This window comes from Catonella morbi ATCC 51271, from assembly GCF_000160035.2.
GTDB lineage: Bacteria > Bacillota > Clostridia > Lachnospirales > Lachnospiraceae > Catonella > Catonella morbi.
Genome location: NZ_KI535371.1, coordinates 1 through 115,343, shown reverse-complemented (window position 1 = coordinate 115,343; position 115,343 = coordinate 1). Strand labels below are relative to the sequence as shown.

Sequence of the window (115,343 nt, the reverse complement as noted above, 5' to 3'; positions counted from 1 at the left end):
TGTACATATTAGGGAGCATAAGTAAAAGTCCCTGAGATGCTGTATAGGTAGTGGTTAAAGCACCGGCCTGTAATGAGCCATGCACAGCTCCGGCTGCACCACCCTCTGACTGCATCTCAGACATAATTACTTCATGTCCGAAAATATTCTTTCTTCCCTGTGTAGCCCACTGATCTGTATAGTCAGCCATAGGTGAAGAAGGTGTAATAGGATAGATGGCTGCAACATCCGTAAACGCATAGGATACGTGAGCGGCAGCGGTATTTCCATCCATAGTTTTCATTGATCTAGCCATAGATAGCCTCCTTAAAAAATTAAATGATATTAATACCAACAAAGTCAATCCATTGGTGATAAAACACTTGTTACAAACTTTATAACATACACTTTAATTTTACTATCTATCTTTCATTCTGTAAAGGTTAATAATGTATTTTTATTGTGCAATTTGTGTTAATTGATGTATTTTCTCAATAATTTTCAGATAATTTTGATAATAGCTATCATTATCGTAAATTTGCGGCACCGACTATAGTTTTTCGTTGTTTTTTTTCTTATAAGAGGGTATAATGAAATGGTACACGGAAATAATTACTCCTGTATCAGTCGGTGTCAAATACTTTTGATACCCATATCATTTTATACTAATATCATAATTGAAAGAGAGGTTTTTATGTCGGAAAAAAATATGTCATTACTTTCACAAAGTGAAATTGATGCTCTTATTAAGTTCTTAAATGAAAATAAAAACAACGAAACATTAAGCGGAGATATCCTTAGTCAGAGCAGTATAAATAAACTTATCGAACTGGTAAAATCCATCCCTTCATTAGATAAAAATAATTTGCTGAATTCTGCTGCCATAAAGGCTGATGCTTCATCATTCTTTGCAAACAAGAATGGCGGCGCAGGCTACGAACTTGCTTTTAAAACAAATGATAACGGGCAGATAACTATTTTTGCCTGCAATGCGGAAACAGATGATATCATAACTATTGCCCCTGCAATGGTGTCTTCCGTTAATGCGGAAAACCTCCCTGAAACCTGGGGAAGATGCTTATCACCAAATGCCTTCAACTGTATAGCTGAGCTGCTTAAGATAAAATACTCTGATGAAACCTTAAGCAACCTCAAAGCTTTATTCGCAGAAAATATGTATGGCAGTGCGGAAGCTGTTATCCCTGCATTTTATCTGCCATAAAGTGAGGTTACATGCTTATTAAATATTTACAGGTACTTTTTATATCCATGCTGCCTATAGTAGAGCTTCGCGGAGCCATTCCCTTTGCAACCGCAATAGGAGTTCCTCCTTTAACAGCCTACGGAATTTCTATCATAGGAAATATGATTCCCGTACCTTTTATTTTTCTTTTTGCCGGGAAAATACTTCACTGGGGGAAGGAGAAACCATATATAGGAAAGACCTTTAGAGCTTTTCTTGAAAAAGGCTATAAGGCAGGACAAAAGCTTGAGGATAAGGCAGGTTTCGGTTTATATCTTGCCCTCACTCTCTTTGTAGGTATTCCTCTTCCCGGTACCGGTGCCTGGACAGGAAGTTTGGCTGCCTGTCTGTTGGGTATCAATGCTAAAAAAGGTACTATAGCGGTACTGGCAGGAGTTTTACTTGCAGGAATAATAATGATGACACTGAGCCTCGGCGCCTTGTCATTTATAAAATAGCATTCTTACTACGCTTGTAGTGCAAACATACAAAAATGGCTGTTGCATTAAGAATTGCAAAATATAGTGAATATATAAAGAAAAATTTACTATATTTCACAGCTTTTTCTTTAATGCAACAGCCATTTTACATGCAGACAGCAGCGTAAAATAAGCTATCCTGAAATACTATGTATATCACTCGGTGAGATTTTTTGTTATTAAAGAATTTCAGAATGATTTCCTACATAAAAATATCCCCACCATCGACTCGGTGCGGATATTTTTTTATTTAGCTCAAATTATTCACAAAACATCTTATGAAATATCGCGATAAAGCCACAATACCAAGTCCACAATATTTTTCAGATGTTTGGGCATATCACCCCATAGTCGCAGACCAAAAACCATTTATCCTACTGTATTCTGTGGAATAATATGTCTATAGCCTATGGTATGAATATAACCAAAGAAATCTTATATCACCGGTCATCATAGCCGGCTTTACCGGTATTACTTCCCATGATTTGCTTCACTTCTAAACTGTGCCGGTGTCTTACCGTATTCCCGTTTAAACAATCTTATAAAATGCTCTACATTAGGATAGCCCACTGCCTCAGATATCATTTCCACCTTCATATTGCCTCCGAGAAGGAAAGCCCTTGCTTTCTTAAGCCTTATCATCCTGACATTATCTCCAAATGACAAACCCGACTTTACCTTGATATATTTGGAAAGATAAGGTTTTGACAGAAATGTCTTTTCAGCCAGCATATCAAGGGTGACTTCCTTGTAGTTTTCCTGAATTATATTGAGTATATTGGTAAGTCTCTCTTCTTTTTCCTCTATAAAACGCAATTTTTCAGGCTGATTGAGGGCAGATACAAGAGCATCTATCGAAGCCTTTATAATATCTTCATCAAAGCCCACTCCCCAGTACTTTTTATTTTCATAAATAATCCCCACAAAGGTAACAGCCTTAGATGTCGAACCGCCTGTAAGAGCATGCTCCTCATAATCCGAAAGCTCATAGTCCGTTCCGAAATACTGCCTCAGGGCATTGGCAACCGCATCCAGACGTCCGTTTCCGTTTGCCTTTACCAAATGCTCCTTACCGTTATGATGAATACTTACAGTCGAAAGGAAGCCCCCACCCTGTACGAATTCTGCATTACTGACATAGAATACCTCATTATTGTTTACATATTTATCTACAAAAATATCATAAATCCTCTTAGCAGACAGTTCAGCATGCTCATGGTCAGAAACCGACTTAACCGTGTAGCCGAGTTCTTCCTGCATATTCTTAGGAACTTCAATTCCGTAATTCGTCTTTAAGATGTAGCTTACTCCGCCCTTGCCGGACTGGCTGTTGATGCGGATAACATCTCCGTCATAGCTTCTTCCCACATCTTTTGGATCAATAGGTAGATAAGGTACAGTCCACTTATCCATTTTATGTTTTTCTCTGTATGCAAAGCCCTTAGATATAGCATCCTGATGAGAACCTGAAAATGCCGTAAATACAAGTTCTCCGGCATAAGGCTGTCTGAGTGAAACTTCCATCCCTGTAAGCCTCTCATATACCTCTTTTATCTCATTTAATTTTGAAAAATCAAGCTTAGGATCTATTCCATGCGAATACATATTCATAGCAAGTGTGATTATATCCACATTTCCGGTACGCTCCCCATTGCCAAAAAGAGTTCCCTCTATTCTGTTCGCCCCGGCTAAAAGCCCAAGCTCCGCTATCGCAACTCCCGTACCCCTGTCATTATGCGGATGAAGGCTGAGAATTACTCCTTCTCTGCGATTCATATTTTTATGAAGATATTCTATCTGTGTAGCAAAAACATGAGGCAGGGAAAGCTCCACAGTAGCCGGAAGATTGATAATTACCTTGTTATCCTTATCAGGCTCCCAGACATCTATGACCGCATTTACCACCTCCAGGGCATATTCTACCTCAGTTCCGGTAAAACTTTCAGGAGAATATTCAAAAGAGAAGTTCCCGTCTGTTTCTTCAGCAAGCTTTTTAAGCAGCTTGGCTCCGTTTACAGCAATCTGTTTAACTTCCTCTTTGTCCTTTGCAAATACCTGCTCTCTCTGTGCTACAGATGTAGAATTGTACACATGGATGACCGCATGCGGAGCACCCTTTACCGCCTCAAAAGTCCTCTTAATAATATGCTCCCTCGCCTGGGTAAGTACCTGAACCGTTACATCAGGAGGGATGAGATTTCTCTCAATGAGTGCACGCATAAAATTATACTCTGTCTCAGAAGCAGCTGGAAATCCCACTTCTATCTCCTTAAATCCTATGGATACAAGCATTTTAAAAAACTCCAGCTTTTCCTCCAGACTCATCGGTTCTATAAGAGCCTGATTACCATCCCTAAGGTCAACCGAACACCATACCGGAGGCTTGTCTATATATTCTTTTTTAACCCAGTCATAAGTAGGCTTCTTAGGCATAAAATAATTTCTCTGATACTTATTGTAATTATCCATATTTTCTCCATTGCTCCATTAAAATTATACAAAATAGTTGATATATTTTAATATATCACATTTTCTATTTTTTACAATGGGTAATTATTTAACTATTTAATTGATATATTTTAATCAGAGTTATAAGATAATATTCAGCAACATAAGGGGGCTACAACTCGGGAATGAATAATCGGAGTTTTAAATCTTTAGCTTTCTTACCATAATTACCGGGGATTTTGTAAATAATTGGGGATATACATTATTTTAATAAGTGATATAATGATACAAGTGTCAAATACTTTTGACATCCACATCATATAATAATTCATCAACTTACCGGAGAGGAAATAAATGATACAGGATCTTTTAAATAACAGTTATGATAATAGTTACAAACCGGATGCAAAGCCGGCTGACAATAGTTTTATATTATATTTTTATAATAATGAGCTGCTCTGCCACGCAAGAGGAAACATAAAAAGCCTTGAAAATGCTATTCCCGGCAAGGCAGGAAGCGAAGAAATATTCTGGAGCCTTCCTACATTTAAGGAAATCATCGATAATATAGGAATAAGCCCAAATAAGCTCATCTACCTTTTTAAAATGAAAATTGATGACAGGGAACAGGATTTTTTCCTTTTGGCAGATGATAAGCTGTTTGAAAAAAACTTGCTTGACTATAGCTATCTTAAATCTGAAAAATACTATACCAATGATAATTCGGGCAAGACTGAGGATGAGAGGTTTTATTATCTGCCTGCTCTTAAGTTTCGCTCCCTCAAGCCACTTAATATTTCCTTTGCTGTTATAACCGCCTGGCAGCTTTATACCTGGTACAGGGATAACAAATATTGTGGCAGATGTGGGCAGAAAACAATGCTTGACAGTAAAGAGCGTATGATTAAATGCTCTAATTGCGGTAATATGATTTACCCTAAAATCTGTCCGGGAGTTATAGTCGGCATTATACACAGGGGAAGGATTCTGCTTACCAAGTATGCAAACAAGGGATATAACCGTTATGCCCTTGTAGCAGGTTTTACGGAGATAGGGGAAACTCTGGAAGAAAGTGCCAAGAGAGAAGCTTTTGAGGAAGTAGGGCTTAAGCTTAAAAATATCACCTTTTATAAAAGTCAGCCTTGGTCGGCCTCTTCCTCTATACTGACAGGATTTTTTGCGGAAGTTGACGGAAGTGATAAGGTTGTGCTTGAAACTGATGAACTTAAGGAAGGCACCTGGTTCTATCCTGATGACATAGTGCAGATGCACGAGGGTGTAAGCCTTACCGAAGAAATGATAAATCATTTTGCGGACAGGAAGCTGGAAGAGCACTGGTATAAATAAAAGGCTTTTAAAATGAGGTATACTCCTAAACTAAGGAATATACCTCATTGTTATATTTTTATCAGTCTTTGAAATATTCTGATACAGAACTATTTTTATGATATCTGCCTCTGATATTCAGCTTCTGCTGCTTCAAGGCTTTCTCTATCTGTGAAGTGAACTATCTCCTCACTTTCTTCAACAGACATTCCTTTACTCCTGCAATTTATATATACTTTAAGCAAAGTTTCGTCAATTCCCTGTTCTCTTCCTTCACTAACTCCCTTATAATACAACTGACTAAGCGGTCCTCCCGCCATAGTTCTCACCTACTTTCCCAACTTTTGCCTTTGATATTCCTCTTCCGCCATATCAAGGCTTTCTCTATCTGCGAAATGAACTATCTCCTCACTTTCTTCAACAGACATTCCTTTGCTCCTGCAATTTAGATACACCTTAAGCAAGGTTTCATTAATTCCCTGTAAAAGCCCCTCCTCTCTTCCTTCACTAACTCCCTTATAATACAACTGACTAAGCGGTCCTCCTGTCATATTTTTCACCTCACTTCCGTTATTTGCTGTAAGCTTTTCTATAATATCCTCACTTCCGGACATTATAGAAAGAAATTTAAGTACTGCATCTACATGCTTGATTTCATTTTCGTCTGCCGGCAGATAATAGGGATTTTTCCTGATGTTTGTAAAATACTTTGCCACCAGTCTAAAATCACTTTTAAACTTATTAACCTTTTCCTCCGGCAGAAAAGCTATCTCAAAAACATTGATTTTATAATCGCTTACAAAATCTTCCAGCCCTGTCGGAATATCTAAAATACCTTTAAGGTTTTTAGGCTGATTCCACCTGGTAAGCCCAAAGTATAATACTATAGTTACTACAGGGGTAAGTTTATTCTTTGGAAGCCTACCGGTACTTTTAAGTAGCTGACTTCTGTAGGAAGCTCCATCATAGCCTATTATTCTGGCAGGCATCAGTTTTTCAGCTTTAGTCTGATTTTCAATTCCGACCACAAGCAAATTAGTATTGCCTTCCTTCCAATACTTGCTTACATCACGTTCCTGTTCATGCAGCTTTCCGTCTTCTGCCTTATAAGCAGAATTTATCTTACTGTCCTCGAGCGAATCTTCTTTAACCCGCTCCTTTCCATCGAAAAGCAGAGTATTTACAATATCTGCAAAAACATCATTGTAATCCTCTAACAGTTTTTCTGTTACATCATAATCTAACATATTTAAATATTTTAGTGAATTTAAGTAATAGTCAATAATAGTATAGCATAATTAAGAAGATTTTTGAATACAGAAGATAAGTATCAAGAAAATTAAATTTCTGGGTGAACCTGCCGGCAAGAGAATTTATCCCAATTTATTCAGTAAACATCTTACAAAATATCATAATCAAGCGCAGTCCGGCAATTACGATGTTTATTCCGACTACCAAATGTTCAAAGCAGTTTCCCTATAAAAATACCCCGCTCAGGTTGCCCTGAGCGGGGTAAAATTACTTATTTAATTATCAAGTCAGATAAATCAGTCTTTCTTAGCAAGTTCAAGAGTAAAGTCCTGATCAAGTCCTTCAAACTTTAAGTTAAATTTAACATTAGCAATTGACTCAGGAGTCTTAAATAAGCTCTTAGCAATGTCAATAGTTATATCAAACTTACCTTCTGAATTAACTTTACCTGCCTTAACCTTAACCTTAGGTCCCTCTGTTACCTTAATCTTAGGAGCAACCTCAGGCTTTACAAACTTTTCAACCTTTGCCTTGAGTGTAATTACAGCTGCTGTACCTGTAGCAATCTTATACTTAGGCTTAAGTGTAGTAAGATCACTGGTATTATCTGTAGCATTTTCTGCTGTTGCAGATTCAAACTTTAAGGTCTGTGCAGTCTTTGTAAGTTTTACTTCCTTGTCAACTATAACACCTGCCAAGGTAGCTACGCCTTCCTTAGTCTGCTTGGTTCCTGCAACTCTTAAATAAAGCTTTGCACCTGTCCATCCAAATGTATTAGCTTTTTCTGTAGCTGAATATTTAAGCTTAGCTACTGAAGGCTTCTTTACATCCTTAGGAGCCTTAAGAGTACTCCACTTAGTAGGTGTATCTTTGGATAAAGCATACTCCCAATCATCTGTACTTACATTTGTAAGTACAGCGCCCTTGCTTAAGTCATATGAAAGAACAGACTTAATAGAACCAAGGGTTTTAGCTCCTGTAGAATCCTGAATGTCTGTACCCTCACCCTCAATCTTATCATCTTTAAATTTCATTGTCTTAGGTCTTGCCTTGAGAGTAACCATTGAATACTTAGAAGCAATCTTCTTATCAGTAGCTGATGATCTTACAAAAAGAGCATAGCTTTTTTCCGGATTTAATGCACTTCCACCACTACCACCTGCTTTGAGTTCAGTAATAGCCATTGATTTTGCATTAGCACCTGCAGCAGCCCAGTTAGCAACAACAGGAGCAGGAGCATCAGTTCCAATCTCAACTACCTGCCAATCCATTCCCTTCTTAATAGCAGCAGTTTCTTTTGTTACATCAAACTTTACAGCAGGAGCCTTAGCCTGAGGTGTAATCTTCACCTTAGCCTCGCTACTAGCAAATGCTCCGTCTTTTGCCTTAATTCTGAATGAAAGGGTAGAACCATTCTGAGCAAATATCTTAAGTTTACCGTTTACTCCATCGTTATCAAGAGTTCCAAATAAAGCTGTCAAAGCCTGCCAGTTTCCATCGTTTAACTTACCTTCAACATTAGCATCAAGTGTAACTTCTTCTGTCTTTTTATTCGCACCTACTTTAGTTGCTACAAGGTAACCAAAGTCTCCGCCAAAAGCATGCTGAGCTGCTCCCTCAAGACCTTTAACCTTATCTTTTTTAGCTACATACTGTACCTTTAATGATTTTTCAACAGCAGGAATCTCCAAAACATCCCAATTATCTTTATCAGGAGTTGCTGTAGTACCGATTACCACTGTTCCTGCTTTACCCTTAAGAACTGAATATACATCTATTGCTCCAAGATATTCCTGAACATTAGATACTTTATAGTTTTTTACCACCAATCTCAACAGTTCCTTTTCCGGCCTTATCAACCTTTTTAGCGATTGCCCAATACTTGGCGCTTGTAGCAGTAACCAATCCTGACTCTCCTACCAAAGTAAGAGCTGTAGGCTTTGCTGCTGCCTTAGCTGTCTGCAAATTAGCTACCGGAACCATTCCGAGTGCCATAGCAACTACGAGTGACTTTGCGATTGTTTTCTTGAAATTCATGATTAAATAACCTCCTTATTATTGACGGGACCTCATCCTATATACGCTAAGATAATCTCCCTTGCACCATCCCTGGCTGGCTATCATCTTACCCTATGTACGCTAAGGTAATCTGTCTAGCTTATTGTCTCATTGTTTCGACTTACACAAATTATATCGGACAGAGAGATTAAAAACTTAACACCTTTTTGAAACTTTTTTTATTTTTTTCAAATGACTCATATCTAAACCCTTATAGATACCCGCCTTTAGGCTAATCTGAAAAAAATAATTATTAGTTTCTCCCAGATTACAAAAAGCCTATTTTGTAACCAATTTGTAACCTTGACTATATAATACACCATTTATTTTCAAAAAGCAAGATTAAATTCATATTTCATAATATTATACAAAAAAACCTCCTTTTGTGATAAAGTTTTAGTGTTATAATAGCCCTTTCTTACATTACCGGGTCAGAAATAAGGCAAAATTAAGGCAGTGTCGTATACAGTTATCCTACTGTACTACGCAGGATAAGAGGTCTGTGACCTATAGTGCGGATAATTGGGGCTTATGTACAAAACCCGGGAAATATAGTAAAGTATGTATCAGCATCATATTAATATTTATAGGAGTTGTTATGAACAGATTTGATGAACAATATGATATAAGGCTTGCAAGAGCGGATGAAGCCGCCGAAATTATGGGCTTTTTAGATAAGCACTGGAAAAGAGGACATATTCTTTCTGTCAATAAAGAGCTTTTTAATTATGAATTCTTAGATAAAGATAAGGTAACACTTCATATTATAATAGCTAAAAACAAAGTAAACCATAAGATATGTGGTATGTGCGGCTTCCTGCCCTGCTCCGATACTGAGGATGTATCTAAAAGGGATATATGGGGAAGTATATGGAAGGTTGTGGTCGAAGTGGGTAATCTCCCCTTCTTGGGGATAGAACTAATCAAAAGACTTAAACTTATATATCCTCACCGTTATAATATAGGAATAGGTATTAACAAAAACACCTCTGCTGTTATAAGAAAGGTGGCATTTAAGGAGTTTGTAGCCAAGATGAAACATTATTATCTGCTAAATGAAACAATGTTAGAGGACAACAGTTTCAAAATAGCTAAAATATCTTATAAGCCTATAAGAGAATATACAGATGTCAAGGCAGAGTCTGTCATTATTAAACCCATATATAATATAGAAGAAATAGCTTCAGGTTTTGTTCCCGATAAAGAAGCTGTACCCTACAAAGACCTTTGGTATATAAATAAAAGGTTCTTCTTACATCCAATCAGGGAATATATGGTGTATGAAATCACTTCTTCGGAGAATGAAGCCAAAGCTCTGATAGTGCTCAGGGAAGAAAATGCCCTTCAAAGCAAGGCTCTTAGGATAGTTGATTATATCGGGGAGCAAAGCTTATTCTCAAATCTTGGAATTTTTTTGAAAAATCTTATAAAAAGCGAAAATTATGAATATATCGACCTGTATACCTACGGTTTTGAAGAAAAATACATAATTTCAGCAGGTTTTAGCGAAAGAAAAGAAGATGATACCAATATAATACCTAACTATTTTTCACCTTTTGTAGCGGAGAACATAGATATCTATGTACGTTCTCCTTATGAAAACACTGTATTTATGAAGGGTGACGGAGATCAGGACAGACCTAATTAATAGTTTTTTTATTAGTTAGCATGTTCTAATCCAGCCTTAGTTATGCTATACTACTTTTGCCGTTCTGATGGCAAAACTTTTAAACATACCGGGAGGAAATATGAATTTTTATGGACTTATAATTGGTGTAGCCACATTTTTACTTATTGGTTGCTTCCATGTAATAGTAGTTAAGGGAGAATATTATTTTTCAAAAAATATCTGGCCATTGTTTCTGATAGTCGGCCTGGCTTCTCTTGTTCTTTCTCTGTTTGTATCAAACTCAATTATAAGCGGACTTATAGCTGTCTTTGGTATCTCCTGCCTTTGGAGTATAAAAGAGCTTATTGAACAGGAAGAACGTGTAAAAAAGGGCTGGTTTCCTGAGAACCCGGCCCGTAAAAAATAAAATATTCCATATATCTGCCATATGTACAGATACATTTGTCATATGGCAGATTGTCTTTAGCAATAAATAGCAGGCAGCTCTGCTAAGCCCAAGGATCCTTTGCTACAGGAATTCTTATGCCCATAAGCACAGAGGACTGTTCCCAAAGGAACCACTGTCCCGTGGACGGTTTCAGCCTCACAACAACCGGTCTTTCACTGTCTGCTCCCGCCGACCTGAGAAAGAGCTTTACATAACCCTCTACAGAATAACTGTAGGGATTTTCAGTTAATGATACAGTATAAGGCAGAGTAGGCGTATAATTATTTTGCACAGTTGAGCCCTTAAAATACGATTCAACTATATAGTCTGCCTTGTCACACATTCTGTCTTTAAGGAACTGCTTATCCATACCGGTAAATTCTCTCGGTCCCTGCAAATACCTAATCATTTCATAAGCAGCTTCCTTATCCTCCACATACGCCTTCACCGCCGCAAGGTACAATGCCGGCGCATATTCGGGCTTTGCTAAAGAAGCATATTCCAGCTCCATCATTTCCTGCAAATTCTTTGGCAGTTTTTCAAATACCAGTTCCATAAATTACCCCTTTCATTTATAAAAATTGATTAATATGTTCCTAATTTTAAAACAGAGAATACCCCTCACTCTTAGGCGGAAAATCATTGCAGTCAAACCTTGCCAGTTCTAACGCAGAATCAGACTTTATGTCTGCTATCCCTCTCCTTGTGGTAAGCCCCAGTACCGCTCCCAGACTTTTTGCAAGTCTTAAGGTGGTTTCATTGTAGCTTCCGTACGGATAATTCATTACCCAGGCATCCTCATCTATAAACTCCTTCATTACACAAAGAGCTGCTTCCAGGTCTTTTTTCTGCTCTTCCTCTGAAAGCAGAGCTAAGTGATTATGCTCATAGCCATGCACTCCTATAAACATTCCCAGTTTTTTCATTACTTTCAGCTGAGTTTTATTAACATAGAGTTCATTTGCAAGCACTTCCTCGGATACGTCAACATATTTATCAAACAAGATATCAATAATCTCAGTTCTGTTTCCCGCAGGCAGGACTTCCTGAAGCATTTTCTTTATGAAACTTGTATCCACGGTATCTCTTCCGTTTGAAACCGCATATCTTTTATACAGTTCCTCAGAAATATCTCTGTTAGCTATGTTTAGCTTTTCCTTCAGCTTTTCTTTTATTTTCAAAGAATAATCCAGTATATCATTTACAATTTCCTTCTCATTTCCTTTTGCCAGAGTAAAATGTATCTTGTTTACTTCCAAAAGTCCTGCACTAACAAGCGGCTTTGCCGGTACAAAGAAAGAGCCTTGCAATCCCCTTTCCAAAAGTAGTGGAAGGGCTACCGTATAATTATCTGTATAACCATCATCAAAGGTCAGAAGCAGGGCTTTTTCAGGAAGCCTCTTTCCCTCTTGAACCGCCTCGATTACCTCTTCCATGGTTACTACGTTAAAATTTTCCTTAAAAAAATCAAGCTGTTTCTTAAAATCTTCCGTTTCCAGTCCCTTTATAGAGGGATAGCGGCTGTTTTTGATGTATCTGGTGTAATGATACATTGAAATATACAGTTTATTCATAGTTTTCCGGCAAATAAAAGCTCTTGCTTAAATTCATCCCTTTCTTAAGATAGTCCATGGTTATACCGACTATTTGTTCTGCTGCCCTTCCTTCCCCATATGGGCTGTCTCCCTGCTCTGCTCTCAGCCTTCCCTCTTCGCTTAGGGCAAATTCAAGAGTTTCCGTTAATTTCCTGCCATCATCATCTAAATTTACTTCCAACACAGCATTACTTCTTGTTCTTCCTTTCTGTCTGCTTCCGATATCTATTACCGGCACTTTAAGAGCCGGCACTTCCACTATGCCTGAAGAAGAATTGCCTACTACAGCCGAAGCATATTTTACCAGAGATAGATAGCGAAGCCTTCCAAGGGACGCAAATACTGAAAATCCCGTATTTTTTGCTGCAATCTCATCCCAAAATTCATTTATCCTGTTTCCGCCCAAATCCGCGTTTGCCTTGGTAACTATAATATGATAGCCTTTCTTTACAAATTCATCCAATACTCCCGCCAGTAGTTCCACTTCTTTTAATCCGTCTGAAGTCAAGAGGGTGACCGGGTGATAGGTGCATATTATATATTTATCTGCTGTAAGTCCTATGCTTTCAAGGGCTTTTTTCTGAGTTAAAAGTTTTTCATTAAAAATATTATCTATACTTGTGGAGCCTACATTAAAAACCCTTTCAGGTTCCTCTCCCATCTGAATTACACGTTTTTTCGAGGTTTCATTGGTAGTAAAATGTAAATAGCTCATCTTGGTAAGTGCATGCCTTATATATTCATCTATTGCACCCTCTGTGGTATCCCCTCCGCTTATATGAAGGATGGGAGAAGAGGTTATAAGACTCGCTGTTGCAACTCCGAGCATCTCATACCTGTCACCCAAAATCATAACTCCGTCCGGCTTTTCAGCTTCAAATACTTTGGTCAGTTCCGTCATCACAGTAGAAATATTTTCTGCAATCTCCTCATTACTTCCTGAATTCATAGCTGTTTTTATTTTATAATCTATCCTAAATCCGTCATTTTCAATTTCAGACACTGTATAACCGAATTTTTCCACCAAATGAGTGCCTGTAACTATGAGAATAAGTTTAAAAGCTTCATCTTCAAGCTTCCTAAAACCTTTTATAACAGGATGAAGCAGGCCATAATCAGCCCTTGTGGTTGTCACTACAGCCAGTTTTTTCATGGTCTTCATCCTCCTTATTTGTTCTATAGTTGTAGAATAGATTGGCAAGCCTATTTCAAGTCTATAATTCTAAGAAAGCTCTATAAGTTCATCTTCTCCAAAATCTCTGACAGCCTCAGTTCCCAGAACTTCAAACCATTTCATAGGGCTTATCCCGCTTCCGGGACGTTTGACAGTTATATTATCCTCGGTAAAAATTTCTCCCTTTTTAATATCCCTGGCAGCTACTATGCTCTTTCTGGCTATGGCTATATTCTTTTTCTCGGCTTCTGCAGGCTGTTTCACTCCGTCTCCCAGGGCTTTTTCAATCAGCCTTATGTTATTTACCATAACTTCAAACTCTTCCGGCTCAAGACTTGCCTTATGGTCAGGTCCTTCCATGTTGTGATTTAACGTAAAATGCTTCTCTATAACAGATGCATCAAGTACGACTGCTGCCACCGCTGCTTCAAAGCCTACCGTATGGTCTGAATATCCTACCTCAGTTCCGAATTTTTCACGAAGTGTATTCATAGCCCTTAGATTCACAGATTCAAAAGGCGCCGGATACTCAGTTGTGCAGTGAAGCAGGGTTATCTCTCCCGCTCCATTCTCCTTAAGTACATTTACAGCTTCCTCTACTTCCTTAAGCTCAGCCATTCCCGTAGACATAATAACAGGCCTACCTGTTTTTGCTATCTTAATCAGATACGGAAGATTGGTTATTTCTCCTGATGGTATCTTCCAAAGCTTCATACCTAATTTTTCAAGATAGTCTATACTTTCCAAATCAAAAGGGGTTGATAAAAATTCAATCCCTGCTTCTTCGCAATACTTCTTTATAATATCATAATCCGAAAGCTTAAGGTGAATCCGCTTACACATTTCAAGCTGACTTTCTTCATTTCCCGTAGTTTTCTTCTGATATTCCGCCTTGTCCGCATATTTTGAAATGACATTTTCAGGTATGGCTGTCTGAAATTTAACAATATCCGCTCCCGCCCTCTTTGCTTCATCAACCATTTTTAAGGCTAAATCAAGACTTCCGTTGTGATTAACTCCTGCCTCGGCAATAATAAGCACGCTCATTACTTTGTCACTCCTTAATTTCAGTCATCAGATTTTATCAAGCATTCTGTCATAGGTACGTCAAATACAGGTATACCAAGCCTTTCATGTACTTCTTTTCTCTCTCCGTAAGAGTCATCTATAAGAATTGCACCTGTTTTATCAACAAAATCACTTTTTTGTTCTGTTTTGTTTAAATGAATAATTTCATCAAAGAGGTTTGAAAGCCTGTATTTAATAAGTTCTTCCGTCAAATCTCCGCTATGCCTTGTGATGAGAATTAGTTTCTTGCCTTCATTCAGGCATTGATACAGGAATGAAATCAGCCTTAGATTAACTTTTCCATTCCATATAAGTGTATCATCAAAATCTATATAAACTCTCTCATATTCAAGACTGATACGATAGGAATTGGCAAATGCCCTGTCCAACTCTATCTTGTAATCATTTATAATAATATCCTCTATGTTCTGCCCGCTAAAGGTAAAGAGGGTAAGTAAAGGAAGATTTACCCCTATATTGCGTGTTATTGCAGAAGTTCCCGCTATCCTCGCAGATACTTCAAGAAGCTTAAGCTCTCCGTTTTCTGCCTCTCTGAGTTGGAAAAACCATCCTCCTCTTTGGTGGAGTACTGAATTTATCTTCTCCGCAAGCTCCCAAAATATCCTGTTTTCTGATTCAGCCACCAGTTCCGTATTTACACTGATTCCTGTCTTTATACGGTTTCGCCCTCTCCCTCTTGCATATACAAGTCTGCCCTCAAGGTTTGTAAAACAGTCTATGGTATATTCTTTTCCGGGCAGGTATTCAAGCACCAGATTGTCGGATATTTCTCCTGAATTTCTAAGAGAAAGATATATTTCTCTTGTATCTATCCTTCTTGCCCCCTTTGAGCCCTGTGCTATATCAGGCTTTGTAAATACAGGGTATTTTTCAGGGATTTCATCCTCCTTATACAGCCTTGGAAGGGGAATTATCCCTTTAAGCAGCTCATAGGTCTTGCTCTTTCTTCTGGCCGCCTCCGAAGTAAAGGCATCCGGAGCCACAAGGACGGCATCCAGTTCTTCCCTGTACCTTGCAAATACGGTAAGTACACCGTCCATAGCCGGATAGATGAAGTCAAAACCATAATTCTTTACCGCCGCATTAAACTTGCTTACTTCCTCCCTGCTGCTGTTATCTGTGATAAACGGAAGCTTCTCTACCAATTTATCGTAAACGAAATGTCCATGGTCATAGTCCGAGCTTCCGCCGTAGACTTCAAAAAAAGTGGAATATTTTACGGAATTATATATTTCAAAGGCTATTTCCGTACCACAGGGATATATCAGCACCTTCTTTCTCATACACTACTCCAGTCTGCTCTTCATTTTCTCCAGTTCATCTATTTCGCCCATATCAAGCCAGGCATTTTCACTAATCGGATATATTCCCACGTTTTTACCGCCATTTTTAAGCTTTTCGATAATCTCCGGAAAGCCTACCGCTACCCCTTCTTCTATCTCATCCATAACCTCAGGCTCTACTATATAACAGCCTGTATTGGTGAAAAATGAATACTCAGGCTTCTCTGAAAAGCTGAGCAGTCCGCCTCCCTCTTCTATATTCACCACACCGTAAGGAAGCTTAAAGGTCTTTAGCGAACAAATCATTGTTACAAGATTTTTCTTTTCCTTGTGAAATTCATATATCTTGCTCATATCTTCATTTATAAGGATATCACAGTTTGTAAGGAAAAAAGTTTCATTCAGCCTTCCCTTTAGTAGCCTTACTCCGCCTCCCGTACCCAGAGGAAGGGGTTCATCTATATAATTTATTTTATAATCTTTTTCTATCTCGTTAAAATATGCCTTAATCATATTTTTCTTATGGTTAAGGACTAAGTTAAATTCCTCACAACCGTATTCTCTGAAACGGTTAATGATAATCTCCGCTATAGGAAGTTCACCCACCGGTATGAGGGGCTTTGGAAGAATCTTGGTATAGGGATAAAGCCTGGTTCCCTGTCCGCCGGCCATAATTACAACAGGAGTTTTTAAGGTATTCTTCCACACAGGGATAGCTGTTTCATTCCAGAAAACTATGTCTATAACTCTTAATTTTTCATCTACTATAGGTACAGCCTCTATGCTTTTTTCTTTAAGAAAGGCAAGGGCTGCCTCCCTTGTGGCATGTACCAGATACTTGGGCTCATAGTTTGCCACATTTTTAACAGGTTCTTTTAAGTCACCCCCGTTTAATATCCATCTGCGTATGTCTCCGTCTGTCAGAGACGCGGCAAGTCTGCCCCCATGTTCTATAAAGAGTACCTTAAGTGCCAGTTCACCGAGATGCTCCATTGCATCCAGTATTTTTTCATCTTCACCAACAAAAAAATCTTTAACTTCCATGGAAACTCCTATCCGCAAATATTGAATTTGACACCCATTGTTACAAAATTGTTACAGCATCGCTTCGCACAATCCTTGCAAAATAGCTGCTTACTCATATTTTTTACGTGTCAAAAGATAATAAGTTCTTTTGCAAGCAAGCCTGCATTGAATTTTTATGCTTTTAACACTGATTATCTATATAAGTTCGAGCAGCTCCTCAGCCCTTTTATCCCAGGTCATAGAGTTGAGGGCTCTTTTTCTTCCGTTATGGGCTATTTTACTTAAAAGGCTTTCATTTTTAAGCAATTCCTTTATTTTCTCAGGCAGACAGTCTATATCAGAAAGCTTAAAATCCACAAAATCTTCCCCCGAGCCTTCATTGAATCCATCCGTATAGTCAGTAATAAGAACTGCTCCCGCTAGCATAATATTTGCCATTCTCTCGGTAAGCCCTGCCTTATGCCAGGTCATAAAATTAAGTGAAATCTTTGAGTTCCCGTACACTTCAAGGCTTCTTTCAGCAGGAACTTCTTCACAGATATTTAAGTTTTTATAATTTACAAAAGGGCTGTTCTTAAAGCTTTCACCAAAGACTGTAAGCCTGAGTCCCGATTCCAATATGGCTTTTATGGCTTTTTCTCTAAAATAATAAGAAGCCGCATAAAGCACTCTTCTAACACTATGAAGCCTTGCAAGGTAGGTATCTTCATCCATTGCAAGTCCTTTTTCTTTAATCGCCTTGTCAAAGCCTGCCTCCAGTGTAAGTTCAGGTTCAAGTTTTAACTTTTCAAACAAAGCCTTTCCGACAGCCTTATCTTCTGTAGACAGTCCTTCCAGTTCCAGAAGTATCTTTCTGTAGTCTCCGTAACTGCCTAAGAATGTAAGCTCATATTTTCTTTCATTTATATTTACGGGATTCTTAAAAATTATTCCTCCCGGAGGCAATATTTTTGCCTGTTGCTTATAATGTTTTTCCAGGAAATTTTTATAGTTTATATCATGTGTAAGTATGGTAAAATCCGAGGCCTTATACCCTAAGTGAGAGCTGAAGCAAATAGGGGCATCCAGAAGAAAATTAAACTTTGGTGCCTTTATAGAATCCGCCAGATATCTCTTTCCATCCTCCATTTTCACCGAAAACAAAAAGGACTGAAAGCCCACTACCGCCTTATAATGTTTGTTCTGATATCTGACAACTTCTTTCCAGTCTTCCCTGTCCACATCAAAAATTTCTGTTTTGTAACCTGATTTTTCTATTGACTTTTTTAATTCATCTGCAAAGGTGTTCAGTACATTATAACAGGTATCATTCCCCTTAAATATAAGTACGGGCCTTGTGCAGTCATCTATATTATAAAAGCTGTCATTTTTTGATAAAAACCCTTCCAACATAGCCACAGCCTCATCCTTAAATCCTTTATCCTCCGCCTCCGCCAGTATAGTTTCTACCGCAGGATTAAATAGGTTGTGCACAATTAATTTTTCGCTGTACTTTGCAATCAGATAACAATCTGTTGTCAGGCTGTCTATAATGTTGCCTTCTGTTTCATTATCATCAAAAAATATAAAGCTCTCGTCCTGCTTTTCTAAGCTGTTACAGGCGGTAATGTCGTCGTCATCTACAGCTTCTTCTATTTTTACATTGCCAAATTCAGCTATTCTGAGTACCAGTTCATACTTCCTTTTAGCTTTAAGCCGGGTATTTATCCCTCCGGCTTTCCTTACAAGGTCTCTCGAAACTGCAAGATCTCCAAAAACTACACGTTCATCCAAAAGTATATCTAAAAAGCTATACCCGTTTTCATCAAGACTAAGATATTTTTTCAATTCAGCCTCCAAACCAATCTTTATTCTTTTCCAATTATTTTCAACAGTATAGCTGATAAAGATACTACAAAAATTTTATATTACAGAGTTTCGGGCAATCTATCTAATCTATAACTATAATTCTAACATTTTTTAACCAAACATACAACATTAGCCCATAGTTATTGAATATTTTAGCCCAAATTATTCACGAAACACCTAGTGAAATATAGCAGTATCAAATATCAGACCATCAATTGCAATATCTTGCAGATGTTTGGTAATCTCACCCCCGGTCACAGTCCGAATACAGTTTATCTATTGTAGCGGCAGAATAAGAGGTCTGTGACCTATGCGTGAATAATCGGGGTTAAGTATGGTTATGGATAAACATATCAACATATACTTATCGGATTTCGTTATATATTGTGCGCTTTATCGATTGTATGTATAAATGCTGACTTACCTGATTCCATATGATACAATAATCGTAGTTTAATTGTTCAAGGAGGAAATATGGAATTAACCAAACAAAATATATCTGATTCCTTTATGAATGGTGTTGACTGTTCCCAGATAATTATGGGAGAATGGGCAGACAGGCTCGGTCTGTCTAAAGAGGATGCCATCAAAGTATCTTCTGCCTTTGGTGGCGGAATGGGTATAGGTGAATCCTGTGGTGCTATTATCGGTGCAATGCTTGTACTTGGCATGAAATATGGCAATACCGGCGAAAATCAGCAGGAACAAAAAGATATACTTAACGCTAAGAGGGCTGAATTCTTAGAAAAGTTCAAATCAGCTCACAACCATTGTTCATGCAGGGAATTGCTTGGATATGATTTCTCAAAACCGGAGGATGTTCCAAAGATATTTGAGAGCGGTGTACTATTTGAAGTCTGTCCATGCCTCGTTCAAAGTGCGCTTAAAATTTTGGACGAGATGGAAAATTAAAACTTATAATCAGGAGGTTACTATGGAAACTTATTACAATCCGGAAGATCTTGCTAAATTTGGTTCGGTAGCGGGTGAGACACCTACAACTAAGGCAGGTGAAAAATTCTTTGAATATTACAACTCAGTCTTTGCCGAAGGTGCACTCACTGCCAGAGAAAAATCCCTTATAGCCCTTGCAGTGGCACATACTGTTCAGTGTCCATATTGCATTGACGCTTTTACAAATGACTGTCTGAATAAGGGTGTTAACAAAGAGCAGATTATGGAAGCCGTGCATGTCGCTGTTGCTATCAGGGGAGGAGCTTCCCTTGTACATGGTGTACAGGCTAAAAATATAGTTGAAAAACTTGAATTCTAAACTATCCCGGGAGTTTAACCCAAATTAGGGGTTGTTTCAAATGTTTCAAATCTGTCATAATAAGCCTAAAAACTTATTGTGGCAGTTCTTTATGTATATGTGTGTTTTGTGAAGGAGATATAAATGGACGAAATGGTCAGAAATTTTGCGGATATAACTTCAGTACCGGATTTTCGGGATATTGTGGATGAGGCCTGTCTACAGACCGCGGATTCACTGGATGTACTTCAGATGAATATAGGAAGAAAATGTAATCTTGCCTGTAAGCACTGCCATGTACTTAGCGGTCCGGGAAGAACCGAGGAGATGTCACGTGAAGTTATGGATGCCGCACTTACCTATGTGAAGGAACAGAATATTGCCACAATAGATATAACAGGCGGCGCCCCGGAAATGAATCCTGACTTCCGCTACCTTGTAGAAGGGGCTTCAAAAATTGCAAAAAGGCTTATAGTTCGCACTAATTTAGTTATACTGACCGAAGAGGGCTATACTGACCTCCCTGAATTTTATGCAAAAAACGGTGTTGAAACAGTCTGTTCACTTCCCTACTATCGTGCCCTTGAAACAAATAAAGTAAGAGGTGATATGACCTTTGAAAAATCCATAACCATGCTTCAAAAATTAAATGAGATTGGCTACGGAAGGGATGAAAATCTTGTGCTTAATCTGGTTTACAATCCTGCCGGAGCCTTTTTCCCACCGGATCAATGCGCTATGGAAAAAGAATATAAGGAGAGGCTTGGGGCTGACTTCGGTATTATCTTTAATTCCCTCTATACACTATACAACAATCCTCTTGGGCGTTTCGGAGCTTTTCTTGCAAGAACAAATAATCTTGAAGGCTATCTCAAAAAACTGTACTCAGCCTTCAATCCTGTAGCTGCACAGTCTATAATGTGCCGTTTTCAGCTCTCTGTCGACTACGACGGAAAAATATATGACTGCGATTTCAATCTTGCAGCAGGGCTTCCCTGCCTTTCACCTGAAAAAACTATTTTTGATTTGTTAGGCAAACCTTATAAAAAAAGAAATATACTTGCAGACAAGCATTGTTACGCCTGTACAGCCGGAGCAGGCTCAAGCTGAGGCGGTGCATTATAGCTGCGGTGCAGATACTGTCTAAAAAACAAGAGGTTATCACCCTCTTGTTTTTTATTTAATAGGAAATTTCTTTGAAATTCCCTATTAAACAAAAATCTCTCCGAGGGATGCGCAGCTCGCGGCAGGGAAGTTTGCCTTGTGGCACCGCTCGCGCGCGAAGTGTGTGCAAGCACACACTTTTTTTATTGTGCATCTTGTGGAATAAGTTTCTAATAGGTGAGAGTCCACAGTCAGCCCTGGTAATTAGAAGGACAGAATATTAGGAGTAGCAATCCTGTATCAATGGGTGTCATTATATAAATAAAAATAGTGCTTGACTTTTTGAATATTTATTGTACTATGTATATAGTACACCAATACAATAATAACGTTCAGAAAGGAAAACTATGAAAACATTTAAAAAAATATTAAAATTCTTCGTAATCACTGTTTTTTCTATTGCCTTACTTGCAGGGCTGGCTGATGCAGCCTGGATATATCTTCCCCGTCTCCTGTCTGCACATAAAATTGCAGAGGTAGACTCAGTTGCAAAAAATGTAGAGGATTTGACTGTGCCTGAATCAGCCAAAGTTATCGCCCTGGGTGAAGCTACGCATGGAAATAAAGAATTTCAGGAACTGAGGCTTGAAGTTCTAAAGCATCTGGTAGCGACAACAAATATAAGAAGTTTCGCACTTGAAACCGACTGGGGCGAGGGTATGACTATAAATAATTATATCCATGGCGGCAAAGGAAATGCTACCGATATAGTAAAAGACCTTGCCTTTTCTATCTACCGCACAAAGGAAATGGCTGATTTGATAGAGTGGATGAGGGAGTATAATGAAACCGCACCGAAAAGTGAAAAGCTTAATTTCTATGGTTTTGATATGCAGAATCCCGATAAAGATTTGAAGTTTATAACAGAGTTTTGTAAAAGAAGTAAAATACTTACCGATGTGGATTTGGAAAAGTCCCTGCTTCCTATTACTCCTGAAAACTCTGATAAAATTTTAGAAATATTAGGCAAAATATCGGATGCAATGACTGAGGAATATAATATCATAGGAGAACAGAGAAAAATTGCACCTTACTTACAGGCTGTCAATGTTTTTGGACAAAGTGTGGAATATTATAAAACCATAAATAAAAGTCCGATTGAAAGCTCAACAGTCAGAGACAAATATATGGCAGAGAATGTACAGTGGATACAGGAATACGAGGAAAGTCTCGGACGTTCTCAGATATTTATTTCAGGGCATGACGGACATATAGCATTTTCAACTCCTACTTATGTAAATATGGGGCACAACTTACATGAGCATTATAACTCTGCTTATTTTGCCGTAGGAACAGACTTTTACAATACTTCCGTGAATGTACCCGACTTTGAGAATAACGGTGTAAGAACTACCGCTACCTTCTGTTCAGCCGACACCTTGGCTTATCAGGCTAAATATCACGATAATAAATATCTGTTTCAGTTCTCCGATGTGGATGAAAAGAATGAAAAGGTAAATAAGCTGATAAACTCTCCTCTTAATATGGGAAGTCTGGGTGAGGAATATTATTTCTTTATGAAGTTTTTACCTATAACCTATATAATACGTGAAACTCCCACAAAGTTATATGATGCTATGATTTTTCTATATGACGCTACACCTATAGAAATTTTAGAATAATGCTTTTTCATATTTTTGGGGTAAATCCATATTAATTTTGCAATTTTTCTAGAACTTTTACAAGTTGTGGATTAATCCTTGAAATGGACACATTTATTAATTATACTCTGAATTGAAGCCTCAACCACTTCAGAAAAAATTTCGTTAAACCTATCAACTAAAAAATCGCACCCATCAACCGGGTGCGGTTTTTATTTAATCCATATTTGAAATATCTACTATCTTGCCGCCTATTCTGGCTCTCTTAGCCCAGCGCCCTGCCTTGTAAATAATTGCTGTTATGATGGCTCCGAGCACCCAGGCAAAGACCAGGGAATAATAAATACTTCGGGGTTCTCCGTTAGGCAAGGTTTCACTTCTTGTAAAATATGCCATTCCGTAAGCAATGGGAAGTCTTATAAGTGTTGTCGTTACCAAAGCTATCCACATAGGTGTCATTGTATCTCCCGCACCCCTTATTGTACCCGAAAGTATCTGATTGATGGCAACTCCTATATAGCCTACAGAGAGTATACACATCATTTCATAGCTTACATTTATTACCTCATCGGTATTGGTAAATAAGCCCATCAGAATTTTTCCAAATATAAGGATAAGCCCCACTAAAACAACCGATGTTGTCACTCCGATTTTAAGTCCTTCCTTTGTACCCTGTCTCATCCTGCCTATCTCCATCGCACCTACATTCTGACCTGCATAGGTAGTCATAGCCGTACCGAAAGTAAAGTTGGGAAGCATGGCAAAACCATCCACCCTCATTACAACAGTAGAGGCTGCTATGAAGACAGTTCCAAAGGTGTTTGTTAAGTTTTGAACAAAAATTGCAGCCACTGCAAATAACGCCTGTGTAATACCTACCGGAAGTCCAAGCCTGATAAGCTGCTTTGACAGCTTCCCATCAAACTTAAATGCATTGATATCAAGAGTAAGTACATCCTTCATCTTAAGCATTCTAAGATAGCAGAGAATTGCCGATATTATCTGGGATATGATGGTTGCATAGGCTGCACCGGCAACTCCCATTCTGAGAGGGCCAACAAAGATAAGATCAAGTACAATGTTGGTAATAGTGCATATTATCAGGTAAAAGAGGGGCATAACGGAATCTCCCATTCCTCTTAGCAGACCTGAGAGTATATTATAGTAACTTGTTCCCATAATTCCGAGACAGCTAATCATAGTATAACTGACTGCCATATCCAGTATGGCCTCCGGAGTCCTAAGAAGTTCCAGAAACGGCCTTATAAAGAATACTCCGAGAATCATAATAATAACACTTATTATAGCGTTTAAGATAATGGCATTACCTATAGTCCTAGACAGCCTTTCTTTGTTTTTGGCTCCAAAATACTGTGAAACAAGGATTCCTGCTCCCATTGATATTCCTATAAATAAAACCATGAGCAGGAAAACAAGGGCTCCGCTGGCTCCAATGGCTGCCAAAGCTTCATCCCCTACATATTTTCCTACTATGATAGAGTCAACCGTACTATAAAGCTGCTGCGCAAAATTTCCTATCAGAAGGGGAATCGAGAATTCTATCAACCTCTTTCCCGGCCTTCCCTTAGTCATATCTTTTGCACCGCCAAGCTTGTTTATGAGATTATTTTTTATTCCCATGTAAACCTCCGTTTTATGTAAAAAGGAGCTATCCCAATACGTAAAAGTACCGTCAGGTATAGTAAATTTTTCATCAAATTATTACTGTATTTTGTATATCTCGTTCTTAATGCGACAGCTTCTTCGCCTGCGGCGGATCGCATAAGCGACATCTACATACCGCCACAGTGCGATTTCTCAGAGAGAATTTTTATGAATAAGAAATTTCTGAGATATTTCCATTAATAAAAAGTGTATGCTTGCACATCAATCGGAGAACTTTTTGCTACGGAATCTTCTGAGGATTTCCCGGTAACAAAAGCAGCCTGTTATGATAACAGGCTGCAATATATATGCGCGATGTAAAGGAAAAGGGCTTCTCAACTGCCTAAATGTCAACTTTTAACTAATTAGCCTACCAATTTAGACGTATTTATTTTGATACCAGGGCCCATTGTAGAAGCTATTGTTACACTTCTTAAATACTGGCCCTTAGCTGAAGCCGGCTTTGCCTTTATTATAGCGCTCATAAGTGCTGTGAAATTATCTGCGAGCTGCTCTTTAGTAAAAGATGCCTTTCCAACCGGTACATGTACAATATTTGCCTTATCAAGACGATACTCAATCTTACCTGCCTTAATATCATTAACAGCCTGAGTAACATCCATAGTTACTGTTCCTGCCTTTGGGTTTGGCATAAGTCCCTTTGGTCCGAGTACACGGCCAAGACGACCAACAACACCCATCATGTCAGGAGTAGCTACAACTACATCAAAATCGAACCAACCTTCGTTCTGGATCTTTGGAATGAGTTCTTCGCCACCAACAAAATCTGCTCCTGCTGCCTGAGCCTCATCAAGCTTTGTACCCTTTGCGAATACAAGCACACGAACAGTCTTACCTGTTCCGTGAGGAAGCACCACAGCACCACGAATCTGCTGATCAGCGTGACGACCGTCTACACCGAGTCTGATATGTGCTTCGATAGTTTCATCGAATTTAGCCACAGCTGTCTTCTTTGCAAGTTCTACGGCTTCTTCTGTATCATAAACCTTAGTCTTTTCAACAAGCTTAGCTGCGTCCTGATATTTCTTTCCTCTTTTCATTATTAAAAACCTCCTGTGGTTATCTAACTGTTCGACCTCTTCTTAAGAGAATCTCCCACTCACACTACAATCTAATAATCACCGACTGATAATCAGTCTTCTATAACAATACCCATACTTCTGGCTGTGCCGGCTATCATGCTCATAGCTGCCTCAATGCTTGATGCATTAAGGTCCGGCATCTTAATCTCTGCAATCTTTCTTACCTCAGAAGAAGGAATCTTAGCTACCTTATTCTTGTTAGGTACACCTGATGCAGTTTCAATCTTTGCTGCTTTCTTTAAAAGAACCGGTGCAGGAGGAGTCTTTGTAACAAAACTAAAACTTCTGTCAGCATATACAGTAATAACTACAGGGATAATCATACCCTCATCTTTAGCTGTACGTGCATTAAACTCCTTTGTAAACTGGACAATATTAACACCGTGCTGTCCAAGTGCAGGTCCTACAGGTGGAGCCGGTGTAGCCTTTGCTGCAGGGATCTGTAATTTTATATAACCTTCGACCTTCTTAGCCATATCATAACCTCCGTTAAATCTTCTTGATATCTGTGAAACTAATTTCTACCGGTGTATCTCTTCCCATAGAATTGATATTTATCGTCACAAGTCTTTCATCAAGATTAACTTCGATAACTTCGCCTTCTCTATCCTGAAAAGATCCGGTCACAATCCTTACCCAATCTCCGACCTCTATATCTGCTTCTACTGAGCTGCGGACCGAATTTAACATTTTGTCCATTTCCTCAGCTGAAAGCGGAACAGGTTTTGAGCCGGGTCCCACAAAGCCCGTAACACCTCTGGTATTTCTTATAACATACCAGGTTTCATCGTTCATTTCCATATTTATGAAAACATAACCGGGGTAGAGCTTTCTTGGTGTAGGTTTGCCCTTCTTACTTTCCTTACCACTTCTGATTATGGTAACTTCTTCAGTTGGTACAAGAACTTCTTTTATCTGCTCCTGTAAATTTCTGCTTCTGATAGTTGCTTCAATGTCATCTTTGACTGCATTCTCATATCCTGAGTAAGTATGCACCACATACCAATTAGTTTCTGCCATATAATCACCTTTTTTTAATATTAAAGAACACCATTGATTAAGTACTGGATGCCCAAATCAATAAGGGCTACTACAGCTCCAAGTACAATAGTAGTTGCTATTACAGCAACTGACTCTTTTGTAAGGGACTCTTTGCTTGGCCAGATTATCTTCTTAAACTCCGACTTGACTTCCTGAGAAAACCCGGTCTTAGCCACATTCTCATTAGTCTTATTCGCCTTGTCTCCCATTCTACATTCCTTTCAACTCACACAACTACTTTGTTTCTTTGTGTAAAGTATGTCTCTTGCAGAATCTGCAATACTTCTTTGTTTCCATTCTTTCCGGATGAAGTTTCTTCTCCTTCATCGTATTGTAGTTACGCTGTTTACACTCTGTACATGCCAGTGTGATTTTAACTCGCATTAATTTCACCTCCGCTTTAAAATTACCTTGTTTTTAGGCATAAAAAAAAGACCTCTTTCATCTCGCTATATCAATATAGCACAGAAAAGGCGAGTAGTCAATATTTTTTTACTCGCCTCTCTCCTTGCCCCAGAAAAACAGTGCAACTGTTCCCGGTCCGGTATGGCTTCCGATAGTTGTTCCTATATTATTTATAAGGACTTTATCTTTTATTTTCGGAAATTTTTTCTCAATAAGCATGGCAACCTGTTGTGCATCTTCTATGCAGGCAGACATAGAAAGGTAGCATTTATCCGAATAATCATACCCGTTGTCTGCAAGCTCTTCCATCATTTCCACTATTCTGTTATAGACCTTCTTCTTAGTTCTGACCTTTTCACGCGGTTTAAGCTTTCCTTCATTATTTACATTAAGCAATGGGCAGATACTTAACATATTGCCGAGGAACCCCTCTGCCTTAGATATTCTGCCGCCTCTGACAAAGTAAGTAAGGTCCGTTGAGAAAAACCAGTGGTTTACCCTAAGTCTGTCAGCTTCTGCAAAATCTCTTACTTCTTCAATGCTTTTTCCCTCATCTCTGAGGTCTGCAAGTTTATCCATAAGCAGTCCATATCCTGATGAGGCTGCAAGGCTGTCAACTACAAATATCTTTCTGTCAGGATATTTTTCCGCAACTCCCTCCCTTGCTATCATAGCCGAATTGTAAGTGCCCGAAATACCTGAAGAAAGTGTAAGATGCAAGATATCTTTTCCCTGTTTCAGAAATTCTTCGAAATAGTTTTCATACTCCTCAACATTTACCTGGGAAGTAGAAGTCATTTTACCTGCTGCCATTTCACTGTAAAACTTTTCTATAGGCATGGTACCGTCATCCAAGTACTCTACACCGTCCAGACTGAAATGAAACGGAATAATGTTGATATTTCTGCTCTCATAATGCGAAGCAGACAAATCAGCGGTAGAACAGCAGCTTAATACAAAATCGCTCATATCTTATCTCCTCAATTTGCGGATTATTTTTTGATAACCCTTATTTCCTTAATCTTAACACCTTTATTTGTAAGCATCTTTTTATATTTTCCCAAAGATTTTTTCGATACTTCTATAATAAGTTTTTTTCCTGCGCCCTTAAAAACATTTTTCCCGACCTTTTTAAGTTTATTGGTTTTGATAACCAATCTGTCAAACTTAACCGATTCTCTGAACGCATCTTCACCTATATGGGTAATATTAGCACCGACAACTACTTTTCTAAGTCTGTCCATATATGAAAAACCATCATCTTCAATGGAAGTAACTACCATTTCATTGCCTTTGTATTTTATTTTTTTTGGTATAAATACGGTAGTTACCCTGTCATTAACAACACCTGAAACTCCTAAATATACCTTATTACCTTTTATATTAGTTACTGTATATAATATCCCTCCGACTGAAAACTCATCAAATATTTCTACTCCTGTAGTATTCTCTTCCTCGTCCTCATCACCGGGCTGTATTCCGCCGGGGCTTGTAACCGCAGGCGGTGTGGTTGTTATAGCGGGAGAAGTTGCAGTTATCCCTCCCTGACTTGCAGTATCAACTGCTCCTCCGCTCACAGCTTCATCGCCGTTTGTTGTAACTTCTGCCGGAGTTATTTTTATATTTTTTGTTTCCGCCTTTACCCCTTCAGCGGTAAACCACAGTACTGAAAACGTAAATGCTGCAAAAACCGCAATCTTTATTGACTTCAATTTCATCCAAATTCCTCTTATTACTTCCTTATTTTAATGTTGCAGATATCAAAAGTACAAGTCTGTTACAGACTCGCATTTAATGAAATTTCTTGTCTTTCAACATCCTGTTTTTAACAGCGTACTTTACGATGCCAAAACCTCGTATCCATCTTCCGTAACTGCTACAGTCACTTCCCATTGAGCCGAATATGAGCCATCCTCAGTATATACTGTCCATTCATTTGACTCGTCTATGAAAATATCTGCCTTGCCTTCATTTATCATAGGCTCTATGGTAAATACCATGCCCGGAGCAAGTACATATCCTGTGTTCTTCTTGCTTACATAGCTTACCCAAGGATCCTCGTGGAACTCTATGCCTACACCATGCCCACCGATTTCCCTGACAACCGAGTAACCATGTTTTGTCGCAAAATCATTTATAACCTGTCCTACATCTCCCAGACAAGCCCAAGGTTTTACAGCCGAAAGTCCTATATCTATAGCCTCTCTTGCCACCTTCACAAGCTCTTTGTCCTCAGGAAGTACATCTCCAATCAGAAACATTCTTGATGCATCTGCATAGAAACCCTTATATATAGTGGTTACATCTACATTTACTATATCTCCGTCTTCTAAGATATCGTCTGCTGAAGGAATTCCGTGGCAAACCTGATCATTTATAGAAGTACACACACTCTTCGGGAAACCCTCATAGTTGAGCGGAGCAGCTATTCCGCCCAATCTTGCTGTGGCTTCTACAACTATAGAATTAATCTCCTCCGTACTCATACCCATCTTAATCTTAGATGCAACTTCATCAAGTATGGCATTGTTTACTTTGCCCGCCTCCCTGATTCCGTCTATCTGAGCAGCATTTTTAATCATCTTGTGGGTAGGTATCTTGCGGCCTCTTGCCTTTAACTCTGCCAGCTTCTCATCAAAAATCTGATGACAATGTTTGTATTTATTGCCGCTTCCGCACCAGCAATCATCATTTCTTCCTATCTTATCTAAAAACATTTTCTTACCTTCATTCTTTTCATTAGCTGTTGCTAACCAGCCATTTATGACTATACTTTTTTTATTTATTAAAGTCAAGGGATTAATAAGGCATTTCATCGGAAAGTCTGTATTTTTTCTGATACCTTTCAAATTTTGACTTAAATTCAGGACTATTGCTGCTTTTTAACTCATTCAGATAGCCATGTGTTTCAAATGATGATGTCTTACTCTGAATTATGCAGACCGCAATATTGGAGCAATGGTCCGAAACTCTCTCACAATTAGAAATTATATCCGTAAGCAGAATTCCAAGTTCGGCATTACATACTCCTGCCTGTAAACGTTTTATATGCCTGTCCTTCATTTCTTTGCTGAGACCGTCTATTACCTGCTCCAAAGGCTCTATTTCCGCCGCCATTTCTGCATCGTCTGTAGCAAAGCAGTCTACAGTCATATTAAGTATTTCAGTAAGCGCCAGATTCATTACCTTAAAATCTGCGAGGGCCGATTCCGAGAATTTTAAATCTTTTACGTTCATATCCCTTGCAGTCTTGAGCATATTAACGGCATGGTCACCTATTCTCTCGAAATCGTTGATTGCATGGAGCATTTCAAATATAGTATTTCCTTCAACCGTATTTACTTCTTTGGAAGATACTTTAATAAGGAAGGAACCTATTTCATCTTCTAAATAATCAAGTCTGGTTTCAGCCTTCTTAATCTCCTCACCTCTCTTCTTGTTAAAGTTTTCAAGGTTTTCCATACTTCTTATAAGATTTTCTCTTGAAATACGGCTCATTTCCTTAACCTTGCTTCTTGCCTGGGAAATTGCAAGTCCCGGAGAAAGCAAAAGCCTTTCGTCAAAGAGAACTTCTTTCTCTGCTTCTTTCTCCGCTCCCTCATCTTTAACAATAGCATAAGCAATCTTCAACAGTATCTTGTTGAAAGGAAGCAGGATGCAGGTAGTAAACAGGTTAAAGCTTGTGTGGAATACAGCTATCGCAATTATGCTTATCGGTTTGTCAAAAATTGCAAGCTGAAGTAAATATCTTAAAAGAAAATAGATAACCAAACAGACTACAGTACCTATTATATTAAAACTTATATGCACTATCGCAACACGCTTTGCATCTCTCTTAACTCCGATTGAGGAGAGAAGTGAAGTCACACAGGTTCCGATATTTTCACCCATGATTATAGGAATCGCCATACCAAAGGTAATTGAGCCTGTAAGTGAAAGTGCCTGCAGCACACCTACAGAAGCTGCCGAGGACTGGATAATTCCCGTAAATACAGCACCGATAAGCACACCTATGATAGGATTGTTAAAGGCTGTGAGCACACTTGTGAATTCAGGCATTTTGGCCAGAGGAGACATCGAATCCGACATCAGTCCCATTCCATGCATAAGAAGGGCAAAACCTATAAGAATTGTACCTATATTCTTTTTTTTCTGAGTTTTGCATGCCATCATCATGAATGCGCCTATTATAGCCATTATAGGCGAAAAATTAGCCGGTTTCAGTAATGAAAGGAAAAAGTTCTCAGTCTGTATACTGTTTAAGGAAAGTAACCAGGATGTAGCTGTCTTTCCCACATTCGCACCGAAGATAACAAAGATGGTCTGCGAAAGGGTTATAATTCCCGAGTTTACAAGACCGACCAGCATAACTGTAAGAGCTGAAGATGACTGCAGGGCTACCGTAATTGACAGTCCCAAAAACAAACTCATATACACATTAGATGTCAGCTTCCTAAGCATGGTCTCAAGCCTGCCTCCGGCCACCTTCTCAAGGCTTCCCGAAAGCACATTCATTCCGAACAGAAAGAATGCAAGCCCGCCTAACAGCGAAAAAACAGAATAAATTGTCATTTGATAAATCTCCTATAGCTTTGTACAAATATTACCATCTTATAGGATAACAAATTTTAAGGAATAAATATAGAGGGATTTAAGTTTTTTGTAAATATTTTTAAACGGTATCCAATACCTGTTCCTCCTCCAATTCCCTGATTTCACTCTTGCGGGGGATAACTGCCGCTATAATCATAAGGAAAATGCCTGCAATAATAATCATAAGTGCGGCTCCTCTTCCTTCGCCCCTGCCAATCAAAGTAAGAACAGCCTCGGAGGCTTTCCCTTCACTTTGAAGAAAAGGATTGATTATAAAGTCAACAAGCATTCCTGTAGAAGCATATGCGGCTACGTAACCTGCCTGGGATATAAGTCCTATCAAGCCCCAGGCCTTTCCCTGGTGAACCGCCGGAATAGTAATTCTTACCAGATAATCTATCGACATATTTGCAAACGGCAGGCTAAGAAAAACGCAGAAACCAAAGATGCAAACCAGTATTTCATTCTCTTTCCAGGCAAAGGCAGCCATAAAGAATCCCAGACATAAAAGAGACAGTTGTAAAATGCGTGAGGATTCCCTCTTGATACCCACGTTACTTAAGAACAGGCCTCCTACCAGCATTCCAAAGGCTGAAACCGTAGTTGCAAACCCTACAAAAGATTCTCCGCCAAACGACAGAAGCATAGGTATCATAAGAGTCTGAACAGTTCCCAGACAAAAAGATACCAGAATACCGAGTATAACCAACAGCCATATACCCTTATTATCGTAGATGATGTGAAACCCGAATCTAAGATCTTCCCCAAGTTTGGAGGACTCTGCTTTGCCCACTCCCTTCATCTCCCTCCTTACTATGTAGGTAACCGGTAGGGTAATCAATATTGTAAAAATATCGAGGATGAGGATAAACCGGATGTCTGCAAAACTTAGAACCAGCCCTGAAAGTACGGGGGAAAGCAGATAACGGGAAGCCGGTATAAGTTGTACCATCCCGCTAGCCTTCGTGTATTCTTCCTTTTCCAGCAAATCAGATATTGTAGCCTGAAATGCCGGCTCCACCAGAGATGAAAAGCCTGAACTGATCGCTGCTCCAATCAGAATTCCGCCAATAAGAAAATTCCCATCAAAAAATTGCAATGAAGACAGAATACACAATAAACCTATAATTGACAATCCATCTCCCATTATCATAAGCAGTCTGCGGTCATGACGGTCTGCCAATGCACCCGCAAACGGAGAAAAAAGCAGTCCCGGAAGAAAGCCTGCAAGTATCATCAATCCCGTCATTGTACTCATTCCGGTTTTTTGATATACAAAAATTCCTAATGCAAAAGAACTCATACCCGAACCGCTTGAAGAAATAAGGCTTGCACCCCATAGCAAAAGAAATTTCCTGTAACCTTTACTCATTCTCTTCACCTCTCTCTTCATATAAGGACAATGATTTAAACATATCAAAACTTCCCTCTTTAACTCCCAGTATTCTTTCCATATTGTATAAAAGGCTCTCTGTTCTGTGTTTTATGTCATTCTCATCCATTTTTTCATAATACACATCCATAAAGCCTATAATAATAACCAAAATCATCTCAGCACTTTCATAAGGATAGGCGTTAATAAATGTGCCTTCTTCCACACCTTCTTTTATAATATCTCCCAGTATAGGCACTATTTTTTGGATGAAAGATCTGTTAATCTTTTCGTGTAAAAGTGCATTCTGTGGCTGATTCAGATAATCAATCATCAGTTCTCTCCCGGACAGCCTCCTCATGCTCGTACTCGAAAACAGTGTAAACATCTTTTCCTGTACAGTCATCCCCTGCCGAAAAACAATACCTTTTGCTTCTTCAATGACGCTTTTTATCGAACGCTCTATAATTTCATCCATAATTGCCTCTTTAGATTCAAAATGATAATAAAGAGTGCCTCTTGCAATATTTAAATTACTCAAAATATCACTGATTGAAGTATTGTCATACCCCTTTTCCAAAAAAAGCGAGAGGGAAACGTCCAAAATCTGTTCTTTTTTACTCTTCATAACTTCTCCTTTATTTTTAGGCTGACAGTCGGTCTGTTATTTTGTATTTTAACAATAAAGAAAAAATTTGTCAAGAAAAAAATAAGGCGGCAAATGCTCACCTTATTTATCAATTCAAATATTTTGTTTTAGATTTTATGTTTATTCTCGAAATTCTATCAATTCGTTTTAATTTCCAATCAAGCCTTACAGCCTGATAACTGTTTTATTTCAGACAGCTCTTTTAGCTTTCTTTCAAATACTGCTTTGCTCATACCATTTTTAATTGCAATCTCATAATAGCCATTAAATTCGGGATGATTATTTTCTTTTACAACAGCTAAAAGCTCTGCAAAATATCCCCAGGCATTATTAAAACTTTTTGTTGAACTATAATCTTCTCTTTTTGGCATCCACTGCAGCTTTATAAAGAATTTATTCAGTATCTTACTCCAGGTTTCTACATCGTCATCATAACAAAAAAACTTTGTTTCAAACAGACTGCCAAAACGCCTGTCCCAAAATTTTACATTGTCAGGCAAATACCATGTATCGCGAGGATTGCGGCATATCAATTCTATTGTTATTCTTTCAAGTATTGCAGCCGGATCACCACCAACACAGTCATAACTTCCGGCAACTGAAGTTTGCGCCCCTTCCTCTTTGAGCTCTTCATAAGCTGTGCTGCTATCCAGCAATAATAAAGCAATTTTAGCCCTATGTCCAAATGCTTTTCCTTCGCTTAATATTTTGTACTTGTCAAATTCATTCATGGAGCCTCCTTAAGTTTATATAACTATTCAGGGATATATTCTTTCCAACTCACATTTTCAATAATTCCACCTTGAAGATTAACCTCAAATTCAGTTTTTATAGGAGAATTTATTGCCTCAATTGAGAAAATCCGAGCTAAAACACTCCCGAAATCCTCCGGACGTTTTTTATAATAAGCTTCCTTTTATTCCGAAATTGCACTTGCTGACGGCTCAACATCGGCCTTATTTAGTTCCTCTGCTCCTTCAAGATAAATCCATTTAATCTTATATGTCTTTCCAACACTGTTTCCTATATTGGTCACATAGTCTTCCAGGAGCTTTTGAACCCGTTGTTGAGCTGCTGCAAGCAATGTAAAGTTTGATTTTGCTTCACTTTCCAATTTGTCCTTAGCACTCTTAAAGGCTTCAGTTTGGTGCTCAGCTTCGACTTTGGCTGAATTTTGGGCAACTATAAAGGAATCCTCAGTTAAAGTAGTTTCATCAACTTTACAACCCAATACCTTTGCAGGCGGAATTGTTATTGTAACATTTTCATCTTTAACTTCAATATTCATAAGAGAAGTATCCACACCGATTGTTACTACACCTGCATATTCCATCCAAAAATGTCTGTCTTTTTCCCACCATAAAATTCCTGTAGCATTTTCTTCCTTGTATTTGGCTACATTATGATAATAACATTCCATTACTGCCAATTCACATATTGACTTCATTTGTGATGTCTCAAGCGCAATGTTTTTTATTTCTTTTGCACAAGACATAGAGGAAAAGCACATCATAATAATTAAAATCACACTTAAATACTTTCTCATACTGCTATTCTCCCTTAATTGATTTTCAATTCATACTTACTGTCTAACTGTTCTACAAAGGGTTTAATTAAGGCTTCAACAATGTTGTGGGCATTTTGTTTAGCTAATTCATAAATTGCTGTTGTAGAATTACTTTCATTTGTCACATCTTCGATACATTTTTTGTATGCCTGTGCAGATACAGTTTCCGTATTGGCTCTCTTATTCATAAATATATAATCTAAGGAAGCAATGTCTACATTTACATCCGTTATTTTAACTTCCGGCAAAGTTACCGTAATTCTTTTCTCATCTTCATTCACTTCCAAATTTACCTGTTCAAAATCAATTCCCGCTTTAACCTTTGCTTCATAAGAAACGTAATAATCTATATTTTCAGGCTTTTCCTCATTCGCAACAGAAGCGACTCCGTTGTAGATAGCTTCAAAGGTTGACAAATCACTGACATTTATTACTTTTTCCAGGGTTGACTTTGAGATTATTTCAGGAATAGAATCTCTTTTAACAATTTTTTCTTTAACGAATAAGAATACTATAATAGCAACAATAATAAAACATAAAAGTCTTATATACTTAATAATCTGTCTGAAACTTAGTTTCTTTTTTTCTCTTGTCCACATAAATACTCTCCTATTTTTAATTTTATTCAAGCTGATATTTATTGAAAATATCAATCATTCACTTGGCAGAACAGGATTTTTCAAGGCTTCATATGATGTAATGCTGTTCTTGGTATATTCAAAAAATACTTTTTCGGGTATTAATTTTTTAGATAAATACATAATAAAACCCTTAATCTCTACTTTTTCCGCCTCGTGTCATAATCATCAAACGTAATAACTACAAAGGAGATGAAAACAGGGCTACAGCATATGTTAAGGTTGCAGCTTTTAAAACCTTACCTGCACCTTCCAGCTCACTTCCTCTTAATAAATCATTTTCTTCTATGGCAATTAATGCTCGTCTTGATGCATCAATCTCAACCGGAAGTGTTATTAACCGGAATATAACCACAAACGTAAATAACAAAACACCTACCCGAGCAAGACCTAAAAAATCAAATGCCAAACCTGCAGTAATCAATATCCCTGAGAGTGTTGAGACTATATTGGCTATAGGCGCAAAAACCGTCCTAAGTTTCAATGGAACATATCCTTCTTCGTCCTGAATGGCATGTCCACATTCACGTGCGGCCACTCCAATAGCTGCTACCGAAGTTGAACCATAGACACTATCCGACAGCCTGAGAACCTTCTCCGAAGGCGAGTAATGATCCGTTAATTCTCCTTCAATCCTTTGAATGCTCACATCGGTTATTCCTGCATTACTAAGAATAGAAAATGCACAAGCTTCCGCAGTCATACGATTATTGCTTGAAATCATTCCAAACTTTCTATACGTGCTCTTTAAGTAATTAGAGGCAATCACACTAATAAATATAACTATAAATATTAAAATATACGAATAGTACCGACACATAAGTTTTCCTCCGGGTGCAATAATGATTTGGACTAATCAGGCTATTGCTTCAAGTTTTAAAACAAGTCAAAACCTGAACCCAATTCATCTTTTTTCTTTGCAAAATATGTCACAGTTGTATATTATTATATAGCATGATGCTGTATATCGCAATGAAATCCATATAAAATATTGACTTATAATCTTAAAAATATTTGAATACATAACTCCGTTCCACCGGGAATAAAATAGACAGAGAAAAAGCACATAACTGAAAGATTTTTAGTCTGAAAGTCATGTGCTTTCGCTATATAATTTGTCTAATGCACCGGATAAACCGGAATTAGAATTTTATCTCCATTCGTTGCGAAGAATCCTCATCATGATAAAGTCACTGTACTCGTTGTTATAGTAGTATCCTTGCTCTTGAATCCCTTCTTGCTTAAATCCGATTTATTTATAGAAATTCAGTGCGGCGGTATTCTGCCCTACCACACCAATTGCAACTCGGTTCATTTCATAGTATTTGATAGACCTCCAATTACTTCATTACAGAGTGTAGGAACACCTCTACAAATCCTATCTACCATTCTCTGTCTTCCACAAAAGCCTCTTACCAAAATCTATCAGCTACACTAGCACTCTTTCCCAATCAGCAATCTGATTACTTAAATCTTCTTTCCTAGCTTTTGTTTTCGGAATATCTCCCCTGTTTCTTGTGCCATACAATCCACAATGAGCCACTGCATATATTTCGGCCTTTTTATCCTCACAATCTACCACAGTAGCTTTACAAGCCTTAATTAAGTCGTTATATGTGTTGTATTTTTCAGGTTTTATACCATATGCTGATAACACTGACTTATATGTAACCTGTCCTAAACATATTATTTTCTGGGGCTGCAGTATTTTACATAGCTCTACGAAATATTTGGCATCTTGTTTCATAACGCTTTCCGTCATTCCTCCGGTTCCGGATCCCCCTCTATATCCCAACGAGAAATTCGTAAAGAACAGATTAGAATATCTCTGATTTTCAATATCATAATTCTTCGTTTCCTTAAATATTTGCACTAAATTGTAGTCCGTATGACAATCACGTCTATCCAAGTTCACATCCTGCAGATAACTTATAGGAGCCTCTCCCATTTCTGTTGCCTTATTGATTTTCTTTACATTAATAACTGTTTCAGATGGGTTTGAAAAAGGATTCCCCCAATCTTGTCCTACCAGCAATATATCTATGTCGGGTGTGTTTTCTGCATATCCTAACCCTTGCCAGTAAGTCCAAAGATTAATCTCTTTACAATCTTCATACCATTTTAGAGCGACAGTTGTATTTCTCCGAATATTTTTACTATAATCAGCTTTGACTGTTTTAATTAAATCCTTATATCTTTTCCCCTTTTCCGTCATTTTTAATTACCTCAAACTTTCTCTTTTTAGTATTTGGAAACTTTTTAAAGTTTAACTTCGTCTTAGCCAATTCCTCCCCGTTCTCCATTAAAGTAATCTTTATTTCTGCGAGGCTATTCCCTAATATGTCAATTCTATAAAATACCGCTCCATTGAATACATCACTGCAAAAACTAACAATCCCTATATCAATTAAATAATCCACGTATTTTTGAACTACTGCCAGTTCTTCTTCTATGCCCTCATCTACCATCCCCTGACACAAAATTGTATTATCATAAGACATAACCCAATTATGAAATCCAACAATCTTTGAATCATTTTGTATATTATTCCTATCATCAGAAATGAATTCCATTTTCTCAGGTATTATTACACTAATGCTGTATGAATTTCCATCTCTCCAGTACTCTGCTTCAAACGGGGTTCCATCGTTAAATAATCCAACCGTATATCCCATATTATTCTCGTCAGCTCCATCATGATTACATACCGGAAATTCAGAATTTGCCTCAACATATAAACTATCTGTTTTATCGAATTCATCTATATTATCGAATTGATCTTGGCATACATTTTCTAGTTTATCATTAAATACATCTACAAAAGCTTCTATTTTTTCCTTATCTCGAAGTATTGCAAATATTACATAATCAAATAATTCATTTAATCCCTCTTCAAAAAACAAGTCATAATAATACTGTGCAACTTTTTTTGCTGAATGACCAAATGCACCACATCCCCAAGCTCCTAGAACCAGTGTATGATATCCGTATCTGGCAGCAGCAAAAAGCATTTTCCTAAGTCTATCCTTCATAATTATATCTAGCTTATCCTGAGACACATCCTTTGCCCATCCATTTTTATTAGGAGCAGGTATTGTGATGACAGAAACATTGAAAGGTTCATCCAAGAGATTTCCATTCGCATCCCTAAATACGCATACATCCTCACTTAGAAGCATATAATCAGAATCAATAGCATTTATATGTTTTTTATTGTAATCATACATTTCCCGTGCTTTGGGTGATGATATCGAAGCATAGAGTGTGCTGTTCCTACACAAACATTCTTCTTGTGCCATAGCACCATTTAGAAATCCACCTCCGACATGTATGGCATTTGCAAAGTTCATCACAAGAGTATCACTGCGTCCAAGATTTGCCGCCTCATACGAATCACAATCAATTAAAAAGAAAGTCGCCCAATAAGAACCCCGAAGCTCTCCGTCAAAAAACTTATCCTTATCTTTTTCTATACTCTCAAGAATTTTAGGTGACAATACTTGAACAGTTGAAAAATCATCCCCAACTAAAGAAATGTGCTTACCATTCAATTCATACCCACCGTCATTAGTAATTCTAATCGTTTCACCAGCCATTTCTCTTAAAAATGTTCTATCCATACCTATCTCTCCTTCGTCCAACAGTTCTTTCACCGGTATTTGCACTATTCTTCCGGATTTATCAATCATATCAGGCAATCATTTCAAGTCCATTGAGATACGCAAACTTTATCAAACCAGCACCATTAAACTCATTACTTACCTGAGAAGCCTCTTCCCTTGTCATTTCTTTTAGCTTATTATAAAAGTTGATATACTTATTCTTAAATTTATCTTCTTTTAGTATCTTATTAAGATACTTTTCAGCCTTATCTTTTCCACCGAAGTAGTAGATATAATACTGAGGGTTGTGGACAGTTTTTAGCAATAGAGTTATTTTACTATCCATACCCCTGTCTTTCTGGAGCCAATTCTTTCAATTAAACCTTCGTCCAGCAATTCCTTCATCAGCATTTGCACTGCTCTCCTGGATTTATCCATCATTGCCGACAATTCAACTTGTGTCAGTGATGGATTTTCTTTTATCAGAAGCAATATGTGTTCACGATCTGTCATGATACATTTCTGCGCTTTATTTTGCGCTTTATTTTGCGCTTTATCAAAAGCATAATTGAGATTCCACAGTGTAAGGAAAAAATTATATCCGTCTGTGTAAAATACAGGTTTTAATTCCTCTTTATATCGCTCTTCAGCTTCGTAAGCATCAATGATTTTCTTAAATCCACTACCTCTGCGCTCCATAAGTCGCATTCTCCCAAAAATATCTGCCAGAATAGGATTTCTGAGTTTTGATGGCACATGTCTTATATCGAGCAATTGAACTTCAGAACCATCAAACATTCCTCCGGGATTGGTGATAACCAGCCTATCATCATAAATATCCACCTGACTGTGGGCTCCTGTCTGCAAATAACTCCGATGAATCAGTGCATTTGTAAGCCCTTCCTCTAAGGCTCTTTCAGGATAATCCGGTAATTCTACACGTTTATCTTTATCCTTACGCCATCCTTTTTTTGTATTACTTTTAATAAAGGACATTGTGTTGTCATATAGTTCCAGAAGGCCTCCGTTATATTCGGCATCATCAAGTGCATCCTGCGCAGAATTGGCTTTTTCTAAGCCATTCTACCTTGTACAAAAATCCTGGAGTGGTGTATATTCCACTGATCAGCAAAAAGGATTCTTGCATTAGTCATTTGTCCATCTTCTTTTATAAACTTAAAACTTACTAAATCATCATCAAATTCCAATGGCATTCTTGTCGCTTTTAGATATCTTTTTCGAAATGATTCAAATGTAAGCTTTTCACGTGGAATATCTGATGTCAGTTCATCATAAGATGTTCCTGTACTCTTTATGATAAATTCCGTAAGCTCAAACCCGGTAATTTCCTTCTTCACACTTCCCGTACGATAAAAGTATCTTCCGTGGAGATTCAACGGAAGCCTCGACTTCTTTACATCAATCTGAATATACTTCTTTTTGTTATTTATTTTTAAATTCACATCACAGGTTATTCCAAAGGCTGCAGTTATCTTATTAGGTATATCCTCTAATAATTTTTTCACAGTCTTTGATTCCAGACCCAACACGCTTCCGCTATCATCTATACCTATATATAATGTTCCGCCTTGTGCATTTGCATATCCACAAATCCATTCCAGATATTTATCTTGCCAGGATTCTTTCCATTCAACAACCTGATTTTCGCTTTCGTGTATTATATTGTTATTTGCCCGCATAATCACACCTCTTTTCCAATAACCTTACATAACAATATCAAGTTTGCGCTTTAATTTCAATTCTAAAGCGCATTTTTATATTATCTTTGAAGCTTTATTTTCTCCAAATTATTCACAAACCAATGTGCCACATAACATATAATAGGCTTTTACCCGTGATTATGCTTCAATCTCTAAGCCATTTATATATACAAACTTTATCAAACCAGCACCATTAAACTCATTACTTACCTGAGAAGCCTCTTCCTTTGTCATTTCTTTTAGCTTATTATAAAAACTGATGTACTTATTCTTAAATTTATCTTCTTTTAGTATCTTATTAAGATACTTTCCAGCCTTATCTTTTCCACCAAAATGATAGATATAATACAGTAAGTTGTGGACAGCCATCTTCCCGTTCAGGATATTTTCAATATTGGTTTCTGTATCTTCAAAGTCATCAAATATAGGTATAATATTATCTCTGATTAGTCCGCTAATTTCTTCTACTGTGTATTTATAGCTCGCTCCCGCCAACTGCCACCATTTCCAAGGAGCTCTGCCCAGCAGAGTTCCAAGCTCTCCGCCATAAACAAAACCATTGTTAATATTAGATTTTTTCATATCTTTTGAATATATGGCAATATGTGGTATGAATTCTACGCTGCACTCGTAGTTATTTCTGTTGGCTTGAAAATAGATTTCATAGGTAAGATCTTTATTTTTAGATATTTTCTTTAACTTCTGTCCTTTGCTGACCATCTTAAACTCCGGAAAACTACTTGCTATTTCCTGCCAAGCTTTTTCACATAATTCTCTAGGCTTCATTTTCACTAAGACTCCTTAAGTATTTTATATTCGGGATTCATTATAATTGTCTATCAGTATAGGCTCTACCCTTGCTTTTTCCACAAGCTCTACCATAAGGCTGAAAGCCTATTTTATCTCACTACAATCCAATTTCCATCACGCTTTGAACCAATTCTCTCTATCATCTTTTTTTCTTGCAAAGACTTAAATGCTCTTTCAATCGTTCTCTTTGTTACTCCTACTTTTTCCGCAAGTTCAACAGATGTTACACTCGGATTTTCTATCAAAATTTCTATCACTTTCTTTTCGGTCTTGTTCAAACCGACATTCAAACCGACATTCAAACCGACATTTTTATTGTCGCTATTTTATGGTTTATTTACATAAAAAAGGCTAAACACCTTAATTTAGTATTTAACCTCTCATTTTTTTGTTCATTTGTAAAGCCACTTTGAGCTATTATTGGATTTATTCTTTTGGAAGTCTTTACCCAATGTTGTCCCGGTTGCTCATTTTAATAGCCTGTAATCTATGAAAATAAGACGTTTTCATAAAAACCTTTTCTATTCCAACTCATTTACCCGACAAATACAAACCGTTTTTTCCTATTCTTTTCGCACTTCTTATAAATTCATACCATTCAAAAGCTACTGTACCCAAAGTGTACCTATTTCTTATTTTTCAAAATTCTTTGCTTTTGCTTTAAATATTTTAACATCCTCAACATCTTTAATAAAGTAGTTCAGATTCTTTATATCCGGATTCAGAATGTCATTAAAATTTAACGCGAAGGCTGATGTGATCAAGACAATACATGTGCAAATCATCAAAAGTACCGCAGCACGTACCAATAATGTTTCCCATCCAACCTCCTTAAAAAACTCAGATATGAGAATTGTAATAATTGGCAGTAGAATATACGTAGTCATTCCAGAAAAAGACTTTTTAAAACCTTTCCACACATCATAAGCATCCTGTTCTTTCTTCGCCTGCTCGATCAGATTATTTAAGTGCTCCTCGTCCAATATATCGATTCCAAATTCAACTAAGAGTCGAACCACTTTCTGCATTCTTTCATTTGCAGAAGGTTCAATTATCTCTTTCATTATTCTTTGCTGCTCTTTCTTCCTACTCCTTAGCAAAAATATTAAAACAAATCCTATAATTATCATCACCAAGGATATATATGAGCCAATATCGTTTTTTATTAGAGTAAAAACCCCCGATAAAATGCTACCTAAAATGACCATTACCAAAGATAATTTTTCATATAGCTTTAATTCTTTAATTGATAGCCATGTGCTCGTTTTCAACACTTCTACCTTGTACTTTTTGTATAAATAGTTAAACATGTTCTTTCTCCTATCCGTTATCTAATGTTTCCCTATGCATAATCAGCCTCTTCAAGATACTCCCTTAGTTCAACCTTTCTTTTGTATTCCTCTAAGCTTCTTCGATATTCATCAACGTATTCCCTATGCTCAATATAAGCAACACCCTTCATATTTTCTTTGAGGTTCTGAAGGAATTCTATCTTATCTAAAATCAAAGGAACTTCACTACCTGACCACGAAGCTGACATTGGAAACAAGTGAATTTTCCTGAAATCTTCAACATTTTTGTTGTCCTTCAGATACTCAAGAATATAATCCAGTTTCCAATGAGGCATAACGTTAACTACCACGTCAATTAGCCTGCTACATTTATCCACATCCGCATAATTCTTATGTATACTATCAAGAAGCCACTGCTGTTTTCTATTTTTAACAACATCCGATTCTTGTTCTGCTCGGCCAAAAAGCAATCGAGCCGGATGCTCTATAAAAAATGCCATGTCGTCATCTACAATAACCGCATATGCATAGTTGATACATTCTTGCCATTTCTCAGTGTCCCAAATCTGATCAAATATCTTTTGTTCATATCCATCACGACGTGAATGGTTCTTTACCCAGTCAACGTAATCTTTCCATATGCTCGGTCTTTGTTCAAATATCTTAATAAACAATTTTCCGCCATAGTCCAAATGATCAATATTTTCAAGAGCCTTCGTGTAAATTTGGGATAGTGTATCATAATCATTTTTGAATAGATCCAAAATGTTTTTTATATCATCTTCTCGATAAGCATATCTCAAAAAAGTTGCTGACAGATTTGCTTTTTCTACTATTCGATTAAGAATTCTATTCTTTAATTCGTTATCTCTTTCACCATACCTTAACAGTAGCGTAACCGAAGGTAATATTGGATTATTTCCTACCAAATTCTTCTCCGAAAAAGTGCTGTAATCACTAACTACTGCATCTGTGATATCGTGGTCGTTTATACACTCCCAAATCAGAGACAACCATGTATCTTTTTCCCGATACTCAGCTCCGTTCAGTATATTATATGTTTTGTAGTAACCAATATTAGAAAGCAAAAATCCAACTTGCCTATAACCATTTAATCTGAATGGAGCATTACTTTTGAAATACTCTTCGATTACATCTACATAAAAATACGGCTTTACTTCCAATAGTTCAAAAACTATATCAAGCCCTCTGCTTAATGACCAGAGATTTCTTTCACCAATAGTATCTTGTAGGAAATTACATGTTTTAAACAGATTCATATAATCCTGAAGACTATATGAATCAAACTCCGCAGATATATTAGTCTTTCGAATTTCCTCATCCTCTTTAATGGTCCGACCAAGTAAATGCTCTCTTGATAGAATCCTGTACAATCTAAAATCATGATTATTCTCAGAAACCAAATATCTCTCATCAATTGGACTGTTTATCTGACCGGCAACCTCTCTGTATCTATCTATTATTCTCGCATCGAAGAAATCAATGCCATCCTTTTTGATAATCTCAGCAAAAATCGTGTCAAAATCCGATTGTAAATATGCTATGGAATCCTTCTCATCTAAACCATTAAAATGAATTTCAGAAAGAATATCATTAACTATATCTTTGTAATCCTTTTTTGTGCGCAGAACTCCCAGCGATTTCCAAATCTTACTACGTAATAATGCTATTTCTTCGTTAAAGCAAATCGTCACTCTAACAAGATTAAAAGCACGACGGTTTCGACCTTCTTCCGTATAAGCAAACTCTGTCTTTAATGCGTATTGTGCTACATGAATGTAAAGAATACTGAAATTATAGTTTTCACCTTTATCAGTTTTTTCCCAAAGCCTATCTATTAACACATTTTCATTCTTATATTTGTTATTCCAAGAATATTTGTCATAAAGAAGCTGCTCACAAATCACAAAATAAAAATCCATTATCAAATCTGGGCGCTTATCAAAATATGACACAAGAAGTTCTATCGAATCATTAAATGATTCCGTGTACTTGAATCCTCCAAGAATTCCTATTTCTTTTGTAGAAATGTTATGGTAATTCTTTTTTGAATCCACATCGAAGTTGTGCATATCAAAATCTGCATACTTTTCGTTATCGATCTTCTTTTTTATGATGCTCAACGCTTTATCTGGATTTACCTGGTGAAAAGCTTCTAAATACTCCATGTCTTGCCCATCAGGAGCATTATTCCATGCAGAAATAATGGAGTTTCCCACATATTGAGCAACATCCTCAGAATTAAAAATGTCTATTATAGTTTTTAATGCATAAACCGCTTTATTCTTGTATCGTGGGAAAGCAATAGATATTAGACCTTCAATGCTTATCCACCTTTTTTCATACAAAACATAGTATAAAATGTAATTCCCAAGACTTTGATCCGAAACCTTAGTTATTTCGTTTTTAAACCAATCAATAAGCTCAAGAGAATAAAGCTTTTCTACGGTTTCATCCTCTCTAATCTCGGAGCCATACTGTTTTTTCAAGTCAATATACAGCTGGTTTTCTCCTCCTTTTACAGGGCCAGCAACCGTTATCAAGAAAAGCATTATAGCATCATCTTTAGTTAGATCAGCTTCATTTAAGATACGTCCATAATAATTCCTGAATATATCTTCAGCATTGCGAATAGCCCGATATCCCTCGTCAACAGATCTGATTCCAGCCAAAATAGCTAACCTTGCATTACCATTAGCTATCTCTGATATTTTTTTCAGATAATCAGGATTTATGATCCCCAAATCTGTTTTCAGGATGTCCTTGATTTCTTCGTCAGTAAACTTTCCAATTTCTATAATTTCTGGTGTAGAATACTTCGATACAGTTGTAATTACTCTTTCCCTTGCATAATCACGTACGGTAATTAAAAATTTAATTTCATACTCCGACGGGAGAGACAAAAGAGTTTGTAGTACGTTGTCCAAACTGACCACCATATTAGCATCATCAAGAAACAACATGTATTTACCAGGATTATCGATATAGTACTTTATATCTTCATACAAAAAATTACCATTACTTCGAATGCAATAAACCTTATATTCTTTATCATCCCATGCACGACATGCTTCTATCGCTAATCTTGTTTTTCCTATTCCCGATGGTCCAGTCAAAACTGTAACTGCATTTTCGCTAATGCTCTTACATGTAGTATCTATTTCTTCTTTTCGATGCAGGAAATCGCAATCAATCGGTGCATTGATACCATTTGCATCATAAGCCTTGACAAAATCCTCGATATCAAAAAACTGATTTGTATCAATCTCAACCCCTAGCTGATTCTTGGCAATGTGCGGATATATTAACGCCAAATCATGAGAAAGTGTGTCAATCCCAATAAGTTCTATCTCTATCCCTTCCAGCAGCTCCATAATGCTGTTAAATTGTTCTATATGAATATTTGTTGAACAGTGTCCGCAGATAATCTTTTTGATTTTGTCCTTCTCTAATGACAACTTAGCTGTATTGAAGCATGACAAAATATCAGCACTTATCTTATCTACAGGCTGAGAACTTACGCTTCCGTAGTTTATAAGGATGTACTTCCCATCTTCTATCAATACATACGCATCCGGAGTTCCTTTTGTCGGCTTATTAGTCGCAGTCTGCACTCCTAACGTTTGAATATTTGTAAACTTATATTTTTTATAAAGATATTCATCAAAAAGTGACTGAAAAGCTCCGCCCTCCAACTGCATGATTTTACTTTGTATAAGATTCACATTGCTCAATTATCTACCCCTTCTTACGCCGCTATCGCGTTATCGTTTATGCTTTCTATAACCTTCCGGATTCCCATCCAGACATTAAGATCTGTAAATATCTCAACTACGCTGCCCTGATCTGTGAACGGAGATTCCTGAAGGACGGACAAATCCTTCATCATGCCGTTATGAACGATATACTCAACAATCTGGTTCACAAAGTATATTTGCCTGCTATCAAGATTGTTGCTCTCCAGATACTCTGAAAATGCCGCCTTAGCTGCAATCATATCAAGACCGACAATCTCTCGGACAAGCTCGCCCAGAGGCTTAGAGCCGTATTCCTGCTCATATTCTTCTTTGGTGCCAAGTTCAGACCAAAGAACCTTTTCCAGTGCCTCTATATCGTCGTGAGACAGCTGAATGTTAGACTTAAGCTTCTTGATTACCTCATTATCCTGGTGTTCACGGATATAATATTCCGCTTTTGCCTTGTAATTCTTCAGATCATCGTTCTCAAGCTCCGACTCATTCCATGTGACATTAAGAATGTCATCCTCAAAGTTTGCATCATAACGAAGCTTGGTATGAGGAATATTGGTAACGCTTGTGATCCCCCCTAACACACTTAAACAAATCACTGTGGGCTTTACCGTAATTCTTACCCACAAGGCATGCAAGTTCTATGCCATACATAAGGGCATCAAAGCGAACCGCACTTGCCTCGTCATCGTTCGGAAGAATCAAAGGAGCAAGTTCTTCACGCATTATCAATGTATCTTCATATATCAATGTAAGATAATTTACCTCATTTGAATACAAGTCAACATATTTCAGGTGCTGCCTTACCGCAAAGTTTTCACGCGGAAGTTCCTGTACCTTACCGGTCATAATCTCTACCAGAGCATTATGATAAGATATAAGCCTGTCTACCTGATATTTTGCCCTTGTGCCGAGACTCGATCGAATCACTCTTCGAACTTCTATTTGTAAGTTTTCGACATCTTCGCTTTCTTTCGCTTTTTCCAAAATCAACGATAAAATGTAGTCCAAATTGATCTCATCCGTTTTCAGCAAATCAATCTGAAACTCCACATCCGAAAAATCAATACTTACAGACTTCCTTTTATTGAAATTTCTGGTGGATTTTTAATAAAAAAAACTTCATGTTCCAAACATTGAATCTAATATTCATACTCCGCTTCTGGAATACTACTTTGTCAGCCTATCTAAAAATTCCAATGTAGCCTTATTAATCTCTTCTATCTTTTCCAATGTAGGTTTTGAATTCATTCCATTATCTAATAGATTTGTTAAAAAAGGCGATGCCAAGGATAATTCAGATAAACCTATATGTCCGCTTCCTTCAACATGAACATTTACATACTTTGGATTGTTAGATTCAAGCAATTTTTGATTCATCTCATAAGTCGTAATTTCATCCAGTTTACCCCACAATGCATCAGAGTAAAAATGTAAAACCGGAAGCGGATACTCTTTCTCAGTAAATAGATACTTTTCACCTTCAATGCCAACTATGTCTCCAAAAAACGGCGATTCTAAAGCAATAACACCTAATAAAGCATTGGCTCGGTTCCTACCTACTTCTAAAGCTGCAGAGCCTCCTAGTGAGTGACCTGATAAGAATATTTTTTCTTGATCAATTTTGCTTGAATATTTTTCATCTGAAAGAATACTATCAAGAACAAATGAAATATCTTCTACTCTTATACTCTTCCATTCATTAAATTCTTCTCTAGTTTTTTCTAAATTTTCTGATCCTTGAGATTTCATCACACTTTGAAAAAAGCTACTATCAACATAGACATCACTTCCATCAGATAAACTTGTAATAAAAGAGTGATAAGGATGCCCTAAGCTTGCAACAATATATCCATTCGAAGCTAATTCTTCAAAAAGAGATGGATTAGAATCCTCTATACCAAATGAACCATGTGAAAAAATAACTAAAGGATGTTGGGTATTTTCATCTTCCGGTAACCACCATGATACCGGTACTTCTCTATCGCTACCGGAAGTTGCCATCTTTGGTATTTCCGTTTTATGAATATAATAACTTTTTTCATTTTTAACTCCATAAGGCCCCGTTGGTTTTGGTCCTTCATTTAATGGGAAAACAAATTTAAAAACCGATAATAAAATTCCTACTAAAATAAAAAATATTAGAATGAGTTTTTTCCAAAACGGTCTTATTTTTTTTGCAATTACTAATACAAGCGCAATTAAAAGAATTGCACTTATTAATATCCAAATCATATATATTTCTCCTATTTATTTTTTTGCAAAGGGCTGGAAAGCCTTATTCTATCGTTACTACATGCCGTTGTCATAATTATGACACGAGACCCACAACAAGGATCATAAACCACACCGTATAGGGCTCAATCATCTCTGCTATATCCGCCATCGCTTGTTCAATAATGGCTGCTATATCATTTGCTCCGGCATTCTCTACAATATATGACCACCTTGAAGTTTCTTTTAAATAAAAAACATTTTTTGCATTATAAAAAGATGTTCTTTCACAAACCATAGGAATATCCCGGTATTCACTTTTAATTTCTTATCTCCTGCAAATTTTAAAAACCTTTTACATTATAGCATAATTTTGAAGCAAAATATAGTGATAACTCTATTTTGATCAAAAAATATTGAGATAAAATACCTGAAAAATACAAAAAATTTTTATTTTCTATTGTATTTTTATTTATTTTCGATTTTCTTATTAAAGAGAAACAAATTTTTTCCTAATGAGGTGTTTAAATTGAGTTTGGGTAAATTGATAAAGAAATTCCGTGAACTAAGGAGAATTACTCAAAAGGCATTAGGATACAGAACACATTTAGATGGTGTAGGATAAGACAATACGAACTTGATATTCGTACTCCTAAGGACGATGTCTTGGAAAATATTTCTGCTGCACTCCATATAAATAAGGATTATTTGAAAGAACCTGATTATCCCTATACGGAACATGATTTAATGCGTTTTTTATTTAAGCTGGATGACAGTATTAAAGTTAATATAAGACCTGTTATTCTGAATGATGAAGAGTCTGAATATACTAACACAGATATCTACTTTGGTAGTGAAGCTATTCTTAGAATCCGTAATATGCTTGAACAGTGGCAGGAAACGAAAGAAAAATATGAAAATAACGAAAGAAGCCTTACAGGATTGGAAGGCTAACTATCCTGACAGCCTGAAAAAATATTATATTCCCTTTGAAGAAAGCAATGTGAAATTTTATAGAAAAGGCATAACCGCTAAGATTCCACCGGATATAAAATAAACACAGAAAAAGCACATAGCTGAAAAATTTTACAATCTTAAAGTCATGTGCTTTTTATGCTGTTTTATACTTTAGACAAACCGGGATTTACAAAAATCTATTTTTTACTTAACAGACTCAAGGCTTTAGCTTCATTTTCAATAAAAAATACGTCATTTCCGCTATTACATTCATATATAAAATCCTTTAAAGCTTTACTATCATAATTAGGAAAATCTCCTATTATCGCTAATTTCATTTTGTAGTTTATTAGTTTTTGCAAAATATCTCCTGCAATTTTACTGCTGAGATTGAAGAAATCTTCTATAAGGTTCTCTTTGCTTATAATAAATCTATTTTCTCCGGTTTCAAACGCTATTGTCATAAACATATCTATTGCAGACTGTTCATCTGATATAATAATCGACTTATCTTCAATTCGTACAACTTTTACTTTGTTTTCAATTTCTATTACTTTATATTTCACTAAATTCCCTCCAAATTATTCATTGCTATTCTAAATCCTAAATCATCAATTTTAAATTCCGGAAAACTTTTTCGCCTTGAAGTAGTTCCGCAAGCCCGTCCTTCGCTAGCAAAACTTCCACCTCTAAAAATACGATAGTTCCCATATCTGGTTTCGTCATACAAATCAAAACACCACTCCCAAACATTTCCTATCATATCAAAAAGTCCAAATTGGTTTTCCTTCTTCATTTTAACCGGATGTAATTTCTCGCCTGAATTTTCTTCATACCAAGCAATATCTTCAATATTACCATATCTATATCCTTTTAAATTTCCTCGACAAGCGTATTGCCACTCATCATCATTTGGTAATCTAAATCCGTTTTTTGAATTATCTATTTTAATTTTTTCTGAAATGGAATTTAATTTATAGCATTTGTCCAACCCAAGTTTTTCAGAAATATTGTTACAAAATATTATGGCATCGTTCCAACTTACATTTACTACTGGAAAATCTTTTGTTTTAATATCATAGTCAAACCCCATTACATAAGCGTATACTTCATTGGTTACCGGTGTATTAAGCAATAAAAACGGCTGAATATCTACTGTTTTTTGCTTAACAGTTTTTTCATTACTTCCAGGTATAGACATTTTAGAATTTGAACTTATCCATTTTTCTTGGTCAACAAAATCTCTTATCAGCTCCTGACCTTTAGGAATTATAACCATATTGTCCTTTATATACTTTGCTAAGTTCATTTAGTTTTTCCCCTACAACTTCAAATTTATCAAACCACTATTTCCACAAAAGCCTCCCACCAAAATGATGGAGGCTTTCTATTATTTCTTACCTTATTGCCCTTTGAACAATAAGTATCGCTCGTAATACTCGCTCAATTCAACAACTCCCTTTCAGACCTGTTTTTTCTCATTTTTAGTATCAAAACAGTATCTCGTAAGAGTTTTTTGCTCCCGCAAAACGCTAAAACGCTGTGTTTTCAACGGTTTTACAACAGAATCATATTTGTTACTCTACTCCAACTCTTCTGAACATTGGTCATTTTCCATACATTCCATCGTTTTTCAGACAATATTAAAGCCTTTTTTCATTCTGGTGCTGTCTGGTACACACTGTTTTTACTCTTTTATCCCAGAAACAGCCCGTGCTGTATTTATACCCCTACAACACTTTAGCTAACAGGCTTTTAGTTAAATCTTCTACATCAAGCTTCGTAATTCCAAAGCTTTTCTTGCCAGCATCCTTTATAGATGCTCCTATATGATAAACCTCTTTTCTGTCTATTATAATAAATCTGTCATGGAAGTCCTCGTTTATTTTTACTTTGAGCTTCGGATACTGTGAGTTGAACTTAGCAATATCCTTCTCTGTAAGGTTTCCTTTTCCAGATGTGACAATTAACACATTTACTCCATCTTTCTTCTTACTCAGTATGTTAAGAGTATTTATATCCACATAATTATCTATCAGTATAAGCTCTGTCCTTGCCTTTTCTACAAGCTCCACCATAAGGCTGAAAGCATCGTATATCTGACCGTTGAAAAAGATTTTCTGTTTCACTTCTTTAGTTGTTGCTATGTAGTCAAATACTTCTTCAAATTGTTTATTTACTTCAGCACTTTTAGCCTCAATTTTTTCTTCAAGCCTTATCTGTCTAAGCTCAGATTTCTTTTCAAATTCTAACTGTCTTAATTCCACTTTATTAATTTTTGCAAACAGTTCTTGATTTGTAAGAATAAATCTTCTCATTTCTACAAAGCTATTCATAATCTTAATACTCATATCTACTGCAACTGCACTATTGAGAACTACTGAAAGCATAGCTATACCCTGCTCTGTAAAAACATACGGAAGCTTTCGTCTACCACCTCTACCTTTGTTTGATATCGCATTTTGCGATATCAAAGATTGATATTCTTCGGCAGTTAATTGGAACATAAACTGTACAGGAAATCTATCAATGTTTCTTTTAACCTGCTCATTTAAGCGTCCTGTAGTAACCTGATACAGCCTAGCAAGGTCACTGTCAAGCATTACCTGCCTACCTCTAAATGTGTAAATCATACTCTGTATTTCTTTATTATCTACTATGACAAGATTTTTATCCTCTGTCATAAATACCTCCATGCTTTTACTTGAAGTCACAAAATGTGACCTCAAGTCTGATAAAATAACTTAACCATCATCCAGACTGCTCTTATCCACTTCTGTCTGAATCCCTTCTACCCCATCCTTCTCTACCGAAGCAATAAGTTCTTCAAGATGAGCAAGCCTCTCACCGGCACTAACCCTTTCCGGGGCTTCTTTATCAAATAAATACGCACTGTCGTCTAAGATATCTACTATTATAGAGCATAAAATGGCATACCGCAACGACATTTCAATAAAAGAGTTATTAGAAAGCGGAAATTCTCCTGCATTCCCTCCTCCTTCCGCCAGCTTTTCACTGCTTAGCCTCTCTCCTATCTCTATAAGACTGTATCTCATTTCCCTTATGGCATCAAGAATATACCTGATATTCTCCATACTACCGACAACACAAATCTTTGAACTGATACAGCTCCTTGTCATAAAGTCCTTTTTAGTAAGTCCGCTTAGAAGAGCCTTCTCCTCTATCATAATCCTCGCACATTTACTCGGACGAAAAGCTACCTTCTTATTCTTATGGATACCGGGCATTTTTTATTCCTCCCCTCTTTCATAGCCGTTATTGTTCATCAGGTTCGTAATACGTTAAAATATATGCCTGATAAAGACAGAAAAGCGTTTGCGACAGATTTGAAGACCATTTATCGGGCTCCTGATGAGATGAAAGCCCTATAAATAAAAATATACCAAGAAGTAAAACTAAACAATCTTCAAAAAAGAAAAAGACTGGCTCACTAATCATCAGCAAGCCAATCATATACCTAAAATCTATATGAAGTTATATTAAAAACGATATGCAAATTTTTCAACACTTGAGCTAATAGCCTAAGCACAATATCCCGTCCTCAAAATTAGCTGTAACAGGTATTAAATGGGCATTCTTCATTTTTAATCTGCCAATTTTATACCTATTTTTATGAGGATTTCCTTGTCTTTATCCCGTAAATAGACTGTATACAGCTGTAAAACGCCTAACTTTGCCCATAAATAGCAGTCTTGCGGACTCTGTCCGTTATTCAAGTTCAATAGTCCCCGGTGGCTTGCTGGTTATATCATACAGTACCCTGTTAACCCCCCTGACCTCATTGATTATCCTGCTAACAACTTTCTGCAATACCTCCCAAGGTATCTCGCTTGCCTCGGCTGTCATGAAATCAGTTGTATTTACCGCCCTAAGTGCAATAGCATAATCATAAGTTCTCTCATCACCCATTACACCTACTGAACGCATATTGGTAAGGGCTGCAAAATACTGACCTATTGTTTTGTCAAGCCCTGCATTTGCTATCTCTTCTCTGTAGATTGCATCTGCATCCTGAACTATTTTCACCTTCTCGGCAGTTACTTCTCCGATTATTCTTATACCAAGTCCTGGTCCTGGGAATGGCTGGCGGAATACAAGACGTTCAGGGATGCCCAGTTCAAGACCTACCTTTCTTACTTCATCCTTAAAGAGATTGCGGAGCGGCTCAATAATTTCCTTAAAGTCTACATAGTCAGGAAGTCCGCCTACATTGTGGTGTGACTTGATTACTACAGACTCACCGCCTACACCGCTTTCCACTACATCAGGATAAATGGTTCCCTGTACAAGATAGTCCACTGTTCCGATTTTCTTAGCTTCTTCTTCAAATACGCGGATAAATTCCTCGCCTATTATCTTACGTTTGGTCTCAGGCTCTGTAACTCCTGCAAGTTTATCGTAGAACCTCTGTTGTGCATTTACTCTTATAAAATTAAGCTCATAGCTGCCATCCGGACCAAATACAGCTTCTACTTCGTCTCCTTCATTTTTACGAAGCAAGCCATGGTCTACAAATACACAGGTAAGCTGCTTACCGACTGCCTTAGAAAGAAGTACTGCCGCTACAGAAGAATCGACTCCGCCTGATAAGGCACAAAGTACTTTACCGTTTCCTACTTTTTCTCTGATTTCCTTTATACTGCTTTCTGCAAAGGCTGACATTTTCCAGTCGCCTGCACAGCCACAGATGTTATGTACGAAGTTTGACAACATTTCTTTGCCATACTCGGTATGAAGCACTTCAGGGTGGAACTGGATTCCGTAAAGCCCTGCCTCTACATTTTCAATAGCTGCATTTGCGGTAGATGCTGTGTAGGCAATAGAAGTAAAGCCCTCCGCAAGTTTTGATATATAGTCAAAATGGCTCATCCATACTATTGATTTTTCAGGAATTCCTGTAAAAAGTTTTGAGGAAGTGTTAAAAGTAGTTTCTGTCTTTCCATACTCCCTATGCTCTGCCTTTTCAACCTTGCCGCCAAGGACATGGCTCATAAGCTGGGCTCCGTAACAAAGTCCAAGTACAGGAATCCCCATTTTAAATAATTCTTCACTACAGGTCGCAGCATCCTCTTCATATACGCTGCTTGGTCCTCCCGTAAGAATAATTCCCTTAGGGTTCATTTCCTTTATTTTAGATAATTCTGTCTTATAAGAATATATTTCACAATAAACATTGGCTTCACGCACTCTTCTGGCTACAAGCTGGTTGTACTGTCCGCCAAAATCAATTACAACTACTAGTTCTTTTTTCACTTGAGGCTCCTTTCAAGGTTTAATTAAAATCTATTTACGCATCCTTTAAGAATGCCTTATAGCAAAGATATGCCTCGTAAATATCAGCCTTGCAGCTTATTTCCCAAGGAGCATGCATGTTCATAACCGCAACTCCTGAGTCGATTACTTCCATATTGTAAGCAGCCGCTATATAAGCGATAGTTCCGCCGCCACCCTGGTCTACCTTACCAAGTTCAGCCGTCTGGAAGGTTACATTATTATCCTTCATTATCTTTCTTATAGCTGCCATATATTCTGCAGTTGCTTCATTGCTGCCACTCTTGCCGCGAGAACCTGTATATTTATTAAATACAATTCCTTTTCCAAAGTAAGCTGTATTCTTCTTCTCATTTACGCTCGGATAGTTAGGGTCAAAGGCTGCACTTACATCAGATGAAAGCATACGTGAATTGGCAAGAGCCCTTCTTAGGTCAAGCTCATTATACTCGCCTGCAAGGTTCATAACCTCCGCCACTACATTTTCAAAAAATCTGGAATGCATACCTGTAGCACCCACGCTTCCGATTTCTTCCTTATCTACAAGCAGACAGCAGCCTGTTTTATCAGGAGCCGGAGCATCAAGTATAGCCTTAAGTGAAGTATAGGCACAAACCCTGTCATCCTGTCCGTAACCCATTATCATACTGCTGTCAAGCCCGTAATGCTTAGCCTTTCCTGCCGGAACTATTTCAAGATCTGCTGAGAGGAAGTCCTCTTCTTCTATTCCGTATTTATCCTTTAATATCTTAAGAATATTTGCCTTTACAGCCTCTTTTTCCTCACCCTTAAGAGGCATACTTCCAAGCATTACATTGAGGTCTTCTCCCTCTACTACCTTAGAAGCAGTCTTTTGCATCTGATCTGCAGAAAGATGGATAAGTAAGTCCGTAATTCCTATTACAGGTCCTTCTTCGTCCTCACCTATGCAGATATTTACAGAGGTTCCGTCCTCTTTTACCACAACTCCATGTATAGCCAGAGGAAGTGTTACCCACTGGTACTTCTTAATACCGCCATAATAATGCGTATCAAGCATAGCAATCTCTGTATCCTCATAAAGAGGTACCTGTTTAGCATCTATTCTAGGTGAGTCTATGTGAGCACAAAGTATATTTAAGCCTTCTGCCAAAGGTTTCTTGCCTATTACAAAGAGCGCAATTGCCTTGCCCATATTTGACATATAGACTTTATCACCGGCTTTTAGCTTTTTCTTCTTTGCAATAAGTTCACTAAGATTCTTATAGCCTGCTTTTTCTGCCTGCCTTATTGACTCATCCACACATTCTCTTTCAGTTTTGCAGTCTGAAATAAATTGTCTGTAGGTTTCACTTAATGCGAAGCAAGCCTCAAGCGCCTTTTTATCATACTTTTCCCAGGCACTCTGTCTTATTTCCTTTTGTTTTTTTCCCGTCTTTTTCTCTGTCTTTTTTGCTGCCATTTTATCTCCTTTCAATCCCTTATAAATCAGGGTGTATTTCAATTTAGCATTTATTACCGGCATATTACGTGGCTTTTCACCGCCAGCCGGACAACTAATCTGTCTTGCAATTAATTTTGTAATATGCTATATTTATGGAGAAGAGAGTATCCATGTTAAATGTATACTCCCTAAGACTTGGTGCTGATGTCCATAAGGACACACCTATCTTGTATGTCGGACAAGATAGAAAAGATTACTTTCTCTTTTTAAGATAAGTAAGAATGTTTATAATCAGAGCTCCAAAGGACATCAGCAATGCTAATATCCCCAGAAAAATCATAATGATTTCATAATCTGTCATACACATCCCTCCCTTCATATTTTCCCGATTACTCGGCTTATACTTAGGGAGTTTTTCCATTCTGCCACAGATACTCTCCGAAAATCATTCTAGCACACCGGACTTATACTTTCAATAAATTATACCCTAATCTTTTACTTAAAATATCAAAAAGTCTGTCAGTTCCAACATTTTCCCATATATGATTTTATTTTGGCTTAATGATTTATCTGAGAGTATGTATCTTCATACATTAATGGGCAAAGAAAAAAGGCCGCCATTTCTGACGACCTTCTTTATCATGTGTACTATAAAATTATCTAAGCAATGAAAGAACACCCTGAGTTGACTGATTAGCCTGTGCAAGCATTGCCTGGCCGGCCTGTGCAAGAATGTTGTTCTTGCTGAAGCTAACCATCTCTGTAGGAACATCTGTATCACGGATACGTGACTCAGCTGCCTGTGTATTCTCAGATACGTTGTTAAGGTTAGCTACTGTATGCTCAAGACGGTTCTGGATAGCACCAAGCTCTGATCTCTGCTGAGATACTGAGCTTATACCCTGCTGAACCTTCTCAATAGCATCTTCTGCTGAGCTCTGCTCAGTAACGTCAAGACCTGATACTCCGATTGAATCTGCATCCATATTTTTGATGCTGATTTCAATTACCTGATCCTTAAGTGCACCAACATGAAGTTTTCTATCTGCAAAATCTCCGTTAAGAAGGTTCTGAGTATTGAACTGTGTTGTATCCTTGATACGGTCAATCTCAGATGTAAGCTGATTGATTTCCTGCTGGATTGCTCCTCTGTCTGACTGTGTATTAGTATCGTTAGCTGCCTGTACTGCAAGCTCATTCATTCTCTGAAGGATTGAGTGAGTCTCGTTAAGTGCACCTTCTGCTACCTGGATAAGTGATATACCATCCTGTGCGTTGTCTGATGCCCTATTAAGACCTCTTACCTGGCTTCTCATCTTCTCGGATATTGTAAGACCTGCTGCATCATCTGCTGCTCTGTTGATCTTATATCCTGATGAAAGCTTCTCTGATGACTTTGCCTGTAATGCGCTTGTGATTCCTAACTGTCTGTTTGAGTTCATTGCTGTAAGATTGTGCTGTACTACCATAATAATTTTCCTCCTTGAATTTGAAAATCGGCTTCCTTGCCGTTATTTTTGTTATTATTAGTGAGGTGATTTATGCTTCGGCCGTAAGCACTTTGTTTTCTTCCTCACATATTATATATCGGTTCTGTCTGCGAAAAACTTTATAGATAATTTTAATTTTTTATAAAAAATTTATTTTAATGATACAAGTGTCAAAAGTATAAAAATTCTGTGCAAGCTTGCTTGCAAAAGAATTTATTATCTTTTGACACGCAAAAAATATGAGTAAGTAGCTATTTTTTGCAAAAAAAGAGCGGATTACGAATATTTTTGCAAGGATTTTTACAGATGTAAATTTCCTTATAAAGTATAAAAGAGACCGCTATTTTAGCGGCCTCCATTATTATGTGTAATATGATATTATCTAAGTAATGAAAGAACACCCTGAGTTGACTGATTAGCCTGTGCAAGCATTGCCTGTCCAGCCTGTGCAAGAATGTTGTTCTTGCTGAAGCTAACCATCTCTGTAGGAACATCTGTATCACGAATACGTGACTCAGCTGCCTGTGTATTCTCAGATACGTTGTTAAGGTTAGCTACTGTGTGCTCAAGACGATTCTGGATAGCACCAAGCTCTGATCTCTGCTGAGATACTGAGCTTATACCCTGCTGAACCTTCTCAATAGCATCTTCTGCTGAGCTCTGCTCAGTAACGTCAAGACCTGATACTCCGATTGAATCTGCATCCATATTCTTGATGCTGATTTCAATTACCTGATCCTTAAGTGCACCAACATGAAGTTTTCTATCTGCAAAATCTCCGTTAAGAAGGTTCTGAGTATTGAACTGTGTTGTATCTTTGATACGGTCAATCTCAGATGTAAGCTGATTGATTTCCTGCTGGATTGCTCCTCTGTCTGACTGTGTATTAGTATCATTAGCTGCCTGTACTGCAAGCTCATTCATTCTCTGAAGGATTGAGTGAGTCTCGTTAAGTGCACCTTCTGCTACCTGGATAAGTGATATACCATCCTGTGCGTTGTCTGATGCCCTATTAAGACCTCTTACCTGGCTTCTCATCTTCTCTGAGATTGTAAGACCTGCTGCATCATCTGCTGCTCTGTTGATCTTATATCCTGATGAAAGCTTCTCTGATGACTTTGCCTGTAATGCGCTTGTGATTCCTAACTGTCTGTTTGAGTTCATTGCTGTAAGATTGTGCTGTACTACCATAATAATTTTCCTCCTTGAATTTGGATTCAGCTTCCTTGCTGAATATATTTTTTTTATATTTTTTGAAAACTCTCGGTCTTTCTAAGGCCGTACACTCCGTTAGATTAACTTTAAGTTTTACTTTCAAATTATATATCGTCTGATCTGATAAAAAACTTTAGTACTTTTTTTAATATTTTTTTTGTCTACAAAATATGTGCCTTCACCTATATTTCCGCTCATATTGCTATAATACTTTGTAACAGCATTGCTGTTAAGATTATAACTTCTAATTCTATCCTTGCTTTTGGAAACATTTATATCGAACTTAATCTGATTTCTTCTCTCGAGAGTTTCCACCTCAACCCCTTTATCAACAAGAGTTCTTATAATTTCTTGAAGCTTCTCTATACTCTCCTTATAAAGTAAAGGCTCGGCTTTAATCTTATCTTCAATCCTTTTATATATAAGTTCAAATCCTTCATCTAAATTGTTAATTTTTTCAATCAGAATGCTTTTTTCTGTTATTATTTTGTCAAAATCCTTATCCTCAAAGCTATCTGAATTAAGAAGTTTTTCCTGCTCCTTTGTGAGTTCAAGAATATTTACCAGAATTTTCTCTTTTTTAACCAGCGAATCCTTCATAAGTTCCAGATAATTAAAAATTTCTGTATTCATCACGCTATCTTAGCCACCTTCATTACTTGTGTCCAGACATCTCTTATACCTCTTATATCCTCAAGAGCTTCATTAAGTTTGTCTGTATCCTTCTTAATATTAGCCGCAAGTAAACTGTTAAGTATTCTGGTATATATGAGGTCAAAGTCTTTGGATACCTCATACTTGAAATTAAGAGTAGCCTGGAGTTCTCTGATTATCCTTTGAGCCTTCATAAGATTATTATGAGCTTTCATTATATCTTCTTCTTCCATACCTATTAACGCTAAATTACAGAACTTGATAGCTCCGTTATAAAGCATAAGGGTAAGTTCAGCAGGTGATGCTGTATTTATTGCTGCCCCCTGATAAAGACTTGCTGCATTTGTCATACTCATTCCTCCGATTTATGTCTTTCAAATCCCTTTTTATCTTTTGCCGGGATTACTTTGCCTACAAAGTATATATCGGATAAAGTAAATTTTACTTTAGTATTATGTAAGATTTTTTTTGAAAAATACAACAAAAAAAGAAACACCACGTTTAGTGATGTTCCTTTGTATTTTTTGATTTTAATTTCCAAGCATACTTGAAAGTCTGCTATTCTGACTGTTAAGTTTGGCCATAGCCTTCTCCATAGCGGCAAACTGTTTGTAATACTTGTCTTCCATCTTGTTAAGCTTAGCTTCCAAAGTATTATATTCTTTTTTATAAGTATTAGACATCTGAGTTATCTCTTTGTCGTTGTAGAATGTCATAGCGGATGAAAGGCTTGTACCCTTCATTGCATCTGTCATCTTTGAATAGAGATTATTCATTATTCCCTGAAGAGCCTCTGCCGTCTCAGAAGGGTTCTCTGTAAGAGCTTTCTTTAACTTATCCTCCTTAGACGCATATACTCCGTCCTCAGAATCTCCGAACATATGGAGGAGGCCTTTTTCTTTATAATCAGTAGAAGTCATTACTCCAAAGCTTGCAAGACTGTATTTTGTTCCGCCTTTATTCTCAGAATCAGCGCCTACCGTAACCGAGCTCTGCATAGCAGACTTCATTGCATTGAGTACTGTTCCCAGTTTTGAATCTCTTCTAAGCACTGAATCCTTAATTTTCTTCTCCCAATTTTCAATGTCCTTCTCAGACATATCTTTCTTCTGGTCAGCAGTAAGAGGATCATAGCCTCTGGAAGAACCTGCATAATAAAGTTCATTCATTTCTTTTAATATAGAATTGTACTCTTTAATAAAGCTCTTAAAATTGTTGTATACAGCTTCAACATCTGTACTTGTATTTACTGTAACGCTCTTACCTGCATCTCCGAGGTCATAGTCTGCGGTAGTACCCGAAAGGGTTAAGTTAAGGCCGTTAACACTGGTATTATTGCTTGAGCTGGTATATTCGGTACCATCTACCCTGAATATAGCATCCTGGGCATCTATCTTTGTAAAGTTAGCAGAACCTGCAAGTCCGAGTTTCTCCAAACCGCTTGTCATCGGCACATCGTTATGGGATTCAGAAATTGAAAAAGCATTGGCGGTTCCACTTTCTTTTGATGAGAAATAGAATCTTTTCTGCTTATCATCAAAGCTGGCATTGATTCCGGCTTTTTTAGCCGCATCCAACAATTCGTTAACAGTGGTATCTCCGTTGATTTCAAACTTATGCACCTTACCTGATGCCATAGCTTCCGCTTCATTATCGGCTGTAATTTCTTTATTCGCCCATTCACCTGTCTTGAAGGTGATTTCTTCACCCAAATCAAAACCGATATCGGTAAGTACCGAATTCTTATCTATGCCATCTGTTACCTTAGCACCTGTCAAAGTCTGTGTCTTAGCAGTCTGTTTAACCTGAATCTTGTGCGCTCCGTCAACCGCAGAAGGATCGCCCTTAACCTTAACCACATTTTCATCCGAACTTGTAACCCTTTTGGTTGTATAAGCACCTGAAAATCTAAGTGAAGAAATTTTACTGGTATAAAGTGAATACAATTTGGTATTAAGATCTTTCCACTTTTCCTTCTTCCAATCAAGTGTGGTCCTCTTACCCTCGATCTTATTAAGTTTAGTTCTCTGAGCATCCATAATCTTCTTGATCATGGATTCTGTATCCATACCGGAATTTAATCCTGTAAGTCTTACTCCCATCGTACTCCCTCCTTACCTTTTCTCGTCAACCACTATACCCGCCAGATCATGTACTTTGTCAAGTATAACATCGGCTTTTTCAGGCGGAATTTCTCTAATTATTTCTTTGGTTATCTCATCATAGACTTTGATAGAAATTTTCTTGGTTTCCTTGTTATATGAAAAAGCTAACCTTCTGTAACCATTCTGCTGTTTAACTCTTTCATTTGCCTGATCAATCGCGTTTTTAATACGGCGCTCCGCTTCAGCATCCGATATTTCTTCTCTCTTGCCTTGTCCCAGCGTGAGCCGGCCACCTACTGCCCGACCTGCCGAACTTGTCTCAAGAGGGGACACCAACAGCCTCTCCCCTTGGTAGACTACATTTCCGTCGATATCGATGCCAGGCTGAACCGTTACACTGGGCATCATTTTAAGACTCATTTGTTCACCTCCATGTAAACCAAATTTTACAATCCATTGTCTTTTACAATATTTTTAAACATAGATCACGCTTTCTATAATTTTTATCGGCAATATATTTAAGAAACTTAACCCCTTATTTTTCTATTCAAAAATTTTATTAAGATTTTTCATAACATCTTCAGAAATCTTAGATGCCTCTCTGTTAGACTCCTGTATCTGTTCAAACAGTTCTTTCCTATATATGGCTACGCTCTGCGGAGCCTTAATTCCTACCTTGACCTGTTCACCCTTTACTTCAAGTATGGTAATTTCAATGTCATTACCTATAACAACACTTTCACCGGGTTTTCTTGACAAAGCTAACATTTTTATCCACCCCCTTATTTACCCTGTTCTGCCTTCATTTTCTGTACCGAATCATAAATACTGAATTTTATCGGATAGTCCTCATTATTAACAATAATCTGTATACCCTTACGGTTATTAGGATTGATAAGCAGCGGAGCTTTAAAGTTAGCTGTTGTTTTGCTCGGATCCTCACTTGGGATAGTGATTGTTAAAAGTGTAACGAGTTCTTCATCTTTAAATTCTCCAAGCGGTTTTAAAAGTTCATCTTCAACTATAGGTTCATATTTTGCTGTCACCGAATAAGGACTGATAACCGGAAGCGCAAGCTCCGCAAGGTCAAGCGACTGGAACCAGGATATAGGTCCGTCAGAACCTTTATCAATATCATAGATTATCGTCCAGCGTTTCATGTCTTCAAAGCCCATAATACCATTATCAAATGTAAGGATTTTCTCTTCTTCAATGTCAACTTCACCAAAAAATCTTGTCTGCGTAAGCATACTTCCACCTCTTTCTTTTCTAAAATCAGTCTTTATTATTTATATCTTATCTCAAGAAGTCCAACAATGTATTCTGTACCACCTTTGCTCCCGCCTGAAGAGAAGCATTATATATAACTTTCTGTGCATTAAAATTAATAATTGTCTCAGCAAGGTCCGCATTTTCATTGTTTGACATAAGATCTTTAAAGTCATCTGTCTGCCCTGAAAGTCTCTGTTCCGTAAGCTCAAGTCTAGCATCACGACTTCCTAAATCTGCTATATTCTTATTTACAACATTCTGGTAGTTTTTAATACTGTCAAGAGACTGTGAAAATCTTTCCTGCATAACCTTCTGTTTAAGGGTAAGCTCAGTATTTATCTGCTCTTTCAGGCGCTTCAGGCTTGCCAAATCTGTAGCATCGCTTGTATTACTTATAAGTTTATCAACTTCTTTCAATTTATTTTCTACAAGATTCACATCCTCAATACTTGCAAGAATACCATCAAGCTCCCTTCCGAGATCGTGCGAAAGTGCATCTTTTGCCTGAGTATTAATCTGTAAGCGTTGATTAAAGCTTACTTCATATTCTATATCCTGATCTTCTTTTTTATAGTTAATAATCTTGCTTTCATCATCTACAGGATTGCCGTCTTCATCAAGCGGTGTCGCTTTACAGTTAAAATAATGTTCAGGACGAACATCACCGTTTGAAAACTCAGTTTTATTATACTCTACATTGAATCCCTTTGAATTTTTTAATTGCTCGGCTGCCTCATCCGAAAGAATTAGCTCTCCTGTATCTGCAATATACTTTGCACCGCTATCAGGCTTTTTATATGCATCCGGACTATTTGATGTAATTGTTTCTCCGTTTTCGTCGGTTGAAGTAATATCTATGTCACCTTCGTTTCCATCCTCATCCTTATATGTAAGCTTAGGATAGCCATCTGCGGCTGCATCCAGTTTTTTATATGCAAGCCTGAGATAACTTATCTCCTGATTTTCAGGATGCTCTGAGAATTCATTGGCACCGCCCGGCTCATAATCTTTTACCGAATAGCCTCCGTAGGTGCGTAAATTAGTCTTGATTGCAGTTTTATCAAACTCTTCGGTTATGGTATATTGCTTGCTCTTATCATCATTTAAATAAGTAAGACTGGTATCTGTCTTGTAACCTGTGAATACATATCTGCCTGCATAATTCGCATTACCTTCCTGGTAAATCTGCTGCCTGTATTGCTGCATAGTCTTCATTATGCTGGTACGGTCCGTAGATGTTAAAGTTCCGTTAGCCCCCTGATCTGCAAGACCATGAAGGGTAGTACAAATGTCAGTAACCTGAGTAAGCGCACTTTCTGTTACCTGAATCCAGCTTTTTGCATCCGGAACATTCTTCTTAAAGTACTGGTTGATTTCTGTAAGATTATTACGGAGTTTCAATGCTCTTATCGCTACCACAGGATCATCCGAAGGACGCTGTATCTTCTTGCCTGTCTCATACTGCTCCTCTATTTTCATCAGATTTAACTTATTGGTATTTATGTTAGCAAGAGTATTGTTCGTCATTATCTGGTTGGTAACTCTCATCATAGCCTTAAGTCCTTTCTACATATATAAAGCTTGTGCAAATACTTTAATTTACACTGCCATTTCATTAATTAACTTATTATATATTTCGTTCATTACCGTAATTACTTTAGCCGAAAGGTTGTAACAATTCTTAAATTTTACCAGATCCATCGCTTCTTCATCATTATCAACTCCGGAGATGGAAAGTCTCTGGTTATTAATTGCCTTAACCATCTTATCCTGATTTGTTGAAAATGTTTCGGCAGTCTTTGTATCCACACCTATATCAGATGTCAATGACTGGTAAAATTCCTCAGGTTTACCCTGGTCAAACATTGTTCTGTCCTTTTGAAGATTTTCCAGTTTCTTCATAACTTCAGTATTTTCAACACCATCAGAAATAGTTTTTGCTGCCGCAATAAGACTCGGATTTTCCTTAAATGTTCTTGCAACCGAATAATTATGTGCAGTTATCCTATAGTAGGTCTCATCTTCCGAAGAAAACTCGGTCACTTCATTTCCGTCTTCGTCTAAGGTGCCCGGTACTTTGAACTTATAGTTCTCGCCTGTCACTTCATCTACACCGGTAAAGAAGTCAGCTCCCTTGTTTCCGTCTAAGTCTTCTCCGGTCTTATGGATTTCGTTAAACTCTTTAGAAAATTTTCTTACAAAATTATTTATCTGATCCATATAGTAAGGAATTCCCTTGAAGTTAACCTGTTCACCTATCTTCGCCACTATCTTATCATCCTCGGTTATATCCTTGGTTATAGGCTTATCTTCCTTGAGCTTAAAAATATATTTAAACTTATCTTTCCCTGTATCAGGATCTTTTTCTATTTTTACTTCAAAGCCTGTATATTCGTATTCCTCACCGCCAACGGTAATCCTCCCCTTTGGAGGGAAATTCATAGCTTCCACACTGTTTATATTGGTGTCTTCCAAAGTAAGCTCGGTATCTCCTTCCGATGCCTCTTTCACATTACATCTGAGAGATGCCCTGTTATTGCCGTCACGCATTTCAAACAAAGCTCCGAGTTTGCCGCCGAGATGGCTGTTATGTGTAGAGAAGTTCTGACCGTCCGACCACTTAAGATCGTAAAGCCCTTCCACATCATTTATATTGCTTTTATAATTTCTTGGAACAGTTTCAATCCTGTTGGCTCTGTAATTATTTACCAGATAACCTCCGTTTATCTTAACTGTGTATGTAGTAACACCGGAGAGGCTTCCGCTTAATTCTTCGCCTATTCTCTCTTCTTTTACACTTACATCGGCAAGTTCTGAAAGTTTATCTACCAAAAGGTTACGCTGATCGCGTAAATCATTTGCAAAGCCTCCGCTTACCTCAATCATGTTGATTTGCTTGGTCAGTGTAGCTATCTGGTCTGCATAGGAATTAATAGTATCTACGGTATTTTTAATATTAAAATTTACCTCATTCTGGGTATTTTTCAAATTTTCTGACAGATTGTTGAAGTATTCTGTAAGCGCATAAGCCTGATTCACCATCTGAGCTCTGGCAGATTTACTCCTTGGATCCTTCTCAACCTCAGACATGCCGTTAAAAAGGTTTTTAAAATTAGTATTAAACCCGCCATCTTTTATTTCATTCAGAAAATTTTGGATATTTTTCAGATAATATGTCCTTGACTCATATGCACCGTTAACAGTATTGGCTGTGCGGTATTTTAAATCATAGTACTCATCTCTTATCTGGGAAATTTTATTGGCAATAACACCTGTTCCCACCATTCCGTAACGCTGTGCTATAGCAATCGGATCCTTTGCCTGACGGTTAACCTGCTGACGGCTGTAGCCTTCGGTTTTTGCATTTGTAATATTATGCGCAGTATTGTTAAGCGCCGCCTGGTAGGTATGAAGTCCCGTAGTACCTATATCTAATCCAAAAAATGTTGATGGCATATCTGTCTCCTATCTTAATATTAACGGAAGCCTTTTAGCTTCCAAGTCTTGTAACCACATGTTCAAGCATCTCATCTATAACAGTTATATACCTGGAAGCTGCATTAAAGGCCTGCTGAAATTTAATCATATGTGTAAGCTCTTCATCCGATGATACTCCAAGTACCTGCTGTCTCTGATTATCAACACTTGTCTTGGTTACATCCTGGCTCTTTGCAAGAGCTTTACGTGTGTGACCTGTATTGGCAATCTCAGAAGTAAATGATGTGTAGTATTCCATAATGTCATTCTTGGTTAAAGTATTTGGATTTAATACCGCAAATTTCTTATCCCATATCTTATTAAGTTTTGCAGCCGTATCCATACTGTAGTCACCTGTGTTTGTATTGTAGCTTAAAGGAATGAGGGAAACATTCTCCCTTATATTTTTATTTACTTCCAATTCTCCCATTGAGTACATGGAATATTTTGAATCCTCATTGTTTGGATCGTAATCCTCACTGTTGTAGAGCATTACCTTTTTTCCATCCATTTCTAAGTCCAGCTCCTTATAACGAGGTCTGCTTTTCCTCTCAAAAAGCGCATTCCCCGGTGTCTTTGAGCTGTCTGAACTTACAGGAGCATTTTTAGTATCAAGAATAGATACCTTATATCTTCCCGTTGGCTTACCGAGTGCGTCTTTTTCTTCTATTTTGTACTCATCCAGGTCATCTATATCTATAGGAGGAATTTCATCTCCCTCCAGGATTTTTCCTTCCGAATTTCTCCAAATCGGTGTTCCGCCATCTGTCCAGGTGGCTGTAAGGTTTGGTGCAAGTACATCATTAATCATGGTGGTAAGTCCATGTATCAGTTGGTCGAACTGTGCTTCTGTGTTGGTTAGAAGAGATGGTGCTGTTCTATTGTTGTAGTTTGTTTTTGCCTCTTCAAAAGCCCTCATTGCACTTATATAGTATTCATCTTCTTCGCCATTCTCATAATCCTCAGGTTTTGGCTGTACCGGAATATCCGTATACCTTCCCTGAGTTCCTCTTGACAGAAGCAAGCCCTTAAGTGAGCCTATATCTGTATCTGCCGCTGCTGTAGGCGGAACAGAAAAATTAAATACTTCTCTCGGTTCACCATCATCATTTGTATCAAAATTCCATACCGGTGTATGGAGATTAAGTCCGTCATCGGTAGTCTTAAGACCTATTTCATTTACACCGAACTCAGTCACAAACTGGGTGCCCTCAACAGTTACAAGTATAGTACCATCACGCACTTCCTTATAACTCATTTTCACATAGCCGCCAAGTTCATCCAATAACTTATTACGTTCATCTCTGTAGTCATTGGCTTCCTGCTCACCCGCCTCTTCTTTACGGATTAAAGTATTTAGTTCGTCTATTCTTTTACCTATGGTATTTATCCGGTCAACTGTATTTTTAACTTTGAGATTAAGATCCTGACTAAAGCTTTTAAGCTGTGTACTTATACTCTGACAGCGTTCTATAAAAGTATTGGCAGTCTCAACCAAAGCAGTTCTTGCCACTTTACTTTCAGGCTCTTTCTGGAGTTCCTGTACCGCCTTCCAAAGCCCTTCCATCGAGCTCTGAAAAGTAGTTCCCTCCAGTTCTCCGAAGAGATTCTCTACCTCAGTTATAGCTTCAGCCTGAGCCTGATAGAAGCCGTGTCTTCCTGATTCTTTTCTGTAGGCAGCATCAAGAAACCTGTCTCTGAGCTGTCTTATTTTATCTATAATTGTTCCATGCCCTGTCTGGTCCATTCCTCTGACAGTTGCTGTTTTTGCATATTCTTTATCAACAGTCAACACCTGTTGACGTACATAGCCCTTTGTATCTGCATTTGTAATGTTATGTGCAGTAGCATTTAAGGAGTTCTGAGCCGCATTTAACCCTGAAACTCCTACGCCGAAACTCGTCATTAAACCCATATCTTATCTCCCAGACTATTATCAACTCTTCGCATCAAACATTCCGCTTTTCATTCCCTGCATCTCCACTTCGGAAGCAATATTATACTGTCCGACTCCCGGTGAAGTTCTGAGACTTTGCATTAAATTTATATCAAAATCAATCATTTCCAAAGACTGTTTGATTAACATTTGATTTCTCTCATTTAACGTGGACAGAACATCAATAGTTCTTTTAAGCTTGTCATGAAGCTTTCTTAACTCTTCCTGTTCTTTTTCCTGTCCATCCAACAATTCAATAATAGTAACGAAATTCAGTTCGCTTTCCTTCTTATTCATTACTATCCCAATATTGCGAATGACCTCCTGTCTTTTCTTTTCCAGCTTACTGATTTTGCCTAATAATTCCTGCTCTTCCTCAGTTATGCTGTTTAAAGACTGGAGGTCATTGTTCACAATTATCTGGGTTTTCTTCTCGGCAATAGGAATAATCTCGCTATAGATTTTCTCCTCATCACCCAGAACCATAATCAGTTCTTCGATTAAGCTTGCCATAGCTCCTCCGCTTATAATCTGCCCAAAGTTATCTGTTTATACCGCAAAATATTTCTCAACAAGTTTATCAGCTATATCTTTACCGGATACAGAATACTTTCCTTCTTCGATTGCTGCTTTAAGCTTTGCAACCTTATCCGCACGAACATCAGAAGCAGATGCTACCGCTGTCCTTGCAACCTGAAAAGTTTTAGCTGCACTTGAGATTTCAACAGTATCACTACCCTTGCTTGTTTTAGCAACAGCCTCAGTTTTTCTTGCTTTGCTCACGTTGTAAGCATTTGAAATCTGTCCGTAAGTATCTACTCTCATAACAGTCACCTTCCATTTACCATATTTAGTGTAAAAAAATTACCGATAAATAAATTTCCTTACCAAAGTTAATTAGTATCTCTGATTTATTTATCGGCTAACTTTGCAAATACTTTAGTCCTAAACTAAAAAAATCACAAAAAATGAAAAAAATTTTTTAAGCTTAGGCTTAAGTTAGTTTTTTAAGCCCGGATAATCAAGAGTGGCAAAATAATCCATAGGAGTTTCTGCCCTTCTTATCAGCTTAACTTCTCCGTTTTCAGTTTTTAAAAGTTCTGCTGACCTAAGTCTTCCGTTATAATTATATCCCATTGCAAATCCATGCGCTCCGGTATCGTGGATTACCAGATAGTCTCCCATATCAATCTTTGGGAGCATCCTATCTATCGCAAATTTGTCATTATTTTCACAAAGCGAACCTGTCACATCATATTTAAACTCTGCTTTATCAGCTTCCTTACCGAGTACAGTTATATGATGATAAGCTCCGTACATGGCAGGACGCATAAGGTTAGCCGCACAGGCATCCACTCCTATATATTCTTTGTAAATATGTTTTTCGTGTACAGCCTTCGTCACAAGATGTCCAAACGGTGCAAGCATAAATCTTCCAAGCTCGGTAAAAATACTTACATCTCCCATTCCGCTTGGTACAAGGATTTCTTCAAAAGCCTTTCTTACCCCTTCTCCGATAACAAAGATATCATTCGCCTCCTGTTCAGGGCGGTAAGGGATACCTACTCCGCCTGAAAGGTTAATAAAGCTGATATGTACATCGCATTTCTCTTTCAGCTCGGTTGCAAGCTTAAATAGTTCAGCAGCAAGCATAGGATAATAATCATTTGTAACGGTATTACTTACCAGAAATGAATGAATACCGAACTCCTTTACTCCAAGCTCTTTAAGTCTTGTAAACGCTTCAAACATCTGCACCTTTGTCATACCATACTTGGCATCGCCCGGATTGTCCATAATATCATTGCTTACCTTAAATACTCCGCCCGGATTATAACGGCAGCTTATTTTTTCAGGTATGCCGGCACATTCTTTAAGAAAATCTATATGGGTAATATCATCCAGGTTGATTATTGCCCCAAGCTCTCTTGCTTTAACATATTCCTCGGCAGGGGTAACATTTGAAGAAAACATGATATTCTCACCTGTTATCCCACAGGCTTCACTCATCATCAGCTCTGTAAGAGATGAACAGTCCGTTCCGCAGCCTTCCTCTTTAAGAATACTTAATATATATGGATTAGGAGTTGCCTTTACCGCAAAATATTCCTTAAATCCCTTGTTCCAGCTAAATGCTTTTTTCAGATTTCTTGCATTTTCACGAATCCCTTTTTCATCATAAATATGAAAAGGTGTCGGATAGGTTTTTACTGTTTCTCTAACTTCATCCAAGGTTACAAATGGTATCTTTTTCATACAGCCTCCCGTTGTTGGTATACTTGTATACAATATCTATATGGTATTATAAGACGGAAGTTTTGTCAACCTGTCAGGATGTTTTTATATTTTTTGCGTCTACTTTTATTGACTTCTACAAATTTGTTATGCCTGTTTTTCTTAAATGGTACAAGTCGAATCTATAAGTTTGGAAAAATGTGTTATTTTTTATTGAAAAACGCAGAAAAATGTGTTATTTTTATATTATTAATCAAGAAAAATGTGTTAAAATTAAAAGGCGGTGGTTTGTATATGAATCGGAATGTCCTACAAGAGCTGATAATCTGGAAAAACAGTGAAGAGCGAAAACCCATGGTTCTAAAAGGTGCAAGACAGGTTGGCAAAACATGGATAATGAAGGAGTTTGGCAAAACTTATTATAATAGTTATGTGTATTTTAACTTTGATGAAGATGACGAACTTAAGTCTATTTTTGAAATAAATAAGAATCCACACCGAATAATCGAATTATTATCAATGATTTCCGGTGAAAAGATATTAGCCGAAAGCACTTTAATCATTTTTGATGAAATTCAGGAATGCCCCGAAGCTCTTAATACACTCAAATATTTTAAAGAAAAAGCCAATGAATATCATGTAATTGCTGCCGGAAGTCTGCTTGGAACACTGCTTGCAAAACCAAAATCTTACCCTGTGGGAATGGTTAATCTTCTCAATATATATCCGCTTACCTTTGATGAATTTCTTGAGGCGGTCAGTCCCAATCTATTTGAGTATTATAAGACTATTCAAAAGGGAGAATATATTGAAGATATTTTTCATAACAGCCTATTAGATATATACAATAATTATCTTATAATAGGCGGAATGCCCGAATGTGTGGCTTCTTGGTTAAAATATAAAGATCCTGCAAAGATAGCAGGTATTCAACAGGAGTTAATCGAACTTTATGAACATGACTTTTCCAAGCATAACGGTAAGGTTAACAGCGGCCGCATACTTATGGTTTTTCGCAGTATTGTCTCACAGCTTGCAAAGGCCAATGAGAAGTTTATGTATGGTGCCGTCCGTGACGGCGCAAGAGCAAGAGATTTTGAAGAGGCTATAGAATGGCTGGTTTCTGCAGGCATGCTTAACAAAGTTAACAATGTTTCTAAAATGGAACACCCTCTTTCTGCCTTCGACAAGTTAGATCAATTTAAACTTTTTGTATTTGATACCGGGCTATTAAAACAAATGGCTGGCATAGATAATAGTGCAATTCTTTTGAAAGCAGATTATCAGTTCAAGGGAGCTTTGACTGAAAATTATGTGTTACAGCAACTTCATGGGCAGTTTGATGTAGAACCAAGATATTATTCAGATAAAGCCGGAGAGATAGACTTTGTGATGCAATATGGTACTGATATTATTCCTATTGAAGTAAAGGCAGGTGAAGATAAGTCTGCTCCGTCTTTTAAAAGATATGTTGCAGATAATAAGCCAAAATATGCTTTAAGGTTTTCCAAGAGAGGATATAGGGAAGATGGCAGAATAATTAATATTCCGTTATATTTAGTTGGTAAGATTAGGGAGATATTGTAGTCCCTTCATTTTAATGCTACAATTACCTCATACTTTACCCAAGGAGGCAATATGAAAAAGAAAAATTTACCTATATTAGCCCTGTCTGTATTTTTAATAACAGCTGCATTTTACACAATCTCTGCACTTGCAGCCACACCGGTGCTCAATAAATCCTCTGTGAACCTACATATAGAGCAGGGGTATAAGCTTAAAATCAGAGGGATTGATAAGAAATTGACAATCAAATGGTCGGCAGGTAATAAAAACATCGCTTCCGTATCAGACAAAGGTTCTGTTAAAGGGCTGGCAAAAGGAAAGACCGTAGTCTATGCCAAAATTTACAATAAAAATAAGCTCAAATACACCCTTAAAGCAAAGATAACTGTAGATAGTACGGGCTATGCCACAAATCAGGCTTCCCTTACCAGCCTGCTAAAAAATACCAAAGTAAATGATATTATAGTAAACGGCAAAACTGATTTTACCATACCAAAAGGAAACTTTGGCAAAAATCTTGAAAGCAATACAAAAAATCTCTCACTTAAGATTGAAGCCGGAAGTTCCCTTAATTCGGTAAAGCTAATCAGTACTGAGAATGCTAAAATAGAAGTTTTAGGACAACTGTCTTATCTTTACTCACAAAAGGATAATACAAAAATAAATCTTAAATCTTCCGGGAAAAATGCCGTTGTAAATGCCATACATTTAGAAAAACCTTCTTCCTTGGATTTTGTATCTGATAGGAATAAAGCCCTCTGCAATATCTTTGTACTTGCAAAGTCAGACATTAAAATAAGTGGTAAAAACAAAAAGAAAGATGTGATAGCAATTAAGGAAAGCGCGGAAGAAACCGGTGTAACTGCAAGTAAAAACATCGACCTTTACACAGATGCAAGGACTACTCTTGTAGTAAATGGCGGAGCCAAAGACTCCAAGATAACCACATTAAACTATAAAACTCCTATAACGGTCACAAATAATACTGACAGTGCCCTTACTGTTACTACTCCGTCTGTAGAGAAAAAGGTAGAGGCAGGCGAAACTCATACTGTGACGGGAAAGAATTAAATTCTCCCAATATCCCCTACAAGTTCATTCACTTCCTCCTCAGTATTAGCCCAACTGGTACAGAACCTTACTATATGAGAAGTTTCATCATATCTTCCCTCATATTCAAAGGCATACTTAGCAGAAAGTTTATCCATCTGAGTCTGTGTAAGTATTACAAACTGCTGATTGGTTGGGCTTTCTATATAGGCTTTTATGCCCTTGTCCTTGAAGGCTTTCTTAATCTTCATAGCATACTTAACAGCAGATTCAGCTATTTTAAAATAAAGACCATTTTCAAAGAGTGCGTTAAACTGCGCTCCTAAAAGCCAGCCTTTGGCAAGCAGGGCGCCGTTTTGCTTCATATAACTTCTAAAACCTGTCATCAGCTCTTTATTTGTAATAACAACAGCTTCTCCAAACATAGCACCGCATTTTGTACCACCGCAGTAGAATACATCTGTTAAATTTGCTAAGTCTTCCATAGTCACATCATTTCCCTCTGCTGCCAGTCCATAGCTAAGCCTTGCTCCATCCGCGAAAAAATAAAGTCCGTATTCCTTGCAGACTGCGCTTATAGCTTCAAGTTCTTTTTTAGAATATATAGTTCCAAATTCTGTAGGAAATGAAATATATACCATCTTAGGCTCTGTAATATGCTCTTTCACACCACTTATCTTATAATTTTCAGCCACTTCACGAACCTGAGACGCTGTAAGCTTTCCGTCTTTTCCTGTTGCAGTTTCAACCTTATGCCCTGTATTTTCTATGGCTCCGGTTTCGTGTACGCTTATGTGACCTGAGTCTGCACTGATTACACTTTGGTAGTTTCTAAGTGCAGAAGCTATTACTATAAAGTTGGTCTGAGTGCCTCCTACCAGAAAATGCACCTCTGCTTCAGGTTTATTTATATACTTTTTTATCTCTGCTTTAGCCTTCTCACAAAGCTCATCAAGTCCATATCCCGGATAACTTACATCACTTATATCATTTATCGCCTTAAGCACCTCACTGTGTGCAGGCTTATTGTAATCGTTGTTAAATCTGATCATTTTACCCTCTCTTAATCCCATTCTTATTTAACAAATATCCCATAACCGAGCCTACCACGCCTCCAAGTACATGGGAGAGATTTGAAATATTATCCTGAACCATAATTCCCTCGTACACCTGCTGCCCTATGAAGATAACAGCTACCAAAATAAAAGTAAGAGGGATTTCTCTGTCCTTAAACCCTGTAAATGAGCTAAGTAAAATAAATGTAAATACCACTCCGCTTGCTCCGCAAAGTGCTATATTCGGAAAAAGTATATAATTTACAATTCCTGTTATCAGAGCAGTAATTATTATCGAATGAATGAGCAGCTTACTTCCGTATTTTTCTTCAAGAAGCGGACCTAAAAGTAAAATATATGTTATATTTCCCATAAAATGTTCCACTCCGCTATGTCCGAAAACATGCGTAAAAAATCTAAGGTAGGTAAGCGGATTGGTCAGTGATGAATGATAAGTCATAAAAATCAGCTTATTTGTCGTTCCATTTGTAACTATACTCAACACAAGTGCAATCAGACAAATCGCTGAAAATCCCAATACTACCGGTGAATTAATAGAAATCTTAAGTCCTTTTTTCATTGTCTCCTACTCCTTAAAAATTATCTGCATTACTGCTCTTCTTTCCACATAATGAGTGATAGTAATAATATAGCACCATTAGTTCCCACACTCAATACTAATTTCCGTAAATTTCCCCAATATATCATCTACCGTTATTTTTGTCTTTTCTTCTTCTGTCTTATCTATTACAGCCTTTCCCTGATGCATCATAAGCAGCCTGTTACCATACTCTACTGCATATCTGAGATTATGAGTTACCATAATCGCAGTCAGCTTTTTCTCCTTAACCACCTTGTCAGTAAGCTCCATAATAAGGTCGGCAGTTTTTGGATCAAGAGCCGCAGTATGCTCATCAAGTATAAGAAATTCAATAGGTGTAAGCGTTGACATAAGCAGGGTAAGAGCCTGTCTCTGTCCGCCCGAGAGCGACTTTACCTTGGTATTTAACTTTTCTTCAAGTCCCAGCCCAAGTCCCGATAAAATTTCCTTATAATAATCTATCCTTGTCTTATTTATTCCAAAAGAAAGTCCGAACTTCTTTCCTTTATTATCCGCAAGAGAAAGATTTTCTAGTATTGTCATTTCAGGGCAGGTGCCAAGCGAAGGATTCTGATATACCCGCCCTATTCTCCTGTTTCTTATATACTCCGGAAGCTTTGCTATGCTCTTTCCCTCTATTACAATATCCCCTTTATCAAGAGGGATACTGCCACAAATAAGATTTAACATAGAAGTCTTGCCTGAGCCGTTACTTCCTATAACAGATACGAATTCACCTTTTTTAATATTCAGGTTAAAATCTTCAAAGAGGCACATTTCATTAACAGTGCCGGGATTGTAATATTTGTAAATATTCTTAAGCTCTATCATGCCTTGCCTCCCTTTCTCTTTTTAAGATTGCCCGCTGCAAGAATCAAAAATAAAAGTCCTGCTGTAATAAGCTTTAAGTCAGATGCGGCAAGTCCCAGCGAAATAGCTATGGATACACAGGCTTTATAAACAATTGCTCCTATTACTACAGCTGTAGTAGGCTTGATAAAATTAAAATGTTTTACAAGACTTATGCCTATAATTACATTTGCAAGTCCTATAACCACTGTACCCGTACCGGTCGATATTTCAAAGAAGCCGTTCATCTGACAGTATACACTACCTGCAAGGGCTGCAAGTCCGTTTGCTATGGCAAGTCCAAGAATTTTAACATTTCCCTTATCTTTTGCAAGACCGGTTACGAGCACTTCGTTATCTCCTACCGCACGAAGTAAGAAGCCTGACTTTGTCTTAAGGTAAAAATCAAGCAGTAATTTTGTAATTATAACTATTATAACAAGTATAATCAGATTGCTGTACATTCTCATTCCTTCCGGAAATATCTTCCCCAGAAAATCATTTTCAAATAAAGTCTGTTTACTGAAAAGAGGAACATTAGCCTTTCCTGCTATCCTAAGATTTACAGAATAAAGAGCCGTCATAACTACAATTCCCGAAATGAGGTCACGAATTTTAAACTTTACATGAATAATTCCCGTTATTGCTCCAAATATCACTCCTGCTAATGTTGCCACAAACATAGCAAGGGGAATCGGCACTCCCATAAGAATCATAGCTACCGTAACCGCCGCTCCGAGTGGAAATGTTCCATCTACGGAAAGGTCAGGGAAATCAAGTATTTTGTAAGTTATATACACACCTAAGGAAAGGATGGCATACACCAGCCCCTCCGTAAGCACTCCCAGTATTATCTGCATCTTAGCCTCCACATCTATTATCTAAGCCTTTATTAAAATCAAGTAACCACGAGCCATACTTCAGACTTACCGCTAATAATTATCCTTATTTACTTACTTCTTTATACCCCTCAGGAAGTGTAAGTCCATAAGCCTTTGCAGCCTCTTCATTTCCATATAAATCAGCTTCTTCAAAAGTTATAAACTTCATCTCACTTGCCTTTGCTTCGCCCTTAAGTACCTTAGCCGCCATCTTACCTGTTTCTTCACCGACAAGTACATAATCAAGTCCCACACTTGCTACACAGCCCTTCTTTACCTGCTCTATCTCGCTTCCAAATACAGGTTTGCCTGCTTTTTTAGCCTTGTCAAGCACTATATCAAGACTGTTTACCACTGTATTATCTGTTATATTATTCAGACAATCAACCTTTGTTAAAATATTATCGGTTGCAAGTGGTACATCGGAAGGAGATGTAACTGCCTGCTCTATTATTTCAAAGCCAAATTCCTTAGCTGCTTCCTTATATTCCTTAACTGACATCTCAGAGTTTACTTCACTTGTGCAGTAAAGAATACCGATATTTTTTGCATCCGGCATAACTTTTCTTATCATTTCAAGCTGTTTTTTAATAGGGAGCTTGTCGCTTGTACCTGTAATATTGCCAACCGGAGTCCCATCTTCCTTCGCCAGCTCTGCCGCTACCGGATTGGTAATTGCCGTATATATCACAGGAATGTCTGTATCCTTAGTTGTACTGTAGCTTATCTGTGCCATCGGAGTTGTGATTGCACAGATTAAATTTACTTTTTTAGCCACAAAATTGTTAGCTATCTGAGCTGCCATTCCGCTGTCCGCGCTTGCATTTTCATAAATTATTTCAAGGTTTTCTCCCTCTTTATAGCCGCCATCCGCAAGTCCTTTTATAAAGCCCTCTCTGCAGTTATCAAGTGAGCCATGCTCTGCAAACTGACCTATTGCTACTGTTACCTTGTCTATACTTCCTGTCTGACTGCCTAATTTTGTTGAGTCCGAACTACCTGAAGCTGCCTGATTTCCCGAGCTTGCGGAAGATTTGGCTGTACTTTCCGTACCGCCGGAGGCTGCCGATGGCTGCTTGTTTCCGCCACAAGCTGTAAGTGCTGATACCATTAAAGTAAGTGCAAGTCCTAATGCTGCGATTTTGTTTGTTCTTTTCATATGTTTTCTCCTTTCATTGGTGTAAGCTAATGGACCTACACAAAAAGCCCCAAGCAGAAGTTTCCTTCTGCTTGGGGCGAATATTATCCGCGTTGCCACCCAATTTGATGCTAATGCACCATCTTAACCCTATGCCATCACACAGGTAATGAGAATAACGGTCATCACTCCGTCTTACCCTACTTTATTCAGGCAGGCCCTCAGGAGTCCATTCACTAAGTTTTCTCATGCTGATTTCCACCATCACAGCTCTCTGGTATGAGTACCGCTTAACTACTACTCTCCCTCACAGGTTTGATTTTTGATATCTTAACTCATTAAAGTGAAGATGTCAATAGAAAAAAATTAATATTTAAACTTTTCCCTTAACCTATCTTCCACAACCTTTGGCACCCAGCTTGAAACATCTTTTCCAAAAGAGGCTATTTCCTTCACTATGGTTGAGCTTAAGAATGCGTACTCCAATGAGGTTATCAGAAACAAAGTTTCTATATCCTCGCAAATCTGCCTGTTGGTCTGAGCTATCTGCATTTCATTTTCATAGTCGGTAACCGCTCTTAGCCCCCTGACTATAATCCTTGCATCATTTTCCTTAGCAAAATCCACAGTTGTACCCTCAAAGGTTTTTACTGTTACATTCGGAATATCTTCCACCGATTTTTTAAGCATTTCAAATCTTTCTTCCATAGTAAAAAAGGGCGATTTTTTCTTATTTACAAGTACACCTATTATAACTTCATCTACTATAGCTGCTGCCCTTGTAATTACATCTATATGACCATTTGTCACCGGATCAAAACTTCCCGGATATACCGCTTTTACCATAAGTACCTCCAAATATGCAATGTAAAACAGTGTGTACTTGCACACACTTCGCGCGCTAACGGTGCCGTAAGGCAAACTTCCCTGCCGTGAGCTGCGCATCCCTCGGAGAGATTTTTGTTTACCGGGAAATTCTTCCGAAATTTTTCGGTAAACAAAAAAACTGCTACAATAAAGATAAACTAAGTTTAACCTTATTGCAACAGTTTTTAATTAGTGCGGATGATGAGATTTGAACTCACACAAGATTGCTCTCACTAGAACCTGAATCTAGCGCGTCTACCGTTCCGCCACATCCGCTTGCAGTCCATAAAGTATCCGGGCAAAAAAAATAGTGCGGAAGATGGGACTTGAACCCACACGACTGCAATAGCCACAAGATCCTTAGTCTTGCTTGTCTACCAATTTCAACACTTCCGCATATACTTCATCTTTTCAATTTTCATTTGTTCGACTGAACGAAAGAAAGTATAACATGTTTTTTTAGGAAATGCAAGGGGTAAAATAAAATTTTTCAATTTACTGAATTTTGGGAATTTTCTGTATTTACTGTTTCACGTATTAGTCCAAATGAAACATAAGATTCAAATCCCAACTCACAGGGCTTTCATCTTCATTTGTTTCCATTATATCTGCCATATAGTGCCACCATTTACGATTGATGGCAGTTTCTGCACCCTTTTTCCATTTTTCTTCATTTTCAATTTCAATATAACCAAACAACATATTTGTATCGCGGTCAAGAAATATAGAGTAATTTTTCCCGCCATGTTCTTGAATCATATCCTTCATTTCGTCCCACAGTTCGTTGTGACGTTTTTTATACTCTTCTTCCATACCCGGATAAAGTTTCATTTTAAAACCCTTATACATAAATACCTCCTATTATTTTACAAACTATATTTTTAAAATTTACTGATTTTTTGAAATTCTTTGAATATTTACACAGAGATTACAGAAAATAAACCATTGATAATCTTGTAAAATCAAGAATTACAAAACATCTGACATCCCATTCTTTAATATTAAACCAAACTAAAAATATTGTAAATATTTATGCCTATCATAACCGCCATAAGTCCTATAAAAAGTTTATCCACCGTTTTATCTGCTATCTTCTTATTTACTATTCTACCTACAACTCCTCCCAATATACCGCCTGTCGCCATAACTACAAGTACCTTAATCGGGAAATCCGGAATAGAATGAGTAATTATTGAGGTCCCCAGACTTGCAATCTGTGAAACAAAAATTATATAAAGTGATGTTATTACCGCCTCCTTTGTACTCATAGAAAACAGGTAAAATAAGACCACTAGATTGATAGGACCACCGCCGATACCTAAAAATGATGACATTATACCTAAAAATAAACCTACAGCAACAAGTATAGGTAAGCCCTTAAGTTTTTTGGTAGCTATTTTATCCTTAAATATTGTATAGACTAGGGTAAAGATAGTTACTATAAGCAGGCAGGCAGCCTGAACTACACCCACTTTATTCGGATTGTCACTCAGACTCTTCACAAAGGAGAACAACCATTTTCCTACTATTCCGCCTACTGCCCCACCTATCGCAACCGGCAGGACTGTGGCTGTATCAATCTCCTTTTTACCGCTAAGCTTCGACTTGATTACAGAATAAGCAGACATTGACAACACAGTACAGCCTGACAAAAAACTAATCTGGCTCACATCCAGTATTTTAAGTGCATCCAAAAGGGGTTTAATTATAACTCCCCCGCCAATTCCACAGATAGCTCCTACTATAGACGCTAAAAAACATACTACAAAAAATAATATTTCCATTCTGACTCCGTTCAAATCTATTTTTTACATTTGCGGCTAAAACAAATGTCCTATCTTCAATTCTTCAATAAGGCTTACTACTTCTTTACTCCTACTACAGCCAAACTTTCTTAAAAGGCTTTTAATTTGGGTTTTAACCGTACTGTTTTCGACCTTTCTTATGTCTGCAATCTCAGAAACTTTACTTCCCTGCAACAAAAGCTTAACAAGTTCTCGTTCTGCTCCGGTAAGATTTGATATACAATTTATAAAAAATAACAGGCTTCTCTCACTTCTTTGCAACCTTGCATATTCCTGCATAACTGTATCTCTAACTCTGCTTTGCATAACAGGATTGCCCTCATAAGCATTTCGGATGTGCATAAGGAGCACTTCGTCCCCAACTCCCTTTACCACATAATCCACAGCACCTGCTCCCATAGCAGTCACTATCATCTCCTTAGTCTCATGTGCTGTAAGAAAAATTATACCTGCATCAGGATTTTTATCTCTTATTTTCTCTGCAGCCAATATTCCTGCATTGGTCTGCTCCATTTCAATATCCATAAGTATAATATCATAATCTGATTTTTCTGCAAGTTCAATGATTTCACTGCCACTTTCAGCCTCGCCTACTACTTCCATATCATCCTGGCTATTTATTAACTCAGTCAGATCTTCCCTTAAATATACAAAATCGTCTGCAATTAAAATTCTAATTTTACCCAATTTCCCTCCAATACACTATCCCACATTACTTATATTTGGGGAGCATAACAAAAAAGCTGCTTCCCTCTCCTTCTATGCTTTCAATATTGATTATTCCAAGGTGGCTTTTAACAATTTCCCTCACATAATAAAGCCCCATTCCCCAGTTGTGGTTTGAATTTTTACTTGAGAAAAATGGATCAAAGACCTTTTTTCTAAGCTTTTTGTTCATTCCCATGCCGAAATCTTTAATTTCAATCACACTATACAGTCTTTCATTATACCCCCTGATTATAATGTGATTTTTATTAGCAGTACCTGCCTCCAGCATAGACTCATATCCATTGGTAAGAATATTACAAACAGCCTCCGATAAATGTGACTTATCTGCCAAAATCTGAATATTATGGTTTAACTCTGTTTCCACCTTGATATCCGTATATTTTTCGTTAAACTTTTTTATAGAAAGTTCAATTATATCCTTCAGATAAACCGGAACCATATATATCTCATTTGCTTTGACATGGCGGTAAAGCTCCTCAACCCTGTTTAGCATATTAGTGTTGGAAGCCTCAAGAGCATTTACATATTCTTTTAATTTTACCATATCCGGTACTTCTTTTTCAAATAAAACCGATATTCTTTTATATATTACCTTATTTGAAAGTATCTGGTTCTTCATGCTATGGACAAACATAGAAGCACCTATCTTTGCCGTATCAAATTTTCTGCGTATTATAGCCTCATCCTTGCTCTCGGTGTAATTATCATTAGTGAAGCTAAACAGACTGAAAAATCCCATTACACAGCATATTACACTTGCCGTTATCAATGTAATATAGCTTAGTATGGTAGGATTGCCCTGCAAATAGCCTATTCCCTTATTCCAGGCAAAGGGTGAGCTGTAAAACCTGTATACCTGCCCCGGATCCTGCCTGCAATATAATAAGTATATTCCCATAAGTGCAAAGAGGCAGATTATTATTTTTCTAAACTGTGTCTTACAGAATTTCATAGTTATTGAAAAATACTCAATTAAAAGAAGTGCCGCTGCTATCAGCAAATATATGACAATCCATACCATACTGCTTTCAGCAAGATATATCTGCCATCTTCCACTTATATTAACCAGCTTCCTATATATACCCGGATAATAAGTAATCAGCGTTATAAACGGTAGAATTGCTACAATTTTCTTTAGCCAGTTATTTCTCCTTACAGCCCCTATCATTGAATAATTCAGGGCTAAGTCAATCAAAAAATAAGGAAACAGAACACGTCCTATGTTAATTAAAAAACCCAGTTGTCCAAGACTGATATACAAATACCTTATCCAATCCCTAATACCGTCAGTAAAGTAAAAAAACTGCATTACACTTTCAGATATACCGCCTTTTTTGGCTATATATATCATAACTCCAACTATTTCCATCATAAGGCAGATGCAGCTTCCCAAAAGAAGAAACATTTCCCTGTTCTTCTTAAGAAATACCATTATTATGGTTGATATAACCAAAAATAAGGTCAGTATAATAAGCATTCCTATCTCCTAATCTAAAGGTGTTCTACAGCCACTACATCATCCCTGTCTTTGTCCCCTTACAAAAACCTCTGAAATTTTATTTTCTTCATCAAGCAGTACCATATCTGCATCCTTGCCATCCTCTATCGAGCCTTTTCTATCATATATTCCTATTAATTTAGCAGGGTTTTCAGATAATATAGGTAAAACTTCTGCAAGAGGCCTACCTGTAAATTTCAATAAATTTAACAATGCAACATTCTGAGTAAGGGTACTTCCGGCTCTTACTCCTGTATCAGCCAGCTTTGCATCACCTTCTTCCACCACGACATCATTTACACCAAGCTTATATTTTCCATCAGGCAATCCAGCTGCCATAATCGAATCGGTAACAGCAACCACCCTGTTAAGGCCCTTAGTCTTTATAAGCAGGCGGACTACTCCGGGATGAAGATGTCTTCCATCGCAAATAGCCTCGCAGTACACATCTGACTCCATAACAGCTCCCATTATACTTGGAAAATGTTGATGCAAAAGTTTCATTGCATTAAAGGTGTGTGTAGACGCTGTAGCACCATTTTCTATAGCCTTCATAGCGGTTTCATAGTCCGCACCGGAATGTCCAAGTGAAACCGCAATACCAAGCTCTGTAATTTCCTTTATACCACCTGCAATACCGTCAACCTCAGGCGCTACAGTTAAATAACGCACATTTCCACCAGATCTCTCCTGATATTTTTTTAACAAATCTATATCAAATTTTCTAAGCAGAAATTCAGGCATGGCTCCCTTGTATTCTTTAGCCAGAAATGGTCCTTCAAGATGGATTCCCACCAAATCTGAACCCTTCCTTTTCTTTTTTTTATACTCGTTAAATTGGTCTATACACCAAAGAGTCTGTTCTTCTGTATCTGTAAGTACAGAGCAGAGCCAGGATGTTGTTCCGTTTTTTGCAAAAAATTCTCCGATTTTTTCAAGTTCATCAGCAGTAGCAGCATTTACATCGACTCCCACTCCACCATGAGTATGAATGTCTATGAAGCCCGGCACAAGCTTTTTCCCTCTTGCCTCAACTAATTCCCCATCATCCGGTAAAACATAATTTTCGTCATGGATTTTAATTTTTGAATCAATTATTTCAACTGTTTTCCTGCTAAAGCCGTTATCTATATAAACTTCAGCACCCTTTATAAAAATGCTTCCCATATCTTCTCCTATTTTATATTTGCAACTAAGCCTGGAAACTTTATATTTATATCATTATGAGTCTGCAATAAACTTACCGGGAACTCTGTAGTCCTCTCTCCATAAGCCGCCCTTCTTACAACAGCCCTGTGCCAATCCCTAAAACAGCCAAGCCTTATCCTTTTAGCCTCTGAAATTTCCTTAAAGCCTATGGTAATACAGTATTTCGGCATGTCCTCTATGGCTCCATTTAAAGCACCTGCTGCGTTAATTGCCCTTGTCTCCGGTTTTATTTCAAGTATTCTCGTCTGAAGGTTTTTAAACTCCTCCTCGTTAAGCTGCTCCTCAGGCTCGTTAAATGCTACATGTCCATTTATGCCTATTCCTCCAAAGCAGATATCAACACCACCTAATTTCTCAATAAGCTCAGAAATATAATTAAGATTTTGAGGATCCGGAAAAACCCGATTACTTTCAGGCATTACCAAAGCTTTATCTATTTTATCATATACTTCATTTTTCATAAATCCCCTAAAACTTAAAGGATCGTCTTTATCTATCCATTCTTTTTCTTCCGTCAAATATTCATCCATATTTATAAACCAGGTATCCTTAAGGCTTACTTTCTTAAGATTGACTGTTTCTACAAAATATTTATATTGTCCCACAGGTCCAACCGGGCAAATAAACACAGTATTCTTGCCGGCTGCATTATTTTTTTCTATTTCAGCTACCATCTCTTCTGCCATTGACCTAAAAACAGTCTCACCGTCTTCCATAGGAATAAGTTCTATTTTAGGTGACTTTAACAATTCTTCCTTTGAATAACTATAATAATCGTGTCTCATGCCTTCCTCCTTTAAAGCTTATAAAGCTGCCGGAAGTTTGTTCTCTTCCGGCAGCTGAGTTTTTATTTACAGTTTATTTGCCTGCTTCTATCATTACGTCAAGCATTACATAGTCTTTAACTGCCGGATCGCCTTCAACTGCGCCTGCTGCTATAAAGTCTTTTTTCTGAAGCTCATAGTACTTCTCAACAGTTCCGTCTGCTGCACCTGCTGCAACTTCCTTACCTGTCAGCCAGTCTGCATCACCTCTCTGGGCATATACTGTATCTTTGTCACTTGCAATACGTTTTGCTATAAGTTCTGAAGTTTCCTCCTGATGATCCTTAGCCGCATAATCCATAGCCTTAAATAAAGCTCTTGTATATCTTACAAGAATATCTCTCTTTTCTGTAGCAAACTTAGGCATTACTATCCAGCTTGCAAGAGAAACTGTTTTATCCTTAAATGTGAGGTTATCTGAAAGCTTTGTGGCATCCTTCATCTCATCCAGAATCTTAAGGGTATTTGGTGACCAGGTAGCACAAGCATCCACACCGCCTGAAAGCATTGCTGTTACTATAGCTGAAGCATCCATATCTACTGCTTCTATATCAGTAATCTTCATTCCTTCTTTAGCAAGTGTTTTTACCAGGATATCTTCACTTGAAGTTCCTGAAGAATAAGCAACTTTCTTACCCTTAAGATCAGCTATTGTTTTAATGTCTTTTCCACCGATTACAGCATCACCATTTGATATATGTGAAAGTGCAAAAATTGAAGCCTTACCATTGATGCAGAGCTTATGTGCGCCCTGACCGATATAACCTATATCAATGCTTCCAGACTCCATGGCTGCTATAATTGTAGGGCCGTCCTGAAACTCGGTAAGATTAACAGTAATTCCTTCTTCCTCTAAATATCCCTGTGCAATAGCATTTTCTACTGCCCAAAGACTTCCGTAGTTAGGCATATAAGCCACATTTAATGTAACAGCTTCAGGCTTTGTGCTTGCCGGTGTCTCACTCTTGGTCTCTGACTTGGTTTCAGATGCCTGTTTTGCAGAGCTTACTGTCTGTGTACTTGCAGAACTTGCTTTTTTCTCTGACTCAGGCTTTGCAGCATTTCCGCCACATCCAGCTAATGAACCTGCAAGTAAGGTTGCACAAAGTGCCAGTCCTAAAATTCTTTTTTTCATAACTTCTCCTCCTATTTAGTAAAACTATCCTGTTTTTACAGGCTTACTACTTTTTAATTTCAAGATATTCTTTATATACCTGGCTCCAGATATGATTTTTAAGCTCCAGAAATCTAGGTGACATCTTAGTTTCCTGATCTCTTGGATATGGAATATCTATCTCCACTATCTCCTTGATTCTTCCTGGTCTTGCACTCATTATAATAACCCTCTGGGCAAGGATAATAGCCTCATCAACATCATGGGTTATGAAAAAGCAGGTCTTTTTCTCTTTTTCCCATGTCTCCAAAAGCTCCTGCTGAAGCTGGGTTCTTGTCTGGGCATCCAAAGCTCCAAAAGGCTCATCCATAAGAAGGATGGAAGGATTTACTGCATAAGCCCTCGCTATCGCAACTCTCTGCTTCATTCCGCCGGAAAGCTCCTTTGGAAAATGCTCAGCGAACTCTTCAAGCTGAACCATCTTTATATATTTCATTGCAATATCTTCTGCTTCTTTTCCCTTAATTCCTTTAAGCTCAAGCCCAAACATAACATTTTGTTTTACTGTAAGCCAGGGAAATAATGCATACTGCTGAAATACAACTCCTCTCTCAGTTCCTGTCCCCTTAACAAGCTTACCGTCACAATAAACCTCTCCGGATGTAGGCTCTGAAAGTCCTGCAATTATGTTAAGCAGAGTTGATTTTCCACAGCCTGAAGGACCTACAACACAGATAAATTCATTTTCCTTAATATCAAGGTCAACTCCATTTAAGGCAATCATCTCGCCGTTTCTGGTGTTAAATATTTTCTTAAGCTTTTTTATTTGAAGCTTCACATCACCGCTTACACTTCTCTCTTCTCCTGCCATGAAGTAAACCTCCTCTCCAGATATTTAACAAGCTTTTCAACCAACATTCCTATTATACCGATTATAATTATATACATAAGCATTGGTGCCGATTCAAAGCTGTTGTTAAGAGAACGTATTCTCATTCCAAGTCCTGCAACAGCTCCTGTAGACTCAGCTGCAATAAGAGTTGTGAGAGCTGTAGAACTACCAAGTCTTATCGCTGTAATTATAAATGGGAGGGTAGCCGGCGCAATAACTCTGAAAAATATATCTCTATCTGTTGCTCCAAGCACTCTTGCCGCCTTTATAAGAGTTTCATCCACATTTACAACGCCCTGATAGATAGTAACTGTCATTATAAGGAAGGTTGCAATAGTAATTACTATAATCTGTGGTTTCCTTCCTACACCGGCAGAAATAACTACAAGAGGTACATAAGCAAGAGGTGGAATATTTCTGATAAACTGAATCCAGGGCTCTATTATATTTCTTACAGGTGCATACCAGGCCATCAGAATTGCTGTAGGTAAGGAAAGTACAAAGCCTAATAAAAATCCTACACTTACAGAAATTAGACTGCTTGTTATATCTGTAAAGAACACACCCCTATCCATCATAGTCTTTATTGACTCTAAAGTTAAAACTACGTTAGGAAAGCTTCTTGCAGTCTGCGGATTTAAAGATAATAAGTACCACAGTATCATTGCCACTATAAACGAAAACAACAGCCATAACCACTTAGGGATTGCAGCTAACTTACCGGTTTTTTTCATAGTAATTATTTCCTTTCATCAAGCTATGGTTATTGTACCACTATATTTATCTGAATATAAGGGTGATTTTTTATCATCCTTTTTTATTTTAGTTCTTTATCTGCAAACAGCTCTCCTTTATCTTCATTTTTCTGAAATATTCATTTTCCTTAGGTATCCACTCAGCTATAAATCTCCTGAGCATAAATTCGCCGTTTCTTTTTCTTATCCTTTCAATCTGCACTTCATAATCTGCCTCAACAAAGATTTGAAATTTATACGGACAGCCAAAATACGGATGGCAGGAATAGGAGCCTTCTATGATATTAAGCCTCTCGTATTTTAAGGTTTCCTTATATTTCAAAACGAAATCAGGGTGAATGCAGTTATATACTTCAACCGTTTCACCCTTTTTAAGAGGGTCTATTATCTCTTTTTTGAATCTTTCATAATCAACATTGCCGCCTGTTTCTTTAAGTCTGTTTTCTGTTCTTTGATAGCTTTGTAAATAATAATCATCCATATGAAACACATTCCCACCCAAATCCTTTTGAAGCCTCGCTGCAAGTGTAGTCTTACCTGCAGCACAATTTCCGTCAATCGCAATTAAAATAGGTGTCTCATTTGTACCCTGTAAATATTTTGATACAGTATTTTTAATTTCATCATAAGAATATTTCATTTCATACCTATATAGTTTCTATAGCTGTAGTCCTATGTTTTGCAAGATAGTACATAATTGCAGGAATTATGATTAACTGTCCAATTATACCCGGAATTGCATTAATAAAAGCACCGGCTATAAACATCTGAAGCGTAAGTCCTTTGCCAACCATCTTAAACAGTATGAAGGTTACAACTCCCCACACTACTCTTCCTGAAAGCATAGCCACAATTAAAGCAGGGTATGCTGAGCCTTTACTTTTCTGAACAACCACATAGACAAGTCCCGCAACCGCACCATAGGTAGCAAGCTCAAATGCCATTGCTGTAGCTATAGGAAAAAGGGGTGGCATACTAAATATAAAGCTTCTTAAAAGCGGTGTTATAAATCCTGCCAAAGCTCCATAGCCTGCTCCGCAAATAAGGCCACATATTATAATTGGAAAATGCATAGGCAGGAGCATATTACCTATCATAGGCACATTAGCCGTTATCATGGGTAAAGTAAGCCCAATGGCTATAAATAATGCTGTTAATACCATCTTTTTATTTCTTATCATTCTTCTTACCTCTTTACTTTCTTGTTGATTCCCTTATAATCAACTTAAAAGGAATCATCATTATTACATTTATGTCATTTCCATTCAATATTCTGTCTACTATGAATTTGGCAGCCTTCTTCCCTAGTTGTTCTTTAGGAATACTGACTGTAGTTAGCATTGGTACAGAAAATCCTGCCATCGCAATATCATCAATCCCTATTACTGAAATATCCTTCGGAATCTTTATATTTTCCTCAGTCAAAGCCTTTATAGCTCCCAGTGCAGCCAAATCATTACCGCAAAACAAGCCTTCAGGAAGAACACCCTTATTTAAAAATATCTTCATCTTGTCATAAGCTGTTTGAAGTCTAAATGAGCTTTCTATAGTATAGTCATCAACTTCTCTGCTAAAACCTCTCTGTCTCATAAAGTCTTTGTATGCTTTGTATCTTGCTTCACTTTTTGTTTCTCCAAGATAAAAAATCTTCCTGATTCCAATACTTTCAAGATGCTTAAGTGCCAACATCCCCGCTTCGTATCCGTCACAAATTACCTGGTCTATATCGCCATCTATCTTATTAAGTCCTACATAAACCACATATTTATTATACTTACATACAAGAGTAATAATCTTTTTATCAGGACGTCCAAGAATAATAACTCCATCCACCTTTTCATTCTTTAGGAAGGTCTCCAGTACCGCCTGTGGAAGTCCTTTATTATAAATGGAATACTTCATAATAAAGCCCTGTCTTAAAAGCTCTGTTTCAAGTGCTCTTGATATTTCTGAGAAAAAAGGATCGCTTTGGTCTGTATCAGCCCTTGCAAATACACAAGCTATTGTTCTCAGGCTGTCCCGTTCAGTTTCACTGCTTCTCTTTAGGAGTTGGGCTGCTGTATTCGGCACATAGTTTAACTCCTTTGCAGTCTGCCATATTTTGTCCTGAAGCTTAGAATTTGCGGCCTTTACCGAATTACCATTTATCACTCTTGAAACTGTAGACACAGATATTCCCAGTTTTTCTGCAATATCTTTAAGGGTTGTATTTTTTTCCATGGTTTTCCCCCTGCCTTATAAGGTAAGCTTATTGTAACATATATTTAGGCAAATTAATACGCAAACTTACGCAAACGTTATCATATTGTTATATAAAAAGAAGCTGCCCTGATTTCAATTCAAAGGCAGCAATATACTCTCTACAATAAATAATAACATCATTCACAAGTAAGCCGAACCTTAGGCTGTAAAATTAGCGGTTACAGCCTAAGTACTGAGTTTAAGTACATTAATCCCCTATTATTCACTCTATAGGTCACAGGCTCTTATTCTGCACACTACAATAGGATAAACCTCTTTCAATCTGTGACTATGGGTGATATTACTTCAAATATCTATCCGCAACAGGCATTGTATCATCTTTCATCATAAGATGAACTGCCGCAGTAGTGAAAGTTCTTGGAAGAGCAAGAATATTAGGATTCTTTGGCAGATATTTAAGTCTTGCATCCTTAAGGGCTTCTTCAAAGGTATCTCTTGTCTTTAATCCCATTGCCCTGGCATATCCCGGTTTTTCAGCCCCTACTATATAGATGGCAGAGGTATGTTTTTCAGCCAGATGTCCACAAGATATCATGCTGAAGCCGTGGAAAGGATGAAAGGCATTTGCATAACGGTATTTTCTGATGTACTCCTCATTAGTTGCAAAATACTCACCATATCTGTTAAGGTCAACCAAAGTATTGCCTTCCTCTTTGAAAAGTTCAAATAACTCAGGCAGGTAAGGCCAAAGCCTCTCGTTAAAATATCCGTTACAGGTACTTGAGCATATAAATACACAGTTGTCGCTCATTATCCTCTTATGACGAATAACCTGAGCTGATAAAGCCTGCATAAGCATAATTGGGTTTGTCCCCATACCGTCTCCGTAATGGAAGAACTGAGGCATGCCAAATACAATTACATCATATTTTTTCTCTGCAAAAGGCACATAAGTCCTCTGATTTCCCATTACCCATGCTTTTTCCTGAACTCCATCTGCCGTACCTGAATTTATTTCAATCTGCCTTGACTTTGTATCAAGAACTGCATCACAGCAGAAAAACTTCTTTCCCATACATTTTTCCATATATGAGCCAATCTCATCAAACTTATGACGCATTGCAGAGCTGTTATTTACCGGAACAAAGTCCTCTCTGTGCATTACCTTTGGCACATGGTGGCTAGCTATGGAACGCCAATGTGTAATACCTGTTGCACAATGCTTATAGCCGCCTGAATAACCTCCATAAGGATTGCCCTGTGTATGTCCTATAAGTACTGCAAAATCAGAATCGTAAACATACTTATTCATAATGACAGGATCACCCTGAGGAGTCTTGCCTAAGTCTACAAGATGTTCATAATCCTCGCTATCATGGTTGATAATCTGACCTGTATGTATGAATTCAAAAAACAATTCATCACCAAGTACGCCTCTTATCTCTTTTTCGGTATTTTTCCTATGAAGCCCGTTTGAACATATAAGTAGGATATCTTCTTTTTTAACTCCTGCATCATAAAGTTCCTGAAGAATTAGCTTTATAGAAATTTTTCTGTGTGATGTAGGCTGCTCCCCACCCTTTACTCTGTCCGGGAAGATGATTGTAACCTTGCTTCCCTCCTTAACCTGCTTACTTATAGGCTCCATCCCTATTGGATGTCTTATAGAATAAAGTGTTTTCTCTATAAGAAGCTCCTCCGGTATATGAGGTGGATCTGCCACAGTCTCACCCGGTATAAATATATCTGTATTATCAGGCAATTCTGCCTTCATAAAGCCATGTCCATATTCAAAATTTAAGTTCATGTTTACCTCCGATTGTAATAATTATCTTACTTATTCAAATTTTTAGTATTCTCCTGCTTTAATCATATTGTCAAACAACACATAGTCCGATACAGGCGGATCTACTTCTACCGCACCTGATTCTATAAATTGTTTCTTCTGTAATTCATAATATTTTTCGATACTTCCATCAGTTGCACCTTTAGACACTTCCTTTCCTGTAAGCCATTTAGCATCTGATCTCTGTGCAAAAACAACACTATAATCCTGTGCAGTTTGTGCCGCTATATACTTTGAAGTTTCTTCAAAATGGTCATTTGCGGCATAATCCATTGCCTTGAACAATGCTCTTGTAAACCTTAATATTATGTCTGCATTTTTTTTTGCATAATCAGGGATAACCACCCAACTGTCAAGAGAAACTGTTTTGTCGGAAAACGTCATGTTATCAGTTAGTTTTACTGCACCCTGCATTTCCTCTAAGATTTTAATTGTATTCGGTGACCAAGTCGCACAAGCATCTACTGAACCGGATAACATTGATGTAACTATAGTCGCTGCATCCATGTCTATAGCCTCAATATCATTCATTTTCATTCCTACTTTGTTAAGGGAATTAACAAGGATATCCTCACTTGAACTTCCTGAGGAATATGCGACCTTTTTGCCCTTGAGTTCTTCAACTTTAGTAATTCCGTTCGCCGCTATAACAGCATCACTATTTGAAATGTGTGAAAGTGCAATTATTTTTGCTTTACCATTTATACAAAGTTTGTGTGCACCCTGACCAATAAATCCTATATCTATACTTCCTGACTCCATTGCTGCTATTATGGTAGGTCCATCCTGAAACTCTACAAGATTTACTTTTAATCCTTCTTCTTCTAAATATCCCTTGTTAATTGCATTTTCAATTGCCCAAAGACTACAATAGTTTGGCATATAGGCAATATTTAGTTCTGCTGTTTCAGTCTTGTTCTCAGACGTTAAAGTCTTCTGCTTCTTATCTGACGCTGTACTAACCGGCTTATCAGTCTTTTTCTCTATTTGAGACCCACAACCTGTAAGAATTACTGCTACAATACACATAATTACTGCCATAACTTTGACTATTTTTTTCATAAATACCTCCTTATGTGATTTATTCGCTAATTACTTCTATTATTATAACCATATAGTCATATCTCCCTTTGGTTAAAATAATCCCCATGTGTAAACCTTACATTAACCCAGATACAATCTTATTATCTCCAGGTATTCCTCCGGATAAAAGCCTATTTCTCCTGAGAATCTGGTCAGTGCAATAAGTCCTCCGTCTACACCTTCTATCTTTGAAATAGAAGCAGCATTATCACTTTTAAGTCCTCCACCATAAAGCACAGGAACGTTAACAATTGACTTTATAAAGTCAGCCACTTCTTTAATTTCTTCGGCTGTTGCCGGAGTTTTTCCGGGACCTATTGCCCAAAGAGGTTCATAAGCTATTTTTACCTTAGTAAGGTCTATCCCCTTTAAGCCCTCTTCTATCTGGAGTTTAAGCACTTCATTCCAGGAAGTCTGTCTTTCTTCAAGACTCTCTCCAATGCAATATAAAGGTGAAATCCCGGCTTCTATGGCAAGTGCGATTTCTTTATTTAATATCTTATTAACTAAGGTCTTATCTTCTTTACCCGCCATAGAAAGCAGGTTATTCTTATCTTTTCTTTCTTCAAAATGACCTATAATTACATCTTTCACACCAATCTGTTTCATTGCTGCCGCTACTCTGTGAGTTGTAAAGGCACCAAAGTTGCCGCCTTTACTTACATTTTCATAGAAGATTCCCTGGCAACCTACGGATAAGGTATCGTCAGCAGCTTCTAAGGCATTAAATAAATGTAGTTCAGGAAGATACATTACAAATTCTGCATCTGATTTTGCCTTGATTTCCTTTAATGGCTCAAGCACCTTTTTTATTATATTGCTTGACCAGTTTTTTATGTCTGTATCACCGTTTACACCACCGAATTCTCTAAGTACATCAAATCTTTTTAAATTAAGATATAAATACTTTTTCATTATTTCACCTTACTTTCTACTATTGTAGTATTCTGCCATTTCGCAAAGAGTATGAGTCTTTACAAGCGGCATTTTACCAACACTTCCAAATTTAACAATCAGAGTTCCTACTGTTTCCTTAACTGCCAGTTCCACTTCCCTAACTATCTCAGCCACACCCTCATTTGGAACATTTCCATACATAATTGTATCCATAATCGGATGTAAATATGCTCTCGGATCAGAAACCTTAGGATTAGTTTCAAGAAGGTTAAATATTTCATCACAATACTGTACATTTTTAAGTTCAGGTCTGTTCTTAAATAATTCCCTTACATTTCTTGTAGTAGCAAGCCTTATATCTGTGTCGACATTTATCTTGTTAATTCCACTCTTTGTTACCTCTACGAGCTGATTTACATCAATTCCGTAAGCATTGGTTATATCTCCGCCCAGTTCATTTATTTCTTTAACTATATACTGAGGAACTGTTGAAGAACCATGGCTTACAAGGAAACCGTCGATTCCCTCATGTCTCATTATCTCTTTAATTGCAATTGCAATTTCTTTTCTTATAACTGCATTTTTGCCTTTATTTGGTCCATGCATAGTTCCATAACTTATTGCAAGAGCATCTACCTCTGTCTTTTTAAAGAAATCCAGAGCCTGTAAAGGGTTGGTATAACTGCTTTTTTCGCTGAATACATCATCCTCAACTCCTGCAAGCACTCCAAGTTCGCCTTCTACAGACACTCCTCTTTCGTGAGCATATTTTACCACTTCTCTGGTAAGTTCCACATTTTTTTCATAAGGAAGACTGCTGCCATCTATCATTACACTTGTATAGCCCCCATCTATCGCAGCCTTGCAGGCATCAAAGTCATTACCATGATCTAAGTGTAATACTACAGGTACCTTGCTGTTTTCTGCATATTTTCTGACCGCATCACCTATATTTTTAGCTCCCTTTTTCTTGTCCTCAAGTGTGCATTTTGCAAAATCAATACAACCACCCATAAAGCCATTGGCAAGGTTAGCTCCCTGAATAATGGCAGGACTTCTTAATTCCTCATGTATCTCTACAAGAGCCTTAATCTGTGCTACCGAGTTTGCATTAAATGCACCCTGTCCATATAAATTCTCATCTGCCGCCTTTAAAACATCCCTCATATTTACTAACATTTTCATCACCTCGTTAATATTAAATAGTGTTTGCTTACTTAAAGCTTACCATTTCATTTCCTATGCTTCCAACAAGAGGCTCACACCATTTTATAAATTCTTCTGTCACTCCATTTTTAGCTTCATTTATAAAATTCTCCGGAACCTTTTTTTCAAACATCATAACTTCTTTTATATCTACAGCTGTAGTAGAAATATTGTAGCCATCACCGTTATTTCTTGACAGGGCTATCATCTTGCCACTCTCACCTGATATTACAGCTTTTGCCGCCTCTTTTCCCACCAACACAGCCTCTTCTACATCAACCTCACTTTGAAGTGTAATCGAAGCCCTGCCTAAGAGTCCCGGCTTCTCGCCTCTTGCTTTATAGCCAAGCTCTTTAATTACCAGATTGGCAAGGTGTGAGCTGATGTCTCCGAAGTAGGTTGCACGCCCTACCTTAAATATAGGCTTTACTATAGGCTTACCCTCTTTATCACTCAGACCTTCACTTGCAACAACCACTATGCCCGACTTAGTCTTAAGCTTCTCCTTAACATCCTCAAGGAATTTTTCTTCCGAAAATGGTATTTCAGGCAAATAAATCAAATCCGGTGCATACCTTCCTGTTTTATCTGCAAGAGCACTTGCTGCCGTTATCCAGCCTGCATTTCTTCCTGAGGCTTCTACCACAACCACATGGATAGGTAAGCTTTCCACATCATAACAAAGCTCCCTTACACTGGTTGCTATGTATCTGGCTGCACTACCAAAGCCCGGACTATGATCGGTAATTGCCAGGTCATTATCCATAGTCTTGGGAATTCCAACTACAGATATGTCTTTATTTAGTCTTTTACAGGTTTCATATAACTTTCCACAGGTATCCATGGTACCATTACCACCGTTGAAGAGCACATACTTTATATTGTACTTCTCAAGTATAACTATCATCTTTTCATAATCTTCTTTTTCTAAAGGATCTCTTGATGTGCCTATAGCTGTTCCCGGTGTTTGTTTTAAAAGTTCAAGCTTTTCATCTGAAACATCTGTAAGTTCAAGTAATTCTTCCTTTAACAAACCTCCGGTTCCGTTCTTAGCCGCATAAATTTTTCCTATCTTACGTTCTGCCTTTGCATAGACAATAACCCCATATAAAGAAGAGTTAATCACAGCAGTCGGACCTCCGCCATGAATAACTATTAGATTATCTGCCATATAGCTCCTCCCATTTATTTTACATGATAAGTAAGTTCAAATTCCTTTACTAAGCCTTCATATTATATCATAGCATTTACGCAAACATTTTCTATAAAAAATTATGCAAACGTTATCGTTAATAATAATACTGATATAAATACCCCCTATAATCAGCTTTAAAACATCAATATCAATATACTATTTTTATAATTGACTCCCACCAAATTGTATGTTAAATTTGTCTTATACAGAAAGTATTCAGCAATTCTCTTTGAATCATTTACAAAGCAGATAGGGGAAATACTTTCGGATAGGGGGAAACTATGATTAAACTAAAAACTGCAAAAAAACTATTGTCACCGGTAACAGCTGCTCTGATGGCTGTTGTACTCATCCAGCCTGTCACTTCTATTAAGGCTGCCGAAACCAAATATCCTTCTAAGATAATTGCGGATTATCAGAATGAAGGCAATGACATTTACAGCAAATATGATGATGTATTTGAATATTCGGACGGGTTGGCCGTTGTTAGAAGGGGAAGTAAGTACGGCTATGTAGATGCAAACGGCAAGGAAATAATTAAGCTTAAATATGAGGCCGCCGAGGATTTTAATGATGGACTTGCAGCTGTTATGCTCAAAGGAAAATGGGGATTTATCAACAAAAAAGGAAAGACAGTTATTCCTTTTAAATACAGTTTTGTCGGTAAATATGCCTATGGAAGAATAGCCGCTAAGTTTAAAGGTAAAATGGGTTATTTAGATGGCAAGGGAAAGGTTGTAATTCCTTTTAAATATGAGCGAACTTATAATTTCCAAGGGAACCTCGGACAGGTAGAAAACAACTATAAGACAGGCTATATCAACAGAAACGGAAAAATTATTACTCCTATTAAATATGATGAACTCTTTGCTTTTGATGAAGGTATGTCTCTTGCTGTGTTAAATGACAGATATGGTTATATAGATAAAACCGGTAAAGTTGCCATCAAGTTTAAGTATGATAGGGCTTATGCTTTTAGAAATGACTTAGCTATAGTTACTGTTGACGGTAAATCCGGCTTCATAAACAGACGCGGTAAAGTTCTGGTACCTATCAAATATGACGAGGTAAACCTTTTTGAAAACGGGCTTGCTAAAGTTATGATTGATGATAAGTGGGGTTTCATTAACAACAGAGGCAAGGCAAGAGTTCCTCTTAAATATGATGAAGTCCGCTCCTTCAATGATGGTTATGTTCAGGTTATGCTTGACAATAAATGGGGGTTTGTAAATAAACAGGGCAAGGAAGTAGTTACACCAAAATATGATAAGGCCTATGCTTTCTATAACGGATTTGCCTGTGTATCAAATAACAATAAGTGGGGCTTCATAGACAAGACCGGAAAAGAAATTACCGAACTCAAGTATGATGAAGCATATGATTTCTACAATAACTATGCAAATGTATCTATTAATAAAAAACAAGGTCTTATAGATATAACCGGTAAAGAAATTGTTCCTACTAAGTATGATACTGTATATGCTTTATTATATAGTGATTTCATTATTGTGATAAATAATAATAAATTCGGTTGTTTAAATAAAGACGGTGAAGAAATCATAGAACTAAAGTATGAAGATATCACTGAATTATACGGAGACCTGATAGCACTCAAGCTAAACGGAAAATGGGGTATACTTAACTCAAAGAATGAAGTAATCCAGCCTTTTAAGTATGACAGTATTCAAGCAGTAAATGATGATGAGGCTGAAGCTAAGCTTGATGGAAAGACCTTTAAGATAGATTACAAGGGAGAAGCTACTCCTAAGTAATACTAATAAAGAAACAGAACAAAATTTTGAAGTAAAATAAATAATGCTAAGTCTGAGTTATAAGCTTTGACTTAGCATTGTTTTATAATGTTCTTACGAAACTTTTTTGAATTTATCAAAGTACAAGATTTCCGTTAGGATCCGACGGTCTTAATGCAACAAGTATTCCTTCTATAACACCAATGACAGAAGGGAGTCCTGTCCAACAAAAAATAAGGCAAAGAATACCCAGTCCCCATCTGCCGGCATAGAATTTTTGTCCTCCTATTCCACCTAAGAAAATAGCCAAGAGAACATATACAAGCTTATTAACGACCCTGCCAGAAGCATAGACGGGGCCTACACCTTGTTGTTGATTTTGTACCTGCGGATTATTTTGTACCTGATTCATATTTATATTTATTCCACCCGCCGGAAAATCATTTCTTCTTTCAATCCTGCTTACAATAGTTCTGGTATCCGTCCTGAATATCTCCACCTCATCTCCTAAATGAGGAACAAAGTTTAAGTCAGAAGCACGGACTTCTTCGATAGTATTGTAATCAGTTCCGATAGAAATTATATCATTGCGAACTTCAATAATTTTTGCCATCTCTAAATACCCTTTCAATATTAAATGCTTGATATACATTATATCCGCATATATAAGCAATGTCAATAAATTTGGTCTTAACAAGGTTTTTCTCGGATAAATTTACTTAAATCCTTGAGATAACAGCCGGTATAATTTCTCAAAATAATCATCATCTTCATTTTCAATTTCTTCCGCAACCAGGTCAGGATAATCGGTTATAATGCCTTCTACAGGCTTGTGTAGGTATTTTGTTATTGTCTCGCTGTCATTAATTGTCCATACAAAGATATCCTTGCCTTTTTCCTTAGCATCATTATTTAATATATCATTAAAAGTAAAATCTTCTATTACAAAGAAATCCACATTTTCATCCGCAAATACCCCAAACTGCAAAGCTATTATATGGCCTGTTTCTATTTCCGGAGCAAGGGTTTCTATCTCTTCCATAATTTCCAGATTGCCGGACATGGCTTTATAAGTTCTGTCAACATTCAGCCTCTTCATTTCATTTATAAAAAGCTCCGCATAGTTTTCAGGTTCACCGCCATGTGGCTTAAGCTCTACCAAAAGCTTCATGTTCAGCTCTTTTGCCCGTTTTACAAACTCCTCAAAGGAAGGTATGTGGCTCACAAAGTCACCCTGCCTTATAGTAAGCCCTACAACCTCATCAAAATTCATATCCTTTACTTTTTTCTTTATACCTGCAAGACGTTTTAAATTGAAATCATGCATTACTACGAACTTATTATCTTTTGTTAAAAGTATATCAACCTCCACGTAGTCCGCTCCGGCCTTTGCAGCTCCCTCCAGTGCTTCTATAGAATTTTCCACACCTTCCCGGGCATAACCTCTATGAGCTATTATGAGAACATCATTATTAAGCTCCGCAGAAAACATCTGATAGCCTACATGCCCAAGTACAATTATAAGTATTATACTTATGCAGGCAGCAAGTTTCTTTCGTTTTTTATTCCAAAACTTTCATATGGCGCAACTTTGAAAGAAAGTGGCTCGTCATTGTCTATTATAAGCTTCACTATGGAAGATATGATAACCAACTTGGATATTACTATGAAAAAGAAAAAAATTATACGGGTTATGGTATAAAAGATGCTGTTATATACAGCCACCTTACCCGATTCATCCAAAAGCTCAAATATAAAAGTATTTAAGCCCAAGAAAAATCCCCCGACAAAGAGCATAATAAGACCAAATTTAAGCCATATCAGCATCAGTTTGAATTTGCCTTTTTTAGTAAATTCAAAACTTCTCTTCATATTGTATGAAAACGGACGGTTATTAATAACTGTTAGCGGAACGGAAAATATCAGGCGGAGATTAATGTAACCGCAAATAAGGAGAAAGCTAATATATATAACCTTTCCGCCTAAAGTTTTCATAAGTTCCTCGGTTATGAACTTAGGTATAAAAAATTTTTCCGAAAATACCGAACTCATTCCCAGGTTAGACAGTGGTATCATTAAGACAAAATATACTACAAAGAAAAACAGTTGCTTGAAGTTAAAGTTCCTCCATTTTAAGAAAGCATTTTTAATATTTTCTTTCCATAAAAAATGCACTTTTTTATATGAGCAGTAAACCATAAGAGTTAAGACAGAAAACTCAAACAAAGTAAGCACGCTTAGTAACATAATAAATATAATTAACAGAATAAAGCTTAAAGGCTCATTAATTATGTCTATAAAATTATGCGCAGTGAAGTTTTCCTGACCTGCACTTACAAGTGCCAGTTTGAATATAAATCTGAGTAGAAAACTACCGGCTGTAGTCAACATAAGCTGTAAAAGTACAGCCTTGGAATAATATGTAAATTTATTCTGATTTATATTTCCCCTCACAGCCTTGCTCAGTTTTTTGCTCTCTATATACATATGGTTCCTCTTTTATTTTTATGTTTAACTTGTTATTCAGTCCCCTCCAGCTCTTTTAATCTCTCTTTCGGAAGCTTATCCCCGCAGTCAAGGCTTACAAGGCTCTCTGTTTCGGTAAGAGCATTGGTAAACCACATTTTTGCTTCCGCCTTATCATTAACTCCAAGATAATACTCCCCAAGCTCATAGCAAAGCTCAGAAGGTATTGATACTCCTGCCGAAGGCTCGGCAGCAAGTGCAAATATCCTTGAGGAATATTTAAGTAAACAAAGCGTATTTCTCTGATATCCGGCTGCCCTGATTAAAACAAGAGCTGCCATTACTACCTCATCCACACTTTCCCTTATTTCTATTTCCCTTGAAAAATACGGTTCAGCTTCAATAAAATCACTCTCATCTCCTGCTATGTAGAGTTCTCTCACATACATTTCAAATAAATGTTTACTAAGCTTTTCTCCTGATTCTATAAGCTTCTTGTAGCAGGAAAAATCACGCTTGCTGTGATTATTTTCAGGTGCATGAGTAATTTTAATCTCACTGTCATAGACTACAGTCTCAAGCCTTACCTGTTCATGCAGAGGCTCTATCCATTCAAAGGTCCTTAGCCTTTTGTACAGCTTAGGTCTCAGTTCTTCATCATAGTTGTACGTAGTATTAAATTCCAACTGGTTGGTATATATCATTTGCACTATATCTATTTCAGGAAGCAGACATTGTTTCAACTCCAAAAACTTTTGCCTGTTTTCTTCGTTTAATATTTCATCAGCATCGGCTGAATATATATATTCCATAGTTGCCTTTGAAAATGAAAAATTCCTTGCATCAGAAAAACTTCCTGTCCAGGCAAAATCATAAATCTTATCTGTATATCCGGCTGCAATCTCCTTGGTTGAATCAGTAGAACCTGTATCTACTATGATAAGCTCTTCATACAGCCCCTTAAGAGAATCCAGACAGCGAGCCAGAACTTTTTCCTCATTCTTTACTATCATACACACGCTAACAGTTATACTTTCCCGCATACATCCTCCCAATCAGCTTTATAACTATGCTGCCTCAACTTTACTCTTTGTGGTAGATATAAAAATCATAATACAGCCTATAATTGTAATCACAGAGCCTACCATCATCATTCCGTTGGTTCCGTACCTGTCTATAAGCACTCCTCCGAGCATGGATGCAAAAACTATTCCCAATGTATTTGCCATAGTCATATAGGCTTGTCCCTTAACTCTGTCACATTCTTTCACAGCATAGTTTGCATAATATACTGTTGCCACCACAAAGGTAGCAAAACCGAATAACTGACAAACCTGTACTACGTATAAACTTATAATATCAGGCACAACCAAGGTAAGAATTATCTTAAGCATAATTCCGACACTGCCCACCCTCACCCATACAGAACTATCACGCTTTGCAACCATATAGGCAAAACCGAACATCACAGGTATCTCGCACACGGCCGCTATTGACAGACAAATACCCATATTCACATGAGTTCCGCCTTTAAGGGTAACTATTTGAAATAAAAATACATTTATCAGATTATGTCCCACATAGGCACAAATAGCACCCAGTACAAACAAAGCTATTTTAGGATACTTGATTAAGAACGGTTTTGTATCTGTCTTCCTCTCTGTTCCGCTATCTGCAATTCTAACAGCCTTCTTAAAAGGAAATAAAACTGTACCTGCCAGCAGAATAGATGCAGATAATATGGTGGCTATAGGAACTATACTAAGATTATCTCCCTTGGCAAAGATACCCATTGCATTTACTAAAAGAGCATACATCATTGATGCAGTTCCTCTTGCAGCCCCATAATTGATTTCCTTCCCCTGATTCATCATTTCCATAGCTATGGAATTTGTCAGCGGAACCATAAGCTGCATAATAGATATCAGCGAGCCGAATATTATGCCAATAGCAAGTACAAAATTATTGCCTAAAGCAAGCAAAACCACTGCTAAAACAATCTGTAGCCCCGCAAACATAATAAGAAGGGTTTTAACGGACTTACTTTTTTCTTTATCTGCATAACCTGAAACTATTGCCTGTAAAACTGCTGAAATTATGCAGCCTAAACCTGAAATTATTCCAACTTTCGTATTGGAAAAACCCTTTGCAAGCAAAAATACCGATGTGTATCCCATAAGAGGTGCATACATCGCCCACATGCCTATTTGTATAGCCACATAATTAAGTGTAAGATTCTTCTTTTCTTCCATTTCTCCACCAAGTCCTCAGCTTTATATTTTACATCCGGTCAATATCATGATAAAACAAATAAGCGCGATTATCAATCATATCTTTTATTCAAATTAGAGTTTTATTTACACGGAATTATAAGCAGATATTCGGATATTTAAATGATATTTACTTATATTTCCCCTTTCACAAGCCTTTTAAAAACTTCTCCTCTTTCTTCAAAGTTCTTAAAAATGCCATAGCTTGCAGCCGCAGGACTCATTATACAGGATTTTCCTTTTTTGGTAAGTTTTTTAGCAAGTTTTACCGCCTCTTCAAGATTATCTACAAGATGAAGCCTTTCCGAGTTGTTAAGCTCCATATAACCCATTTTCACCTCTTCCTTTATCCTTGCTCCTGTAGTCTCCATAAGGATGATATTTGGCACAGTCGAAGTTTCAAGATATTTAATAAGAGGCTCATAATCTATCCCTCTGTCCATCCCGCCTATAATAACAGTGTCTGTGTCTTTTATTGTGTTCATGGCTTCTATTGCTGTGGCAGGAATGGTGGAAATAGAGTCATCATAAAATTTAATTCCATCAATATTTCCCACAAATTCTAGGCGGTGCGGAAGGGTTTTATAAGTTTTAAGCGCCTTGTTAAAGCCTTCCACAGATACTCCCAAATCCGTGCAAACCGCAAAAGCTACTGCGATATCAAAGAAATTATGAAAGCCCTTTAAGCTTATTTCATCTTCATTTATTCCTGTAGTATAGGTTTTGTGAGATATAAAGTCATCTTCTACAAATGTAGTAACATGCTCATCATTTTCAAATACTTTATCATCACGATTAAAATCATAGATTACCGTAACAGCTGACTTTGCCTCACCTTCTTTTGGGATAACACCTGTACCGCAGTAAAGTTTATCTTTCTCACTCTGATTCTTGTAGATATTTTCTTTTGAGGCCCTGTATTTTTCAAAGCTTCCATAGTGGTCAAGATGTTCGGGGAAAACATTCAGGTACACTCCTATATGAGGTGAATATTTCCCATATTCAAGCTGGTGGCAGGAAAGTTCAAAAACTATTTTCGTGTTTTCTTTTATTTCATCTATCAGGCGAAAGGCTGGAATACCTATGTTTCCGACCAAAAGAGCATCAAAACCGTTTTCTTTTAACTCATGGTAGATGAGGGTTGTGGTAGTACTTTTTCCCTTGGTACCTGTTACACCTATGGTCTGACTTCCGTAAACCTTTAGGAAATACTCAGCCTGAGATGTAATAAGTGCTTTGTACTCTGAAAACGGTTTAGGCAGGACTACTCCCGGACTTTTAAACACTATTTCAAATTCATCTATATGAGCCAGATAATCTGTCCCTGTAATAGTCTTGATATTTGATACAGCTTTACCTGCTATTTCAGTAACTTCTTCTATGTTAATCTCATTTTGGTCTGCTATAGCAAGCTCACTTACTCCGCCTGCCCTCGCCACTACTTCAAGGTTCAGCTTTCCTTCTCTGCCAAAGCCCAGAATGAGTACCTTTTTCCCTGATATTTCTTCTTTTAATGCCTTTATAAGCTTATTTTCCATGAGTCTGCCTTTCTGACTTAATTACTCTCAATAACTCTTTTTACACCGCTTTAATCTTTACCGCCATTACCTGACTGTCTTTAACCGCTATCATCCTATGTGCTATATTAGCCGGTATTTCAAGCAGTTCAAGGCTTTTTAGTGTAACAGCCTCATCTGTCATAAGTAAAATTTCGCCTTCTATTACAAAGATTAAAATTTCTGCCTCATTTTTATACTCAGGCACTTCATTGCCGGCTTTCAAAGATAAATGTACTACCTCATATTTATCTTTACTTGTAACGATTCTTCCAAGCAAGGTATTCGGATCTAAAAAATGTTTTTCCATAGCTATTCTTCTCCTGTTTTTCATTAACCTAATCTTCATTCCTTAGGAAACCTGTAATGCCCCACTATATCCCCTCTCGTAGCAAGTACATCTTCTTCGTATCTAAGCTGCCAGGGATCGTTATGATGGATAATGTAAGGCACTCCGTTCTTATTTCTTCTGTCTGAAACCAAGGCAATGTGTTTCTTAAATATAACTATATCTCCGCCCTGCCATTCTTCTATTTTGTTTACGTCAGTAGTAAGAACCTGTGCATTATGTTCAAAATATACTTTTAAGTTTCTTACTCTTCTAAAGTCTATATTGGAATCAGGCTTGTCTATATTATAGTTCTTGATATTCTTTGCAATATCTTCATCTACAAGCTTTTGCAGGTCATAGCCCGCAGCGAGAAACCCCCTTGCAACCACATCTGTACATACACCGTACTCATCAGTCGGATAGCCACCTTCATAATACTTACTTTTATATTTTGGCCTGGTTTCTACATAGGCTAAGGCTCCCATAAGTATATCACTTTGGTCGTCTATTTTATCACCGTCTTTATCCGAAGGGCTTATATATTTTGTAACAGCCCTCTGATATTTATTTTCAAGTTTTTTTGCTGAGGTATGTTGATATCTTAACAGCATATATATTCCTATACCTAAGACTATTATCAAAACGGAAATAAGGCAAACAGCAAAAATTTTTATTTTATTATTTTTCATATCCACCTCAACAACTTTCATAAACAGCGGTACTGTAAGGCAAACTTCCCTTTCGTAAGCTGTGCATCCCTCGGAGAGATTTTTCTTAAATAAGATGATGTGGGTGTCAAAAGATATTTTTTATTAAAGAAAAATAACAGAGGCACCTGCCTTAATTTTATTAAAACAGATGCCTTATTAACTATTTATTCCCTATCAACATCTATAGGTTTATGTTATCACTAATAACTGCATTTTTCAATGCTAACATTTAATTCAAATTACGGTTAAAGTAAACCGCCTATAGCTACGAAAAGCGGAGCAAATACAACAGCAACTATTGTCATCAGTTTAATAAGAATATTTATAGACGGACCTGAGGTATCTTTGAAAGGATCACCTACCGTATCACCTACTACCGCTGCCTTGTGTGGATTGCTTCCCTTTCCTCCGAAATGCCCTTCTTCTATATACTTCTTGGCATTATCCCAGGCACCGCCCGCATTTGACATCATAATTGCAAGAAGTACTCCCGATGAAAGCGCACCTGCAAGCATACCGCCAAGTGCCTCGGTTCCCATAACTATACCTACGGCAAGCGGAGCCGCTATAGCCATAAGTCCCGGAAGTATCATTTCCTTAAGAGCAGCCTTGGTTGAAATATCTACACACTTTGCATAGTCAGGCTTAGATGTGCCTTCCATTATACCCTTATCTTCCTTAAACTGTCTTCTAACCTCTTCTATCATCTCATTTGCAGCCCTGCCCACCGAATTCATAGTCATAGCTGAGAACAGGAAAGGAAGCATGGCTCCTATAAAAAGTCCCGCTATTACAAGAGGATCCAAAAGGCTTATGGAATCAAGCTTTGCTACCTGTGAATATGAGGCAAAAAGCGCAAGTGCCGTAAGTGCCGCTGAACCAATGGCAAAACCCTTACCTATAGCTGCTGTAGTATTACCTACCGCATCCAGCTTATCCGTAATTTCCCTGACTTCATGAGGAAGTTCGCACATTTCGGCTATACCGCCCGCATTATCAGAAACAGGACCATAGGCATCTACCGCAACAGTCATAGCCGTAGTTGAAAGCATGCCCACTGCCGCAAGTGCTATACCGTAAAGCCCCGCAAAAGCATTTGCAACAAGAATACCTAAAGCAACACAGACAATAGGCCAGAGTGTAGACATCATACCTACACCGAGTCCGGATATAATAGTGGTTGCCGAGCCTGTCTGAGACTGCTCCGCTATCTTTTTAACATGCTTATAATCGCCTGAAGTATAGATTTCAGTAAGCTTACCTATGGCTATGCCTACCACAAGTCCTGCTATGATTGCTATCGCAGGATTATAAGAGTTTAACAAAAGCTTACTCATTATAAATGAGGCTGCGATAACTATAACACCGCTGACATAAGTTCCCGCATTAAGTGCCGATGCCGGATTACCTCCCTCTTTTCCTCTTACAAACATAATTCCGAGTATGGATGCAATAATTCCGATTGCCGAAAGAAGCAAAGGAAAAAGTGAACCCATAAGCGGATTAAGCTCAAATGCCTCCCCTATCTGCGGTGTAATCTTTGGAATAACCACAGCTAAGGTGATAGCCGAAATAATAGAGCCTACATAGGATTCAAATAGGTCAGACCCCATACCTGCCACATCTCCTACGTTGTCACCTACATTATCTGCGATAACAGCAGGGTTTCTCGGATCATCTTCCGGTATGCCTGCCTCTACCTTACCTACAAGGTCAGCTCCCACATCGGCAGCCTTTGTGTAGATACCGCCGCCTACACGACCAAAGAGAGCCATAGAAGAAGCTCCCAGACCAAAGCCTGTGATAACCTGTGCAGAATCCACTCCCATAGCTACAAACACAACTCCAAGGCCAAGAAGTCCAAGTCCTGTTACACATAGTCCCATAACCGCACCTGAACGGAAGGCCACCTTAAGAGCCTTTACCATACCGCCTTCTTTAGCCGCATTGGCTGTCCTTACATTTCCTTTGGTAGCTACCGTCATACCAAAGTAACCTGCAAGTACCGAAAGAAGTGCACCTACAACATAAAGTACAGCTGTAACCCAGCTATTTAAAAGTACTCCGATGAGCACAAAGAGTACAGCAACCACGATAACCATAGTTTTGTACTCACGCCTGAGGAAGGCCATAGCTCCCTCATGGATATAACCCGATATTTCCTTCATCCTATCGGTTCCGCTATCCATACTCCCTATCCATTTTGCCAGACTATAGGCAAAAATCAGTGCAATCACCGCACAAACCGGTACTGAAATTGTTAAAGCATCCATTCACATACCCTCCTCATACATAAAATTTAGCCTAAATTTGATTTTAGCTGTCGTTTATCTCTGCCTAGCTTTTAAATTTTAGTATGTTTTTTACTAAAAAGCAAGTATTTTATGGATATTTATGATAAATATGCTTATTTATTCAGAAAAACATTGTTATTATTTTAACATTTTCGATATTATTATCACATTTTCACAAATCTTATCAGTGATTACAACAAATTTTTACAGTTATCTGTTTAAAACATATTTTTTATGTTTTTCTTACTTCCGGTCATCGAAACGGGGAATAGCAAACCTGCCATTCCCCTAAGTATATTTATACCAAATATTTCATTTTATATTTTTGCACTTATATCTGTTTCAAAAAACTTCTTCATAGCCGCTTCAAGATAATAAGTATCTTTTACACCTCCGCTCTCATAAGGTGAATGCATAGCCCACTGTGCCATACCTATATCCACCGCATTTAATGATACCTGAGCATTTGAGATATTGCCAAGAGTAGAACCTCCCGCCACGTCTGAACGGTTAGTAAAGGTCTGAACCGGCACCTCGGCCTCAGCACAAATATCTCTGAATACCGCACCTGACACCGCATCTGTAGTGTATTTCTGGTTAGCGTTATACTTGATAACCACTCCCTTATTTACTACCGGTCTGTTGCAAGGATCAGCCTTTTCGGTGTAGTTAGGGTGTACCGAATGGGCATTATCGGCAGATACCATAAAACTCCTTGCCACAGCCTGAAGATAGCTTTCCTCATCTCCGCCCAGAGCCTTGTTTACACGGGTTAGCACATCCTTAAGGAAGGTGGAAGCAGCCCCCTGTTTTGTACCTGAGCCAACTTCTTCATTGTCAAATACACAGTGAACCGCAATGTTATTCTTATTCTTAGCCTCTATTATGCTCTCTGCCCCCGCAAATACACACTGAAGGTCATCCAGCCTGCCTGCCGCTATGAATTCATTGTTCGCCCCCCAGACTGTACCTTTTACCCTGTTTGTGAGGAAAAGGTCTGTATCAAGAATTGCATCTTTTGAGACACCAAGCTCTTTTGCAATTATATCGTATAAAGTCACATCTGAGCCGAGCTCCGCAAATATCGGCTGAGTATCTGTCTGCGCATTATACTTATAACCATCATTAGCTTCTCTGTTCATATGGATTGCGAGATTCGGTATCATTATTATATCTCTGTCTATATGAATTAAATTCTCCTCTATCTTTGTGCCCTTTTTCACCATAACCCTGCCGGCTATACCGAGCGGTCTGTCAAACCACGGTGCCATAAGCATTCCGCCATATTTCTCTACATTTAATTTAACAAAATTTTTCTCTGCAGTAATCTCAGCATTTGCCTTAATCTTAAATGTCGGAGAATCACTGTGGGCTGCTGTTATATTAAATCCCTTAAAATCCTTTTTAGGTATCTTAAATGCTATAATAGAAGAGTTATTGCGGGTTACATAATAATTCCCTCCCTTCTTTACTTCAAATCTTTCCTTCTCCGATAGTCTCTTAAAGCCGGCATTTTCATACATTTTACCAAGTGCCGCTATTACATGAAAAGGACTTGGGTTGGCATCAAGAAAGCCAATCAGCCTTTTAGACGCTTCTAAATATTTATCCATAATTTCCTTCCTTTCACAAATTAAATATTACAGATATTCTATCAAAACTTTTTTTATCATTCAAGTTCTATCCCTTTTATACCCATATCTACACCTGCTGACAGTAGGTAATTTATCAAGATGACTATTGAAAATTTTTCAATTACTGCTATACTTATTAAGCAAAAGAGTAAAAAATAATCCTATTTTATCGTTTCCTCCGTCTGCGAGGATTTAAAAGGAAATATTATATACTTCAGCAATACAAAGAAGAGGTAATTATATGAAAATTAAAAAGTTGTTTAGTTTTCTTCTTATCTTCTGTATTCTATTTCCAATCACTTCCTGCTCCACCAATATAATAAGACCGATAACAGAAGATACCGAAATAACTCTTTGGACTTATCCTATAGGTGATTGGGGGAATGAAGCGGTTGTAAACGAACTTGTCAGAGATTTTACTGAAGTTAATCCCGAAATTACCGTAAAAACAAAATTTTTGGACTATAAAAGCGGTGACAAGGAAGTAGAGGAGGCTATTCGTTCAGGAAAAGCTCCCAATCTCATACTCGAGGGGCCTGAAAGACTTGTGGCTGATTGGGGAAGACGCGGACTGATGGAAGATCTTGCAGACTTATATACAGATGCATCTAAGGACATATACGAAAACGTGGTATTCGCCTGCCGTTCAAGTGACGGAAAATTCTATGAATATCCTTTATGTATGGCTACTCATTGTATGGCAATCAATAAAAGAATTTTTGAAGAAACAAATGCCTTACAATATGTCAACCTTTCAAACTACACCTGGACTACCAAGGATTTTTTAAAGGCTGTGGAAACTATCTACCGCCATGGATACAAAGATGTCCTAAAAATATACTGCAAGAGTAAAAGCGGCGATCAGGGAAGCCGAGCTCTTGTGAACAATCTTTATGACGGCACATACACAGATGATGAACACCGTTCATATACCATAGATTCTTCCAAAAACATAGCTGCTCTGTCCGCACTCGACTCCTGTCAGGGTATATCCATTGATTCTGATTTAAGTAGCAGTGATGAAATAGACAAGTTTAGAAAAGGAGAACTGGCTATATCAATCTGCTGGAGCCCTTCTCTGCATAATGATACTACCTTCGGTCAGGCGGGAAAAACTGTTAGCGGTGATGAAATAATTCCTATGCACTTCCCTTCTCCGAATGGTTCCTCTAAACTTGTAGGAGGAATCTGGGGCTTCGGAATTTTTAAGAATGATGATAAAAACAAGATAAAAGCATCCAAGATGTTTATTGATTATATGGCAAACGACGAAAAAGGTGCAAGAAATGCAGTCAGAATCAGCCGTTTCTTCCCTGTGCACAAAGGACTCACCGATGTCTATGTAAATACCGAAATAAGCAGCACGATGGATTTGTTCTCAAAACACTTTATGTTAAATATGGGAGATTATTATCAGGTAACCCCCGGCTGGACAAAGGTTCGTTCCCTGTGGAAAACTGCCCTTCAGTCGATATCAAAAGGAGACAACATCAGAAAAACTCTCAGAGACTGCAATTCTAAGGCTAACAGTATTGCGAAAGAATCAAATTCTAAGTAATTGACAGATTTTTTAACCGGAATATTTCAAAATACTTTTCCGGTTCAACAGAAAGAACTTCCATAAAATGGAAGTTCTTTCTATATATAACATATTTACAATTATTATTTCTCACTGATTATAGTTCCGGCTCTGCCCTTTATGCCAAGCAGTACCTTGTCTAAGGATGTAATTATCGCTCTTTTTTCTACACCTGTAGTCACAAACTCAACTGCAGCTTCTATTTTAGCAAGATCCAGTCCTTTTTCAAAATTTCCCTCTTCCATATACTGTTTAGCCTCTTTTACCGTAATCTGAGATAGCGGCATTTCATCAGGACTTCCTTTATGAACAATCAAATTGTCTTTATTTGTTAAGAAGATAATTTCATCAGCTTCAAGCATCTGTCCAAGTCTTGCTGCAGTAAAGTCCTTCTCTATAATCGCACTTGCTCCCTTGAGGGCAGTTCCCTGCTGCATAACAGGTATTCCGCCTCCGCCGCAGGCTATAACCACCTGATCAGCCTCTACAAGGGTTCTTATAGCATCTATCTCATAGATATCAATCGGCCTCGGCGAAGGAATTACTCTTCTGAAACCTTTCTCCTCTTCAACTACAAAGTTCCCTTTGTTTACCTCTGCGTCTGCCTCGTCACGGTTCATATATCTTCCGATAACCTTGGTAGGATTGGTGAATGCCTTGTCAAAAGGATCCACTCTTACCTGAGTAATAATGGTACAAACTGTTTTGTAAATGCCCCTGTTAAGAAGGGCCTCTCTTATACTGTTCTGCAAGTCATAACCGATATAGCCCTGACTTAAGGCACCACAAACAGACATAGGTGCTACAGAAAATTCCGGTTCAAGTCTGGAGTATTCAGTCATTGCAGTATGAAGCATTCCTATCTGCTCCCCATTACTATGGGTTACAACAACTCTGTAACCTGCCAGTACTATATCAGCTATTTTCTCAGCCGCCGCCTTTACATTTTCTTTCTGCTTAGGTATGGTTTTTCCAAATGCATTTCTTCCGAGTGCTACAACGACCAGTTTCTTTTCGTTTTCCATAATCCCTCCAAACAGAACATTTCAACCGTATTTATCCATTTTTATTTAATGCTAATTATCCTTAAAGAAGATTTGATAACATAAAAATACTTTATTTCTTTAAGCGCGGCAATACCTTCATAATTGCGGTAAGTACAACAAAAAGAAGAATACTGTCAAGCGGTATCATAATAAGGTTCTTAACCATCCTTGCAGGCATGAGCGACATAAATGCCTCTCCTCTTTCAAATGCCATAAGGTAGGTGCTAAGACCCGCATTGATAAAGATTTTTACCAAGCTCTGAGCAAATACTATCCTCATAAAGCTGACAGGTTTTTTGTAAAGTACGGTACCGAAGACAAGGCCTGCAAGCACTGCCACAGCCGTATATCCCGGGTTAAATGTTCCGGTCGGCTTTAGTATGAACTTTACTATGTCCATAACTCCGCCATATACAGCTCCTACTGCAGGACCAAACATAAAGTCTGCAATACGGTTGGGTATCCAGGCATAGGTTATTGTAAACGGCCCAAAAGGTATGGTGGCAAACATCTTAAGTATAATACTTAATGCTCCCATAAGGCCGCATAAAATAACAGTATGCAGACTCTTAAATTCACCTGCCGATGACCCAAAGGTTTTTGGCAGGGCTGCGGTTTCTTTTACAAAGTTTACAGGAAAACCAACAATTCCCTGAAGCTCTGAAAAAAGAAAGTTTTTCTTAGTTGCTTCTTTTTCGTTCATCATCTTAACCTCCTTTGCAGTTTATCCATACTACAAAAGAGTATAAGAATACATACTCTGATGTAACAGCGGGATGCGAAAACCTCACCGCGAGCATTTAACTCTTCGTCCTGCCGGCAACTCCCCGTCCGGCTGGCACTTTACGCTAGATTTTCTACTCTGCTTTGCATGTTTATTTGTAACTATTAAAGTATAAGGTAGAACTTTTCCTCTGTCAAGCAAGTAAATGCAGAAACCATCCTGTTATACTAAAAGTTTCGCCTGTAGCTTGTCACATAAGCGACATCTTCATAGCCGCCGCAATGCAATATCGCGGATAGTTTTTTATTGAATAAAAATTTCGAAGAAACTTCTTATTCAAATAAAAAAAGCCCCTACCCGGCAGACTATTCCACCAAACAAGGACCTCTGAGTGCGTCTTCAGGGGCTCGAACCCTGGACACCCTGATTAAGAGTCAGGTGCTCTACCAGCTGAGCTAAAGACGCATAAGTTTTGTTGAACGCAAGAAACATTATACACTATGCTTACAGAAAATGCAAGAAAAATATTAAATAAATTTTGCACTATTTTAGATGTATATAACAAGAATTTGTTGTGTATTTTTAAAAGTGTGCTTTCACTTACTTCGCACCTGATCGGTGCCGTAAGGCAAAATTCCCTATTAAGTAAGAACAATACTGCCGGACCACAGACCTGAGCCTGTAATCCGGCAAAGAATTTTAATCAGTTTTGCTAAGAGCCTTCTGTTTTTCCAGCTCTTCTCTCTTCCTCGCTCCCTGAAAAATCAAATCATGATAGATAAAATCTACTATAGCCGCAAAAGGTATGGCAAGCAAAATACCTGTCACTCCCAGAATTCTGCTTCCTACAATGATTGATATAAGAATCCATACCCCCGGTACCCCAAGGCTGCCGCCAAAAAGCTTAGGCTTCAAAACATAGCCATCTATTGTCTGTAGTATAATAGTAAAAATAATGAACCAAAGCGCATGTAACGGATTGACCAGTACAAGTACAAAGCCTCCTATTATAGCACCTACTATAGGTCCAAAGGTCGGTGCAAGATTAGTGACCCCTACTACCAGAGAAATAAGCACCGAATAAGGTATGCCTGCTATCGACATAAAAATGAAGTTTGCCACTCCAACTATAATTCCGTCTATTATGTCAAAGGCTATATATCTTATAAGAATACTGTTACATCTTTCCCAAAATCCAGCAAAAGCCTTATACTTATCCTCTTTGATTATGCGCTTCAAAAGCCTGCTGAAACTTCCCTTAAGCCTGTCCTTATCCGCAAGATAATATATAGCAAGAAACATTGCGATAAACAAGTCAAAAATTGCTTTACTTATGCTGATAGAGGTATTTAAGATTCCGTTAAAATTCTCAGGAATCTTCCTTCCTATCATACTCAGTGTATCATCACCGAATCTAATCAGCCCGCTTATATCTATATTACGTTTAGCCGCCTCTACACTTGCAGTCTTAAGAAAATGTTGCAGGCTTTCCACATATGTGTTTATATTTTTAACAAAGGTCTGGATACTTACAATTATCTGCGGTATCAGAGCGACCATTAAAAGAATTATGATAATGGCTATACCCACCAAGGCAGTAGTAACCGAAAGTTTCTTTTTTGTATTTTCATTTTTAATATCCGCAAATACTGTTTTCTTTAGGAATGTTACAAAGGGATCAATAATATAGGCTATTATAAGCCCTGTCACAAGCGGACTTAATATCTTATATACAACCTTTATTCCATTAAAAATATCGCCTAAATTTGATAGAAGAAAAAATAAAACCACTGCCGAACAGGTAGCAATTGTATATGCAACCCATCTTTTTTCCAGTAAATCTTTGTTAAACTTCATACAAGCCTCCAAACTACAGTATTATAAAAAATCATATCCCTAAAGAGCTGAGAGCCCTACAACACAGGATTCTTTTTTGACAAATAATTCAAAAATAATTTCTCATTAAACAAGAACAATGATATCACATGAAATAATGAAAAACCATAGAGAAAGTTTTAATTTTTTTTAACTTTACCTTTACAGTCCCCCCACTTTCGTTTAAAATTAATAAAACGCCAAAAATAAAATAAAGTCCAGCTAATAAATGTCAATACCTAAAAGGGAAAAATCTTATTTTTTATTTTAGGTAAAAAAGGACAGACTACCCCCTTGGTGCAGATGGCATTGAAAAAATTATGCAGCTGTATTACTCTTTGAAGAGTTGTATTGCCTGATGTGTTCCCGTGGAGTGATGATTTCAAAAGGCTTGCTATCCCTTAGTATGGCAAAAATCATATTGCATACCTTATGAGATACAGCCCCCATTGCCACAAGCTTTGGCTTTGATTC

At 37.5% G+C, this 115,343-nt stretch carries 110 protein-coding genes, 3 tRNA genes, 3 pseudogenes, 1 riboswitch and 1 other annotated feature (1 of these 118 running past the window's edge); of the genes and pseudogenes, 15 read left to right on the top strand and 101 right to left on the bottom strand.

Annotation, left to right across the window (positions count from 1 at the left end; all coding sequences use genetic code 11):
- Positions 1–295, bottom strand: partial view of a pyruvate:ferredoxin (flavodoxin) oxidoreductase gene (gene nifJ, locus GCWU000282_RS15125; RefSeq protein ID WP_023356062.1) — the 5' portion only. The gene continues 3,245 nt to the left of window position 1, outside the view; the window shows 295 of its 3,540 coding nt (coding positions 1–295); its start codon is at positions 293–295; its stop codon lies off the left edge, out of view.
- A gap of 378 nt (positions 296–673) precedes the next feature.
- Here nifJ and GCWU000282_RS15120 point away from each other — a divergent pair, with 378 nt between their 5' ends.
- Positions 674–1,201, top strand: coding sequence for a hypothetical protein (locus tag GCWU000282_RS15120; RefSeq protein WP_023356061.1), 528 nt, complete (start codon positions 674–676; stop codon positions 1,199–1,201).
- Between the two features lie 11 nt (positions 1,202–1,212).
- Positions 1,213–1,680 carry a COG2426 family protein gene (locus GCWU000282_RS15115; protein ID WP_023356060.1) on the top strand — a complete coding sequence of 156 codons (468 nt, stop codon included), beginning with the start codon at positions 1,213–1,215 and terminating at the stop codon, positions 1,678–1,680.
- A 492-nt stretch (positions 1,681–2,172) separates the two neighbouring features.
- On the opposite strand, the gene GCWU000282_RS15110 is transcribed toward GCWU000282_RS15115, so the two are convergent.
- Complete coding sequence (locus tag GCWU000282_RS15110) at positions 2,173–4,170, bottom strand: 2-isopropylmalate synthase (RefSeq protein WP_023356059.1); 1,998 nt, start codon at positions 4,168–4,170, stop codon at positions 2,173–2,175.
- A 333-nt stretch (positions 4,171–4,503) separates the two neighbouring features.
- Here GCWU000282_RS15110 and nudC point away from each other — a divergent pair, with 333 nt between their 5' ends.
- Positions 4,504–5,496 carry an NAD(+) diphosphatase gene (nudC, locus tag GCWU000282_RS15105; protein ID WP_023356058.1) on the top strand — a complete coding sequence of 331 codons (993 nt, stop codon included), beginning with the start codon at positions 4,504–4,506 and terminating at the stop codon, positions 5,494–5,496.
- A gap of 95 nt (positions 5,497–5,591) precedes the next feature.
- Here the strand turns inward: nudC and GCWU000282_RS15100 are convergent, their stop codons facing one another.
- The 4 genes from GCWU000282_RS15100 to GCWU000282_RS15085 all read right to left on the bottom strand — a co-directional run bounded on the left by GCWU000282_RS15100 (position 5,592) and on the right by GCWU000282_RS15085 (position 8,763).
- Positions 5,592–5,795, bottom strand: a complete 204-nt coding sequence (locus GCWU000282_RS15100) for a hypothetical protein (RefSeq protein ID WP_023356057.1) — start codon at positions 5,793–5,795, stop codon at positions 5,592–5,594.
- Positions 5,796–5,804: 9 nt separating this feature from the next.
- Positions 5,805–6,722 (bottom strand): Rpn family recombination-promoting nuclease/putative transposase, encoded by a 918-nt coding sequence (locus tag GCWU000282_RS15095; RefSeq protein WP_023356056.1) that lies wholly within the window; start codon positions 6,720–6,722, stop codon positions 5,805–5,807.
- Positions 6,723–7,022: 300 nt separating this feature from the next.
- Positions 7,023–8,561: a hypothetical protein gene (locus GCWU000282_RS15090; RefSeq protein ID WP_156913165.1), complete on the bottom strand. Its 1,539-nt coding sequence runs from the start codon at positions 8,559–8,561 to the stop codon at positions 7,023–7,025.
- Positions 8,536–8,763 (bottom strand): hypothetical protein, encoded by a 228-nt coding sequence (locus GCWU000282_RS15085; protein ID WP_023356054.1) that lies wholly within the window; start codon positions 8,761–8,763, stop codon positions 8,536–8,538. The genes GCWU000282_RS15090 and GCWU000282_RS15085 overlap by 26 nt, the downstream gene beginning before the upstream one ends.
- 619 nt (positions 8,764–9,382) lie before the next feature.
- Here GCWU000282_RS15085 and GCWU000282_RS15080 point away from each other — a divergent pair.
- The gene (locus tag GCWU000282_RS15080; protein ID WP_035041406.1) at positions 9,383–10,432 is read left to right on the top strand and encodes a hypothetical protein; all 1,050 of its coding nucleotides are present in this window, start codon (positions 9,383–9,385) and stop codon (positions 10,430–10,432) included.
- A gap of 100 nt (positions 10,433–10,532) precedes the next feature.
- Positions 10,533–10,820 carry a DUF4491 family protein gene (locus tag GCWU000282_RS15075; RefSeq protein ID WP_035041404.1) on the top strand — a complete coding sequence of 96 codons (288 nt, stop codon included), beginning with the start codon at positions 10,533–10,535 and terminating at the stop codon, positions 10,818–10,820.
- 82 nt (positions 10,821–10,902) lie between these two features.
- Here GCWU000282_RS15075 and GCWU000282_RS15070 read toward each other — a convergent pair whose 3' ends face one another.
- The 7 genes from GCWU000282_RS15070 to GCWU000282_RS15040 all read right to left on the bottom strand — a co-directional run bounded on the left by GCWU000282_RS15070 (position 10,903) and on the right by GCWU000282_RS15040 (position 18,835).
- Positions 10,903–11,397: a DUF6935 domain-containing protein gene (locus tag GCWU000282_RS15070; RefSeq protein WP_023356051.1), complete on the bottom strand. Its 495-nt coding sequence runs from the start codon at positions 11,395–11,397 to the stop codon at positions 10,903–10,905.
- Between the two features lie 46 nt (positions 11,398–11,443).
- On the bottom strand, positions 11,444–12,415 hold the full coding sequence (locus tag GCWU000282_RS15065; protein WP_023356050.1) for a polysaccharide deacetylase family protein: 972 nt from the start codon (positions 12,413–12,415) through the stop codon (positions 11,444–11,446).
- The gene (neuC, locus tag GCWU000282_RS15060) at positions 12,408–13,589 is read right to left on the bottom strand and encodes a UDP-N-acetylglucosamine 2-epimerase (RefSeq protein WP_035041402.1); all 1,182 of its coding nucleotides are present in this window, start codon (positions 13,587–13,589) and stop codon (positions 12,408–12,410) included. The genes GCWU000282_RS15065 and neuC overlap by 8 nt, the downstream gene beginning before the upstream one ends.
- A gap of 69 nt (positions 13,590–13,658) precedes the next feature.
- Complete coding sequence (gene neuB, locus GCWU000282_RS15055; RefSeq protein ID WP_023356048.1) at positions 13,659–14,657, bottom strand: N-acetylneuraminate synthase; 999 nt, start codon at positions 14,655–14,657, stop codon at positions 13,659–13,661.
- A gap of 20 nt (positions 14,658–14,677) precedes the next feature.
- A complete protein-coding gene (locus GCWU000282_RS15050) occupies positions 14,678–15,982 on the bottom strand; it encodes an ATP-grasp domain-containing protein (protein WP_023356047.1) in 1,305 nt (434 codons plus the stop codon).
- 3 nt (positions 15,983–15,985) lie between these two features.
- Positions 15,986–17,026, bottom strand: coding sequence for a nucleotidyltransferase family protein (locus tag GCWU000282_RS15045; RefSeq protein ID WP_023356046.1), 1,041 nt, complete (start codon positions 17,024–17,026; stop codon positions 15,986–15,988).
- A gap of 177 nt (positions 17,027–17,203) precedes the next feature.
- Positions 17,204–18,835, bottom strand: a complete 1,632-nt coding sequence (locus GCWU000282_RS15040; RefSeq protein WP_035041399.1) for a glycosyltransferase family protein — start codon at positions 18,833–18,835, stop codon at positions 17,204–17,206.
- Positions 18,836–19,330: 495 nt separating this feature from the next.
- Between GCWU000282_RS15040 and GCWU000282_RS15035 the strand changes: the two genes are divergently transcribed.
- From GCWU000282_RS15035 to GCWU000282_RS15020, 4 genes are all read left to right on the top strand, one after another.
- Complete coding sequence (locus GCWU000282_RS15035) at positions 19,331–19,768, top strand: C-GCAxxG-C-C family protein (protein WP_023356044.1); 438 nt, start codon at positions 19,331–19,333, stop codon at positions 19,766–19,768.
- Between the two features lie 22 nt (positions 19,769–19,790).
- Positions 19,791–20,129, top strand: a complete 339-nt coding sequence (locus tag GCWU000282_RS15030) for an arsenosugar biosynthesis-associated peroxidase-like protein (RefSeq protein ID WP_035041396.1) — start codon at positions 19,791–19,793, stop codon at positions 20,127–20,129.
- 123 nt (positions 20,130–20,252) lie between these two features.
- The gene (arsS, locus tag GCWU000282_RS15025; RefSeq protein WP_023356042.1) at positions 20,253–21,218 is read left to right on the top strand and encodes an arsenosugar biosynthesis radical SAM (seleno)protein ArsS; all 966 of its coding nucleotides are present in this window, start codon (positions 20,253–20,255) and stop codon (positions 21,216–21,218) included.
- A gap of 401 nt (positions 21,219–21,619) precedes the next feature.
- Positions 21,620–22,894 carry an erythromycin esterase family protein gene (locus tag GCWU000282_RS15020; protein ID WP_023356040.1) on the top strand — a complete coding sequence of 425 codons (1,275 nt, stop codon included), beginning with the start codon at positions 21,620–21,622 and terminating at the stop codon, positions 22,892–22,894.
- A gap of 195 nt (positions 22,895–23,089) precedes the next feature.
- Here the strand turns inward: GCWU000282_RS15020 and GCWU000282_RS15015 are convergent, their stop codons facing one another.
- From GCWU000282_RS15015 to GCWU000282_RS14875, 28 genes and pseudogenes are all read right to left on the bottom strand, one after another.
- Positions 23,090–24,514, bottom strand: coding sequence for an MATE family efflux transporter (locus GCWU000282_RS15015; RefSeq protein WP_023356039.1), 1,425 nt, complete (start codon positions 24,512–24,514; stop codon positions 23,090–23,092).
- Positions 24,515–24,903: 389 nt separating this feature from the next.
- Entirely contained in the window at positions 24,904–25,599 is a 696-nt protein-coding gene (gene rplA / locus GCWU000282_RS15010; protein ID WP_023356038.1) for a 50S ribosomal protein L1, read from the bottom strand.
- Positions 25,600–25,691: 92 nt separating this feature from the next.
- Positions 25,692–26,117, bottom strand: a complete 426-nt coding sequence (gene rplK, locus GCWU000282_RS15005; protein ID WP_023356037.1) for a 50S ribosomal protein L11 — start codon at positions 26,115–26,117, stop codon at positions 25,692–25,694.
- 13 nt (positions 26,118–26,130) lie between these two features.
- Positions 26,131–26,661, bottom strand: a complete 531-nt coding sequence (nusG, locus tag GCWU000282_RS15000; RefSeq protein WP_023356036.1) for a transcription termination/antitermination protein NusG — start codon at positions 26,659–26,661, stop codon at positions 26,131–26,133.
- 20 nt (positions 26,662–26,681) lie between these two features.
- Entirely contained in the window at positions 26,682–26,891 is a 210-nt protein-coding gene (secE, locus tag GCWU000282_RS14995; protein ID WP_023356035.1) for a preprotein translocase subunit SecE, read from the bottom strand.
- 25 nt (positions 26,892–26,916) lie between these two features.
- Positions 26,917–27,066, bottom strand: a complete 150-nt coding sequence (gene rpmG, locus GCWU000282_RS14990; RefSeq protein WP_023356034.1) for a 50S ribosomal protein L33 — start codon at positions 27,064–27,066, stop codon at positions 26,917–26,919.
- Positions 27,067–27,174: 108 nt separating this feature from the next.
- Positions 27,175–28,056 (bottom strand): DegV family protein, encoded by an 882-nt coding sequence (locus GCWU000282_RS14985; RefSeq protein WP_023356033.1) that lies wholly within the window; start codon positions 28,054–28,056, stop codon positions 27,175–27,177.
- A 23-nt stretch (positions 28,057–28,079) separates the two neighbouring features.
- A complete protein-coding gene (locus GCWU000282_RS14980; protein WP_023356032.1) occupies positions 28,080–28,805 on the bottom strand; it encodes a leucine-rich repeat protein in 726 nt (241 codons plus the stop codon).
- A gap of 120 nt (positions 28,806–28,925) precedes the next feature.
- Positions 28,926–29,804, bottom strand: coding sequence for a methionyl aminopeptidase (locus GCWU000282_RS14975; protein ID WP_035041457.1), 879 nt, complete (start codon positions 29,802–29,804; stop codon positions 28,926–28,928).
- Positions 29,805–29,886: 82 nt separating this feature from the next.
- Positions 29,887–31,659, bottom strand: coding sequence for a Na/Pi cotransporter family protein (locus tag GCWU000282_RS14970; RefSeq protein ID WP_023356030.1), 1,773 nt, complete (start codon positions 31,657–31,659; stop codon positions 29,887–29,889).
- A 100-nt stretch (positions 31,660–31,759) separates the two neighbouring features.
- The gene (locus GCWU000282_RS14965; protein ID WP_023356029.1) at positions 31,760–33,052 is read right to left on the bottom strand and encodes an MFS transporter; all 1,293 of its coding nucleotides are present in this window, start codon (positions 33,050–33,052) and stop codon (positions 31,760–31,762) included.
- Positions 33,045–33,680: a TetR/AcrR family transcriptional regulator gene (locus tag GCWU000282_RS14960; RefSeq protein WP_023356028.1), complete on the bottom strand. Its 636-nt coding sequence runs from the start codon at positions 33,678–33,680 to the stop codon at positions 33,045–33,047. Before GCWU000282_RS14960 ends, GCWU000282_RS14965 begins: the two co-directional genes overlap by 8 nt.
- A gap of 179 nt (positions 33,681–33,859) precedes the next feature.
- Positions 33,860–34,432, bottom strand: coding sequence for a hypothetical protein (locus GCWU000282_RS14955; protein WP_023356027.1), 573 nt, complete (start codon positions 34,430–34,432; stop codon positions 33,860–33,862).
- 185 nt (positions 34,433–34,617) lie between these two features.
- Positions 34,618–35,247, bottom strand: a complete 630-nt coding sequence (locus GCWU000282_RS14950; protein WP_035041392.1) for a DUF4230 domain-containing protein — start codon at positions 35,245–35,247, stop codon at positions 34,618–34,620.
- Between the two features lie 14 nt (positions 35,248–35,261).
- Positions 35,262–35,867 (bottom strand): DUF4230 domain-containing protein, encoded by a 606-nt coding sequence (locus GCWU000282_RS14945; RefSeq protein WP_023356025.1) that lies wholly within the window; start codon positions 35,865–35,867, stop codon positions 35,262–35,264.
- Between the two features lie 220 nt (positions 35,868–36,087).
- Entirely contained in the window at positions 36,088–36,726 is a 639-nt protein-coding gene (locus GCWU000282_RS14940) for a zinc metallopeptidase (protein WP_051384215.1), read from the bottom strand.
- A gap of 609 nt (positions 36,727–37,335) precedes the next feature.
- Positions 37,336–38,121 (bottom strand): hypothetical protein, encoded by a 786-nt coding sequence (locus tag GCWU000282_RS14935; protein WP_023356023.1) that lies wholly within the window; start codon positions 38,119–38,121, stop codon positions 37,336–37,338.
- On the bottom strand, positions 38,096–39,526 hold the full coding sequence (locus GCWU000282_RS14930; protein ID WP_051384214.1) for a TIGR02452 family protein: 1,431 nt from the start codon (positions 39,524–39,526) through the stop codon (positions 38,096–38,098). The genes GCWU000282_RS14935 and GCWU000282_RS14930 overlap by 26 nt, the downstream gene beginning before the upstream one ends.
- 70 nt (positions 39,527–39,596) lie before the next feature.
- Positions 39,597–39,854 (bottom strand): hypothetical protein, encoded by a 258-nt coding sequence (locus GCWU000282_RS14925; protein WP_023356021.1) that lies wholly within the window; start codon positions 39,852–39,854, stop codon positions 39,597–39,599.
- Complete coding sequence (locus GCWU000282_RS14920; RefSeq protein WP_023356020.1) at positions 39,839–40,504, bottom strand: ATP-binding protein; 666 nt, start codon at positions 40,502–40,504, stop codon at positions 39,839–39,841. The genes GCWU000282_RS14925 and GCWU000282_RS14920 overlap by 16 nt, the downstream gene beginning before the upstream one ends.
- A 77-nt stretch (positions 40,505–40,581) precedes the next feature.
- Positions 40,582–41,208: an AlbA family DNA-binding domain-containing protein gene (locus tag GCWU000282_RS14915; protein ID WP_023356019.1), complete on the bottom strand. Its 627-nt coding sequence runs from the start codon at positions 41,206–41,208 to the stop codon at positions 40,582–40,584.
- 159 nt (positions 41,209–41,367) lie between these two features.
- A complete protein-coding gene (locus GCWU000282_RS14910) occupies positions 41,368–42,015 on the bottom strand; it encodes a DUF4304 domain-containing protein (protein ID WP_023356018.1) in 648 nt (215 codons plus the stop codon).
- Between the two features lie 113 nt (positions 42,016–42,128).
- Positions 42,129–42,317 carry a MarR family transcriptional regulator gene (locus tag GCWU000282_RS14905; RefSeq protein WP_242828976.1) on the bottom strand — a complete coding sequence of 63 codons (189 nt, stop codon included), beginning with the start codon at positions 42,315–42,317 and terminating at the stop codon, positions 42,129–42,131.
- A gap of 354 nt (positions 42,318–42,671) precedes the next feature.
- Positions 42,672–43,349 carry a hypothetical protein gene (locus GCWU000282_RS14900; RefSeq protein WP_023356016.1) on the bottom strand — a complete coding sequence of 226 codons (678 nt, stop codon included), beginning with the start codon at positions 43,347–43,349 and terminating at the stop codon, positions 42,672–42,674.
- A 32-nt stretch (positions 43,350–43,381) separates the two neighbouring features.
- Positions 43,382–47,077: an nSTAND3 domain-containing NTPase gene (locus GCWU000282_RS14895; protein WP_242828979.1), complete on the bottom strand. Its 3,696-nt coding sequence runs from the start codon at positions 47,075–47,077 to the stop codon at positions 43,382–43,384.
- A gap of 23 nt (positions 47,078–47,100) precedes the next feature.
- A pseudogene (locus GCWU000282_RS17605) lies at positions 47,101–48,172 on the bottom strand (type I restriction endonuclease subunit R, EcoR124 family); the annotation flags it as partial.
- A gap of 99 nt (positions 48,173–48,271) precedes the next feature.
- On the bottom strand, positions 48,272–49,336 hold the full coding sequence (locus tag GCWU000282_RS14880; RefSeq protein WP_023356012.1) for an alpha/beta hydrolase family protein: 1,065 nt from the start codon (positions 49,334–49,336) through the stop codon (positions 48,272–48,274).
- Positions 49,337–49,412: 76 nt separating this feature from the next.
- Complete coding sequence (locus tag GCWU000282_RS14875; protein ID WP_023356011.1) at positions 49,413–49,613, bottom strand: hypothetical protein; 201 nt, start codon at positions 49,611–49,613, stop codon at positions 49,413–49,415.
- Between the two features lie 368 nt (positions 49,614–49,981).
- Here GCWU000282_RS14875 and GCWU000282_RS17230 point away from each other — a divergent pair, with 368 nt between their 5' ends.
- Positions 49,982–50,269: a hypothetical protein gene (locus tag GCWU000282_RS17230; RefSeq protein ID WP_023356010.1), complete on the top strand. Its 288-nt coding sequence runs from the start codon at positions 49,982–49,984 to the stop codon at positions 50,267–50,269.
- Between the two features lie 200 nt (positions 50,270–50,469).
- Here GCWU000282_RS17230 and GCWU000282_RS14865 read toward each other — a convergent pair whose 3' ends face one another.
- The 4 genes from GCWU000282_RS14865 to GCWU000282_RS14850 form a co-directional block, all read right to left on the bottom strand.
- Positions 50,470–50,838, bottom strand: a complete 369-nt coding sequence (locus GCWU000282_RS14865) for a DUF4180 domain-containing protein (protein WP_023356009.1) — start codon at positions 50,836–50,838, stop codon at positions 50,470–50,472.
- Complete coding sequence (locus GCWU000282_RS14860; RefSeq protein WP_023356008.1) at positions 50,838–51,581, bottom strand: formylglycine-generating enzyme family protein; 744 nt, start codon at positions 51,579–51,581, stop codon at positions 50,838–50,840. Before GCWU000282_RS14860 ends, GCWU000282_RS14865 begins: the two co-directional genes overlap by 1 nt.
- A gap of 421 nt (positions 51,582–52,002) precedes the next feature.
- Positions 52,003–52,956 carry an ORF6N domain-containing protein gene (locus tag GCWU000282_RS14855; RefSeq protein ID WP_035041387.1) on the bottom strand — a complete coding sequence of 318 codons (954 nt, stop codon included), beginning with the start codon at positions 52,954–52,956 and terminating at the stop codon, positions 52,003–52,005.
- A gap of 60 nt (positions 52,957–53,016) precedes the next feature.
- Positions 53,017–53,520, bottom strand: coding sequence for a hypothetical protein (locus GCWU000282_RS14850; RefSeq protein ID WP_023356006.1), 504 nt, complete (start codon positions 53,518–53,520; stop codon positions 53,017–53,019).
- Between the two features lie 30 nt (positions 53,521–53,550).
- On the opposite strand from GCWU000282_RS14850, the pseudogene GCWU000282_RS17600 reads away from it, so the two are divergent.
- A pseudogene (locus tag GCWU000282_RS17600) lies at positions 53,551–53,649 on the top strand (transposase); the annotation flags it as partial.
- A gap of 352 nt (positions 53,650–54,001) precedes the next feature.
- On the opposite strand, the gene guaA reads toward GCWU000282_RS17600, so the two are convergent.
- From guaA to GCWU000282_RS14765, 16 genes are all read right to left on the bottom strand, one after another.
- Positions 54,002–55,546 carry a glutamine-hydrolyzing GMP synthase gene (gene guaA, locus GCWU000282_RS14845; RefSeq protein ID WP_023356003.1) on the bottom strand — a complete coding sequence of 515 codons (1,545 nt, stop codon included), beginning with the start codon at positions 55,544–55,546 and terminating at the stop codon, positions 54,002–54,004.
- A 34-nt stretch (positions 55,547–55,580) separates the two neighbouring features.
- Positions 55,581–57,005, bottom strand: coding sequence for an aminopeptidase (locus tag GCWU000282_RS14840; protein ID WP_051384213.1), 1,425 nt, complete (start codon positions 57,003–57,005; stop codon positions 55,581–55,583).
- A gap of 638 nt (positions 57,006–57,643) precedes the next feature.
- Positions 57,644–58,456 carry a flagellin N-terminal helical domain-containing protein gene (locus tag GCWU000282_RS14835; RefSeq protein WP_023356000.1) on the bottom strand — a complete coding sequence of 271 codons (813 nt, stop codon included), beginning with the start codon at positions 58,454–58,456 and terminating at the stop codon, positions 57,644–57,646.
- Between the two features lie 399 nt (positions 58,457–58,855).
- Complete coding sequence (locus GCWU000282_RS14830; RefSeq protein ID WP_023356000.1) at positions 58,856–59,668, bottom strand: flagellin N-terminal helical domain-containing protein; 813 nt, start codon at positions 59,666–59,668, stop codon at positions 58,856–58,858.
- A gap of 123 nt (positions 59,669–59,791) precedes the next feature.
- Positions 59,792–60,325: a hypothetical protein gene (locus GCWU000282_RS14825; RefSeq protein WP_023355999.1), complete on the bottom strand. Its 534-nt coding sequence runs from the start codon at positions 60,323–60,325 to the stop codon at positions 59,792–59,794.
- The gene (fliS, locus tag GCWU000282_RS14820; protein ID WP_242828975.1) at positions 60,325–60,696 is read right to left on the bottom strand and encodes a flagellar export chaperone FliS; all 372 of its coding nucleotides are present in this window, start codon (positions 60,694–60,696) and stop codon (positions 60,325–60,327) included. Before fliS ends, GCWU000282_RS14825 begins: the two co-directional genes overlap by 1 nt.
- A 180-nt stretch (positions 60,697–60,876) precedes the next feature.
- The gene (gene fliD, locus GCWU000282_RS14810) at positions 60,877–62,448 is read right to left on the bottom strand and encodes a flagellar filament capping protein FliD (protein WP_023355996.1); all 1,572 of its coding nucleotides are present in this window, start codon (positions 62,446–62,448) and stop codon (positions 60,877–60,879) included.
- A 12-nt stretch (positions 62,449–62,460) separates the two neighbouring features.
- A complete protein-coding gene (locus GCWU000282_RS16110) occupies positions 62,461–62,871 on the bottom strand; it encodes a flagellar protein FlaG (protein WP_023355995.1) in 411 nt (136 codons plus the stop codon).
- A 123-nt stretch (positions 62,872–62,994) separates the two neighbouring features.
- Entirely contained in the window at positions 62,995–63,219 is a 225-nt protein-coding gene (gene csrA, locus GCWU000282_RS14800; protein WP_023355994.1) for a carbon storage regulator CsrA, read from the bottom strand.
- 14 nt (positions 63,220–63,233) lie between these two features.
- Positions 63,234–63,701: a flagellar assembly protein FliW gene (gene fliW, locus GCWU000282_RS14795; RefSeq protein WP_023355993.1), complete on the bottom strand. Its 468-nt coding sequence runs from the start codon at positions 63,699–63,701 to the stop codon at positions 63,234–63,236.
- Between the two features lie 46 nt (positions 63,702–63,747).
- Positions 63,748–65,274, bottom strand: coding sequence for a flagellar hook-associated protein FlgL (gene flgL, locus GCWU000282_RS16105; protein WP_051384212.1), 1,527 nt, complete (start codon positions 65,272–65,274; stop codon positions 63,748–63,750).
- Positions 65,275–65,322: 48 nt separating this feature from the next.
- The gene (gene flgK / locus GCWU000282_RS14785) at positions 65,323–67,179 is read right to left on the bottom strand and encodes a flagellar hook-associated protein FlgK (RefSeq protein WP_023355991.1); all 1,857 of its coding nucleotides are present in this window, start codon (positions 67,177–67,179) and stop codon (positions 65,323–65,325) included.
- A 34-nt stretch (positions 67,180–67,213) separates the two neighbouring features.
- Positions 67,214–69,115 carry a flagellar hook-associated protein FlgK gene (flgK, locus tag GCWU000282_RS14780; RefSeq protein ID WP_023355990.1) on the bottom strand — a complete coding sequence of 634 codons (1,902 nt, stop codon included), beginning with the start codon at positions 69,113–69,115 and terminating at the stop codon, positions 67,214–67,216.
- A gap of 21 nt (positions 69,116–69,136) precedes the next feature.
- Positions 69,137–69,649 carry a flagellar protein FlgN gene (locus GCWU000282_RS14775; RefSeq protein WP_023355989.1) on the bottom strand — a complete coding sequence of 171 codons (513 nt, stop codon included), beginning with the start codon at positions 69,647–69,649 and terminating at the stop codon, positions 69,137–69,139.
- Between the two features lie 36 nt (positions 69,650–69,685).
- A complete protein-coding gene (gene flgM, locus GCWU000282_RS14770; protein ID WP_023355988.1) occupies positions 69,686–69,961 on the bottom strand; it encodes a flagellar biosynthesis anti-sigma factor FlgM in 276 nt (91 codons plus the stop codon).
- Between the two features lie 174 nt (positions 69,962–70,135).
- Positions 70,136–71,392 (bottom strand): diaminopimelate decarboxylase, encoded by a 1,257-nt coding sequence (locus tag GCWU000282_RS14765; protein ID WP_023355987.1) that lies wholly within the window; start codon positions 71,390–71,392, stop codon positions 70,136–70,138.
- A 273-nt stretch (positions 71,393–71,665) separates the two neighbouring features.
- Between GCWU000282_RS14765 and GCWU000282_RS14760 the strand changes: the two genes are divergently transcribed.
- Both GCWU000282_RS14760 and GCWU000282_RS14755 read left to right on the top strand, forming a co-directional pair.
- Positions 71,666–72,958: an ATP-binding protein gene (locus GCWU000282_RS14760; protein WP_035041384.1), complete on the top strand. Its 1,293-nt coding sequence runs from the start codon at positions 71,666–71,668 to the stop codon at positions 72,956–72,958.
- 51 nt (positions 72,959–73,009) lie between these two features.
- Positions 73,010–74,008 carry a hypothetical protein gene (locus GCWU000282_RS14755; protein WP_023355985.1) on the top strand — a complete coding sequence of 333 codons (999 nt, stop codon included), beginning with the start codon at positions 73,010–73,012 and terminating at the stop codon, positions 74,006–74,008.
- On the opposite strand, the gene GCWU000282_RS14750 is transcribed toward GCWU000282_RS14755, so the two are convergent.
- The 25 genes from GCWU000282_RS14750 to GCWU000282_RS14630 all read right to left on the bottom strand — a co-directional run bounded on the left by GCWU000282_RS14750 (position 74,005) and on the right by GCWU000282_RS14630 (position 96,609).
- Positions 74,005–75,039, bottom strand: coding sequence for a threonine aldolase family protein (locus GCWU000282_RS14750; protein WP_035041382.1), 1,035 nt, complete (start codon positions 75,037–75,039; stop codon positions 74,005–74,007). The genes GCWU000282_RS14755 and GCWU000282_RS14750 overlap by 4 nt on opposite strands.
- Before the next feature lies 1 nt (position 75,040).
- Positions 75,041–75,622, bottom strand: coding sequence for a rhomboid family intramembrane serine protease (locus GCWU000282_RS14745; protein WP_023355983.1), 582 nt, complete (start codon positions 75,620–75,622; stop codon positions 75,041–75,043).
- A 78-nt stretch (positions 75,623–75,700) separates the two neighbouring features.
- Entirely contained in the window at positions 75,701–76,474 is a 774-nt protein-coding gene (locus tag GCWU000282_RS14740; RefSeq protein ID WP_023355982.1) for an ABC transporter ATP-binding protein, read from the bottom strand.
- Positions 76,471–77,352, bottom strand: coding sequence for an ABC transporter permease (locus GCWU000282_RS14735; RefSeq protein ID WP_035041380.1), 882 nt, complete (start codon positions 77,350–77,352; stop codon positions 76,471–76,473). The genes GCWU000282_RS14740 and GCWU000282_RS14735 overlap by 4 nt, the downstream gene beginning before the upstream one ends.
- An 85-nt stretch (positions 77,353–77,437) precedes the next feature.
- Positions 77,438–78,532 (bottom strand): ABC transporter substrate-binding protein, encoded by a 1,095-nt coding sequence (locus GCWU000282_RS14730; protein WP_035041378.1) that lies wholly within the window; start codon positions 78,530–78,532, stop codon positions 77,438–77,440.
- Between the two features lie 69 nt (positions 78,533–78,601).
- Positions 78,602–78,831: a binding site (T-box leader), on the bottom strand.
- A gap of 46 nt (positions 78,832–78,877) precedes the next feature.
- Positions 78,878–79,357, bottom strand: a complete 480-nt coding sequence (gene coaD, locus GCWU000282_RS14725) for a pantetheine-phosphate adenylyltransferase (RefSeq protein WP_023355979.1) — start codon at positions 79,355–79,357, stop codon at positions 78,878–78,880.
- A gap of 214 nt (positions 79,358–79,571) precedes the next feature.
- Positions 79,572–79,654: transfer RNA gene (locus GCWU000282_RS14720), tRNA-Leu, on the bottom strand.
- A gap of 35 nt (positions 79,655–79,689) precedes the next feature.
- A tRNA-Leu gene (locus GCWU000282_RS14715) sits at positions 79,690–79,774 on the bottom strand.
- A gap of 141 nt (positions 79,775–79,915) precedes the next feature.
- The gene (rhaM, locus tag GCWU000282_RS14710; protein WP_023355978.1) at positions 79,916–80,227 is read right to left on the bottom strand and encodes an L-rhamnose mutarotase; all 312 of its coding nucleotides are present in this window, start codon (positions 80,225–80,227) and stop codon (positions 79,916–79,918) included.
- A 152-nt stretch (positions 80,228–80,379) separates the two neighbouring features.
- Positions 80,380–81,162 carry a sulfite exporter TauE/SafE family protein gene (locus tag GCWU000282_RS14705; RefSeq protein WP_023355977.1) on the bottom strand — a complete coding sequence of 261 codons (783 nt, stop codon included), beginning with the start codon at positions 81,160–81,162 and terminating at the stop codon, positions 80,380–80,382.
- 36 nt (positions 81,163–81,198) lie between these two features.
- On the bottom strand, positions 81,199–81,870 hold the full coding sequence (locus tag GCWU000282_RS14700) for a response regulator transcription factor (RefSeq protein ID WP_023355976.1): 672 nt from the start codon (positions 81,868–81,870) through the stop codon (positions 81,199–81,201).
- Positions 81,871–81,895: 25 nt separating this feature from the next.
- Positions 81,896–83,389: a sensor histidine kinase gene (locus GCWU000282_RS14695; protein WP_035041374.1), complete on the bottom strand. Its 1,494-nt coding sequence runs from the start codon at positions 83,387–83,389 to the stop codon at positions 81,896–81,898.
- Positions 83,390–83,428: 39 nt separating this feature from the next.
- Positions 83,429–84,577, bottom strand: coding sequence for an N-acetylglucosamine-6-phosphate deacetylase (nagA, locus tag GCWU000282_RS14690; RefSeq protein WP_023355974.1), 1,149 nt, complete (start codon positions 84,575–84,577; stop codon positions 83,429–83,431).
- 8 nt (positions 84,578–84,585) lie between these two features.
- Positions 84,586–85,404, bottom strand: a complete 819-nt coding sequence (locus GCWU000282_RS14685) for a sugar phosphate isomerase family (protein ID WP_023355973.1) — start codon at positions 85,402–85,404, stop codon at positions 84,586–84,588.
- 73 nt (positions 85,405–85,477) lie between these two features.
- On the bottom strand, positions 85,478–86,578 hold the full coding sequence (locus GCWU000282_RS14680) for an ABC transporter substrate-binding protein (RefSeq protein WP_023355972.1): 1,101 nt from the start codon (positions 86,576–86,578) through the stop codon (positions 85,478–85,480).
- Positions 86,579–86,624: 46 nt separating this feature from the next.
- On the bottom strand, positions 86,625–87,428 hold the full coding sequence (locus GCWU000282_RS14675; RefSeq protein WP_023355971.1) for an ABC transporter ATP-binding protein: 804 nt from the start codon (positions 87,426–87,428) through the stop codon (positions 86,625–86,627).
- Positions 87,404–88,183 (bottom strand): ABC transporter permease, encoded by a 780-nt coding sequence (locus tag GCWU000282_RS14670; RefSeq protein ID WP_023355970.1) that lies wholly within the window; start codon positions 88,181–88,183, stop codon positions 87,404–87,406. Before GCWU000282_RS14670 ends, GCWU000282_RS14675 begins: the two co-directional genes overlap by 25 nt.
- Positions 88,184–88,271: 88 nt before the next feature.
- Complete coding sequence (locus tag GCWU000282_RS14665; RefSeq protein WP_023355969.1) at positions 88,272–88,844, bottom strand: uridine kinase family protein; 573 nt, start codon at positions 88,842–88,844, stop codon at positions 88,272–88,274.
- Positions 88,845–88,851: 7 nt separating this feature from the next.
- Entirely contained in the window at positions 88,852–89,385 is a 534-nt protein-coding gene (locus GCWU000282_RS14660; RefSeq protein ID WP_023355968.1) for an ECF transporter S component, read from the bottom strand.
- A gap of 13 nt (positions 89,386–89,398) precedes the next feature.
- Entirely contained in the window at positions 89,399–90,424 is a 1,026-nt protein-coding gene (locus GCWU000282_RS14655) for a LacI family DNA-binding transcriptional regulator (protein ID WP_023355967.1), read from the bottom strand.
- Between the two features lie 322 nt (positions 90,425–90,746).
- Positions 90,747–92,213, bottom strand: a complete 1,467-nt coding sequence (locus GCWU000282_RS14650; protein WP_023355966.1) for a lactate racemase domain-containing protein — start codon at positions 92,211–92,213, stop codon at positions 90,747–90,749.
- Positions 92,214–92,255: 42 nt separating this feature from the next.
- A complete protein-coding gene (locus tag GCWU000282_RS14645; RefSeq protein ID WP_023355965.1) occupies positions 92,256–93,314 on the bottom strand; it encodes an ABC transporter substrate-binding protein in 1,059 nt (352 codons plus the stop codon).
- A 102-nt stretch (positions 93,315–93,416) separates the two neighbouring features.
- Entirely contained in the window at positions 93,417–94,250 is an 834-nt protein-coding gene (locus GCWU000282_RS14640) for a triose-phosphate isomerase family protein (RefSeq protein WP_023355964.1), read from the bottom strand.
- A 9-nt stretch (positions 94,251–94,259) separates the two neighbouring features.
- A complete protein-coding gene (locus tag GCWU000282_RS14635) occupies positions 94,260–95,411 on the bottom strand; it encodes a class II fructose-bisphosphate aldolase (RefSeq protein ID WP_035041370.1) in 1,152 nt (383 codons plus the stop codon).
- A gap of 34 nt (positions 95,412–95,445) precedes the next feature.
- Positions 95,446–96,609, bottom strand: coding sequence for a diphosphate--fructose-6-phosphate 1-phosphotransferase (locus GCWU000282_RS14630; RefSeq protein ID WP_023355962.1), 1,164 nt, complete (start codon positions 96,607–96,609; stop codon positions 95,446–95,448).
- A gap of 305 nt (positions 96,610–96,914) precedes the next feature.
- Here GCWU000282_RS14630 and GCWU000282_RS14625 point away from each other — a divergent pair, with 305 nt between their 5' ends.
- A complete protein-coding gene (locus GCWU000282_RS14625) occupies positions 96,915–98,405 on the top strand; it encodes a WG repeat-containing protein (RefSeq protein WP_023355961.1) in 1,491 nt (496 codons plus the stop codon).
- A 115-nt stretch (positions 98,406–98,520) separates the two neighbouring features.
- Here the strand turns inward: GCWU000282_RS14625 and GCWU000282_RS17225 are convergent, their stop codons facing one another.
- The 10 genes from GCWU000282_RS17225 to GCWU000282_RS14580 all read right to left on the bottom strand — a co-directional run bounded on the left by GCWU000282_RS17225 (position 98,521) and on the right by GCWU000282_RS14580 (position 109,624).
- Positions 98,521–98,997, bottom strand: coding sequence for a TM2 domain-containing protein (locus GCWU000282_RS17225; RefSeq protein ID WP_035041446.1), 477 nt, complete (start codon positions 98,995–98,997; stop codon positions 98,521–98,523).
- Positions 98,998–99,099: 102 nt separating this feature from the next.
- Positions 99,100–99,876, bottom strand: coding sequence for a glycerophosphodiester phosphodiesterase (locus GCWU000282_RS17220; RefSeq protein WP_023355959.1), 777 nt, complete (start codon positions 99,874–99,876; stop codon positions 99,100–99,102).
- Positions 99,877–99,917: 41 nt separating this feature from the next.
- Positions 99,918–100,871, bottom strand: coding sequence for a glycerophosphoryl diester phosphodiesterase membrane domain-containing protein (locus tag GCWU000282_RS17215; protein WP_023355958.1), 954 nt, complete (start codon positions 100,869–100,871; stop codon positions 99,918–99,920).
- Positions 100,872–100,903: 32 nt separating this feature from the next.
- A complete protein-coding gene (locus GCWU000282_RS14610) occupies positions 100,904–101,893 on the bottom strand; it encodes a glycosyltransferase family 2 protein (RefSeq protein WP_051384211.1) in 990 nt (329 codons plus the stop codon).
- Between the two features lie 24 nt (positions 101,894–101,917).
- Positions 101,918–103,102 (bottom strand): MFS transporter, encoded by a 1,185-nt coding sequence (locus tag GCWU000282_RS14605; protein WP_023355956.1) that lies wholly within the window; start codon positions 103,100–103,102, stop codon positions 101,918–101,920.
- A 152-nt stretch (positions 103,103–103,254) separates the two neighbouring features.
- Entirely contained in the window at positions 103,255–104,658 is a 1,404-nt protein-coding gene (gene murD, locus GCWU000282_RS14600; RefSeq protein ID WP_023355955.1) for a UDP-N-acetylmuramoyl-L-alanine--D-glutamate ligase, read from the bottom strand.
- Positions 104,659–104,698: 40 nt separating this feature from the next.
- Positions 104,699–104,986: a cupin domain-containing protein gene (locus GCWU000282_RS14595; protein ID WP_035041365.1), complete on the bottom strand. Its 288-nt coding sequence runs from the start codon at positions 104,984–104,986 to the stop codon at positions 104,699–104,701.
- Positions 104,987–105,021: 35 nt separating this feature from the next.
- Positions 105,022–105,696: a DUF1287 domain-containing protein gene (locus tag GCWU000282_RS14590; RefSeq protein ID WP_035041442.1), complete on the bottom strand. Its 675-nt coding sequence runs from the start codon at positions 105,694–105,696 to the stop codon at positions 105,022–105,024.
- 266 nt (positions 105,697–105,962) lie between these two features.
- Positions 105,963–107,990, bottom strand: a complete 2,028-nt coding sequence (locus GCWU000282_RS14585; protein WP_023355951.1) for a sodium-translocating pyrophosphatase — start codon at positions 107,988–107,990, stop codon at positions 105,963–105,965.
- Positions 107,991–108,328: 338 nt separating this feature from the next.
- Entirely contained in the window at positions 108,329–109,624 is a 1,296-nt protein-coding gene (locus GCWU000282_RS14580; RefSeq protein WP_023355950.1) for a M18 family aminopeptidase, read from the bottom strand.
- A gap of 262 nt (positions 109,625–109,886) precedes the next feature.
- Between GCWU000282_RS14580 and GCWU000282_RS14575 the strand changes: the two genes are divergently transcribed.
- A complete protein-coding gene (locus GCWU000282_RS14575; protein WP_023355949.1) occupies positions 109,887–111,203 on the top strand; it encodes an ABC transporter substrate-binding protein in 1,317 nt (438 codons plus the stop codon).
- A gap of 104 nt (positions 111,204–111,307) precedes the next feature.
- On the opposite strand, the gene arcC is transcribed toward GCWU000282_RS14575, so the two are convergent.
- From arcC to GCWU000282_RS17725, 5 genes and pseudogenes are all read right to left on the bottom strand, one after another.
- On the bottom strand, positions 111,308–112,249 hold the full coding sequence (gene arcC / locus GCWU000282_RS14570) for a carbamate kinase (RefSeq protein WP_023355947.1): 942 nt from the start codon (positions 112,247–112,249) through the stop codon (positions 111,308–111,310).
- 91 nt (positions 112,250–112,340) lie between these two features.
- A complete protein-coding gene (locus tag GCWU000282_RS14565; protein ID WP_023355946.1) occupies positions 112,341–112,976 on the bottom strand; it encodes a folate family ECF transporter S component in 636 nt (211 codons plus the stop codon).
- Between the two features lie 61 nt (positions 112,977–113,037).
- Positions 113,038–113,137, bottom strand: a riboswitch (THF riboswitch).
- A gap of 249 nt (positions 113,138–113,386) precedes the next feature.
- Positions 113,387–113,459: transfer RNA gene (locus tag GCWU000282_RS14560), tRNA-Lys, on the bottom strand.
- 234 nt (positions 113,460–113,693) lie between these two features.
- The gene (locus GCWU000282_RS14555) at positions 113,694–114,851 is read right to left on the bottom strand and encodes an AI-2E family transporter (protein WP_023355944.1); all 1,158 of its coding nucleotides are present in this window, start codon (positions 114,849–114,851) and stop codon (positions 113,694–113,696) included.
- A 336-nt stretch (positions 114,852–115,187) separates the two neighbouring features.
- Positions 115,188–115,343, bottom strand: a pseudogene (locus GCWU000282_RS17725) (IS110 family transposase); the annotation flags it as partial.

Bases quoted from the DNA above. Each gene is read 5' to 3' on its own strand.
- GCWU000282_RS15120 (WP_023356061.1), top strand. From the start codon at position 674: ATGTCGGAAAAAAATATGTCATTACTTTCACAAAGTGAAATTGATGCT.
- GCWU000282_RS15115 (WP_023356060.1), top strand. From the start codon at position 1,213: ATGCTTATTAAATATTTACAGGTACTTTTTATATCCATGCTGCCTATA.
- GCWU000282_RS15110 (WP_023356059.1), bottom strand. From the start codon at position 4,170: ATGGATAATTACAATAAGTATCAGAGAAATTATTTTATGCCTAAGAAG.
- nudC (WP_023356058.1), top strand. From the start codon at position 4,504: ATGATACAGGATCTTTTAAATAACAGTTATGATAATAGTTACAAACCG.
- GCWU000282_RS15100 (WP_023356057.1), bottom strand. From the start codon at position 5,795: ATGGCGGGAGGACCGCTTAGTCAGTTGTATTATAAGGGAGTTAGTGAA.
- GCWU000282_RS15095 (WP_023356056.1), bottom strand. From the start codon at position 6,722: ATGTTAGATTATGATGTAACAGAAAAACTGTTAGAGGATTACAATGAT.
- GCWU000282_RS15085 (WP_023356054.1), bottom strand. From the start codon at position 8,763: ATGAATTTCAAGAAAACAATCGCAAAGTCACTCGTAGTTGCTATGGCA.
- GCWU000282_RS15080 (WP_035041406.1), top strand. From the start codon at position 9,383: ATGAACAGATTTGATGAACAATATGATATAAGGCTTGCAAGAGCGGAT.
- GCWU000282_RS15075 (WP_035041404.1), top strand. From the start codon at position 10,533: ATGAATTTTTATGGACTTATAATTGGTGTAGCCACATTTTTACTTATT.
- GCWU000282_RS15070 (WP_023356051.1), bottom strand. From the start codon at position 11,397: ATGGAACTGGTATTTGAAAAACTGCCAAAGAATTTGCAGGAAATGATG.
- GCWU000282_RS15065 (WP_023356050.1), bottom strand. From the start codon at position 12,415: ATGAATAAACTGTATATTTCAATGTATCATTACACCAGATACATCAAA.
- neuC (WP_035041402.1), bottom strand. From the start codon at position 13,589: ATGAAAAAACTGGCTGTAGTGACAACCACAAGGGCTGATTATGGCCTG.
- neuB (WP_023356048.1), bottom strand. From the start codon at position 14,657: ATGAGCGTGCTTATTATTGCCGAGGCAGGAGTTAATCACAACGGAAGT.
- GCWU000282_RS15050 (WP_023356047.1), bottom strand. From the start codon at position 15,982: ATGAGAAAGAAGGTGCTGATATATCCCTGTGGTACGGAAATAGCCTTT.
- GCWU000282_RS15045 (WP_023356046.1), bottom strand. From the start codon at position 17,026: ATGGAAGTTAAAGATTTTTTTGTTGGTGAAGATGAAAAAATACTGGAT.
- GCWU000282_RS15035 (WP_023356044.1), top strand. From the start codon at position 19,331: ATGGAATTAACCAAACAAAATATATCTGATTCCTTTATGAATGGTGTT.
- GCWU000282_RS15030 (WP_035041396.1), top strand. From the start codon at position 19,791: ATGGAAACTTATTACAATCCGGAAGATCTTGCTAAATTTGGTTCGGTA.
- arsS (WP_023356042.1), top strand. From the start codon at position 20,253: ATGGACGAAATGGTCAGAAATTTTGCGGATATAACTTCAGTACCGGAT.
- GCWU000282_RS15020 (WP_023356040.1), top strand. From the start codon at position 21,620: ATGAAAACATTTAAAAAAATATTAAAATTCTTCGTAATCACTGTTTTT.
- GCWU000282_RS15015 (WP_023356039.1), bottom strand. From the start codon at position 24,514: ATGGGAATAAAAAATAATCTCATAAACAAGCTTGGCGGTGCAAAAGAT.
- rplA (WP_023356038.1), bottom strand. From the start codon at position 25,599: ATGAAAAGAGGAAAGAAATATCAGGACGCAGCTAAGCTTGTTGAAAAG.
- rplK (WP_023356037.1), bottom strand. From the start codon at position 26,117: ATGGCTAAGAAGGTCGAAGGTTATATAAAATTACAGATCCCTGCAGCA.
- nusG (WP_023356036.1), bottom strand. From the start codon at position 26,661: ATGGCAGAAACTAATTGGTATGTGGTGCATACTTACTCAGGATATGAG.
- secE (WP_023356035.1), bottom strand. From the start codon at position 26,891: ATGGGAGACAAGGCGAATAAGACTAATGAGAATGTGGCTAAGACCGGG.
- rpmG (WP_023356034.1), bottom strand. From the start codon at position 27,066: ATGCGAGTTAAAATCACACTGGCATGTACAGAGTGTAAACAGCGTAAC.
- GCWU000282_RS14985 (WP_023356033.1), bottom strand. From the start codon at position 28,056: ATGAGCGATTTTGTATTAAGCTGCTGTTCTACCGCTGATTTGTCTGCT.
- GCWU000282_RS14980 (WP_023356032.1), bottom strand. From the start codon at position 28,805: ATGAAATTGAAGTCAATAAAGATTGCGGTTTTTGCAGCATTTACGTTT.
- GCWU000282_RS14975 (WP_035041457.1), bottom strand. From the start codon at position 29,804: ATGTTTTTAGATAAGATAGGAAGAAATGATGATTGCTGGTGCGGAAGC.
- GCWU000282_RS14970 (WP_023356030.1), bottom strand. From the start codon at position 31,659: ATGACAATTTATTCTGTTTTTTCGCTGTTAGGCGGGCTTGCATTCTTT.
- GCWU000282_RS14965 (WP_023356029.1), bottom strand. From the start codon at position 33,052: ATGAGTAAAGGTTACAGGAAATTTCTTTTGCTATGGGGTGCAAGCCTT.
- GCWU000282_RS14960 (WP_023356028.1), bottom strand. From the start codon at position 33,680: ATGAAGAGTAAAAAAGAACAGATTTTGGACGTTTCCCTCTCGCTTTTT.
- GCWU000282_RS14955 (WP_023356027.1), bottom strand. From the start codon at position 34,432: ATGAATGAATTTGACAAGTACAAAATATTAAGCGAAGGAAAAGCATTT.
- GCWU000282_RS14950 (WP_035041392.1), bottom strand. From the start codon at position 35,247: ATGAGAAAGTATTTAAGTGTGATTTTAATTATTATGATGTGCTTTTCC.
- GCWU000282_RS14945 (WP_023356025.1), bottom strand. From the start codon at position 35,867: ATGTGGACAAGAGAAAAAAAGAAACTAAGTTTCAGACAGATTATTAAG.
- GCWU000282_RS14940 (WP_051384215.1), bottom strand. From the start codon at position 36,726: ATGTGTCGGTACTATTCGTATATTTTAATATTTATAGTTATATTTATT.
- GCWU000282_RS14935 (WP_023356023.1), bottom strand. From the start codon at position 38,121: ATGACGGAAAAGGGGAAAAGATATAAGGATTTAATTAAAACAGTCAAA.
- GCWU000282_RS14930 (WP_051384214.1), bottom strand. From the start codon at position 39,526: ATGGATAGAACATTTTTAAGAGAAATGGCTGGTGAAACGATTAGAATT.
- GCWU000282_RS14925 (WP_023356021.1), bottom strand. From the start codon at position 39,854: ATGGATAGTAAAATAACTCTATTGCTAAAAACTGTCCACAACCCTCAG.
- GCWU000282_RS14920 (WP_023356020.1), bottom strand. From the start codon at position 40,504: ATGTCCTTTATTAAAAGTAATACAAAAAAAGGATGGCGTAAGGATAAA.
- GCWU000282_RS14915 (WP_023356019.1), bottom strand. From the start codon at position 41,208: ATGCGGGCAAATAACAATATAATACACGAAAGCGAAAATCAGGTTGTT.
- GCWU000282_RS14910 (WP_023356018.1), bottom strand. From the start codon at position 42,015: ATGAAGCCTAGAGAATTATGTGAAAAAGCTTGGCAGGAAATAGCAAGT.
- GCWU000282_RS14900 (WP_023356016.1), bottom strand. From the start codon at position 43,349: ATGTTTAACTATTTATACAAAAAGTACAAGGTAGAAGTGTTGAAAACG.
- GCWU000282_RS14880 (WP_023356012.1), bottom strand. From the start codon at position 49,336: ATGATTTGGATATTAATAAGTGCAATTCTTTTAATTGCGCTTGTATTA.
- GCWU000282_RS14875 (WP_023356011.1), bottom strand. From the start codon at position 49,613: ATGGTTTGTGAAAGAACATCTTTTTATAATGCAAAAAATGTTTTTTAT.
- GCWU000282_RS14860 (WP_023356008.1), bottom strand. From the start codon at position 51,581: ATGAACTTAGCAAAGTATATAAAGGACAATATGGTTATAATTCCTAAA.
- GCWU000282_RS14855 (WP_035041387.1), bottom strand. From the start codon at position 52,956: ATGACAGAGGATAAAAATCTTGTCATAGTAGATAATAAAGAAATACAG.
- GCWU000282_RS14850 (WP_023356006.1), bottom strand. From the start codon at position 53,520: ATGCCCGGTATCCATAAGAATAAGAAGGTAGCTTTTCGTCCGAGTAAA.
- GCWU000282_RS14840 (WP_051384213.1), bottom strand. From the start codon at position 57,005: ATGGCAGCAAAAAAGACAGAGAAAAAGACGGGAAAAAAACAAAAGGAA.
- GCWU000282_RS14835 (WP_023356000.1), bottom strand. From the start codon at position 58,456: ATGGTAGTACAGCACAATCTTACAGCAATGAACTCAAACAGACAGTTA.
- GCWU000282_RS14830 (WP_023356000.1), bottom strand. From the start codon at position 59,668: ATGGTAGTACAGCACAATCTTACAGCAATGAACTCAAACAGACAGTTA.
- GCWU000282_RS14825 (WP_023355999.1), bottom strand. From the start codon at position 60,325: ATGAATACAGAAATTTTTAATTATCTGGAACTTATGAAGGATTCGCTG.
- fliS (WP_242828975.1), bottom strand. From the start codon at position 60,696: ATGACAAATGCAGCAAGTCTTTATCAGGGGGCAGCAATAAATACAGCA.
- fliD (WP_023355996.1), bottom strand. From the start codon at position 62,448: ATGGGAGTAAGACTTACAGGATTAAATTCCGGTATGGATACAGAATCC.
- GCWU000282_RS16110 (WP_023355995.1), bottom strand. From the start codon at position 62,871: ATGAGTCTTAAAATGATGCCCAGTGTAACGGTTCAGCCTGGCATCGAT.
- csrA (WP_023355994.1), bottom strand. From the start codon at position 63,219: ATGTTAGCTTTGTCAAGAAAACCCGGTGAAAGTGTTGTTATAGGTAAT.
- fliW (WP_023355993.1), bottom strand. From the start codon at position 63,701: ATGCTTACGCAGACAAGATTTTTTGGTGAAGTTGACATTGAAGAAGAG.
- flgL (WP_051384212.1), bottom strand. From the start codon at position 65,274: ATGATGAGAGTTACCAACCAGATAATGACGAACAATACTCTTGCTAAC.
- flgK (WP_023355991.1), bottom strand. From the start codon at position 67,179: ATGCCATCAACATTTTTTGGATTAGATATAGGTACTACGGGACTTCAT.
- flgK (WP_023355990.1), bottom strand. From the start codon at position 69,115: ATGGGTTTAATGACGAGTTTCGGCGTAGGAGTTTCAGGGTTAAATGCG.
- GCWU000282_RS14775 (WP_023355989.1), bottom strand. From the start codon at position 69,649: ATGGCAAGCTTAATCGAAGAACTGATTATGGTTCTGGGTGATGAGGAG.
- flgM (WP_023355988.1), bottom strand. From the start codon at position 69,961: ATGAGAGTAGATACTTACGGACAGATTTCAAATGCTTACAACGTGAGC.
- GCWU000282_RS14765 (WP_023355987.1), bottom strand. From the start codon at position 71,392: ATGAAAAAGATACCATTTGTAACCTTGGATGAAGTTAGAGAAACAGTA.
- GCWU000282_RS14760 (WP_035041384.1), top strand. From the start codon at position 71,666: ATGAATCGGAATGTCCTACAAGAGCTGATAATCTGGAAAAACAGTGAA.
- GCWU000282_RS14755 (WP_023355985.1), top strand. From the start codon at position 73,010: ATGAAAAAGAAAAATTTACCTATATTAGCCCTGTCTGTATTTTTAATA.
- GCWU000282_RS14750 (WP_035041382.1), bottom strand. From the start codon at position 75,039: ATGATCAGATTTAACAACGATTACAATAAGCCTGCACACAGTGAGGTG.
- GCWU000282_RS14745 (WP_023355983.1), bottom strand. From the start codon at position 75,622: ATGAAAAAAGGACTTAAGATTTCTATTAATTCACCGGTAGTATTGGGA.
- GCWU000282_RS14740 (WP_023355982.1), bottom strand. From the start codon at position 76,474: ATGATAGAGCTTAAGAATATTTACAAATATTACAATCCCGGCACTGTT.
- GCWU000282_RS14735 (WP_035041380.1), bottom strand. From the start codon at position 77,352: ATGCAGATAATACTGGGAGTGCTTACGGAGGGGCTGGTGTATGCCATC.
- GCWU000282_RS14730 (WP_035041378.1), bottom strand. From the start codon at position 78,532: ATGAAAAGAACAAACAAAATCGCAGCATTAGGACTTGCACTTACTTTA.
- coaD (WP_023355979.1), bottom strand. From the start codon at position 79,357: ATGGTAAAAGCGGTATATCCGGGAAGTTTTGATCCGGTGACAAATGGT.
- rhaM (WP_023355978.1), bottom strand. From the start codon at position 80,227: ATGTATAAGGGTTTTAAAATGAAACTTTATCCGGGTATGGAAGAAGAG.
- GCWU000282_RS14705 (WP_023355977.1), bottom strand. From the start codon at position 81,162: ATGGAAATATTATTTTTTGTAGTATGTTTTTTAGCGTCTATAGTAGGA.
- GCWU000282_RS14695 (WP_035041374.1), bottom strand. From the start codon at position 83,389: ATGCTTATTATACTGACCTTATTTTTGGTTATATCAACCATAATAATG.
- nagA (WP_023355974.1), bottom strand. From the start codon at position 84,577: ATGGGAAGCATTTTTATAAAGGGTGCTGAAGTTTATATAGATAACGGC.
- GCWU000282_RS14685 (WP_023355973.1), bottom strand. From the start codon at position 85,404: ATGAGACACGATTATTATAGTTATTCAAAGGAAGAATTGTTAAAGTCA.
- GCWU000282_RS14680 (WP_023355972.1), bottom strand. From the start codon at position 86,578: ATGAAAAAAAGAATTTTAGGACTGGCACTTTGTGCAACCTTACTTGCA.
- GCWU000282_RS14675 (WP_023355971.1), bottom strand. From the start codon at position 87,428: ATGGCAGGAGAAGAGAGAAGTGTAAGCGGTGATGTGAAGCTTCAAATA.
- GCWU000282_RS14670 (WP_023355970.1), bottom strand. From the start codon at position 88,183: ATGAAAAAAACCGGTAAGTTAGCTGCAATCCCTAAGTGGTTATGGCTG.
- GCWU000282_RS14665 (WP_023355969.1), bottom strand. From the start codon at position 88,844: ATGAAATATTCTTATGATGAAATTAAAAATACTGTATCAAAATATTTA.
- GCWU000282_RS14660 (WP_023355968.1), bottom strand. From the start codon at position 89,385: ATGATAAGAAATAAAAAGATGGTATTAACAGCATTATTTATAGCCATT.
- GCWU000282_RS14655 (WP_023355967.1), bottom strand. From the start codon at position 90,424: ATGGAAAAAAATACAACCCTTAAAGATATTGCAGAAAAACTGGGAATA.
- GCWU000282_RS14650 (WP_023355966.1), bottom strand. From the start codon at position 92,213: ATGAACTTAAATTTTGAATATGGACATGGCTTTATGAAGGCAGAATTG.
- GCWU000282_RS14645 (WP_023355965.1), bottom strand. From the start codon at position 93,314: ATGAAAAAAATAGTCAAAGTTATGGCAGTAATTATGTGTATTGTAGCA.
- GCWU000282_RS14640 (WP_023355964.1), bottom strand. From the start codon at position 94,250: ATGAAAAAGTATTTATATCTTAATTTAAAAAGATTTGATGTACTTAGA.
- GCWU000282_RS14635 (WP_035041370.1), bottom strand. From the start codon at position 95,411: ATGTTAGTAAATATGAGGGATGTTTTAAAGGCGGCAGATGAGAATTTA.
- GCWU000282_RS14630 (WP_023355962.1), bottom strand. From the start codon at position 96,609: ATGGCAGATAATCTAATAGTTATTCATGGCGGAGGTCCGACTGCTGTG.
- GCWU000282_RS14625 (WP_023355961.1), top strand. From the start codon at position 96,915: ATGATTAAACTAAAAACTGCAAAAAAACTATTGTCACCGGTAACAGCT.
- GCWU000282_RS17225 (WP_035041446.1), bottom strand. From the start codon at position 98,997: ATGGCAAAAATTATTGAAGTTCGCAATGATATAATTTCTATCGGAACT.
- GCWU000282_RS17220 (WP_023355959.1), bottom strand. From the start codon at position 99,876: ATGTTTTCTGCGGAGCTTAATAATGATGTTCTCATAATAGCTCATAGA.
- GCWU000282_RS17215 (WP_023355958.1), bottom strand. From the start codon at position 100,871: ATGTATATAGAGAGCAAAAAACTGAGCAAGGCTGTGAGGGGAAATATA.
- GCWU000282_RS14610 (WP_051384211.1), bottom strand. From the start codon at position 101,893: ATGCGGGAAAGTATAACTGTTAGCGTGTGTATGATAGTAAAGAATGAG.
- GCWU000282_RS14605 (WP_023355956.1), bottom strand. From the start codon at position 103,102: ATGGAAGAAAAGAAGAATCTTACACTTAATTATGTGGCTATACAAATA.
- murD (WP_023355955.1), bottom strand. From the start codon at position 104,658: ATGGAAAATAAGCTTATAAAGGCATTAAAAGAAGAAATATCAGGGAAA.
- GCWU000282_RS14595 (WP_035041365.1), bottom strand. From the start codon at position 104,986: ATGGAAAAACATTTTTTAGATCCGAATACCTTGCTTGGAAGAATCGTT.
- GCWU000282_RS14590 (WP_035041442.1), bottom strand. From the start codon at position 105,696: ATGAAAAATAATAAAATAAAAATTTTTGCTGTTTGCCTTATTTCCGTT.
- GCWU000282_RS14585 (WP_023355951.1), bottom strand. From the start codon at position 107,990: ATGGATGCTTTAACAATTTCAGTACCGGTTTGTGCGGTGATTGCACTG.
- GCWU000282_RS14580 (WP_023355950.1), bottom strand. From the start codon at position 109,624: ATGGATAAATATTTAGAAGCGTCTAAAAGGCTGATTGGCTTTCTTGAT.
- GCWU000282_RS14575 (WP_023355949.1), top strand. From the start codon at position 109,887: ATGAAAATTAAAAAGTTGTTTAGTTTTCTTCTTATCTTCTGTATTCTA.
- arcC (WP_023355947.1), bottom strand. From the start codon at position 112,249: ATGGAAAACGAAAAGAAACTGGTCGTTGTAGCACTCGGAAGAAATGCA.
- GCWU000282_RS14565 (WP_023355946.1), bottom strand. From the start codon at position 112,976: ATGATGAACGAAAAAGAAGCAACTAAGAAAAACTTTCTTTTTTCAGAG.
- GCWU000282_RS14555 (WP_023355944.1), bottom strand. From the start codon at position 114,851: ATGAAGTTTAACAAAGATTTACTGGAAAAAAGATGGGTTGCATATACA.